The sequence below is a fragment of the Pedobacter psychrodurus genome (assembly GCF_032678585.1).
Lineage (GTDB): Bacteria > Bacteroidota > Bacteroidia > Sphingobacteriales > Sphingobacteriaceae > Pedobacter > Pedobacter psychrodurus_A.
On the sequence record NZ_JAVTSN010000022.1, the window covers coordinates 1 to 115,343 of the forward strand.

The window sequence follows — 115,343 nt, forward strand, 5'->3', positions numbered from 1 at the left end:
ACGATTTCGTGAAGATATCCATCCCTTAATCAATGGCGGTATCTCACCCAATGCTATTACGTTAAGGTGAAAATCGAAAAAAACGTTGTCACCCTGAGCGTAGTTGAAGGGCATTTCTTTTATTCTAATGGTTGGTGTCACACCGACCATAAATTCAGATCACGCTTTTAACTGCACTTTTACAGCTCTTACCTTCTTCAATGCACCTAAAAGCGCTGATGACTGATCCAAAAGCATCGATGCACCACTCAAAAGCATCGACTCGCCACTCAAAAGCTCCGACGTTGAACCTAAAAGCATCGATTCGCCACTCAAAAGCATCGATGCACCACTCAAAAGCATCGATTCGCCACTCAAAAGCATCGACTCACCACTCAAAAGCTCCGACGTTGAACCTAAAAGCTCCGATGGCGAACCTAAAAGCATCGATGCACCACTCAAAAGCATCGACTCACCACTCAAAAGCATCGACTCGCCACTCAAAAGCTCCGATACCCAAGCTAAAAGCATCGACTCACCACTCAAAGGCATCAACTCACCACTCAAAAATATAAATGACAGACCTAAACATTTGTCCTCTGACCCCAATCGTTTGACCTCTAGGCCTAAATTTTTAAGCTAAAGCATATCTTTTAATAGCTTAGCGATATATTTTTACCTGTATATACGATTCTTATAATGCTAATGTTTATAAAGAATAACCCAGTCCCTCAAGTAATGTAGCACAATACCATTCCTGGCGCGGCAAATGGAAAGGCCCTTTAAATAAATTACCCTTTGCCCTCTGTGCCACTTTACCATCGCGGTGCAAATAACCATACCATTCGCCATTTTCCTGATCATGAAATTTACCATAAGCATAATCATGAATCATTTTATGCCAACGGGCATATTTTTCATCACCCGTTAAGGTATAAGCCAATAGTGTGGCAATAATGGTTTCGTTCTGCGGCCACCAAAACTTCATATCCTGCCAGTATTCCTGCACAGGTTTGTTGTACACATCTTTAAAGTATAAAATTCCACCATGCTCCTGGTCCCAACCGCGTTCCCACATATAATCGAGCATTTTACAACCCAATTTAATCAATTCGGGGTCGTTATTTCGATATTTTGCTTCGTGCAGGATAAACCAAGCACCTTCAATGGCATGACCTGGGTTTAAGGTCCTTCCATCAATATGATCAATGACAGCACCATCAGGAGCCACCTGTTCCATCACACACTGAATATCATCTTTCACAAAATCATTTTTAATTTCTTCAATCCAGGTCGAAATCCATTCGTCGCAACGCGGATCGCCGATGGTTTCTCTTAGCTGTTGCGCGGTATTCATCATAATCATAGGAACACCAATACCTTTCGATGGCCGGGTGTTGGTAAACTTTGGAGGCAGCAACCCAGGTGTGGTGGCATATTCGATACATTTTCCAAAGAGGTACCTGGCCTTTTCGGCCGCAGCTTCATCGCCACTTGCTTTTGCATAGGCTGCATTGGCAATTACAGCGAAAGTTTCAGAGAAGTAATAACGCCTTTTACGGATCGGTTGCCCATCGCGGGTAACATGAAAGAACATCTGCCCGTCGGTATCAAAACAATGACGGTTTAAAAAGTCGATTCCAGATTTTGCCCCCTCAAGCCATTCCTGTTTAGGTTCGACGGTATTATAAAGGGTGGATAATAACCATGCAGCCCGGCCCTGTATCCAAACGGCCTTATCATCATCGATCAAACTCCCGTCCTGATCGCGCATCAGCAGATAACCGCCATACTCCTGATCAACCGATCTCGGAAACCAAAATGGAACGGTATCATTTAACAACTGGTTTTTATAAAATGAAGCAAGTTTTTTCAGTTCTTCGTTCGTATAACTCATATCGGTTTAATTTGTAGAAATAGAAAATGTGGAAGCCGGTAGTTTGGCTTCATTAATTAAATTGGCTCTTGTAAAGGCTTGCCAGGCATATAAAACCCGAATTATTTTTAATTGCTTCGGAACAGTTAAATGCACTTCCTTATTAAAAATAGTGGCTTTAACAGTTAGGTGCTTTCCCCGATCATCCTCCACTTCAAAACCTTTCAATGTTGCTCCGTCAGCAGTCATTAGTTTTTGAACATGACTAAAAGTTACCGTAATGATATTCTGTTTCCGCGTTGCCTTTACAGCCACAGGGCCATCGACCTGGATATTTTGATGATAGGTATTTTTCAGGGCCAGTAAAGCCAGGCGTTCACCAACTTCTTTTTTATGGATGGGATGAACATTAAGCGAATCGCCCAGATCGGAACTTACTGCCATGCCCGAATTGGGAATAACAGCCTGCAGTTTCCGTTGGGCATCTCTAAAATAAGGCCATGAAGCCCGGTCGATGGAGGAGAGCTGAACGTAATAAAAAGGAAAATTATGCTGCCATTTCTCTCTCCAGCTTTTAACCAGCAACGGAAATTCGTGGGTAAAGAGTTCAACATTGTGTGCATTGCTCTCTCCCTGATACCAGATTACCCCTTTAATCGGAAAGTCGGTCAAATTTGAAATCCCAGCTTCATAATTGTATGCAGGTTCGTAAGGATGGCGCTGTTTTGGATTGATTGCATTTTTAAGGTTCACATCTGCCCTGCCACGTACCCAATCCTGAATGAAATCTGATTTCCGCCAGTTGCCTAACAGATCAACTAGCAGGTTATTATGCTCCAATGTTTTGCGGTCTATCCACGATTCGAGCGTTGAACCACCAACAGCCATTTGAATCAGGCCAATTGGGATTTTTGTGTTTGAGGCGACCTTTTCTCCGAAATAATAAGCTACCGCTGAAAAATCACCAACAGTATTTGCATCTGCTTTCGCCCAGCTACCAGAGAAATAATTGAGTGCATTGATCTCGTTTAATGTTTTTTCATCCCAGCTGATGTTATCGGTTTCTGCCAATAAATTATACTTCAACAAGCGGATGGGACGATTTTTGTTTAAATGATTTAAAGTAGCTTGAGCAGTAGCCGACGATTTCAAAGGAAAGGCCATATTCGACTGCCCTGAACATAACCACACATCACCGATCATCACATCTTTTAACAAAATGCGATGTTGACCTGATTTAACTTTAACAGTATAAGGTCCGCCGAATTTCATCGGTTTAAAAAGTACTTTCCATTGGCCATTGCGATCGGTTATGCCATGTTGTGTAATCTGGTTAAACTCAACTGCTACCTCATCGCCTGCATTGGCTGAACCATAAATAGAAATGGGTTGATCCCGTTGCAAAACCATGTGGTCGGCAAACAAGGCATTCAGTTTAAAACCACCAAAATCCCCTATGATATGGCCATAAACAGTTTTGGCTATGATCCCTGCACCTGTAATATCAGGATGCAGGTTATCGGCAAAAAGCTCAGGGCGGTTATTCAAGGCCTTGTTAAGATCTATAAGTTCAAACCGATTCACTTTTGCAACCTGTTCAATTTTATGCTGGATCTGCCAGTACCAATCGCGCGTACCGGATTTGAACCTTGGATGACCGCTAAAAATTGGGCTGAGCTTGCAGATGTAAATTTTAAGCTTAGGGTTTCCTTCTTTTAAACGCTCGATGAGCCATTGGTAATCTGCCTGAAATTCGTCCTTATAATTCGGCCAGTTCCTTGGGTCGGTATCATTTAAACCAAGGTGAATGATGGCAATATCAGCACGGAAGTTTAATGCATCGTTAAATGCTTTGGTTTTATAATATGGGTTGTGCCCATTTTTTAAAAGCGTGGCTCCACTGTGTCCAAAATTCCCCACCAGGTATCGATCGCCCAATAATTGCTGCAACTGCGCAGGATAAGCTTGTTGTTGTGGATTGGCCAATAAATAACCTGCCGTAACCGAGTTTCCGATACAGGCAATTTTTATTTTTTGCGCATAGCCACTGCTACAGGTCGAAAAGACCAGCGCTATGATGAATCCTAAAAAAGCTTTCATTGAGATTTATTTTACAATTTCGCTCACTGGAATACGTACAAAATATAAGTCTTTCCAGCCTTCATAAAAGAAGCCAATGGTATGGTCATCGATTTTAGTTAAGGAAGAATATCCAAAAAACTTTCTATCATCTACCAACAGTTCGTTTTTGCTGTTCCAGCTTTCGCCAAGATCTAAACTTGCCTTTATGGTTAAATTATAACGGTTGGCCTGAGTGTTATTGTTACCGAAAAATACCACCTCTTTTTGTTTGCCTTTTACCAGCACATTGGCCTTGATAAAGCTGGCCATACAAATTGGATCTTGCAGGGCATTGTAAGATGTATGGTGTTCTGTCCAGGTTTTACCCAGGTCATTTGTTGTAGCTACACTTCTAAAACTGCCACGGTTATCGCGCATGTTCAGCATTAAAACGCCTGGCGTGGTTTCAATGATCTGGCTTTCGGTGGTGTTTGGTTTGGGCCCATCTTCTGTTGTCCAGGTTAATCCATGATCGTTACTGTACACTAGCGTAGAATAGGGCATTGCATTTTCATCCCAATATTGGGCGGCAAAAACCAGTTTACCATCGGCCATGGCGATACCGCTGCCAGGGCCATTAAAGAAAAGGTTCCAGGCAGGATCTTTGGTATTTTTAGTGATGCTTTTCGGTGCCGACCAGGTTAACCCATCATCGCCACTGCTCACCAGCACCAGCTGGCCGGTAACATCTTCAGATAAACCGGGCTTTGACCCAGCAATAGAGCGGTTTCCCTTGCTCCACAATGCCGCCACCCAGATTTTCTTGGTAACAGGATCAAAAAGCACTGCTGGATCACCCACGCCATTATTTTCATTCGGTTCGCCCATATCCATAATCACCTTCATTGGTTGCCAGCTTTTACCACCATCGGTACTTCTGCTCATACCTACATCGATATTGCCGGGTAGGTCTCCCGAATTTTTATACCGCACATCGTAAACGGTAATCAGCGATCCTTTATCCGTGGTCGCAATTCCAGGGATCCTAAAAGTATTGATACCATTCTCACCAGCCTTTTTTACCGCAATGCCCAATCTTTTAACAAAACCCTGTCCCACTTCTACAATAGCATATTTTTTAGCATTGGCATCTTCGATTTGATTGACATGAAATTCAATTTTAGAATCGATATCGGCCTGATCTTTAAGTTTAGCACTAAACCAGATATAATGCATACCCGGCTTAAGTTTTACATTGAGATCAAAGCTTTGGCTCACCATGGTAGGATTAACCGTAGTCAATTTATTTTTTGCAGCAAAAAGTGGCTCCTGATCGGTAAAATATACATCAATTTTATCAATCGATTGAAGTGCCGCAGGACTAAGCTTAGCGGTTATCTTTTTGAATGAGATTTCTTTTTCTCCTGCTGGAACATAAATCAGCACGCGTAAAAGCGGATTCGATTCTAATCCTTTTAAAACCGGAACAACTGGCGAGGAAGCAGTTATGCTTATTCCTTTTAACGGATTAGCTTTTAATGCAAATGAAGCGAGTACAAGCAGTAAACTTAAACCTGCTCTTATATTAATATGTTTCATGTTGTTTTCTTTTGTTTTAAGCATCTCCAAAATCATTAAATTTAGGACGCAGGAAATAAAGTTGAATCATCAGGGCGATAAAAACGATAATGGATAACATGGCGAAATCTTTGCCCAAACTCCCCGAATCAGTAGATTTACCCAATAAATCGGTAATAAAGGCCCCTGCAAAAACCCCGGTCATATTCATTACACCATAAGCAGTAGCCCTGTATTTTGAAGATACAAACTGGCAAAGGATAGGCATATTATTGGCATCGAACATCCCATAACCGAAGCCAAAACAAAAGGCCGCCCCGATGATATTGAACAGCGAATGGCCAAAACCAATAAGCAGTAAAGACGGAATGGTTAAACCTAAACCAATAGCACTGGTATAAATACGCCCCTTAATGTTCTTCTGTACCCACCTATCAGACAAAATACCACCAAAAATTACCCCTAAAAAGGAAGAGGCAGCAATGGTGATGGTCGAAATTGGTCCGGCTTGTGCCATATCAATGCCTAAATTATTGGCAAACAAGGTTGGGAGCCAGTTCTTGGTTGCCCAGCCCGGTAAGCTGGGAATGGCAAAATAAATCAGGATTACCCAGAAAGATATGTTACTGAACAAAAGTGCCAAACCTTTAAAAAGAGAAGGCTTTATTTGAACAGACTCTTTCTCTGATAATTCGATATTCTTCTTTTCCCGTAAAAAAAATACCAGAACCATGGCATAAACAATGCCTACAAAACCAAAAGAATGAAAAGTGGCTTGCCACGAAAATTTAGAAGCAATGGTTGCCCCAAAACCGCCCAAAGCCTGCCCCATGTAAAGGCCAGTCATGTGAATACCGATCGCGATAGACCTCGTTTTCGAACTGTGGTAATCGGCAATCAACGATAAACCCGCAGGGATATACAATGCCTCGCTAACCCCCATTAATGCCCTTAACCAGTAAATCTGGTTAAAAGTTGTGGCATAACCCATTAAAAAAGTAACCAGCGACCACACCAGTAAACTACCTACAATAAGCCATTTCCGGTTTAATTTATCGGCAATAATTCCTGAAACAGGGCTCATCAAACCATATATCCACAGAAAGATGGCCATCAGGTAACCAAAATTGGTGGCCGATTTTAACTCGGCAATATCCATTTGCATGGCGGGTTTCATGGTCGAAAGCATTTGGCGGTCCATATAATTCAACAGCGCCACAAACCAAAGCAGGCCAACCACAACCCATGCATATTTTTTTTCGCTCATTTGTTTGATTTTAATTTCCCCAACAAAATATTGGGCGTTCTTACTCCTGCTTTAATTTCTCCCCCAGCAATTATGATTTCGTTTTCTAATCGCACCGCATTGGTAGTAACCGTTCCATAAGGCATCGATCCTTTTAAAGTTGACCAGGTATTCTTTTCGAAACTGTATTTCAAAACAGATTTACTAAAACCAGGGTGATTGGATTGCAGTTTAATTTTCTGTTGACTTAATTGCTCTTTTTTAATAGAATCTTGTTCCTTGTCGATTGCAGCAATCAGTTTCTCTGCCTGATGAAAGGTTTCGCCCAGATCACCACTAAAAACAAAAAGATCCTTTCCAATTGTAATTCCCGAAGCAGCAGACAGCGTGTAAGGCAAAGATGCTTTTGCCCGCCAAGTTTGCTCTTCCAGGTTAAAAGCAAATACATTTTTGTAAAGTGTACTGGTATCACCAGGGTTTCTTTTTCTACCGCCAACCAGGAAAATTTCCCTGCTATTTTCAGAATGTAGCAACACGGTGTGGGAAACAGCCTGTGGCAGATTGATCATTCTTTTCCATCCCTCCTGCCGTTTTTTTAGATCCAGCGATAAAAACTGATCTGTTGCTCCGCTTTCTACTTCACCACCTGCCAGGTAAATTACATCACCCAGTATGGTTAAAGCACCATTGGTTAAGCCAGTCGGCAGATCAGGCAGAAAATTAATTTCCATTTCATTCGCTTTCGGGCTTAGGAGTAAAACCTTTTTACTCAATCCGTTTTCGTTTTCGCCACCAGCAGCAACAATTCCGTAAGGTGTACTGCAAACCGCACTATATGCCAGGTTAAAAGGTAACTTTAAATTCTTTTCTGTAGATATTAAAAGTAAGCCGCTATTGGTTTTCTGGTATAAAAAAACATCATCGTAATATTTCTTTTTTCCACCGTTCCATGGCATTTCATTTGGAAAATTGGTACCACCGGCAATAAGTAAAATGTGATGATCAACATCCGAAATTGCACCAGCCAAACCTTTAGCTGTTGTTTGCCCTGGCGCAGGTGGTATTGTTGCGGCTATGTTCCAGTCGATATTTTTAACATGCTGGTACTGCGCCGATAATTCTGGAGATAGGATAGATGTAAGCAAGAAAGTAAGGTATAAAATAAAGTTTTTCATTAATATTTAATTTGGGCACAAATAAAGATAACCATTACCTGGTGCTTTCAATCCATCAAGTTACTCCGCCCAGTTAAACATCAATAACCACGGAAACAAAGGATACACACACCTGCCCAGCCGTTCAGGCGGAGATACGGAAATCCGTATTTAGCTGTGGCTATCTGTGGTTAAAGAACCCTTCGATTTAAAAGTCTGAAAATCTAACTTTTCAACATCTGTTTTAAAGTGCATGAAAGCAGTTTGATCCATATTTTTAACAGGAAGCCTAAACTCACCACAATCTAAACCGATCAGTTTCATGTAGGCTTTACCGGTTGCAATACCACCATACTTACCTAATAAACGGATAAAATCGATTGATTTCTGCTGCAGGGCTGTTGCTGTTTTCAGGTCGTTCTGCTCAAAAGCTTCAATTAACTGGTTGTATAATGGAGTGAGGTAATTAAAAGTACTTCCTACAGCACCTTTTGAGCCTAAAACCAATGCAGAAAGCATATTTTCGTCGCGCCCCCAAAGCATATCATATTTATTGTCTCTGAAACTCATACAGGATAGAAAATCCATAAAATCCTCATGTGTATATTTCACCCCTGCGAAATTTGGAATTTTACCATCAACAGCTTGTAGCAAATCGATCATACTCAGGTTAGCACCTGTTAAAACCGGAATGTGGTAATAATAAAAAGGCATTTCGGGTACCTCAGCAGCAATTTCGGCGCACATTTCGGCCAAAACAGCAACACTCGACGGTTTAAAATAAGATGGTGCAGTAAATGATACCCCATATAATCCAATCTCGGCGGCATGTTTAGCAAGTACCTTGCAATCGGCCAGGCAGGTACCGCCAAGTAAAGTCATTACTTTAAATTCTGTATCGTTTTTACTTGCCACTGCCCATGCTTCGGCAACTTCCATTTTTTCATCTCGGGTAAGGGAAACCCCCTCTCCTGTTGAGCCACAGATAAAGGCACCTGTAACACCATTCTGTTTTAAAAAGGCGTAGTACTTTGGAATCAACCGGAGGTTTAGTGTTCCATCCTGATGAAACGGCGTAAATGGCGCGGCAATAAGCCCTTGTAATTTAGTATTTTGCATATTGTATAGTATAGTTTAACATGGTAATATTAATAAACGCGATCAAATCCTCATAGGAATCGCCATCCGGTTTAAAAAGCAGGATATCCTGGATTTTGGACAAGCGCTCTGTTATTGGTAAGCGTACTCCGATCTAAGGGCCACAATAATTTGTAAGACGTGGCTGCGGTAACCGGTGTATACTCGTAAACAAAACTATCGCCCATGCGCCTTAAATCGTACCAGCGTTTGCCTTCTCCAATAAATTCGAAAAAACGTTCTTTTAAAATGGATTCATTGGCATTTACATCTATTGTTTGATTTGGATAACCCAAAGTAGCCACATTATAATTTACACCATAAGCTCTGGCCCGAACCAAATTAATTTCGGCAACCGGACTTTCGCCCAATATTACTTTTACCTCTGCCAATAAAAGCAGTAAGTCTGAATACCTGTAAATGATGAAATCGTTGGTATATGCCCTGTTACCTGCATTTTGCTCCCCCTGATATTTTTTAAGGAAAGCACCCGCAATGACATAAGCACCAGCTGTATTTTTTGTATAGGCTGCTTGAATGGATAGGTTTTTTCGAAGATCGAGGTTATTAAACTTTCGGTAAGTGGCAATTTTTATAGGCGCCCTTAATAAACCACCATAATTATCGGTAGCCACATCAAATTTACGGTTGCCTACTGAATCGTAAAAATTAACGATTAAGCCTGTTTGAGGCACATAATTACCAATAAAACCCAGTGTTGCCTCATCTAATTTGTTTTTAGAGGAAAATATAATTTCGTTATTATCCTTATTGGTAGTGGAGAAAACATCTGCAAAATTCGGCAATAGCGACAGCGTAACATTTGCCTGAATGTCGGTTAATGCGGTTTTAGCAGTTGTAGCATCGGCAACACCACCGCTCCTCTGTGCGTTCCATAAGTAAACTTCGGCTTTTAACATCTGCGTGGCGGCTTTAGACCAAAATCCTTTTTTATTTTTAGTGTCGAAGGCATAACTCGTTCCGAAATTTGAATTGGAAAGATCAATATCAGCTTTGATCAAAGCCATTACATCAACTTCGCTTGAGGCGGCTTTGGCCAGGTTAGATACATCAACCGATGTGGTAGGCTCGGTTTGGATAATGGTTTTGCCCCAGGTTCTGTACATCTGGAAATAATAGAAAGCACGTAAACCATAAGCCATACCCAGATAATTTTTCTTTTTGGCATCTGGTAAAATGCTACTTTCGTTCAATTTCTGAATCAACAGATTAATCTGATTGATATTGGTATAGAAACCTCCAAAGCCACTTACACCCGAATTGTCGGCATCAAGTGTTTGCAACCACATCCGTTCTAAACCTTGCGTTGCCTCGCCTGTAAAAGTGGCCGTAGAGCCAGGATCGGTACCGAAAATATCCGAACGTAATTCCCCCAAATATTGGAAGTTGGCATTATGACTTCTAAAACGGGTATATACACCGTTCACAAAAGCATCAAACTGATCGGCGGTTTGCCAATAACTTGCATCGCTTAAACTACTTACCGGACTTAAGTCCAGTTCATTTTTACATCCGGTAAAGATTAAGCCAAACAGGCTCAACATTACTACTATATTTCTAAATATCGTTTTCATCTTTGATCATTTTGTTGTTAAAAACCTACCTGAAGCCCCATGATAAAGGTGCGTGGTGTTGGGTATGTTCCCGAATAAATCCCTGTAATAGTAGTTCCTGATACAGGCGGCTCAGGCGATGGGCCTGAGAATTTGGTGATGTACAATAGGTTGCTTCCCGTTACGTAAATCCTTGCATTGTTAAAGAATTTCGATTTTTGCAAAAGTCCTTTAGGCAGATCGTAAGAAAGCGTGATCTCTCTAAGGCATAAGTAATCACCTTTTTCGTAAAAACGTGAGTTGTTTCCGTTCAATACCGAATTTCCATTGTTGGCGCGGGTATAATTTTGCTTAGAACCTGCAACCTGATCGGCATAGTAAACTTTTGGAATATCGGTATCGGTATTGGTTGGCGACCAGGCCTGGGCCTGTAAATCGATATAATTAAATGTACCCTGATAATTACCCAATGTACGGGCCACTAAATCATTGTAAATGGTGTGTCCAAGGGCGAAATCCCATCTGTTGTAAAAGCCAAAGCCTTTATAACTAGCGTTAAAATTAAAACCACCTGTCCATTTTGGGTAAATATTGCCTAAATACACCTGATCTCTCGAATCGATTATATTATCACCATTTACATCTTCCCAGTTCACATCACCCGCAGTAATCCTTCCGTTGGCTCCGGCAGCTAAATTAGGACCAGTTACACCGGCAATGGCATCGGTTCTATTGCCCGCTACCGCAGCAACTTCCGCAGCATCTTTAAAAATGGAAACCTGTTTGTAACCGTATATGTTGCCCAATGGTTGACCTTCCTGTATACCACCAACCCAAATTACCTTACCCGATGCAGGATCGTAAATCTGTAAACCTCCTTGTCTGTTGTTCTCGTTTCCGTTGAAAGGTAATTTCAGGATTTTGTTTTTCACAAATGAGGCATTGGCTCCAGCGTTAAATTTGAAACCGCCTTTGTCAATGATTTTTGCATCAATGCCAATTTCTACACCTTTGTTTTGAAAGGTACCCAGGTTGGTTCTAAAACTCGAGAAGCCGGTATAACTTGGCAGATCTAGATTGGTTAAAAGATCACTGGTTTTACGGTCATAATAATCAAAAATCACCGTAATGCGGTCTTTGAATAATCCCATATCTAAACCCAGGTCGGTGGTTTTACTTTTTTCCCATCTTAAATCGCTGTTGATAATACCTGTATTCAAGAAACCTGCGCTGCCGTTGTAATTCCCCTGTAAACTGTAAACTCCCTGGGTTTCATAGCGACCTAAACCGGCAATATTTCCATTCTGGCCATAACTGATCCTTGGTTTAAGACTCGAAATAATTTGACTGATTTTTGAGTTTTTGAAAAATTCTTCACGGTGTACATTCCATCCTGCAGAAAGGCCTGGGAAGATGCCATTTCTATTTTCGCTGGCCAAACTAGATGCCCCATCCAATCTAAATACGGCCGTAAACAGGTATTTCTGATCGAAATCGTAGGCAAAACGGCTAAAAGCCGATAAAATCTTATATGCTGTACGAGTGGTAAAATTGCTACCCGCAGCAAAAGTTGTAGAAGCATTTGCCGTAGGAATATCATCCGTTGGTGCGTTCTGCCCCAACACCTGAGAGGCATAAGATTTTACATCAAAATACTCTGCACCGCCCATTACGTTAAAATTGTGTTTGCCAAAACTTTTGCTGTAGTTTAATATACCATTAAACTGCGTTTGGAAATCCCTGCCAAAAGCACTAGTCGAGCTTCTGGTAGTACTACTACCCGAATTGGCAAAGATCTGGGCATAAGTTTGTGTAGATTTTTGAAAAGACTGATCCAATGTTTCGAAAAGATAGGCATTACCCGTTGCCTTGAAATAAAGCCCTGGAATAATGTCCCATTTCACAGCCGCGTTGGCTATAATCCTGTTTACCTCATTTGATCTGTCCAGCCTGCCTAACCAATACAAAGGGTTACCATCACTTGCACTGTTTCCTGGATTCGCTACTGTTTTGGCCTCATCAATCCATGGATTAAAAGTCGGCCAGATGGCTAAACTTCTGTACAAAGTATTTACTTCGCCCCCAATTGTACCTAATTGTGAAGAAGTGGATAAGGTTACACCCGAGCTGATCTCAACATTTGGTTTAATTTTATATGATCCGTTAATATCGCCCGTGTATCTTTTATATTTCGATCCTACAATTACACCATCTTCATTGTAAGCATCAAAGGCTGCAAAATATTTCCCTTTGTCGTTTCCACCACTCGCACTTACATAATGATCTTTGGTATAGGTATTCTGAAAAACCAGATCTTCAACTTCACCGCCATGGTCTTTATACATAATCTGACCTCCGTAAGGATCGTTTACCAGTTGCCAACCACTTGGCAGCACGGTAGTTCCCGGAATAAAGGTTTTGATATCGAAACTGGCCAGGTCTGCTGCGTTGGTCGAAAGTCCCAAACCTCTTGAACCATTGGCCTGAGCTAAAGTTCTACCTGCATTTAAATAACCTAAGCGTGTATAATAGATATAGTCGCCAGCCCCCATGTACTGGTATCCTTTTCGTTCCTGGTTGTAACCACCTGTAAATTTGTACGAAATCTGCGCGCTGCCTGCTTTACCGGTTTTAGTAGTGACCAATATTACCCCATTGTTTGCCCTCGCGCCGTAAATAGCAGTTGCAGAGGCATCTTTTAGGGTTTCTATCGATTCGATATTTTCAGAAGAAATATCGTTTAAAGATCTGATTACCCCATCAACAATCACCAAAGGTGCGCCAGGACTGTTGATCGATGCTCCACCACGGAGCAGTATAGCGGGCGCCGCTCCTGGTTGTCCGGAAGCCGTAACCACCTGCAAACCGGGTACAGTGCCCTGCAATGCAGATGCCGCGTTTGATCTCGGAGTATTGGCCAATACATCTTTATCCAGTTTAGAAATGGAACTGGTTACACTACGCCTGCTCTGCGTACCATATCCCACTACTACTACCTCATCTAATCCTTTACTGTCTTCTAATAGCTTTACGTTAACCGAGGTCTGATCCTGGATGGTGATTTCCTGAGACAGATAACCGATCAGGCTAAAAATCAAAACTTCGCCTTTATTAACCTTGATGCTGTAAGTTCCCAACGGACTGGTTGAGGTTCCGTTTTTTGTGCCTTTAACCAATACAGTTGTGCTTGGAATTCCTTGTCCGGTTGCATCTGTAACTTTCCCACTGATGGTCTGTTGTGCAAATGCCGAGACTGTTGTCATCATTAATAAAAATGGCAAACAATGCTTGGTGAGTTTAAAGTAAATTTCTTTCATAATTTGGTTAATTGAATTTGTATTATGTTATACATAATAATACTAAGTACCGATTTATTTTAGTTATTTGCAAATAGTTTCAAAAAAAATTAAGCGAAAAATCAGTTGCTTAGCTTTATATTTGCCCGTAAGCTATTTAAAGACAGTTTATCAAGAAAAATAAATTATACATAATAATGGAAGGCATCAGTAATTTTAAACAAGTGGATACCAGTTCGTTGGTAGATCGTGTAGAAGATAAGCTTGTTCAACTTTTGCAGGAACGTAAGTTAAAGGTTGGGGATAGCATTCCTACAGAACTCGAACTTTGTGCTGCCCTGGGCGTGAGCAGAACAGTGGTACGCGAAGCGATGTTGAGGTTAAGGATGATGGGCCTGATTGAATCGAAAAAGAAAAAGGGAGCTGTAATTACCAGTCCTGATTTATTTGGCATTCTTTCCAAAAGTATGAACCCACATATTTTAGATCAGGGCACACTAAAAGAAATTTTCGAAATCAGATTGGTACTCGAAATTGGCATGGCTGATTTTTTATTCCAGCGTATTACAGCCAAAGACTTGAAAGAACTTCGAAATATCGTAGATAACGAACCCGAAGCTTCACAAGATCACCTGTTTAATATTGAGCACGAAATTGCTTTTCATGGAAAACTTTATGATATCACCGGAAATGAAACCTTAAGAAAATTCCAAAGCATGTTATTGCCGATATTCGATTTCGTACATAACAGTGGTCTACTAAAAAAACAAGGGCAACTCCATAAATTCGTATCGCATAAGGGTTTAGTTGATATTTTAGAAAACGGATCGCCCGAACTTTTCCGTAATGCCATGAGAAACCACCTGGAAAATCATTTTAACCGGTTGTTTGCTGAGGAAAAATAGTTTATTGGTTGATTTGTTTATGCCTTTATCCAAATCATCATTGCTGTAAACTGATTTTTTATTGATGAAGTATCCCTTATGACAGCTAAACCTAATGTCATTAATAGTCAATGGTAAATTAATCAGTTAAGTGCAACTACTTCGCTTTCGCAAAAGGGAAATTCTTATTCTCCACATGCTCCTTCAACATAATGCCATTCATTTTTTCAACGATAGCTGGATGAGCAGCCGAAACATCATTTTTCTCCTGCGGATCAGTTTCAAGATTATACAGTTTTAATTGCCCCTTTGGATCATTAAAAACTTTCTCCCTAATGGCTTTCCAATTCCCCATTCTTACTGCTTGTCTGCCACCATCTTCATGAAATTCCCAATATAAAAAATCGTGTGTTTGTTGTTTGCCCTTATTTAGCAAAAGTGGCACTAGGGAAACACCATCTGTTTTTTGCGGTAGCTTCGTGCTGGCTAAATCGGCAAAAGTGGGCAGAAAATCCCAAAAAGCGCCGATATAATCAGAAGTTTGTCCGCCTTTAACTTTTCCATTCCAGTTGATAATCAAGGGCTCACGGATTCCCCCTTCATTTAATTTTCTTTTTATACCTGTAAAGCCGCCGTTGCTGTTAAAAAAGGCCGGATCATTGCCACCTTCGGCGTGTGGACCGTTATCGCTTGCAAAAACAATCAGCGTATTCTTATCAAGACCCAGGGCTTTTAACTTAGCCACTACCTCACCCACGTAATTATCCAGTTTAGTTACCATAGCAGCATAAGCCGCGTGTGGGTAAGCCTGCGGTTGATAGCCATCGCCCACCCAGGTAGTTTTAACAGGCTTTGGCTGCTCGTTAAATTTCTTTTTATAATACTCGAAGGTTTTATCGCCCTCCGGCAACTGCAAGGCTGCATGTGGCAAGGTATAGGCCAGATACATAAAAAATGGCTTCGATTTATTTTCGACCATGAAATGAATTGCCTGTTCCTGGATCAGAGCTGGCGCATACTGTACCTGATTGCTATGTGTATTTTTCAATTCCACTTTTTGGGTGTTGTTCCATAAATGATCTGGAAAAAAATCATGCGATTGTCTTTGGCAGTTGTAGCCATAAAACTGATCAACCCCTTGTTTAACCGGGTCGCCTTCCGAGCCAGGATAACCCATGCCCCATTTGCCAAAAACGCCGGTTTTATAACCTGCCGACCTAAACATCTCTGGCATGATGAAAGCAGAATCAGGTAATGGAAGCTGTCCTTCAGGTTCAATTTCGTAATTTCCTCTTATTGGTGTGTGCCCCGTATGCAAACCAGTCATTAATGACGCTCTTGAAGGTGCACAAACACTTGTTCCTGCATAAAACTGTGTAAAACGGATCCCACCAGCAGCCAATTTATCAATATGAGGTGTTTCTATTTTTGTTTGTCCGTAACTGCCCAAATCGCCATAGCCCATATCATCTGCAAGAATGAAAATTACATTTGTTTTTTTCTGTGCGTTAACGGATAGTGCAATAATTGTAATTAGGAATAAAAGGCCGATTTTCTTCATGATTATGGAATAAAATATATTTGGTAACTTTAAGCAGAGCGACCAAAAATATAAATTACGATCTAATCTCTAGCCTTGCTATTTAATATTTTACATACAAATCTTAATGTATTTAACCAATCCATACCGCCCAATTATTCGTTTATTTACATATAAAAACACACCATGAAAATATTAATCGCATTATCATTTCTGTTAACTTTTGGCTTTTATGCCCATAGCCAGGAGCAAAACCACGCCAATAATCCATATTACTCGCGTACTGACACTAAAAAGTTAAAAGTCAAAAATTCGGAATGGAAAAAAATATTACCACCCGCTTTGTATGCCGTAGCCCGCGAGGCCAATACCGAACGCGCCTTTACAGGTAAATTATGGAATTCCACCTTAAAAGGAACCTATTACTGTGCCGTTTGTGGCAATGCCCTCTTTAAATCGGATGCCAAATTTGCCAGTGAGTGTGGTTGGCCAAGTTTCTTCGAAACCATCCGCAAGGGAAGTACCATTTATAAGGAAGATAACAGTTTGGGTATAGAGCGGATTGAGGTAGAATGCGGTCGTTGCAATTCGCATCTTGGCCATATCTTCGATGATGGCCCTGCACCTACGCATAAACGTTATTGCATGAATTCGATATCACTCGATTTTGAGCCCGATGGTTTTGCACAATAAAAAAAGCCTATAAAACAAAAAAGGCTTTCTTTACCATAAAGAAAGCCTTACTCAGAAAAACACCCTGTTAGCTTAGGATAATCTGGTAGTTTACATTTACTCTTTTCGGATAATTACTTTCCTCATTGTTTAAGGAAACAAATGCAGCATTACCATGAACTTCATTTTTCAATGCATGTTCATAATGCAACTGTATAGTTTCTTGATAATCGTGCTGAAAGGTTTTAGTTGTTTCGGCTAAAAGATTTCTGTCATTCAGGTTTTCTGGCAATAAAGTGATATCGCAGTTTCCTTCACTGATTTCTTTGACTAAGTATTTCATTTTTGGTTTTAAATCTTCGTTTCCTGTTTTATAAATAAGATTTCGAGAACGGTCAAAAATATGGTAAGTCTTTAGTTTGTATGTAATCTAAAAGTTAATTTTTTACTTAAAATGATGTATCAATTTATATGCAGAACGTATGTGTAACACCACGCGAAAAATAGCCCGATTTAGCGATTTAATTTAATCTACGCTGTTTAGGGTTTGGCGTTAAAATAATTGTTCATAAATACACTCTGAAACTTAATGGCATTTGCCCAGTAATCCCAGTTGTGTACCCCTGGCCTGGTTGTAAAATCGTGCGGTATATTGTTGTACAAAAGCTCATCATGTAAGCGTACATTCATTTTGTAGAAAAAATCTTCGGTACCACATTCGATGGCAATAGCAAGCGCGCCCGGTTTAATGCGGTTAATCATATCGATTACGCTGTTCTGCTTCCAGCGTTCAGGGAATTCGTCCTCCGTGCCTAATCTTTTCGATATATTCCACCCATTAGGGAAAGGTTTAATGTCTACCCCACCGCTCATGCTACCAACTGCACCATAAATATCCTGATGTTTAATGGCCAGATAAAGCGCACCATGGCCACCCATGCTTAAACCGGTAATGGCCCTGCCCTTTTTTTCGGCAATGGTTTTATAATGTTCATCAATATAACTCACCAACTCTTTGGATACATAGGTTTCGTATTTCCATTCGGGATCAACCGGACTATCAAAATACCAACTGGTTACATTGCCATCAGGGCATACAATGATAAACTGATACTGATCGGCCAGATCTTTAATACCAGGTACTTTCTTCACCCATTCGGCATAACTGCCACCAGCGCCATGAAGGAGGTAAAGCACCGGGAACGATTTTCCCGTTTTATAACTGTCGGGCTTAATTACCACCGCCTTGATATTTTTTTTCATCGATTTGCTATAGGTTAAAGCAGTATCAACTTCAGCGGCATTTACTATATTGGTAAATAAAAACAAACAGATGGCGACTAAAAAGCTATTTTTCATTGATAATTTTTAATGGATTTATAGTGCTAAGTTTATAAAATAACTCCACATTTTTGACCATTCTGGTGGATTGAAATAAAAAAGATACTTAAGCTATTTGGCTTATTCCTTCAACGAATAAATAAATTAAAACAATTTTGTTACATTATGGTTGTTGAACGATGAACCCACCGAAAAATGCTTAAAACTTACCCATTTTACATCAAGGCCCCTGTAATTCTTTTAGGACTGGTAATTACAGTATTTATGATGAGCGTATTAAGAGATATTCTTGTACCCTTAGCCTTTGCAGCGCTTATTGCCATCCTGCTTAACCCGCTTACCAACCGTTTCGAAAGGAAAATGCCAAGAATATTAAGCATTATCTTATCCATGCTGATCGGGATTATTGCAGTAATCGCTATACTTTACTTTCTGTCATCACAGGTTGCCCACTTTTTTGATGATCTGGATAGCATTAAGCAGAAGTTATCGCAGTTGCTGGAAGAAATAAGAACCTGGTTGCAAACTACTTTTGGCATTTCTACGCAAAAACAAATGCAAATGGTTAACGAGGCAGCAAATGGTAGTAAAGCATTAATCGGTCAAACCCTTAGTGGTTTGATGGGGGTTTTAAGCGTAGTTTTTCTGATCCCGGTGTATACCTTTTTGATTCTGCTGTATAAAACGCTGATCTTAAATTTTATCTACGAAGTATTTTCGGAAGAGAATAAACAAAAAGTTGCCGATATTTTGGGAGAAACCAAAGCAGCTATTCAAAGTTATATTATTGGTTTACTAATCGAAACATCGATTGTAGCGGTAATGAACTCCGCAGCATTGTTGATTCTTGGCGTACAAAATGCCATTCTGATCGGCGTTATTGGGGCAATATTAAACCTATTGCCTTATATCGGTGGGATTATAGCCATTGCATTACCTGTATTGATGGCTACCCTGACCAAAGACGGTTTTACCACTCAATTGTTAATTATAGGCGCTTATGCGCTGATCCAATTCATCGATAACAATATCCTGGTACCCCGAATTGTGTCGAGCAAGGTGCAAATCAATGCCCTTATTTCTATCGTTATCGTTTTAATGGGCGCAGCATTATGGGGCATTCCCGGTATGTTCCTTTCCATTCCATTTATTGCAGTACTGAAAATCATTTTTGACCGGATCGACGGACTTAAACCCTGGGGCAAATTACTGGGCGATAATATCCCAACCGAGCATATGGGTCAGGTGAAAAGGTTCAGAAGGAAGAAAAAGTTGTCGGCCAGCTAATTTTAATGTTTTTTCTTTTTTTGAAAACGAACAGGCAGTAGTGCTTCTGTAACAGCAGTCCCGTTATCCGCTAATTCCGATGAAGAATCGGAACCGCTGCTACCTGGTTTATTGAACAAAGGACTGTAGAAATTGGCACATAAACGCCCAGCCTGTCATCTTCTTACAGGCTAGGCCATATAGACCCGATTGGAATGGACGCGAAGCAAAATGGGAAGCGGGGAGAAACAATAATAGCTGTACTAAAACTGCTCTCCCATTTATGATTAAAAGCTTTAGGAATAAGAAAAAGCCCGCCATGCAGACTGGCCTTAATGAACCGAAAAGATTATTTCTTTTTTAAAAAAGCCAATACACTGCTGGCATGTTCATCGCCTTTTAGCATCCCTTTAAACTTAAACACTACTTTTCCATCCAAATCAACAAGAAAGGTTTCGCGCCCTGTTAAAAACATCACGTCTTTAACGCCGAACATTTTTAATACCTTATTATCCGGATCACTTAAAAGGGTAAAAGGCAAATTGTGGTGTTTCTTAAAATCAGCATGGCTTTGTACCGTTCCGGAGTTGATACCGATAATGATGGCATCGGTTGATTTAAATTCTTCGTAGCTATCTCTAAATGCACAGGCTTCTTTAGTGCAAACACTACTCTCATCTTTGGGATAAAAATAGATGACCAGCTTTTTCTTTCCCAAATAGTCACTCACTTTAAAATCTTTACCACTATCGTCTTTCAGACTAAAAACAGGCACCTTACTTCCTACCTCAATACGTTGGTTTTTGGTTTCCTGGGCATAAATATTGAAATTTATTACGCTCAGCAATATAACAGCAAGACAAATCATCTTTCTTTTCCTCATTTTATATTTAGGTTTTACACCTACATACGTTGAATTTAAACAAACGGATGAAAATTTCCGGTTTTAATTCCCTAAGTTTTTTCTTTGAAGCATTGCCAATCGACTCTAAATTTTACTACTTTTGGTTTACGTTAATCTATATGAAACTGACCTCTTTTTTTTGCCTAACCTTATTGGTAACCACCTTAATTTCTAACAGCTTCGCCCAAAACAAGCTTCAATCTTCTTCTTTCATTACGTTTAATGGCTTTAGTACTAATACAGCCGAAAAGTTAGGGAAAAATGAACCTGTAACGGTTGCTTTTTTAGGCGGATCGATTACCAATATGGAAGGTTGGCGCGGCCTGGTATGCAGCTATCTGACCAAAACCTACGCTCAAACAAAATTTAAGTTCATTAACGCAGGTATCCCGTCATTGGGCAGTTTGCCACATGCTTTCCGTCTGCAACGCGATGTATTGGATAGCGGAAAAATAGACTTATTGTTTGTGGAATCAGCCGTAAATGATCATGCCAACCAAACTGCTGAGCAAACACAACGACGTGCATTAGAAGGTATCATCAGACACACGCTGAGCAAAAACCCAAAAACCGACATCGTATTAATGGCTTTTGCCGACGAAGATAAAAATGAAGATTTTAATACCGGCAAAATACCTGCGGAAGTAAAAGTGCACAGTGATTTGGCTGAATATTACCATTTACCTTTCATCAACCTTGCTTTAGAGGTAGATAAACGTATCGCAAATGGCGAGTTTACCTGGAAGGATGATTTTAAAAACCTCCACCCATCCCCTTTCGGTCAGCAGCTTTATTTCAATACCATCAAAACCTTTCTGGAAGAAAACCAGAAAAACACCAATAAAAAAGCCACAACAAGTTTGCCTAAAATCTTGGATAAATTTGCTTATACCAAAGGGCAATATGTGAGTATTAATGCCGCAACAAACTTAAATACCTTTAGCATCAATAAAAACTGGAAACCAACTGACGGCCTTGAAGCCAGACCAGGATTTGTAAATATCCCCATCTTAGAAAGCACTACAAGAAACAGCACTTTGGATCTGATTTTTAAAGGGAACGCAGTAGGCATTGCGATTTTATCGGGGGCCGACGCAGGTGCACTCCATTACCGTATTGATAATGGAGAAGAAAAAATGATCGATCTATACACCCAATGGAGCTCGAGCTTACATTTACCCTGGTACCTGTTACTCGGCGATCAGCTAGGCGGTGGTGAACACAAATTAAGTGTACGCATCAGCGAGATGCACAACCCAAAATCAACCGGTTATGCCTGCCGTATTGCTTACTTTTTGGTAAACGCCAACTAACCATTCAATTTTCAACATCTTTTTTTTTAATCTGGATTTGCAATGCAGATCTATTTCACTCTAGATTACAATCTTCGCGTAAAGCCAATTGCTTATTACACTTAATCGTTTTAGTTTAATCAAATTCCAATCAAACAATATCAACACTCATTTGCTTATATAACAAAATACATCTCATGAAAAACATCAAATTAATTATCCCTGCGCTTTTAGTATTGTTTTCGGCCTGCAGCGAGGCCACCAGAAATACGGCGAATAGCAAAAGCGAAAGCACAACGGAAAGTACTTCCAGCAAAAACGATTCGCTTGAAGTCAAATTAAAAATAAATGGCAATGTAGCCACTGGCGACCCATTATTGTTAAGGTTTGTGGTGTACAACAATACCGATAGCACGAAAAGTTTCTGTATCTGGCATACGCCATTCGAACCCTTAATGAGTAGTTATTTAAGCATTACCAACGAAAAGGGAGAAGAAGCACAGTACAAAGGTGCAATGGCCAAACGGGTAATGCCACCTCCTGCATCGAGTTATAGCAAAGTAAAGCCAGGTGATAGCCTCGTTGCCAATGCCGATTTACTTAAGGCCTACGATCTCAAAAAAGGAGCGAGTTATAAAGCAGTTTACACGGGTGGTAATATGAGTGGATTAGTGTCTAGAGATACCATTACCTTTATTTATACGGATCTACACTAGTATTTAACTTCGGATTAAATAACTGAATACTGCTCTAATTTTTAATCATCCCTGCTCAGTCGTTTGTATGAATGCACATAGATATTAAAATTAATGATCTGTGTGCATCCTTTCTATCTGTGGTTAATAATTTGCCTCGTAAACGAGTGTTATCCCCCCTTATTTTGTCGCATTTACACTTTCAGGGTTGTAAAAGTTCCCATAACTTTATTTAACAAAAATAAACAAAGAAAAACATGGAAAATACCACATCAATCACCGTAGAAACAACAGTAAATGCACCAGTAGAAAAAGTTTGGGAATTTTGGAACAATCCAGATCACATTACCAAATGGAGTTTTGCTTCACCAGAGTGGCATACCCCTTATTCGGAAAACGATTTAAAGGTTGGTGGCAAATTTAAAAGTACCATGGCTGCAAAAGATGGCAGCATGAGTTTCGATTTCGGTGGAACCTATACTACCGTTGAGACCAATAAAAAAATCGAATATAGCCTTGAAGATGGCAGAAAAGTAAGTATCGTTTTTGATGCACTAAGTGAGCAAACCAGGGTAACGGAAACCTTCGATGCCGAATCTACCCACTCTATCGAAATGCAGCGTGGTGGATGGCAGGCCATTTTAGATAATTTTAAAAGTTATACTGAACAAGGTTAATCATTTCCATCAACCCTTATAAGCGATAGCCTATAGCGTTTTTTCAATGGCTTATCATTTTTAACCACAGATGCACACAGATCAACACGGATTTATCTGTGTGCATCCTTTCTATCTGTGGTTAATGTATGTTTACCTTCGCCAAGGGCGTAATGGCATTGCTGTGAGGTTTAATTTTTTACATCATTACCTCATATAAAATTCCCTTAAGTAACAATTCGATTATTATTTGATTCGCATAATTATTGATTTGAACGGAATACTTTGATATTGCCGCCATAATTTACATTTGCCGTGTAAATTATACACTATGCATCGTATATCTTTATTTCATTTTTCACTATTATTATTTTTAAGTCTGTCTATCGGTGTAAGTGCACAAACGCTTAGTTTAAAGCAGGCTGTAAACACCGCATTAACAAATTATGGTACCATTAAGGCCAAGGATAATTATGCAAATGCATCAAAATCGGCTATCCAACAGGCCAGGAGAGAGTATCTTCCAAACTTCAGTTTAAGTGCCCAGCAAGATTATGGAACCATCAACGGTCAAAACGGTCCGCAATATGGTTTAGGTGGTTTGGGAACGGCTTCATCTGGTCCCGCTTTAGAGAAACAAAACTGGAATGCTGCATTTGGCGGACTTTATCTTGCCAATGTTAACTGGGATTTCTTCACTTTTGGAAAAATCAGAGACCGCATCAAAATTGCTGATGCTGCTTATCAAAGAGACAAAAACGACCTGGAGCAAGAAAAGTTCCAGCAAGAAATCCGTGTTTCTGCTGCTTATCTTAATTTATTGGCTGCTCAGCGTTTAACCAGATCGCAACAGAACAACCTCGATCGGGCTGTTACCTTTAAAAATACGGCGGTTATCAGAGCTAAAAACGGGTTAATTGCTGGAGTAGATTCGTCTTTTGCAAAAGCTGAAGTTTCGAACGCCAGAATTGCCTTAACAAAAGCGAAGGATCTGGAACAGGAGCAAGCCAATCGTTTGGGTGTTTTAATGGGCTTAACGGCAACATCATACCATGTGGATACCGCTTCGATTACACGGATCCCTAACAATCTGCTCGAAGATACCCTAATTAAAAGTTCGCATCCCCTGTTAAAGTTTTACCAGAACCGCGTGGATGTTAGTCAGCAACAGGTTAATTATTTCAAAAAATTATACTACCCAACATTTACCTTTTTCGGTGTCATGCAAGGCAGGGGTTCGGGTTTTAGCTCTGGTTATGCACTAGATCAGACCGCTTACTCTACCAGTTATGCAGATGGTATAAACCCTACCCGGGGAAACTATTTGATTGGCATAGGAATGACCTGGAACCTGTCAACCCTACTTAAAAACCGACCGCAAGTGCGTGCACAAGAATACATTAGCCAAGGGTTGAAAGAAGAATATAATCTGGTTGATCAACAATTGAAAGCCCAGTTGGCACTAGCCGAAACCAAACTCACCAATGCATTGGCCAATTATCGCGAAGCACCCATTCAGGTAAAAGCAGCATCGGATGCTTACCTGCAAAAAAACACGCTCTACAAAAATGGACTGACTACGCTGGTTGATTTAACACAAGCGCTTTTCACGTTAAATCGTGCCGAAACGGATCGGGATATTGCCTTTACCAATGTATGGCAAGCTTTGCTCTTAAAATCGGCAGCATTGGGCAATTACGACATATTTATCAACGAATTTTAATCTGGCTATATAAATGAATTTAATACGTTTCGCACTCCGCAAACCCATATCCATCTTAGTTTTAGTAGCTGGATTGTTCTTTTTCGGCATTGGGGCCATCAACCAGATCAAGGTTGATATCCTGCCGCAAATGAATCTTCCGGTAATTTATATTGCCCACCCTTTTGGCGGTTACACGCCCGACCAAATGGAAGCTTATTTTGGTAAACAATACGTTAACATCCTGCTTTTTGCCAACGGTATTAAAAGTATCGAAACCAAAAATACGCAAGGTTTAATGTTGATGAAATTAACCTATTACGAAGGTACCAACATGGCACAGGCCGCGGCAGAGTTAAGTGCACTTTCTACCCGTGCACAGGCCATATTCCCTCCAGGATCACAGCCCCCCTTTGTGATCCGTTTTGATGCTTCTTCTCTACCTGTTGGACAGCTGGTATTAAGCAGTCCAATCCGCACCAATAATGAACTGCAGGATTTGGCCAATACCTATGTTCGCCCTAGTTTTTCGGCTATTCCAGGTTTGCTTTCTCCAGCTCCTTTTGGCGGTAGTCCAAGAACAATCGAAATTAATGTGAATCCATCACTGTTACGTTCCCACAATTTAACGGTAGATCAGGTGGTTGAAGCCATTAGGTTGAATAACCAGACCGCTCCTTCAGGAAACGTAAGGATCGGCGATAAAAACTACCTTACCCCTACTAATTATACCATTAAAAAGGTCAAAGATTTTGAAAATATCCCCTTGTTTAAAGGCAGTGTTCAAAATTTGCAGTTACGCGACGTGGCCACTGTTAAAGATGGCGCCGATTTAGTAGCCGGTTATGCCTTAATTAATGGCAAACGTTCGGTATATTTAAGTATTGCCAAATCTGGTGACGCTTCTACCTGGGAAGTGGTTAAAAACCTGAAGAAAAATTTACCGAACATTCAAAGTTCATTGCCCGAAGATGTTAAACTTTCTTATGAGTTCGATCAATCTGTTTATGTAATAAATGCGGTAAAAAGTTTGGTAAGTGAGGGCGCAATCGGTGCCATTTTAACCGGATTGATGGTTTTACTTTTCCTGGGTGATAAACGTGCCGCGTTGATTGTTATCTTAACCATCCCAACATCGATCATTGCCGGGGTTTTGTTCCTTAAATTATTTGGGCAAACGATCAATATCATGACCTTGAGTGGATTGGCCCTGGCCATTGGTATTCTGGTGGATGAATCAACGGTAACCATAGAAAACATCCACCAGCATTTTGATATGGGCAAACCCAAGGCCCTGGCCATTTGGGATGCCTGTAAGGAAATCGCTTTCCCCAAGTTACTGATTTTGTTCTGTATCCTGGCTGTATTTGCACCTGCCTTTACCATGACCGGTATCCCAGGCGCATTATTTTTACCATTGGCCCTGGCAATCGGCTTTTCGATGGTGGTTTCATTCTTGTTATCTCAAACCTTTGTGCCGATTATGGCCAACTGGCTGATGGTTGCACATCCTAAAAAAGGAAGTGAAAACCACCCTGGCATTACGCAAGATGAGGCTGATTTTGCAGCAACAGGCATTACACTCGAATCGGAAAAAGATACGCTGAACCAGAAAAGGGTTTTGGTAGAACGCGAAGATTTTAGTGGCAATGGCAAAATTGGCTTCTTCGATAAATTCAGGAACCGCTTTATGCGCTTTCTCGATCGTATATTACCATACAGAAAACCAGTCGTATTACTTTACCTTGTCGTAATTATCGGTTTGGCCGCCTTACTTTTGGTTAATATTGGCCGCGATGTTTTACCAAGGGTAAATTCTAGCCAGTTTCAATTGCGTTTACGCGCACCCGACGGAACACGTTTAGAACGTACGGAAGAAAAAGCAAACGTAGTTTTGGCCGAACTGAAAAAAATGGTCGGCGCAGAGCACATGGGCATTTCTTCTGTGTATGTTGGTCAGCACCCTGCACAGTTTTCGGTAAACCCGATTTACCAGTTTATGGCTGGTCCGCATGAAGCCGTTTTCCAGGTAAGTTTAAAGGATTTCGAAGAAGACATGGATGATTTTAAGGACCAGTTCAGAGATAGAATTAAAAAACTTTTACCTGATGTTAAACTTTCTTTCGAGCCAATAGAACTTACCGACAAAGTATTGAGCCAAGGCTCTCCTACCCCTGTTGAAGTGCGTATTGCTGGCAAAAACAAAAAACTGAACGAAAAATATGCCAATAAAATCCTGGCCGAATTAAAGGAAATTCCTTACATGAGGGATGTTCAACTTGCACAGCCTATTAAATATCCATCATTAAACATCGATATCGACAGAACACGTGCCGCACAGATCGGTGTAGATATGGCTGATATTTCACGATCATTGATTGCTTCTACTTCATCATCACGTTATACGGATAAAAATATCTGGCTCGATGAAAAAGCAGCTTTGCCATATAGCGTTCAGGTTCAGGTGCCCCTTAACCAAATGACCAGCAAGGATGATATTGGAGAAATTCCTTTATTAAAAAACTCTGCCAGACCCGTGTTAAGCGATGTAGCTAAAATTACGCCTGATACCACTGCCGGCGAAAACGATAACATCGGTGCCATGCCTTTCTTATCAGTAACGGCTAACCTGTACCATACCGATTTGGGAACAGCATCAAAAGATGTTGAAAAAGCCATTAAGGATGTAGGCGAACTGCCTAGAGGACTGAACGTTACGGCCATAGGCATGAGTAAAGTATTAACAGATACTTTAGACAGTTTGCAATCAGGCTTATTAGTCGCCATTGTAGTAATTTTCCTGATGTTGGCCGCTAATTTCCAATCGTTTAAAGTTCCATTGGTTATTTTAGCTACTGTACCAGCGGTTATTTTAGGTTCGCTATTGTTATTAACCATTACAGGATCAACTTTAAACCTGCAATCTTATATGGGTATCATCATGTCGGTAGGTGTTTCTATTGCCAATGCGGTGTTACTGATTACCAACGCCGAGCAATTACGGAAGCACAATGGTAATGCACTCGAATCGGCACGCGAAGCAGCAGCCTTACGTTTACGCCCGATTATCATGACCAGTATTGCCATGATTGCAGGTATGTTGCCAATGGCGATCGGTCATGGCGAGGGCGGCGGAGCAGTTTCACCTCTGGGAAGAGCAGTAATTGGTGGTTTGTTGGCTTCAACTTTCGCCGTATTAATTATATTGCCATTGGTATTTGCATGGGTACAAGGAAAACAGACTACCGATTCGATGTCGCTCGATCCGGAAGACGAAGAAAGCATCCATTACATTAAAGGTTTACAAGAAAACGAATAAATCATCATCACAAATGAATACGAAGATATTTTCAACAGCATTATTAAGTACGGGATTATTGGTGTTAACAGCTATGTATGGCTGTGGGCACTCAGATTCGAAGGGAGCAGCCAAGAAAGAAAAAACAGCAGCAATCGCCACTTTCGACCTTAAAAAAGAAAAACTTTCAACCAAACTAAGCTTGCCAGGCGAATTAATTGCTTTGCAACAGGTTGATTTATATGCCAAAGTGAGCAGTTTTGTAAAAAGCTTAAAGGTAGATATCGGCTCGGAAGTAAATAAAGGTCAATTATTAATGACTTTAGAAGCACCTGAAATGACTTCACAACTGGCTGCAACACAATCGAGGATAAAAGCACAGGAAGCCATTTATACAGCGAGTAAAGCCAACTACAACCGTTTGTACGAAACCAGTAAAACCCCTGGAACCATTTCTACCAACGATCTTGATCAGGCCATGGCCAAAAAGAATTCAGATCTCGCACAACTCGAAGCAGCAAAAGCGGCGTATAAAGAAGTAGGTTCAGTTCAGGACTACCTGACTATAAGAGCGCCTTTCAGCGGGATTATTTCTGCGAGAAATGTGAATTTAGGCGCTTATGTTGGTCCAACAGGTAAAGGTTCTGACCTGCCGTTATTTACCTTGCAGGATCAGAAAAATTTACGTTTGGCCGTTTCCATTCCAGAAGTGTACACCGGCTATTTAAAAGCAGGTGATGAAATCAGCTTCACTGTTAAATCGTTGCCAAGCCAAACTTTTAAAGCAAAAGTAAAACGTATGTCGGGTGCTTTAGATTTACGCTTACGCTCTGAACGCATTGAAATGGACGTTCCAAATGCGTCGAAAGTTTTACTACCAGGAATGGTTGCCGAGGTAAATATTCCACTTCCGGCCAATGCCAGCACCTTTATTATTGCTAAAAAAGCTTTATTGGATACCAGCGAAGGATTGTTTGTATTAAAAGTGGCGGATAACAAAGCAGTCAAGGTGGCGGTTAAAAAAGGAAGGGAAACCGATGATCAAGTGGAAGTTTTTGGAGATTTGTCAGAAGGTGACAAATTAGTGGCAGAACCAACAGAAGAAATGCATGAAGGAACGGTGATTAAACCATAACTTTACGGTATTAAGCACTTAAATTATGTTATCAAAAAATCAAGAGCTTTCTACCCTTCAAAAAAAGGAAACTTTAGAAGATTTTTACAATAAATTAAAAATCACCCGTCCGGAAATTCCTACGCCAAGCCTGGGGATGATCAACGACATTGGGCACTTTAATGTTTTTAACCGCGGTACCGTTTGTACCAATGTACCATCTGCATTTAGCCGGAGGGATTTTTATAAAATTTCGTTGATTATTGGGAACGGGATTTTGCATTATCCTGATGCGCAGATCGAAATTAAGGGGCGTGCATTGCTGTTCACCAACCCGAATATTCCTTATTCATGGGAAAGTACTTCATCAAAGCCTGCTGGATTTTTCTGTTTGTTTACCGAAAATTTTATACACAACCGCAACGAAACCCTTCGCGATTCGTTGTTATGGCGGATAAACGATAGTCCGGTGATACACATTGATGAAGAGCAGGAAATAACCTTAAGGGATATCTTTACCAAAATGATGAAAGAGATGGATGGCGATTACATGCATAAATATGATTTGTTGCGGAATTATGTACAGTTGATCGTGCATGAGGCGCTAAAAGTTAAACCCCAGGATGTTTTTTTTAAACAGAATAACGCATCGGCACGTTTAACTTCGTTATTTATCGAATTGTTGGAAAGGCAGTTTCCTATTGGCTCTACTGAGCATATTTTGGAGCTAAAAACGGCGCACGATTTTGCTTTCCGTTTGTTGGTGCATGTAAACCACTTAAACCATGCAGTAAAAGAAGTCACCGGCAAAACCACTTCAGAGCATATTTCGAGAAGGATAGCAACAGAAGCTGTTGCCCTATTGAAACATACTGAATGGAATATTGCACAGATAGCTTATTGTTTGGGTTTCGAATACCCCGCCAACTTTAATATATTTTTTAAACGTCAGATGCAGTGTACCCCAAAAGGTTTTCGGGCCAATTAATGATGCAGATGATGTAATTTTATTAAACCTAGTCGTTTAGTACTTGAAGCGCCAATCCCTCAATTGAGGAAAAGGCGCTTTTTTTTTATACGCTAACCAGCAAAGTGCAAAAGCTTGCCGTAGCATTGCAGGAATTGAAACGATAGTCTATAAGTATTCAACGTCTCAATTCGTCATTTCAAGCGAAGTCGAGCTATTGGGTGCTGCGAAGCCGGGAAACAGGAGGCTCTGCGAAGCAAAATCTTTAAATATGCATCAGTAAACCTACTTTAAAGATTTCTCTACTACGGAAATGACGATCACGTCTTTACTTCATCACAGCTACATGATCGCTTTTATCCCCATCCAATATATACCCATAAGGATCAATCGCAATTGTTTTGGGTTTATGATCAACAATGATAGAAAGCATTGTCTGATTCTGGCTTATCGTGTACTTTTGAAAATAAACTGGTTTTGTACCTCGTTCCCAGTCCGTTTTCAACTGATCAAAACAGGCAAGGTCTACTTGCAGATTTGGCAACTGTTTACTACCCCCGCTTAACCTCTCGGTGGCTATCTCCAGATCAAGTTTATACTTTCCATTTTTTAATACCCCACCATTGAGCACTTTAATTCCCAGATCGTAAGTAACTACCTCATTAAAACAATCATTTATAAACTTCTTTTGACCAGGTGAAGCCTGATTTAAAATAGCTTGTACTAAATCGCCTGCGGTAGCCCTCGGTTTCGGATATTTATGATCAATAATAAGCTGACTTAATACCGCATTAAACTTCTTCTCTCCCAACAGTTCCTTAACCGCATACATCGTTAATCCTCCTTTTTGGTAATGCACATAAGGTTGATCCAAGGTTTTAGCCAAAGGCAATTCCTTTTCACTATTGTTTCGGTTCAAAAAGTAGAGATTGTTATCATAATCAAGGTATTTCGCTAAATACATTTTACCAAAAGCCTTTTCGATCAAAATATTTTCGGTGTATTTAGCCAACGATTCGGTGAGCATGGCATAACCCGCACCAACAGCAGGAGCCAATATATTTGCCCACCATTGGTGTGCAGTTTCGTGTGCAGCTATGGCATAACTCTGATCAATATCTTCTTTGTGACTATAATTCCCGAGAAAGTTAATATTTTCAGCACTAAAAACAACTCCTGGATAAGCTGTTGCAGCACCTTTATATTGGGGGATTTCGACAATGTTGAACTGTTTTAGCGGATAGTTTGCAAAATTGGCATTGCCATAATTTAAGGCATCTTTAACCGCACTAAATATACTTTTTAGGTTATACGCTTGCCCCGCCTGATAACAAATACTCAGGTTAATGCCTTTATATTTTTCTTTTTTCACAGCATATCTTGCGCTGCTCAGGGCAAACATAAAATTGATCGGTGTGGAAGTTTTGTATTTGAAATACCTCCGATTATTAGTTGTCCAGTTTCTCTGCAATTCCCCAACGGTAATTATCTGCTGATCAATTTCTGTGGAAATAACCGTTTCGAAATCAATTAATTCGTAAGCATCGTTAAATTTTGGCTTGCTGGCAATTTCGGGCAAACCTACTTTTTTGCGTTCCTGTTTATCTTCACTTTCAAAATTGTAACAGTATCCAAACTGAGGGATAAATTTTTCCAATTCAATGTAAGTACCATTTTCTACTATGGAATTTTCACTATCAAAAGGTGTAAATCCATTTCTGATAACCTCAACAGAGAAATTCATTATGATTTCCTGATCAGGTTGCAATGGGGTTTTGAGCATAAGAAACTGCTGATTAAAGGTTACGTCTCTTTCGCTTTTCTCAATTCCATCGATAGATACCGAAAATGAGTTTACAGCAAGGCTAACGTAAGTCCATATTTTAGAAATAGGTACATGTGTTTCGTTTTTAAGTACATATGTCCCTTTAACGGTATATTTCCCTTCATTTGGATATAAATCGACATTGGTTTTAACGGCTTTAACAACCGGTTGGGGTAAATAGGCCATTGCTTTATATTTCCGCTCGTAGACCAGGCTCCAATTTAACCGCTCTTGTTTATTTTTATATTTTCCGACGATATTGGTTTGATAATAAATAAACGCTCCACAAGAAATCCAGAGCAGCAATGCTGATACCGCGATCCATTTATTATTGAGAAACGCCAAACGAAGCGACCTCCATCTGTCTTTAGTTTTTATTTCAACCTTGCGTTGCCACATCCCAATAGTTAACAGCGCAATAATGATCACAAAACCAGACCAATACAACATATACCAGTTAAAAGGCTTGGCATAATAGCCAAAACCATTAAAATAAGAATGCAACAGATCTGGAACTGTGGCAAATCGAAAAAGGTAATGTTCTAACCCAAATCTTTCGGCATAAGAAATCATAAAAACAACGATCATAGTCAGTAACATGCCCAAATACTTGTTTCCACTTAAATTCTGGACGAAAATAATGAGCACGACAAAAAGTAATAAGGGGAACGCACTATAATAATATAAGGACAAATACATGGGTAGCTCGATATGGTAATAACCATGTGTTACCTGTAATACAATACCGACCCCTATATTTATAGTAACCAGAATAAAAACCAACATCAAAAGGCTTAAACTTTTAGCCATCCACAATACTGAATTTTTAATGGGTGTACTATAGATCAAAGCATGTATATTGACTGCTTTCTCTCTGCTGATGGTTTCTGCAGCGTAAAAAATAATCAGAATCAGTCCGAATTTCATGGAGCGTATTTCTTCTATAATAATACCTGTTGCCGGATAACTGTGAATGCCATAAACACCGCTGAACAATTGATCTTTTAACTCCACGCCGAATAGAAAAACCCATAATAAAAGCATCACCATCATCGGGATGTTTTTAAACAGGAATAGCATTTCGAGCTTAAATTGAGCTTTAAATGTGTTAAAATGAAAACGAAAACCACTTGATGAAACCGCTAAAACCCGATAAGGAATCAACGCAATCTGTTCTGCCTTAAGTTTTTTAATTTTCACCTGCTTTTGGAGTTGTAATCTAAAATTGAATACACGATAAGTAATCAGCATCAATAAAATTGTAAAAGCAATCCACAGGAGTCTGTTCAGTAAAAACGCGCTTTCTAATGGAAATAACTGTTGATTACGTTGCAGATCGGTCCAGGTTCTGGTTTCACCAAAAAATGAGGCCAGGGCAAAAGGATCTAAAAGTAAAGGCAAAATATCCGAGCTATTGGCTTTCATTGTAGAGGTGGCCAACAGCGGAGAATTACCAAATATAGAAGCCAGCATATATAAAATATAGATCAGTACACCCACTACATAAATGGCCCGCACACTTTTAGTCAATATGGTGGTGCAAAATAAGATTCCGGCTGAGAAAAGCACGTTGGGCAAAGCAAAAACCAAAAGCGGTTGCAAAAAGTAAGTGATATGAAATGGACCTAAGCGATCGGCGTCGATAAAAAATGAGCCTACATAAATACCCAAAACCACCAGTACCATCAGGCTAAAAACAACAATGAGTAAGCCCAACAGCCGCACACCAAAATAAGAGACTTTCTTAATGCTTGAAGCAAATACAATCGCTTCCATTTTATATAGGTTATCTCTCAATACCACATTGGCGCTAAACAAGGTGCCCGAAAAAATAGAGAAAAGAGATAGCAATGCGAGGATATTGGTGATAACATAAGGCGAATTTTTATGCACCTCTTCCGAACCAAACCCACCTTTTACCGCACAAAAACAACCCAGCACAAAAAACAATAAAGCGGCTACCTTGAACGACACCTGTCTGAAATGGTATTTCAGCTCAAATTTCAGTAAATCTGCGGTCATCTCTTAGCCTCCAACTTTAAATTGGCAGTACCAAATAATGAGGAAAAATAAACCTCTTCCAAACTCGGGTAAATAGGCTCGAAACCTGGTGCAGGAAATTGATCTGCCAATACAAATACATACAATTTACCCGAAATAATTTTGGTAGAAATCACATTAAAAGCCGATGAATATTGCGCCAGATCTACCTTATTGATTACCTTCCGCCAGATTTTCCCATCTAAATCTTTGATCAATTCGGCAGGTTTACCTTGTAAAATTAGTTTACCATTGGCCATCACAGCCATTTCTGGACAAAGGTCATTTACATCTTCTACGATATGGGTAGATAAAATCACCACCCGGGCAGCACCGATTTCGCTCAAAAGATCATGAAAACGGTTCCGTTCCTGAGGGTCTAGGCCTGCCGTAGGTTCATCAACAATAATTAATTGCGGATTACCCAACAAGGCTTGTGCAATGCCAAAACGTTGTCGCATGCCCCCAGAAAAAGTACTCACCGATCTTTTCCTTACTTCGAATAAATTGGTCTGCTGCAGAAGTGAAATTACCTGTTCCTTGCGTTCGTTTTTATTAAGCAGACCTTTTAATACCGCCATATGGCTCAATAGATCAAAAGCTGAAATTTTAGGGTAAACACCAAAATCCTGTGGCAAATAACCCAATTTATTGCGCATTTCCTGAGGATTCTGTAGCACATCATTTCCATCGAAATACACCTGTCCGGCATCCGGAACTTGCAATGTAGCAAGCGTACGCATAAGCGATGATTTACCAGCGCCATTTGGCCCCAATAAGCCAAACATACCATTAGCGATGTTCAAAGTAACACCATCAAGGGCCTTGACACCATTTTGATAAGATTTTGTAAGTTGCTGTATTTTAAGCCGTACCATATATTCTAGTTTAAGAAGGACGCAAATTAGTTCCGTAAAAATTGCCAATCGAATTTAAGTGATGAACGGAGCTAAAATGATGACGAAAGGTTAGAATAGAAGTCAAGCTTTAAAAAATGACTTCTATAATCTATAAAGCATTGGGATTATACAAATAGGATTGATATTCCTTTCATCATCGAAAATATGCCTTTCATCATCTAAATTTTAAGCTACCAGCAAAGTTTCTTAGTTTTAAAAACAGGGATAAGAATGGTTCGTGGAGACACGAACCATTGAGTCCTATCATTTACTGTTGCCTCGGTTCGTATCTCCACGAACCGAAATAATAGAATGAAGCAATCTATTTGACTTTTAGAACTAACTAAATAAATTGTCAGGCTGAGCTGAGTCGAAGCCCTATACAATTAGCTTAATTAAAAAAGACTGTCCTTCGAATACGCTCAGGATGACATCTTTTTTAGATTATATTATCATATTTCAACAAAATGCGCATTATCAAGAATTTTAGCTACAACTATAAATACCAGGATTTCTTCATCGTTATTGGTTTGTTGTTGTGGATAGCCATATTCAATACTTATACGTTAGCCACCAACATTTGGTTGGGCTATGCCATTTCTATACTGGCTGTAGGCTTTTGTTTATTGCCTGTACTCGTTTTTTCTTTTATTAAATCGAGGTTAAAAAACACTTTAAGTAAAAAGCAATTTACCATCTACCAAGGCATGTGCTACTTTATCCTCTTACCTATTTTTACAGATATTGCATCTTATCTAAAAATCGGGGAACTGGATAGTTCTGTTTTTATTTCAACCGCTTTGGCTGCACAAGCACTCGAACTGATGTTAATTGCCAATCGCTATTATCAGAAAAAGGTTCAACATGTTAAATGGATCAAGAAAATTGGCCTGGAGAATGCTGTATTAATTACCATCATTTTACTCGCCGCAACCATTTCAGTTATGGCCGTTTCGAGCTTAGATAACCCTATTTATCAAAGAAATGGATTCCGTTTGGTTGGGTTTGAGTTCAATATCGAAAAGCTACTGTACAATTTCGGAACATTTTTGGGCTTTTTTTCTCAGTTCCTGATCATGTACTTGTGCGGATATGTACTTTTTTTAATCAACAGCCGTTTACTCGTATCCAAAATCCTAAAAGAAAAAGGCTTGTTGATTTACCTTTTAACGCTTTCTGCTACGGTTGCTATCCTATATCCACTATTAGCGCAACTGTTAATTTCGTTGCCCATTAACACGGTATTTGGCCGGAGTATATTTGTAGCCAATCCTTTCGAATTGGAAAATGCATTTGGCGCTTTCGCCATCATGCTCATCAGTTTGCCTGTTGTACTGGCCCTTCAATGGGGCAAACAGAACAACAAAATCCTTACTTTAGAAAAGGAAAAATCACAAAATGAGCTTGACTTATTAAAACAGCAGCTTAATCCACATTTTTTCTTTAATACCCTTAATAATCTCTATGCCTTGAGTCTGCAAAAATCAGATAAAACTGCCGAGAGCATTCTACAATTGTCAGAACTGATGCGTTATACCATTTACAAGGGGCAGGAAAAAACAGTTAAACTTTCGCAGGAGCTGGATTACATTGAAGATTACATCCAATTGCAGCAAATCCGCTTGCGCAAAACATTACACTTCGAATTCGAAAAACATATTGCGAATGATCAGATCGATATTGCTCCGCTTTTAATTATTGTTTTTATAGAAAATGCATTTAAGCATGGTATAGAAGCTGCTGAAGATGCTGCTATCCTGAAATTGTTGATTACTTGCAATGATAGCGAACTTACTTTCAGCTGTGAAAACTCCTTCGATCCCGAAGAAATAAACCAGACCAGAGGAATAGGTCTCGATAATTTAAGAAAAAGGCTCGAATTACTCTATCCAAACCATTATACATTGCATATCCAACCGATTGGTAATATCTTTAAGGCAGAACTCAAACTCAAGTTAATATGAGCTTACGTTGTTTAATTGTAGATGATGAACCACTCGCACACGGCGTAATAACTGAGTATGCTAGAGATATCCTTTTTATAACCATTATTGGACAGTGTTATCGCGCTACAGAAGCATTAGACTTTCTAAGTAAACAACAGGTAGATCTGATTTTCCTCGACATTAGGATGCCAAAACTAAACGGATTGGATTTTTTGAGGACACTGCCACATAAACCAATTGTGATTATTACTTCCGCATACGAAGAATATGCTCTGGAAAGTTTTGATCTTGCCGTTTGCGATTACCTTTTAAAACCCTTTAGGCTTGATCGCTTTTTAAAAGCCGTAAACCGTGCATTGGAATTTTACAACCTCAAAAAACAAACGTCAAATTCCATTGAAACCGAACAAACGAATGTTAGAAACAGCAGACAGATTTCCATTAAAGCAGATAAAAAACATATCCTGGTTAAGATAGACGAAATACAATATCTGGAAAGCCTGGGCAATTATGTAAAGGTTTGGAAAGATGCTGATTTTTTACTCACGCCCAGAACAATGGGCAGTTTTGAAGACCAGCTACCTGGCGATTCTTTTATCCGCATCCATAAATCTTTTATCCTCAATAAAAAATATGTCGATTACCTGGAAGGCAATACCATTGTGCTTAAAAATGGCCAGCAAGTGCCGATTGGAAAAAATTATAAAAGTATGATTAAACAGTTACTCGATATTGAAGATTAAGTTTAACCCGTCTTTAACCAACCTGTGATACTCATCCGTTGCTTGTTGGTGAGCAGTACTTCGTGCTCCAGATCTGAACTTTTAAAGAAAACGCTTTTACCATTATCGGGCGAGATATTCTGCTCCTCATCAACATGATAAATACGCAGTTCTCCCCCATCAGCAGCTTTCCAATCCGCATTTAAATACATAATCATCGAATATTGGCGGCTCCCGTTATTTTGAAACTGATCGATGTGTTTTTTATAAAATGTACCCGATTCGTAAAGGGTATAATGGAATTCGTATCCTGTAATACCCGTATAACAGGTGCGGTTTAGATAAAGTACAAATTCATCCATCAGATCGAAGAAGTCGTTTTCATATTGATTTTCGTGTTTACGGTCCAACCAGTAAATCACGTCGCTTCTAATCAGTTTATCCTGATTTACAACATTAGCATTGCCCACTCCGGCATTTAACAGTTTTTTGTTCTCAAACAGCCCGATCAGGTTGTTTTTAAGATGAGCAGCCAAAGAAACGCTTAAAAAGTTCTCGGCAATGCCCACTTTATCCTCGATAAAACTATCGATAAGGCAATCAAATATTTTTTCCAACAGATTGTATTAATCTTAAAACGATGTGCCTAAGGTTGGTAAGGTAGTCTTAATTAATGGCTAATATTCAAACTAAATGTTAAATTGCATCTTCCAAACCAAATACCATGAAATATCTAATTACACTCTCACTGCTTTTCATCTATTGCAATCTTAATGCACAAGATAGCAGCAAAGTTGTTCGAACAACAAGTAGAATCGTATCATTGCAAGGAAGCATGATCCCCAAACTAGACACCAATCTGGTATATTATAATGAAAAGGGCAAAGCCTTGCGCTATTATCAATACGATAAAATGTTCCGTACAGGAATGTACAGATTAGTGCCAAGCAGCGATAGATCTCTGCCCCAGAAAATGGTCATCACAAAAATGAGCGAGGAGGAATTTAATAAGTTTAATACTTTGATACGTGAAAGTATAAAAATCAAAACTCCATATATTTATGAAGGTAAAAAACTCGATCTTGCTCCTTTAACAGCTTTTTACGAGCAGGAGAAATTACAGAATAAGGTAATTGTACAAATATACTGGTATGCGAGTTGTGGCACCTGTACCGAGAACTTTGCCGAGATAAGTACCTTCGTTAAAGAGCTGGGCGATCCCAAGGATTTATTGATTTTGGCCATTACCACCGACATTAACGACGTGGCTGCTAAAAAACTAAAGGAGCAGCCTTTGCGCAATGCCGAACTGATCAGTTCGGGAAGGGCCATATCTGATGCCTATCAGCTTACCCGTTATCCCATATATATTGTTTCTGACAGGAACCAGATCATCAAGTACGCCGTGGTTGGCAGCTCGAGACTAACCATACCCGATCTAAAAACAGCCATTAAAGCGGCCTTAAACAAGTAAATTTCAATGATTAAATGAAAACTTTCCCTGCCCAATACTCCACCTTATCAGCCGTCGCCTTAAAAAATCATTTGATTGAAGCTTATCAGTTAGATCCAGCTACTACCTGTCGGCTTTTAATTAGAAATGTAAGCGATACTTACATCCTGGAAAACCAATCTCAAAAATACATCTTCAAAATTTACCGCGATGCGCACCGCAAACGCAACGAAATTGAAGCAGAAGTAGAATTGCTTAATATTTTAAAAGCCAATGGCAACGGGGTTTCTTATCCGTTAACAGATGTAACAGGAAAACAGATTCAACAGTTTAATGCCATCGAAGGGTTAAGAAATGGCGTACTTTTTTCTTTTGCTGAAGGTAAGGTGATTTTGGATCTGGAAAATGCGCAGCTCATTCAATTAGGGCAAGATATTGCTAAATTACACCAGACTACTTCTTCAATTAAGCTCAGTAACCCACGCCCGGTATTCAGCTTTGAAACCACTTTATTTGAGCCGCTACATGATTTAAAACTACATTTTGCAGAAATGCAAGAAGAATTCGAATACCTTTCGGATGTTGCTGTTAGAGTGGTTAAAAAATTCGAGGAATTTGATACTTCAAAGTTCAGTTATGGTTATTGCCACTACGATTTCTTTCCAAAAAACTTCCATTTCGATAGCGCAGGTAATATTACTTTTTTCGATTTCGATTTTGCGGGAGAAGGATATTTGATTAATGATTTAATGACCTTCCTTAACCATTATTTCTTCCATCAGCTCAATAACCTGATTACAAAAGAACAAGCAGAAGAAGATTTTAACACCTTCTTAAGCGCGTATCAACAGGTGCGGCCATTAACGGCTGATGAGTTAGAAGCCATTCCCTATCTGGGCATCACTTTTCATATTTTCTTCCTAAAATTCTTTTATGATAATTACGACGATTGGTCGAATGCTTTTTTAACACCCAGATATACCAAACATCGTGTAACACTGATAAAAAAATGGGAAGAAATGTATTGTAACTTTTAGGCAATGCGACCCAGAATCTCACCAGCCTTGTTTATCTTGTACTTAAATCAAAATCAATAAGATGGATCAGAAAATAATCAACCTGTATGATGAGTACACCCACAGTCAGGTAAGCCGGAAGGACTTTATGAAAAAGCTGGCTATTCTTGCCGGCAGCACGGCATTGGCAATGACTATTTTGCCCATGCTCGAAAACAATTACGCTGCTGCTGCAGATTTTAACAGTGATAATATCGAAGTTGAAAACATTAGCTATACTGGAGCTGATGGTGAAATAAAAGCCGTTCTGGCCAAACCAAAAGGAAAAAAGAACTTGGGCGCGGTATTGGTGATTCACGAAAACCGGGGTTTAAATCCACATATTATTGATGTAACCAAACGTGTGGCTGCCGAAGGTTTTATTGCGCTCGGCGTTGATGCACTTTCTCCATTAGGCGGAACACCAGCTGATGAAGATAAAGGCCGCGAGCTGATCGGCAAGTTAGACCCTGAGAAAAACTTGCAGAACTATTTAAAAGGACTCGAGTATTTACGCAATAGAAAGGATGGAAATGGTAAGGTAGGCTGCGTTGGTTTCTGTTGGGGTGGTGGAATGGCAAATAAATTAGTTGTTAACGATTCTAAATTGCAAGCTGCCGTTGCTTATTATGGCGCACAGCCAAATGTTGCTGATGTTCCGAAAATTAAGGCCAGTGTAATGTTACACTATGGTGGTTTAGACGAACGCATTAACGCAGGAATACCAGCTTACGAGCAAGCCTTAAAAGACAATAAAATCGATTATAAAATTTACATCTATGAGGGCGTAAACCACGCCTTTAATAACAATACCTCACCTACACGCTACAACGAAGCTGCCGCAAAACTGGCCTGGAGCAGAACAATTGAACTGTTTAAACATAAACTGGCGGTGTTGACACGGTAAATTTTTATGGCTCTGTCTTTTCAGGCGGGATGCCAACTAGTTTCGTCATTTCGAGCGAAGCACAGCGTAGTCGAGAAATCTAATGAGATAGATTTCTCCCCGCCTGTACGGGCAGTCATTTCGCTACCGATGAAACCTGTGAAACACGCAAGCATAGCATAAGAAAATAAAAACTAATGCTTAAATCGGCACTCTCCAGTCGAAATGACGATTTTTCTCATTAATTTTAATATCATGGAAAGAGGAGGATGGATCTATATCATGACCAATTTTGAAAAAACGACATTATATATCGGTGTAACATCTGATCTTAGAAGCCGCATTTATGAACATCAGAATAAAACTTATCCGAATTCTTTCACAGCCAAATACAATTTGATTTATTGCGTGTATTATGAAACTTTTCTGTCAATTGAAGAAGCTATCGATCGGGAAAAGCAAATAAAAAAATGGAACAGATCAAAGAAAGATAATTTAATCAATAGCTTTAATCAAAACTGGGATGATTTAACAGAAGCTATAAATGATTGGGACGAATAAGCTTATAAACCCGTCATTTCGAGCTCAGTACCAATTCTTAACGTCATTTCGAGCGAAGAACAGCGTAGTCGGTCGAGAAATCTAATGAGATAGATTTCTCCATTTCGATACCGATGAAAAATCGGTACACTACAGTCGAAATGACGATCATTCTAGGAATTTCTCTTACGAATTATCCTTCATTTCGAGCGAAGTAACCACTCACAACGTCATTTCGAGCGAAGAACAGCGTAGTCGGTCTAGAAATCTAATGAAATAGATTTCTCCATTTCGATACCGATGAAAAATCAGTACGCTACAGTCGAAATGACAATCATTCTAGGAATTTCTCTTACGAATTATCCTTCATTTCGAGCGAAGTAACCACTCACAACGTCATTTCGAGCGAAGCACAGCGTAGTCGAGAAATCTAATGAGATAGATTTCTCCATTTCGATACCGATGAAAAATCGGTATACTACAGTCGAAATGACGATCATTCTAGGAATTTCTCCTACGAATTATCCTTCATTTCGAGCGAAGTAACCACTCACAACGTCATTTCGAGCGAAGCACAGCGTAGTCGAGAAATCTAATGAGATAGATTTCCCCATTCCGCTACCGATGAAAATCGGTACGCTACAGTCGAAATGACAATGTGGGCAGTCGAAGGACGACATGGAAAAAGAAATAGCGGCTTGCAAGATACCAACCTAAAACAAATCCGTTTTAAGCATGGTTTTCAAAATATTCGATTGAACATCGAAATTATTGAGGTGGTTTAAGAAATTAATATCCGATATTTTGTGGTAACTATCTTCCAACAAATTGATCACCTCATGTGGGATGGCAGTTTTTAACACCGCAGCATTACTTTTCAGTTTGTCGTTTTTATACTGTAACTCCTGTACAATCCGCTCCCGCTCAGAAAGATTGGTAGACATATCCAAATCTTTCAAAATGGTTAAATCGCAGAAAAGAAACAAGTTTCTGCTCGGAAAAAATAGATAATAACTGTCTATATCCAAAAATTTATAAAGTTCAATCACCAGTTCACCAGATTTTAAACCGATATAAAATTCAGTTCTAAAATCGTATTTACAGAGCTTACCCATCAGTTTCTTCTCGATGGTTGCATAAACATTGGTGTATACCTGTTTATCCTGGAAGTTGATCAGTTGGGCAAATTGATCAGTAGTAAGATCGAAATAAAAATCGTTGGCGTATCTGGAACTGAAAACATTGATGTTTTTAGAAAAAGGGAAATCAGAACTTAACTCCGATAATACACTGAATAACTTCCGCAGTGATAAATTAACTTTAAGCGACTGCTTTTGTTTATCCTGCTGAAAGCTTTTCTGATCAACAAGTGCACCCGCCATGCGGTCGATCAGCTCCTCGTTCAGATCAATTTCATCATAAATAAGCGATACGTTTTTCTCATTGCTCTTTTTGATCTTTTTGAGCAGTTCGATTACGCTATCGGTAAACTGGAGATGGAAAAGATCTAATTTTTCGATCTCGAGTTCTTCATTATTGGCAAAAAGTTGATGAATAACCTGGCTCCGTAAGTAAATTTTATAAATCACTTCATCATCAAAAAACACAGAGAGCAACTGTAAACGGTTGATCTCTGCGCTTGATTTTTTGAGAATATTTAAGCGGTATTCATCCATAGATTAAATTAGTTCACCCTCGTCACGTTCTTTTTCAACTCTGTTTCCAAAGTTTTAAGTTCGCCATCTAACACACGTCTGCTTTGTGCACCAGCCTCATGGATCTGTTTCACTTCGTTAAGTGTTTCAATCAACGATGAAGTAGTCTGTTTCAATGTCTCCAAAGATACCACAGTTTTTTCATTTTCTCTGGCCACATCGATGCTGTTCTGTTTTAACATCTCTGCATTTTTCTGTAGAATCGTGTTCGTGGTATCCGAAATTTTCTTTTGCATCTCTACATTGGCTTTTTGCCTTTGTAAAGCAACAGCAATAGTCAGCTGGTTTTTCCAAACCGGAATGGTTGTAGAAACAATCGACTGTGCCTTTTCTGCAATAGAGGTATTGTTATTCTGTACCACGCGGATCTGCGCCAAAGATTGCAGCATAATGAAACGCACAATCTTCATATCGGCCAGTCTTTTATCCAAACGGCTAATAAAATCCCTTAAATCGGCAATTTCATAATCCTGATAATCGGCCGGGCGACCTTCCATTTCTGCAAGTTTGATATTCAGTTCGTTGTATTTTAGCTGTCCGGCAATAATCAGTTCCTCCATCTGGTGGATGTAACCAACATTGCTATCAAACATGGTTTGCAGCGAACTGTTATCCTTAATTGAATTTAACCTTCCAGCTTTAATTTTATTGGTGATTTTATCAATATTGTTCACCACCACATCATATTTCTGGAAAAGTTTTTTCACATCAACAACCAGACTCTTTAAAAAAGGAATTTTAGAGATAAAACTTTTAAATCCACTTTGTTCGAGTTCTGAAACATCAATATAGTTCAATTCGGTAAGCAGTTCGTTAATTAAACCGCCAACTTCGCCGCTATTGTAGGTACGTACAGACGATAAAAACTCGTTACTGTATTTCTCCATTGAGTTTTGAGCATCGCTACCGTAATTCAAAATAGAATTTACGTCTGATGGTTCTAGCGATTTTCCAATTTCCTGGTATTTAGCCGTTTCCTCGTTAGTTATTTTTTCGAGGTCAATATTACCGTCCTTGTCCAGTTTAACCGGCGTAAGAACCTGGGGAAGATTTGGGTTGGTTTCCATAGTTTATTATATGATCAGCTTTGCAGCTTATAAATAATTTTGAGTTACAGTTTTAACGGTATCTTCCAGTTTTTTATCTTTGGTAGGCTCACCAATGGCATTAAATTTCCATTCGCCATTTTTCTTGTAGAAAACACCCATAACCATTGATACATGCCCTGCAAAGTTAGCACCATGTGCAATATCAAATTTGGCAAAAACCTCGTTTACACGTTTGGTTGTACCCTCGTAAATGCGGATCGAAGCAAATGGAATGGTACCGAAATCGTGACCTCTAAAACTGTTCAATACGAAGGCAACATAAGTCACATTTGCATCCAGCTGAGAAAAATCGAGTGTAATGATCTCATTATCCAGGCCATCATCGCCACCCATATCGCCGGTTAAATCGTCGCCGCTATGTTTTACAGATCCGTTTTTAGATTTCAGGTTACCAAAGTAAACCACTTCTAAAAGCTGTTTATTTTCATTGTATAATGCGCAGCTTCCATCTAAATCTACGGCTTCTTTTGACGATCCAAAACCGAATAAACCTTTCTTCTCAATCGCGCCCCAGTTAATACCTACGCAAACATTCTGAAGTTTGCTACCGTTACTTTTTTCTAGACTGATACGCTGTCCTTTTTCAAGATTGATTGCCATAATATTATTGATATTTGTTTAAATAATCCTGTAAACCACCTTTCATCCCTACGCCAACCGCTTCAAATTTCCATTTGCCTTCGCGTTTGTAAATCCTGCCAAATTCTACTGCAGTTTCGATAGAGAAATCCTCTTCTAATTCATATTTTAAGATCACTTCGTTGGTTACCGCATCAAAAATACGGATGAATGAATTTCTCACCTGACCGAAATTTTGTCTTCTGTTATCGGCATCATGGATAGTAACCACAATACAGATTTCGTTTACCTTCGCATCAGTTTTGGTTAAATCAATTTTAATCTGCTCATCATCGCCGTCACCATCACCGGTTAAGTTATCGCCAGTATGCTCAACCGAACCATCTGGCGAAACCAAATTGTTATAGAATACAAAGTTTTCGTCAGAAACCAGTTTTTTCTGATCGTTTAATATAAAAATCGAAGCGTCTAAATCGAATGCAGAACCTGTAGAAGAAGTATTGGTATCCCAACCTAAACCTATTGTAAATTTAGGAGCATCGATATTTTCTCTTTGCCCCTTTTGCAAATTAATAGCCATATTTAAATTAATTTATAATTGTTGTTTTTGATATAGTCTTTTATAAGATGTAAATTTTTCGAATACGCCTCTATCGTGTGGTAATTATTCCCCAACGACAGGTCGTAAAGCTGATTGATAAAATCGGTACTCCTGCGTTCTAAGAAGATGGTAAAACTGCTCGAAGTACTATTTAAAATATATTTCACAATGCGGGTATTGAAGCTGAAATTGCCACCATCAATAATCTCTTCCAGATCGAAAATAGATTTGATCTGATGATAGTTCAGAAAGTTTTCTACATTGGGATGGATGTTTTTATTTACCAGTTCGGCAAAATAAAGCATATGCATTTCATTCTTTAAGCCATATTCTTTGGCCATTTTTAAAATCATGCGCTCGTGGCTTCCGGTAATCCGGATATCGTCCAGAAATAGCAGTGTTTTGCCCACCAAAAATTCTCTATCAATATGGAACGAATCATTTCCGATTAACGAAAGGCGTTCTTCGGCACTTAATTCACCATAATCTTCCTTATAGGTAATGGTGCGGTGTACTTTCGTTTCCTGTACTGCCAAACCTCCATTTTCGACCAGCCAGCGGTTAAGCTGGCAAACGAAATAGTTTTTCATGGCAAAGGTGGCCGTTGGAATAAAGCTGTAAGGACTCGAAATTACCACAATCTGATCGGTAATTAAATTATCGGCCAGATAGTACCGGATAAAACCATCTGCGAGGTCTTTCCCGAACGACCGGGCCACCAGGTCATCGCCAAACTTAAAGCGGCTATAATCATCGGCACTAAAGCCAAAATCGGCTGTATTGTCTATTTTATGGAGTGAGAAATTATACGGTATCATAGAGTAGGTTTGAGATAGATAGATTGTTGGAATTGATCAGCATACTGTTAATACCCATGGCTTCTGCCCCGCGTACATCGGCATGTGGGTTATCCCCAACATGGATCACTTCTGTTAACAACAATTCAGGGTGTTTTGTTCTGTCGATGGTATCTAACATCAACTGAAAAAAGCCTGCACTGGGTTTCGACATGCGCACCTCATCAGAGTAAAGCTGAAAATCGATAAACTGATCAATACCCAAATGTTTGATTACTTTTTTTAAGGTTTTACCTTTAATAAAACCCGTGTTACTAAGTATGTTGGTAGAGCTTTCGCCCGATTCTTTAATTTTAGCCAGCACATCTAAACAATCACCGCAGTAGAGTTTAGGCATATGGTTAAATACGATCTGTTCCATATCATGATCAAGCACTTTAAGGTCTACATCACGAAAGTTGAAATCGTAATCGTTGATCATACTGATGATCATTAAATACATTTCGTCGGCATCCACATTTTTCCCTGCTTTTTCATTGATGGCGTTCACCATTAAATCTACCTGACGGAAAGTAACAGCAATTTCATCAAGGGTTTTGTGCTTGCCATTAAAATTCCGGTAAAAATACTGCACCCGTTCTTGTTTGTACGTTGGATTTGATTTAATCAACGTTAACCAAAGATCGAATGAGTAATGTTTGTAAAAAGCCATTGCGCCCTGTTTCCTAATCTATTTTAATAAATTCTAATATTACAAATTTGATTGTATAATTAGAAACGGTTGATTGTAAGATTTATCACAGATAAGCCTTACCTGTTAAGATTTATCCAATACTTCTTCAGCTTCATCCGAAATGATGATATCGCTTTTGTGCTTTTTCGGAAAGTTGAACAAAAGAGAGGTTAGTACTGGTATGATGAATATCGCTACTGTAAAAATAGAGACAAATAGATCTGTTTTTTCACCTTCAATGGCATGAGAAATAGGCGATTCGGGATAGAAGTGCGTAAATAATGATGACGTCAGTTTAATACCCAAAACACCGATTACTATAAAGGCCACTGTTTCTAAAAAGGTAAATTTCTCCATTAGTTTTACAAAAGCCTGCGCCACAAAACGCATGGCTAAAATCCCGATAAAAACACCAATATAGATTAACCAGATATGATCGGTAAAAGCTACCGCAGCAAAAACATTATCAATAGAAAAGGCCAAGTCCATTACCTCTACCAAAGCAACGGTAGCCCAAAACGTACCGACTAAACCAACGGTAGATTTATAGATCCAGCTTTTGCTTTTATCAACTTCCTCATCTTCCTCACTTTTTTTGCTGTTCTTTTTTCTAAAATAATCGAAAGCCAGATAGAGCAGGTATAAACCGCCAAGTGGTTTTAACCACCATATTTTTACCAGCCATGCCGCCAGAAACAAACAAATACCCCTAAAAACATAGGCCCCGATAATACCATATTTCAGCGCTTTTTCCCTTTGCGATTTTGGCAAATCCATTACCATGGTAGCCAAAACAGCCGCATTATCAACCGAGAGCAAACTCTCGATGACAATTAAGTTTAAAATAATCAATAATCCGGCCTGTATATCTTCACCTAAAATCGTGTGCAAAAAATCCATTGAGTGAGTGTGTTTTTAAATTAAAGTTTTAGTTAGACAGCAAAGAAACAAAATTTTATCATTTCCGATGTCTGTTTTATTATTGTTAGAATGACAATTATTGGAATTGTTACGTAATTAGCCCTAAATATTAGTTTACAGTCTCCAACTGATAAATTGTGCCCTTATCTCCTGCCAGTACGACAACCTTTCCTTTTTTTGCCTTTTGAACAGCATTAAAGCTTTTATCAGAAATGTGTTTCCAGTTTAAGCCGCCATCCGTAGAGAGATCAGTACCCGAAGTACCTGTAGCAATTAATGTTTTTGCATTAAGGTAGGTTACTGCAGAGCGAAAACCTAACACAGGGGTAGCTGGTTTTTGCCAGGTTTTACCCCCATCGTTGCTTAAAAGCACATTATTTGTATTTTCTTTATCCTTTACATAATTACCGCCCACTACGATCCCTTTTTTTCCGTTAAAGAAATCGACAGAGAAAGGCCCGGTACTATTTTCGCCCTGCAAAATAGGGCATTTAAATACCTGCCAGGTTTGACCATAATCAGGTGAAAAATAGATATTGGAAACCGTTCCACCAGTGGCAATCCAGGTTTTACCATCAGCCAACGTTTTAACGGTTGTACCGCTGGCAGCAAAACTTGCTTCGCCTTTAGCCATATTGTTTTTTAGGTTTGCAGAAATATCCTGCCAGGTTTTACCGGCATCCATGGTTTTGAGCAGTTGCAGTTTATCATTGATCGGATCGCCGAAAATAATTCCTTTGTTTTTGTCCCAGAAACTCACACCATCTAAAAATATGGCAGAATCTACATTTTTGTAGCTTTCTGTCCAGGTTTCGCCCCCATCTGTTGTTTTTAGAATATAAGCCGGTGATGCAATGCCCACAATAACAGCGTTCTGCTCATCAAAAGCTTCTATATCCCTAAAATCGATTTTTTCGTAACCTTTGGGTTTCATCCATTTCCAGGTGTTACCGCCATCGGTAGTTTTACCTACCGAGCCATTGCTCCCACTTACCCAGGTAACCTGATCGGAAACCACACTTAAGCCACGTAAACTGGTTTTGGCACTTTCATTCAACGGTTTAATCGAATACGATTGTGCAGCGCAAAAAAAAGGTGCCATTATTAGGCACCATAAAATTTTCTTCATGTATATGTTATTTAACACGTCTAAAAGTTTCTGATCTTCCTAAAAGCGAAATGCCCACATAACCGCGAACGTTCAGTACATCAGCACTTTTTAAGCTTAAGTTACAGCTATACGTTTTACCACTTTTTGGGTCGTAAATGGTTCCATCAGTCCACTTGCCATCATCATAAACAAAATCTTTAAGGATTTCCAGATTTAATAAAGCACGCTTCTGTAGTTTTTCGTCAGGGTTTTTAATATCCAGTTTAGGTTTACCATTGATGTTTGGTTCCTTTATCCAGGCCAGTTTCCCATAGAATTTATCACCCTTTTTATAAATTTCTATTTGTCCTTCTCCTGATGGATTAAGCCACTTGCCAACAATCGCATCTTTGTTCTGTGCGAAAGCAGAAAATGATACCGCTACGAATAGCAGCATTAAAAATGGGAACTTTCTCATATTTTTTATTTCTAGTTAGTTTTTAAAGATAATAATTACACCTTATATCGAAACACTAAATAAAGAGAAAAAGTATGAGAAAGTTTTACAAACCTAAAAATTTACTTTGAAACGATTGGCAGGTACTTCGTCCTGTACGCATAAAAGAGGAATAGATTAAACAGAAGCATTACCGCAACCATAGGCAGTTCTTTCGGACCCAAAAATGCATGGTATAGAAAAATGTTTAAGGTTACCGGAAAAATTACCAGTGCGCCTAATGGTGCTGTTCTGCCAATAAGCAAAAGTATACCTCCTATCAACTCTGTAACTTTAATTAAAGGCATCAAATAAATAGAGGCCATTACACCCGACATAAATGTGGTTTGGGCAGCCGACATTGCTGGTGCCTCCTTAGGCATTAAGTGAAGAAAAAAGCTTACCGAAGCAAAAAGGTACATGGCGGCCAGAAGCACGCGGACAATAATAACTACAATTTTCATATGGTTTAATTTTTGGTTTCTATAGTTAAAAATAATAATTTTTTTTTATAGTTTGCTGACTAGTAATCCATTAGTCATTGGCTCATTGCTTAGAATGGTTAATCGGTTAATTGTTGAAATCGGTTAATTGACGCCCAATTTAGCCTTGTTCATTGGTCATTAGTTAATTAGTAAATGTACATTGTTCATTCCCTGCGTACCGTCCTCCTAAACTTGTTTCAGGATCTAATGAAGCAAAAGCTTATTTGGTTCATGGTCCACAATATGTTGGTTAATGGTTCATGGTCAATAGCCAAGGTCTGTTAACCATGAGCCACTGACCATTTTTATCGGACTTGGTTCGTGGTCCATAGTATGATGTAATGGCTATGGTCAATTTAACCATGAGCCATTAACTATGAGCCATCTGCAAAAGACTAAGGACTCAAGACTTCCGACTCAAGACTATTTATAATCATAATTCACCATCCATTGAATACCGAATTTATCAGTCGCCATGCCAAAAAGCGCGTTCCAAAAGGTTTTCTCTAAAGCCATGGTTACCGTTCCACCTGCCGAAAGGCTATCAAAAAGGCGTTTCGCTTCTTCTTCACTTTCTGCATCAACGGATAAAGAAATACCGGTACCAAAAGTCGATGCAGGCATTGGGTCGGTAATATCGGTTCCCATTAATATGTTACCGCCTATGGGTAAAGCGATATGCATTAATTTCTCCTGATCGCCAATTTGCATGCCTTCACATCCGGGCGAATCTTTATAACGTTGTACTACGGTGAATTCGCCACCAAAAACAGATTTGTAAAAATTGAATGCTTCTTCGGTATTACCGTTAAAATTTAAATACGTGTTTACTGTTGCCATTGTTTTGTTGTTTTATCTTGTTAAGAATGTTTAATTATTTTTTTTACGTCCTCCTGAACTTGTTTCAGGATCTATTTAACACAAAATACTGATCAAGAAGTAGTTACTAAATCTTTAATGCTATAAAAACTACTCATAAAACAATTCCGATTGCTATCGGATCAAAAAGACGTTATTAATGGATTTTCGTCAACTTAATATCCATCCAGTCCACCCAGTTTTTTCCGTCGAACTGCTCCCACGTGCCCTCGATGCTATTTTCTTTAAAATTCCCTTTAAATCTTTCGGTATCGGCAAATATTAAAATGATATCATCATAAATTTTAAGCGTAGCTATTGAAATATTCCCATCGTTATCGAACGATTGCGACCTAAACACATCTTCCATATCATCGTAATGTGTAATTTCCAGCGACTGGATCTTTTTATTGCCGAGCATTACATCCACCCGATGTGTTAAGAAAAAATTACCTTCAATCCATTCGTAGGTATCTGTTCCGGTAACCACCTCTCCCGATTTGGTTAAACCTTCTGTTTTCCATTTGCCGATATAAGGGTGTAATAAATCAAGCCTGTTGTTTCTCATAAATTTAGTTAAATCAATTGATATCAAGCTTATTGTATATATTTTTTAACTGGTGCACATGTCGTTGCGTATGGTAAATTACAAAATAAATGGCCTCCAAACGGGTGAGATAACCATAACCAGGCAATTCATAAGAGGAACATGTTTTTGTTAAATCTAAATTCGATATCGAAGTCGAAATACCCGCTCTGATCTCCATTAAATTTTTCAACAATGCAGATTGGTTGTATACCTTATCTTCAGGACAGATCACTTTTGGTGAATCGTATTTCACATCGAAATTCAAAAAATCCTTCCTGATTTCACCTACCATTAAATCAGCAGGTTTGTCCGTTTCGGTAACCGGCCCATTAATTACCTGCAAAAAGCCTGAATTTGATAAAATCATATGTTCGGCCAGTTGACCTGCTGTCCAGCTTCCCTCAAAAGGCACTTCATTAACCTGAGGTGCTTCGAATTGGGCTAAAACATTTTCCAATGCCGATAAAGTTTCGTCGGCTTCTTTAATTACTTTTTCCATAATTTACATATAATTCATTCCAGGGTAACCTAATAATCTACGCCACAAGGCAATCTGCCCGATGCAATTGGCATCGCGGTAGGTACTGAAACTGATCATTTCAAACAGTGTAATTTCCATTCCGGGCATACTGAGTTTCTCTTCTAATTTTTCATCTGTAGCCTGCGTTAAAGCTTCCTGTAATTTTGGAGAAATCTCTTTCCAGTCTTTAATAAAATCGGCAAGCGATGGATAGGCGGCATCATCAATAATTCCTTGGTTATTGGCAAAAAGATCGTCGGTTATGGATGGAAGATCGATACCGAACGATTTAGCCAGAAAATAACGGCCCTGCACAATACTTCCGGTAATCCAGGCAATATGGTTGGCTTTGGTGTCCAATCTTTTTTGTGTATCCTTTTCATCTATACCATCTAAAGCCCTTAATAAAAAATCTGTATGCATTTCGTACAGCACGATAAAGCCATACATTCTGCTACTTCTTGGTGTGGTTTTCATATTGATTATGGTTAGGTGATTTATTTAAAATAAAGTTAGCTGTTAATTGAGACGTAGAGTGTTGCCGTAAAAGTCAATCTTAAGGGGCATTTCAGACAATTTTTATATATTTACGATACCTAAATTTTTAACCAGATGATACAAGTAGGTGTTTTATTGCCCCAGAATTTCAGATTATTAAGTATAGCAGCCATTTTAGACGTATTTGATACTGTAAATGGATTTTACCGGACAGATGATTTAGAAATCCCATTTAACATCAGTTTAATCACATTAGAAGATAAAAATTACAATTTCAGTGAACATCCTTGTGTAGCCATACAAAAAGCTACAGATCTTGATCTCATTTTAGTTCCATCATTTGCAACCAATGATATTAAAGAATGTATTGCAACGAATAAGCGTTATATCCCCTGGCTAAATAAACAACATCAATCAGGGGCTGAAATTGCTACCTTTTGTACAGGGGCTTTTTTACTTGCCGCATCAGGATTGTTGGATGGCAAGGCTGCTACCACACATGTTGATGCCTGTTCGGCTTTTTCTACTGCTTTTCCGCTGGTACATTTAAAAGCGGATAAAACAGTAACACAGGATGGCCGGTTATTTACAAGTGGTGGGGCAACATCTACCTTCCATTTATTGCTGCATATTTTACAGCTTCATTGCGGAAAAGATATGGCTGTTAAGGTGGCCAAAATTTTCGCCATCGATATGGACCGTGTAAACCAATCCTATTTTAGCACCTTTCAGCCCATCCGCCACCATAATGATGATTTAGTGGCCTCGGCACAAGAAAAAATTGAAAGCAATTATCAGGATGTCGCTACTATTGAAGAGATGATCAAAGACATTCCTTCCAGCAGAAGAAATATCGTACGCCGATTTAAACAGGTAATTGGTATTACGCCTATCGAGTACCTTCAACAAACGCGTATCGAGGCCGCGAAAAAGTTATTGGAACAAACGGCACAGCAGATGACCGAGGTGATTTATAACTCTGGTTACAATGATCCAAAAGCATTTAGAAAAGTGTTCAGAAAATCTGTAGGGATGACACCGACACAATACCGTGATAAATTTCAAGCCAGGTAGATTTGAATACCTATCAATTTGTTATACAGAACTTGTTAGGTATCTTCCATGTTAATTAAAGATGATTAAAAAATCAAGATGAGCTATCTATTTTTTTGAAGCGCAAAGCCTGTGTTTCTTGGCAAACAGCTGTCCCGCTTTTACTCCAAGTCCTCACTCATTGCTTCGCTGCGGGCTTTCCATGCATCCGATAGGAGCTATCGGATCTGGGCTATACATGATTGTTATCTGCACCAAACATCAAAAAACACTACTGCTTTGAAAAAGCCTGCTGGTATTTGAGCGGCGTTTTACCGGTGATCTCTCTAAAATACTTGTGAAAACTGGTAAAGTTATAAAATCCACAATCGTAACAGATTTCCTTCACCGTTAAATCATTTTCAATCAATAATTTACAGGCTTGCCCCACCCTGATCTCGTTGAGAAACTGCGTATAGGTTTTTCTGCTTTTCGTTTTAAAGAATTTGCAAAAAGAATTCGGACTGATTTTAGCCACGGCAGCAATTTCTTTCAGTTCTATTTTATTTTTGTAATTGCTGATGGTATAATTATAAATAGATTGGATTCTGTCTTTTTCGTTCTCCAGGAAATTGGGTTTAAATCCAAGCGAAACCAACATATTTTTTTCATCACAATTGGCTATTTCGGTTAAAACCTCGAGTAGCTTAATAATGCGCATGGTACCCGTTGCCGCTATAATCTGTGGCATTAAACTCGCGATTTTCGCTTTCGAGATGCCCTCCAGTTTAATTCCCTGTTTAGATTGCGCTATGATTTTTTTGAGCTCCTGGTTTTCGGGAAGATCGATAAACGCCGCACCCAAAAAGTCTTCCTTAAAGTGGATGGCATACACATCAACCGATTCTCCGGTAGTTTGTTCAAAAAACTCAGGATCAAAACGCCAATAGTGTGGCAAATTGCTTCCTACCAAAACAACATCGCCATCGCTAAAATTTTTAATGCTATCGCCAATAAACTGCGTTCCCCTACCCTTTTTGATGTAAATCAACTCTAAAGCAGAATGGTAATGCCACAGATTGTTTACATCTGGCATGGTATCCCTTCGGGCGCTAAAAGAATCTACCGAATTGGTAGATACATTAAGTAAATGCGGTTTCATAAAATCTTAAAAAATCAATCTAATATGCAGTAATATTCTGCAATGTATAAAATTGAGACAATATCATTTAATAATTAGATCATAAAGTTAAATTTTTATTAGCACTTATCGGCTTAATTTGTAAAGCAACATCTAACCAAAAACATATCATGAAGGTGGGATTATTTATTCCTTGTTACATCGATCAGCTCTGCGCTAAAGTTGCCAGTGCAATGCTGAAATTGCTAAAAAAACTTAGTTTAGAAGTGCATTTCCCTACTGAACAAACCTTTTGCTGTTGCCACGGCGCCAGAAATTTAACGATATTTATTTTAGCAGAACCTGCTTAACCGATTTATAACCAAACAAACATGAGCCACAACACATCAACGAACTTTAAAGTATCCGATACGCCAAAAAATGGCAAAGGATATCTTTTCCCGCTAATTTTAGTCACCAGCCTCTTTTTCTTTTGGGGTTTTGTCCATAACCTCGATCCGGTATTAATACCGCATTTACGAAAAGCTTTTCAACTGAATGTTTTCGAATCTACGTTAGTCGATTCTTCGGTATTCATCGCTTATTTCCTCCTGGCATTGCCTGCAGGCTACATTATGCGTAAATATGGCTATAAAAGTGGCATTATCCTGGGGCTTATATTGTTTGCCATTGGTTGTTTATTGTTTATTCCCGCAGCCAACACCGCACAATACATCTTTTTCTTAGGGGCTCTTTTTATCATCGCTTGTGGTTTAACTTTTTTAGAAACCGCTGCAAATCCTTATGTTACGGTGCTTGGACCGCCAGAAACAGCTACCCAACGCTTAAATTTCTCTCAATCGTTCAATGGTTTAGCCGCATTTTTAGCACCTGTAATAGGTGGCAAATTGATTTTTACCGAAGCAAAATATACTGATTACCAACTCACTAAACTGCTTCCTTTAGAAAAACAGGCTTATATGCTCGAAGAGGCTTCAACAGTAAAAGCGCCTTATTTAATTTTGGGGATCCTGATTATTGTAGTGGCTGTCCTATTTATCTTCACCAAGCTTCCTGATATCAAGGAAGAAGAAAATGCCAACGAAAAAAGCACCTTTGCACATGTATTTAGCCATAGTCATTTGCGCTGGGCCGTTATCGGACAATTTTTTTATGTGGGTGCCCAGGTTTGCGTATTGAGTTTATTTATCAGTTTTGTCACCTCTTCGGCTGGAATAACGCAAGATCAAGCAGCATGGTATGCCGGCGCAGCGGGTTTAGCTTTTATGATCGGCAGGTTTGCAGGCACATTCTTTATGAGATTTGTTGCACCGCATAAACTGTTGATGCTTTATGCTTTAATCAGTGCGGCACTTACCCTGGTATCCATCTTTGCAACTGGAATGATTACCGTTTATGCTTTAATTGGTGTTGCCTTTTTTATGTCGATCATGTTCCCAACTATATTCTCATTGGGCATAGCAGGTTTGGGTAAAGATACCAAATTGGGTTCATCACTGATCGTCATGTCGATCGTTGGCGGTGCCTTTTTACCACCGATATTGGGTTTGATTTCAGATGCGACGCATAATATACAATATGGATATCTAGTGCCTTTCGTATGCTTTTTAGTAGTCTTCTACTTTGGCTGGAAAGGTTGGAAGCCCAATCATATTGAAAAAGAAATAAGTTTAGAAGTATAAAATGAAGAATTTAGTCATCAAGATTAACAATGCTGATAATGTTTTGGTTGCCTTACAGGATTTACCTGCAGACACCAAAATAGTGCACGAGGGAAATACTTACGTTACTGTAGATGAAATCCCCGCCAAGCATAAATTTTTTATGCAGGATATGAAGGCTGGCGATGAAGTGATCATGTATGGCGTGTTGGTTGGAAAGGTTCAGTTTGAGCTAAAAGCTGGCATGCGCATGAATGTAGAAAACACAAAACATGCTGCAGAGCCCTTTGCCTATCGGAATGTTAATTTTAAATGGGAAGCACCCGATGTAAGTAAATATGCCAATCGTAGTTTTAATGGTTATCACCGTAAAAACGGAGCGGTAGGCACCGCAAATTATTGGTTGTTTATTCCTACTGTATTTTGCGAAAACAGAAACCTGGATATCATTAAAGAATCACTGTATAGCGAATTGGGCTATGCTGTTGATGCTCAATATAAGTCTTACACACACAAACTTGTTCAGGCTTTCGAAAACGGAGAAGACATTAACAACATCAGTTTCGAACCGAAAGTAGATAAAACCAACCGCACTTTTAAAAATGTGGATGGTATTAAATTCCTTACACATAATGGCGGCTGTGGCGGTACACGTCAGGATTCGGATACCTTGAGCAAATTGTTGGCGGCTTATGCCAATCACCCCAATGTAGCAGGCATTACCGTTTTAAGTCTGGGTTGTCAACATCTACAGGTAGAAGATTTTAAACGTGATTTATTTGCGCTCGATCCTGATTTTGATAAACCACTCTTAATTTTCGAGCAACAAAAAGCACAAAGCGAAGAACAATTGATCCAAAACTCCATCAGAAGTACTTTTGAAGGATTAATGTTCATCAACAAACAACAACGCCAGGAAGCGCCCATAAGCAAATTATGCGTGGGTGTAAAATGTGGCGGCAGTGATGGTTTTAGTGGTATTTCGGCCAACCCAGCCGTTGGTTATTGTGCAGATTTATTGGTGGGTTTAGGTGCAAAAGTTTTATCGGCAGAATTTCCCGAGTTATGTGGCGTAGAACAGGAAATGATCGACAGATCTGTAGACCGGCCAACTGCAGAGAAATTTATCCGCTTAATGACCGAATATGATGACTTAGCCCACAAAGTTGGTTCAGGTTTTTACATGAATCCTTCGCCCGGAAATATTAAAGATGGTTTAATTACCGATGCCATAAAATCGGCAGGTGCGGCACGTAAAGCTGGTTCCTCTCCTGTTGTCGACGTTTTAGATTATACCGAACCCGCAACCAAACCTGGTTTAAGCCTGGTTTGTACGCCTGGCAATGATGTAGAAGCCACGACTGGAAAAGCCGCAGCAGGTGCAACCTTAATATTGTTCACCACTGGTTTAGGCACACCAACAGGAAATCCGGTCTGCCCAACCATTAAAGTGGCCACCAATTCGATTTTGGCCAAACGCATGAGCGACATTATCGACATCGATACCGGGGCAGTGATCAATGGAGAAAAAACCATTAACCAAATGGGCGAAGATATATTGGAATACTGTATAAAAGTGGCCAGTGGCGAAGAAATCCCTAAGGCCGTACAATTGAATCAGGATGATTTTATCCCTTGGAAAAGAGGTGTAAGCCTTTAGGTGATGGAAGATGTAGCATGAACAAGGTTAGATGTAGGAGGTAAATTCCTACAGGAAACTCGTTATTAAGTTAAGAAAAGAAGGATGTCATCCTGAGCGTAGTCGAAGGACAATCTTTTTTTGATTTATATGTAAGAGTCTTCGACTACGTTCAGACTGACAACTACTGTCTTCTCTCTGATTAAAACAACAAAACACAAATATTGACCAAATATGAATTTAAATTTAGACGGGAAAATAATACTGGTAAGTGGTGGTGCAAAAGGCATTGGTGCAGCTATTGTTAAGGCTCTGGCCATTGAAAAAGCCTTCCCCATCATTATTGGCCGAAATGAGGATGATAACCTTAAAATACTTCAGGAAGTAAAAGATTTAGGATTAACAGCAGATTATTTTACCGCAGAGCTTACCGCACCTGAAAATTGCAAAACGATTGTTGATGCAGTCTTGGCCAAATATAAGAGAATAGACGGTTTAGTGAACAATGCTGGCGTTAATGATGGCGTTGGACTGGAAAGCGGAACCTATGAAGCCTTTATGGAGTCGCTGCATAAAAATGTGGTACATTATTACCTATTGGCCAAACATGCTTTACCTGCATTGAAAGCGAGTAAGGGTGCCATATTAAATATTGGCAGTAAAACGGCAGAAACCGGGCAAGGTGGAACATCTGGTTACGCTGCATCGAATGGCGCCAGAAATGCTTTAACCCGTGAGTGGGCGGTAGAACTATTGCCTTTCAGTATCCGCGTTAATGCCATTATCGTTGCTGAAGCCTGGACACCTCTATATGAAAAATGGATCAGCTCTTTCGAAAACCGTGATGAAAAACTTAAGAGCATTACTGATAAAATCCCTTTTGAGAACAGAATGACCACAGTTGATGAAATTGCCAATACCGCTGTGTTTTTATTATCGGATAAATCGAGCCATACTACAGGTCAACTGATCCATGTGGATGGTGGTTATGTACATTTGGATAGGGCTTTACTATAAATAGATATCCTCGGTCTGTGTCCTCACAGACCGAAACACAAATAAAGTTAAGTGATCTGTGTGTTTTTTCTGTCATTCTGAACGCAGAGAAGAATCTGTATACGATGAAACACAGCACCCAAAATATGCTAGTGATTAAAGCAAAAAATCTAGTTTTAAGAATATTCCTAACCATAAAAAGATTCTTCGCTACGCTCAGAATGACAACTCTATTTTCTCTTCCTTTCTTCCAGATAAGCATGCCATAACAGCATCGTGGCAATGGTTCGGTGAGGCTTAAACTGATCAGCAACGGCCAACACCTCCTCTTTACTTATACCTGGTGTCAAGCCTTTAACCTTTTTCAAGGCATTAACCGCAGCCAAATCACCGATCGGAAAAACATCAGTATGATGGAGCATAAAAATCAGATAAATATCTACCGTCCAATCGCCAATGCCTTTAATGCTTTTAAGCTGGTTTCTGATCGCAAGATCGTCCATTTTTTCCATTGCGCTTAACGACAAAACTCCGCTAATCAGGCTTTCAGCCAGATGACGTGCATAAATTGTTTTTTGCCTGCTAAAATAACAGTCTCTTAATTCCTGGTCGCTAAGCAATAATAATTTTCCTGGTGTAACCTCACCAATTTTTTCTTTCAATTTATTTAGCGTAGCCAGTGCCGAAGCCAAAGAGACCTGTTGTTCCAAAATAATATGCACCAATGATTCGAAGGTATTGGGCCTCGACCAAAATGGAGGGTATCCGTATTGATCTAAAATGCCTTGCAGCTCTGCATCTCGATTTGCTGTTAAATCGCAAAGTTCGTGGAAGTTGGTCTGATCAAATTTTCGGAACATGGAAAATGTTTTTATTCAAATATAATAAGTTGCTTAATAAACCTTCCCCCCTCGGTCTGTGTCCCCTCAGACCGAAACCTGAAAGTGGTCTGTGGAGACACAGACCACGGATTAGAAAATAATATGCACCAAAGATTCGAAGGTATTGGGCCTCGACCAAAATGGCGGATAACCATATTGATCTAAAATGCCTTGCAGATCTGTATCTCTACTTGCTGTTAAATCGCAAAGTTCGTGGAAGTTGGTCTGATCAAATTGTCGGAACATGGAAAATGTTTTTATTCAAATATAATAAGTTGCTTAATAAATCTTCCCCTCGGTCTGTGTCCCCACAGACCGAAACCTGAAAGTGATCTATGGAGACACAGACCACGGATTAGGGCCTGATAGATACTGAAACAAGTTCAGTATGACGCTGAAAATTTAACGTCATTCCGGCTACAACATAACTCATTTTGGATCATCAGCCCTTTCAGACATTCCACACATTTGTGATGTACTATTTAAATCAATAAAATGAAAACAATCTTTATCACAGGTGCATCTACAGGTTTGGGGAAAGCCACCGCAAAATTATTTCAATCAAAAGGCTGGAGGGTGATTGCCACTATGCGCAATCCTGAAAAGGAAACAGAATTACAACAATTGGAAAATGTAAGTTTGTTACCGCTCGATGTTACCCGTCCGAAACAGATCGAATCAACCATAACACAAGCCATTAAAATGGCCAATATCGACCTGGTATTCAACAATGCCGGTTATGGTTTGGTTGGTGCATTAGAATCGTATACCGATGAGCAGATTAATCAACAGATCGATACCAATCTTATCGGCGTACTCCGCGTAATCAAATCTTTTATCCCCTACTTTAAGTCGCAAAAAAATGGATTGTTCATTACCACCACATCAGTTTGCGGTTTTTCATCCAATCCTCTTTCTCCGGTTTATAATGCCACCAAATGGGCCCTTGAAGGATTTAGTGAAAGTATTTCATACGATCTGGCTCAGTTTAACATTGGAATTAAAACAGTAGCTCCAGGGGGCATCAAAAGTGATTTTGTTAAAGGCATGCAGGCAACCATAGGCGAGGATTACGAAGTGCTGAACAAACGATTGGGCGAACTCTTTGCCGATGGTACGCTCATCACCTTTACCGAGGCCGAAAAAATTGCTGCAGTCGTTTACGAAGCTGCCACCGACAGAAAAGATCAATTGCGTTACCTTGCCGGCGAAGATGCCATAAAAATTGCTCAACAACGCCTAAATCTGGGCAGCGAAAATTTCAGGATTAACCTGCGTCAAACTTTAAAACTTAACGCTCCAACATTAAAATAAGACCATGAAAAAATCAGAAGCCGTAGAAATTACTACATTTAAGTTAAAAGGTTATACTTGTGATCAGTTTATTGCTGCTAATCAGGAAATTGATGATTTTTTGAAACGTCAGACCGGATTTATATCCAGAAGGATTTTCCAAAAAACGGACCGCACGATTGTAGACATGTTGATCTGGGATACCGTAAAAAACGGAACCGAATCCATGCACCGGTTAATGGACGAGCTAAGCGATTCTATTGTGCACGATATGATCGATCAAAGTACAGTAGAATGGAATATTAACCAGGTTGAACATCAGCTTAAATAATACATTTGTAATATGAAAAAGGACGACCGTCAGCCACAAAAATTCGATTCCATTTCCGAACTGCACCGGGCATTGGGTTTACCCAAACCTTTACATCCTTTGGTAAGCCTGGTTAACTATACCGATATTACTACTCCTGAAGCAGCGCTTCCCACAATGTTGTTGTTGAATTTCTATAAAATCTCCTACAAAATAAATTTACAGGGCAAGATTAAATACGGACAGCATCATTACGATTTTGAGGAAGGTGGCATCTCTTTTTTATCGCCCAATCAGATTATTGCCGCAGCAGAAGACGAAAAAGATTATTCAGGTTATACCTTATTGATCCATCCTGATTTTTTAAGGAATTATGCACTGGCCAAAAGCATCAATAACTATGGTTTCTTTTCTTACTCGGCCAATGAGGCTTTATATTTATCGGAAAAAGAAAAAATCACGATATCTGAAGTTTTTGAACATATTTTACAGGAATTAAATAGCAGGATCGACGATTTTAGTCAGGATGTAATTATTTCGCACATCGAAGTATTACTCAATTACAGCAACCGCTTTTACAAACGGCAGTTTATTACACGCAAAGCTGCTAACCACGATCTGTTAACACAATTGGAAGATATTCTGAACCAGTATTTCAACGATGAAAAAACATTAAGCAAAGGGCTGCCTACGGTTTCCTATCTGGCGGAAGAATTAAATCTTTCGCCACGTTACCTAAGTGATATGCTGCGTAGCTTAACCGGGCAAAATACGCAACAGCACATCCATGAAAAAATGATCGAAAAAGCAAAGGAGTTTTTAGCATCTGACCACTTAACGGTTGCTGAAGTAGCATACCATTTGGGCTTCGAACACCCGCAATCATTTAATAAACTTTTCAAAAAGAAAACCAATCAAACACCGATAGCCTTCAAACAGTCATTTTATAAAAATTAAATGAAAAATTTAGATTTAACTGAGATAAAAGAAAGATCATTAAGCCTCAGAAAACGTTACCACGAACTGGAACAACAACACCATAGCAGCGAATGGACAGTTGAAGAAGATGCGCTTGCCTTCCTCACCGACGCAGGTTTGGTTGGCAGATTAACCATGTCGCAACAAGGGCGCTGGCCAAAAGGCGGGCAAAGCATTCCCGAACTCGAACATAAACTTGGCGAATGCATTTGGTGGTTAACTGTTCTGGCAGACCGTATGGATCTGGATATTAATGAAGCAACAGCGAAATTCTTAACCAAAACCGAAAATCTCCTGAAATAACAGAAAGGCCATCCATTTTAATCCCATTTTAAGATGAGATGGTTACTTTTGCTAAATGCTAAAGATTGGAATAGCTGAAGATGACCCTAAAATAGCTGAACTTTTAAAGTCTGTACTCGAAGAAAACGATTACCAGGTGTTTAACGTTGCCAACGGAATTGATGCGCTGGATCTTTTTCTGGCGCAAAGCTTTAATCTCTTCATTATTGATGTCATGATGCCTGGCCTCAACGGCATCCAACTTTGTAAACACATTAGAGGAAATGCGGTGCAAACACCAATATTGATGCTTACCGCCATGGGCACCATTGACGATAAGGTAACAGGTTTAGAAGCAGGTGCCGACGATTACCTGGTTAAAGCTTTCCACCTGAAAGAGTTATTGGCAAGGGTTGCCGCGCTTTTACGCAGGCAACCTACGGCTCCCAATCAAAATGATCACAAACTATATTTCGAAGATTTACGGTTAGATACCTACAGCAAAGAGGTTATCCGCGCAGGCAAAACCATAGAATTAAGCGCTAAAGAATTTGTGCTGCTCGAACTTTTTATGCGTAACCCCAACCGGTTACTATCGCGGCAGTTTATAGCAGAACAAGCCTGGGATATCAGCTTTGATACCGGAACGAACGTAATTGATGTATACATCAATTTCTTGCGTAAAAAGATCGAAAAAGATTTTGAACGCAAACTCATCCATACCAAAATAAACATGGGTTATATCCTTAAATAATGAAAATAAAGGATCGTATAGCGCTATATTTTACTTTGATCAGCACTTCGCTACTGTTTGCGGTGCTCTGTACGGTATATTTTACCTTCATGAAATTTCTGGAAGCCGATTTCTTTGAACGCCTTACCGACCGTACCATGGTTACGGCAAAACTTTACTTCGAAGCGGATGAAATTAGCCGCGATGCGTTAAATAATGTCCGCCATAAATACCTGCAAAAGTTAAATGGTGAGGTCACCAGAATATACGACAATAAAAACAGGGCCACGTTTATCGGTGATTCTGCACAATACTGGACCAATGCCACTATTGATCGGGTACGTAAAAACGGCCGTTTAAAATATACCGATGGTCAGCGGCAGGTTGTAGGCATTTATTACAAAGACAATCAGGGCGATTTCGTCATCCTCGCTTCTGCAGATGACCAAGGTTCGCACAACAGGTTGGATAAATTACTGAAAATTATGATTTTCACCTTTATCCTGATTTCGCTCATCGTGCTGTTGCTGAGCAGATGGATTGCCCAAAAAATGCTGAAGCCCCTGCAAAAGTTTATGCAGGAAGTAAAACAGGCGGGTTCACAGAATATGGATTTCAGGGTGGAAGAAAAGCACAACAAAGACGAGATCAACCTGATTGCCAAAAGTTTTAACCACCTGATGGAAGAACTGGAACAGGCATTTATTTTACAGAAAACATTTGTGGCCAATGCCTCACATGAACTACGGACACCTGTAACCCGGATGATGATGACAGCCGAACTGGCTTTATCGAAAGAAAGAGATCAGATGGCTTACCAAAAAGTAATCGGTTCCATGCTCGAAGATGCCGAAAAAATGGAACACATTATTACCGGATTACTGGCCCTGGCCAAAATGGATCTCGAACTGATCAATTCACAGCTCGTTCCGGTTAGATTAGCTCATTTACTTTCAAAAATCCAGACCGAATGGAAATCTCAAAAAAACCTTGATCTTACAATTGCTCATAAACAGTCTTTTGATCCAAAAGCTGAAACATTAGCCAATGCGGTTTTATTACAGATCGCTTTGGATAATATCATCTCAAATGCTTTTAAATTTTCGAACAACCAGCCTGTAAATATCCTTGTTGAAGCGACTGAAAATGATTTCCTTATTCAAATCACTGATAATGGATCGGGCATTCTATCAGAAGATGAGGAGCATATTTTCAAACCTTTTTATACCCGTGCAAAAGATCAGGGACAGCAAGGCGAAGGCATGGGACTATATATGGCGCAAAAAATAATCCACCTGTTTAAAGGCGAAATAACATCTACTAATACTGAACAAGAAGGATGTACTTTTACAGTGCGGTTGGCGAAGCTGTAGTTTCCGTCTACTGTTCCGTACAAATGATCGTCATTTTCCGTTAACGCTCGTAGAAACGACCGTTAAATAGCATATCGTTTACAACGATAAAATCGTGCAACTATTTATGCGCTCGTTTGGAAACGAGCGCAAGCATGCTTTTCATTTTTAAACATGTAAGGCATTTAAGGATCATTTAAGCTTACATATTTCCGCTAACGCTCGTTTCTAAAGCGTTAAATTACATATCGTACTATTGCGTTAGGGATTGTAAGGGTTCAGTGCCGATTTTTCATCGGTACCGGAGCGAAGCGCAGCCCTGAAAAGCCCGACCTTTGCGCAGCTTAGGTAACGCCCAAATCAGCTGAAAGCCGGCTATTTACAGTTCTATATCTTCATACTTGTTCCCTCTTAAAAAAAGCCTCAACTAATAAAAATTGGATGAAGTAATGACAATCCCTCCCCAATATTAATCCGCTTTTAATTTCGGTTTAATCCGCTTTTAATTTCTCAAGGATAGTTTTGCTCTATGAGAAGAATAGGTACGTTGCTCATTTTCTTTCTGACCATTCAGGTCCGGGCAACTTTTGCACAAACCGATACGCTAAGTTTAAATCTAAAGCAGGCCGAAAGCCTCTTTTTTAAGAAAAATTACGATTTACTGGCCAGTAATTATGATATCGATAAGGCAAAGGCCGATATCATCACCGCCAGGTTATTCGATAACCCCACACTCGAGTACGAAAATCTTTTCTACAACCACGAAACAAAGAAATTTCTGCAAACCTCATACGCTTACGGCCAGTATTCGGCTTCCATCTCACAGTTGTTTAAACTTGCCGGCAAACGCAACAAAAGCATCAAACTCGCCCAAACCGGGGTGAAAATGGCAGAATTTGACTATTTCGATCTGATTAGAACATTGAAATTCGAACTGGTGAATACCTTTTATAAAACCTATTTCTCCGCGCAATCGGCCAAAGTTTATCAGGAACAGATTAATTCAACCGATCAGCTTTTAAAAGCCTACGATCTTCAGTTAAAAATGGGCAATGTGGCTGCAAAAGATGTGATCAGAATCAAATCACTTTTAATCAACCTCAAAGCCGAACAAGCTGGGTTATTGAATGAACTGGAAGACAATGACAAAGATTTAAAATTATTGTGCGGTCTGGATGCAAAAACCACACTTTTATTAATAGTTGATCAAGCAGGTACAAAAGATTTATCCATCGACAAAATCCCGTACTCTTCATTACTCGATTCGGCAAGAAGCAACCGCGCCGATCTTAAACTGGCCAAAACCGACCTGCTTTATAACGAGCGGAATTTAAAACTGCAAAAAGCAATGGCCATCCCTGATGTAGAAATTGCATTGAGTTACGACCTGAAGGGCAATTATCCGGAAAAATATACCGGATTGGGAATCAAAATCCCAATTCCCCTTTTCTCCCGAAATCAGGGCGAAATTAAAAAAGCACAAATTGGTATCGCAGTGGCTGACCTAAACATCAAAAAACAAGAATCGATTCTCGAAAATGAAGTATACAACACGTATAAAACGGCTTTAAGAAACGAAAAACTACATGGGGATATCGACCCTGCTTTCAGTACAGATTTTAGCACGCTCATTTCGGCCCTCATCAAAAATTTCAAAGCAAGGAATATCAGTTTGATTGAGTTTTTAGACCTCTACGATGCCTATAAAGAAAACACCTTACAACTGAATAAACTTCAATTCGAAAGAATGAGTACCCGTGCCGAACTCAATTATGTAACCGGTTCCAACATTTTTTAATTCAATCCCATGCAAAACTTTTATAAAACTATTATACTCCTGGCAGCTAGCAGCTTCATATTTGCCTGCTCCGAACATAAAACCGCAGCACCAAACGATAAATTTGCCATCACTGATTCCTTGATTAATCGATTATTGATCGATACCGTCCAGCAAGCCAACAGCAAAACGGAGCTGATGTTTTCGGCCAAAATAGCTGCAAATGAAGAACGTAAGTCAGAACTTTTCCCGATGGTGAGTGGCACTGTAAACCGCGTTGGGGTAAGGTTAGGCGATCAGGTTTCTAATGGGCAAATTCTTGCCACAGTAAACAGTTCCGAAATGGCTGGATTTGACAAAGAAGTAATCACCGCCAATGCCGAACTCAAAAATGCCGTGCGGGCCTTAAAACAGGTAGAACAGCTTTACCAAAGTGGTTTATCATCAGCCAGGGAACTTGAAGAAGCCAAAAATGATTATCAGATCAAAAAAGCAGAAACCAAAAGGGCCAGTGCCGTATTAAAATTAAACGGTGGCAGCAGTACGGGACTATATGCCATCAAATCACCCATCAATGGTTTTGTAATCGAGAAAAATGTAACCCAAAACATGCAGCTACGCGGTGATAACGATAAAAGCCTCTTTACCATTGCCGATCTTTCTAATGTTTGGGCCATGATCAACATTTATGAATCGGATATTTCACGTGTTAAGGCTGGCGATGAGGTAAGCTTATCTACGCTATCCTATCCGGAAAAGGTATTTAAAGGAAAAATAGAAAAATTATATAATCAGGTTGATCAGGAAAGCAAAGTGATGAATGCAAGGGTGGTGATCCCAAATCCAGGATTTCTGTTAAAACCCGGAATGCTCGGGACGGTAAAAGTTTCGGCAAACTCGGCTATCGATCTTCTGGTATTAAACTCGAGGGCCGTTATTTTCGATGAAAATAAAAATTATGTACTGATTCTTGGCAAAGACCATAAAGTAAAAGTTCAGGAAATTGAGATTGGTCGCAAAACTGCCGATAAAACCTATATCAGCAAAGGCGTTCAGGCTGGCGACCGCATCATTGCCTCTAAACAGGTTTTCTTGTTCGAAAGTCTAAAAACTCAATAATTCCTTTCATCCTTTAGATTATAAAAATGAATAAATTCATAAAAGGCATTATCGGCTTTGCACTGAAGAATAAATATTTCATCTTTTTTGCCACTTTCATACTCATCCTGGCAGGTTATTTAAGTTTTAAACACACCACCATTGATGCATTTCCAGATGTAACCAACACCAACATTACCATTATTACCCAATGGCCCGGCAGAAGCGCCGAAGAGGTAGAAAAGTTTGTAAGCAGGCCTTTGGAAATTGCCATGAACCCGACAGAAAAGCGTACCAGTATACGTTCCTCTTCCCTATTTGGCTTATCCATAGTAAAAGTAAGTTTTGAAGATGATGTAGATTATGCTGAAGCACGTGTGCAGGTAAACAACCACCTCGAAGAAGCCGATTTACCTGAAGGCATCCAGCCAGAGGTACAGCCGCCCTATGGACCTACGGGCGAGATATTCCGCTACACCTTATCCAGCGACACAAAATCTGTCCGTGAGTTAAAAACCTTACAAGATTGGGTGATACAAAGAGAGCTGTTATCCGTTTCGGGCATTGCTGATGTGGTAAGTTTTGGAGGGGAGGTAAAAACCTACCAAATTACGGTTGATCCGCAAAAAGCCATTCAATATGGCGTAAGCGCCACTGAACTTTTCGAAGCCGTATCAAAAAGCAATATTAATGTAGGCGGCGATGTAATTGTACAAAGCGGGCAAGCTTATGTGGTAAGGGGTATTGGCGTGCTCAATAATATCGACGAAATCAGGCACGTGGTGGTCGATAACATTAATGGAACACCCGTTTATGTTAAAACCATCGCCGATGTGGCCGAATCGGCTTTACCAAGGCTTGGTCAGGTGGGCCGTGATAGAGATCCGGATGTGGTGGAAGGCATTATCGTGATGCGAAAAGGTGGCAATCCAAGCGAGGTGATTGCCCGCTTAAAAGAGAAAATAAATACCATTAACACCACTATTTTGCCTGATGACGTAAAAATCAAACCATTTTACGATCGCGAAGATTTGGTCAATTATTCCGTACATACTGTAATGGGCAATATGCTCGAAGGGATTTTGTTTGTTACCCTGATCGTATTCCTTTTTATGGCCGATTGGCGTACCACCTTAATCGTATCGATTATTATTCCGCTGGCACTTCTTTTCGCTTTTATCTGTCTCAAATTAAAAGGCATGCCAGCCAACCTGCTTTCTATGGGTGCAATCGACTTTGGGATTATTATTGATGGTGCCGTGGTGATGGTTGAAGGAATTTTTGTGGTATTGGATACCAAGGCAAAAAAAATGGGTATGGAGAAGTTCAACAAAATGAGCAAACTCGGTTTTATTAAAAAAGCCTGTTTGGAAAACGGAAAGGGAATTTTATTTGCCAAGCTGATTATCATTACAGGTTTGTTGCCCATTTTCACCTTCGAAAAAGTAGAAGGAAAAATGTTTTCTCCACTGGCCTGGACATTAAGTTTTGCTTTATTGGGCGCCTTGATCTTAACCTTTACAGTGGTACCGGCCATGGCCAGCGTACTTTTAAAGAAAGATGTTAAAGAGAAACACAATATTTTCTTGGAGTGGATCACCAAAGCCACACTTAAGTTTTACGATAGCTGTTTTAGCAAAAAGAAACTCGTTTTTGGAATTTCTATCATCATACTTTCTTTAGGTGCGTTTAGCTTCAAATTTTTAGGGACAGAATTTCTGCCCAGTTTAGATGAAGGTTCTATTTATGTGCGTGCAACCGGCCCTCTGAGCATCTCGTTAGATGAAACCAAAAAGCTTTCGAACGAGATGCGAAAGATCTTCTTGAGTTTTGAAGAAGTAAAACAGGTGATGTCGCAAACTGGCCGACCGAATGACGGAACCGATGCAACGGGTTTTTACAATATGGAATTCCATGTTGATATTTATCCGCGTAAAGAATGGAAGCGCAGGCAGAGCAAAGAACAATTGATTGAACGTATGCAGGAAAAATTAAAAAGTTTCCCTGGCATCAGTCTTAATTTTTCGCAACCCATTTCCGATAACGTAGAAGAAGCGGTATCGGGTGTTAAAGGCTCGATTGTAGTAAAACTATTTGGCGAAAACTTCGAATACATCGAAAAGGAAGAGGAAAAGATAGAAGGGATTTTAAAAACGGTGGAAGGGATCGAAGATTTGGGTATACTGAGGAATTTAGGTCAGCCCGAACTGCAGATCAATCTCAATCAGAAAAAAATGGCTTTATATGGGGTAAGTACGGCCGATGCCAACGCCGTAATCGAAATGGCTATTGGTGGCAAAGCCGCGACCCAGATTTATGAAGGTGAACGCAAATTTGACCTTATTATCCGTTATCCCGAAGATTTCAGGAACGACGAAAGTTCAATCAGTAAACTGCGCGTGCCTACCCTTTCGGGATCGAATGTGCAGTTGGGAGAAATCTCAAGTATCCGCAAAATTACCGGACCAAGCATGATTTACCGCGACAAACACAAAAGATACGGCGCAATTAAATTCTCAATCAGAGGCCGCGACATGGGAAGTGTAATTGCCGAAGCACAGGAAAAAGTAAATGCTGAGATCAAATTGCCACAAGGTTATCAGTTGGAATGGGCCGGAGATTTCGAAAACCAGCAAAGGGCCATCGCCAGGTTATCGCAAGCCGTTCCGGTAAGTTTATTGCTGATCTTTTTCATTCTGTTTGTACTTTTCGGGAATTTTAGAGATGCCTTATTGGTGTTGAACAATGTTCCTTTTGCCATGATTGGTGGGATTTTGGCACTTTTAGTTGCTGGTGTAAACTTTAACATTTCGGCAGGGATCGGTTTTATAGCGCTATTTGGTATCTGCGTACAAAATGGCGTAATCCTCATTACCCGTTTCAAAAGTAATATTGCCGATCTGAAAAACCATCCCACCTGGACTTTTACCGATGCCATGCGTGATGGAATTGCCAGTAGGTTCAGACCTGTATTGATGACCGCTTTGATGGCAGCCATCGGTTTAATGCCCGCAGCGCTTTCTACCGGAATAGGTTCAGAAGCATCAAAACCACTAGCCATCGTGGTCATCGGCGGATTAATCACCAATACATTGTTTAATCTATTTGTTTATCCAATTGTATTTTATTGGTCGTACCGCAAAAAAGCGGAGAAGATGATACCGGAGCGGGGGGTAAAATGATGGAAAATGGAAGATGGTTAATGGAAGTATTCCAGATTAATCTGAGCGCTTTTTTCACTCTACTATAGCCTTTTCTGGCTTAGAAAATGGAAATGCGTTGACAAGTTCGTCGTTCCTGATATCAAAATTTGATAACTTGTACCAAAAATAAGGCTGATACCATTCAGATGTCAGCCTTATTAAATGTTCTTCAGAAATTATATCCTTTAAAATTTAAAGGTGAAGTTACCCGTTACTTTGGCAGGACTTTGCGCCGCGTACCTGAAAGACCAATATTGCTCATTGGTAAGGTTATCCACTTTTAAACCAATTCTATATTTGGGTTTATCATAAAAAACAGCTGCATCAAGCACCGTGTAAGACGGGATACTGAATGTAAATGTGGAAGTATTTACCTGGTTGTAGCTGCTACCATAAATCCCACCAAAACCGAAGCCCAAACCTTGTGCCGGACCGTTGATTAACCTATAACTGATCCATATATTCGCCATTTTAGGTGCGCCTGCAGTTGCCGGTCTTAATCCTTCAACATTTGCATTGGCCTTAGTATATTTACTATCATTATAAGTGTAACCCGCAACAATATTTAACCCTGGCACCGGATTGGCAATAATTTCGGCCTCAAAGCCTTTACTTAGTTGCGTACCATCCTGTAAAGAAAAATTCGCATGGGCTACGTCATCATATAACGTGTTGGTAACCTTGATATCATAATAGCTGAAAGTAGCGCTGATCTTATCGAGATCGAACTTTGCACCACCCTCAAATTGGTTTGCGAAACTTGGTTTAAAGGTATTCCCCTCAAAATCAGATCCTCCATTGTTGCTAAAACCGTTCATGTAATTACCAAATACGGACACCTTGTCTTTAACGATCTGATAAACCGCACCAAATCTAGGCGAAAAGGCAGTTTGGTTATATTTCCCTGTGGTTACATCGGTAGCAAAATTATAAACCCCTCCGTTAAAATAACGGTCTACTCTTACCCCCGCCATGATCAATAACCTATCCGTAACATTCAATACATCAGATGCATAAGCACTATAAGTGGTTTCATCATTCGAAACCTGATTGGCATAAGTTGCAGTATTAAATAAAGGAGCCACTTTAGTTAAGTTGAAATTGTTATATGCAGCACCTGGCTTCTTAAAGTTTAAGGCTGCTATATTTACAGTAGCATCGTTACGTGTGGCACGCAAACTATAAAAATCTACCCCTAACACCACCCTGTTGCGCAAACTGCCAATTTTAAAATCACCGTTAAAATTCTGCTGAATATCGGTACCATAAAAAGGGGAATCCTGATTGGTAACCGCCTGCCTTAGGGTAGAATCGGTTAACAAATTCAATGCTACCGTATAACCTTCAGATGATGAACGCGTACGCGATACAATCGTCTGCGATTTCCATTGTTCAGAAATTTTGTATTTGGCCTGTGCAAAGATATTATATTGCTGACTGGTATAGTTAACGGTATTATTGGCAAAAGATAGTTTATAAGGTATACCTAAATCGGTTATACTTTTAGCTTTTAAGTTCAGTAGTGTTGGCGCAATCACCAATCGTGTTGGCGATGTAGCTTTCGAACCACTCATTTCTATGTCTAAAGCCAGGGTTAGCCTGTCGTTTACCACGTAAGAAAAACTTGGTGCAATTAAATAGTTCTTATAAAAACCCGCATCCTGGAAACTTCTTTCGCTATGTAGTGCAGTATTAATCCTTAATAATGCTGTTTTTTCTTCGTTTAATGGCGTATTCACATCTGCTGTTAAACGGTTCAGATCGTAACTTGCGCCCGAATAAGAAATTTCTCCTTTAAAGGTATCGAAAGGTTTTTTGGTTACACGGTTAAACAAACCGCCAAAAGAAGATATGGTACTACCAAATAAAGTTGCCGCAGGTCCTTTAATCACTTCAATACGCTCCAAATTGGCCGGATCGATTGTGGTATAGGTAAAACTACCTACTCCATTTCTTACCAATTGTGGCGTAGCAAAGCCCCTCGAAATATTGGTTGTTCTGCCTTGGTTACGTACTTCTGCAATACCAGCCCCTGGAACATTTTTAAAAGCGCTGTTGTAATCGGTTACCACCTGCTCTTTCATTAGTTCCTTACTTACTACACTGTAAACCTGCGGGTTTTCCATGTTTTTCAACTGCATCTTCGAAACATCTTCGCTCTCTTTCTTGGCAAACCTGTTTCCTCCGGTACTGATAATTACCTCTTCCAGTTTTTGTGAAGTATAGTCAAGTTTCAGTTCTAGGCTGGCTACAGGATTTTGATCACTGATTTCAACGCTTTGTGTAGCGCCATCAAAACCTACTCTTACCATCTGTACGGTATATTTACCAAAAGGCAGATTTTTTATCTCGAATTTTCCATCACCATCACTTACGGTAGTTTTTTTTATTTCTTTAAGTTTTATAGTTACCCCCTGGGCACTGCTGCCATCAGTAATTGTAATCCTCCCCGTAATTGCCCCTCTTTCTGGTTTGCCTTCCTGAGCCATGGCCGAACCAAAAATGAGTAGACTTATCAAACAGAAAACTACTGGCAATATTACCAGCTTATATACCCTATGATTAAAGAGTAAATTTATATTCATATTATTCTTATTTAGACTGTTTTAAATTAAAGCGCAAAGAACAGCATTTTGCACTTCTAAAACAATATCTAAACAGAAAAATTTTATGAAACAATATTGGTCACAAAAGCATGTACCGCAGCTATTTTTGTGTTTATTTAATGAATAAGAAATTGTGTAATAAACATACATCCCTTATTTTATTACCGCTGGTAAAATGTACTCTTCCATCATTTTATCAACCTGCGCATGGGCATAATTGGTGCCATAAGCAGTTGCCGTAACCACGACAACCAAAGGCTGATCTTTGAAAATAAAAATTTTATTGCCGCCATTTCCTGAGGCGTAAAAAGTTTCGTAAGCCTTCCCTTTAACCGTATATTTTTTATTCCAGAAAAGGTATCCATAATACTCCTCTTTTCTTCCTGTAATAGCGGTCTGTTTGCTTAGTGTTTTATCAACCCATTGTTTGGGAATAATTTGTTTTCCTTTCCATAGCCCGTTGTTTTGATACAACTGACCGTACTTGGCAAAATCGAGCGCGTTCATCCGGATCCCTCCTGCTGTGCTCGCCACATGTTGTGGTGTATATTGCCATTGATATTGCGTAATATCTAACGGTTTGAATAATTTTTCGTCTGCATATTTTTCCAAATCACCTGGCACAAGCTGATTAAGTGTACTGCCCAACAGCATCACACCAACCGTAAAATAGTGCCACTGGCCTTTGTACTTTAAGGTATCAAAAGGCAAGTCTAATGCAAATTTTACCCAGTTTGGGGTTGGATACATATTTTCTTCATTCCCGGGAGAATCGCTATCATCATCATTTCCATCAAAACGCGAACGCATGGTCAGCAATTCCTTAAGCGAGGTATTCCCTTTTGCAAGCGAATAATGATCGTAATCTTTCAGCTGATAAAATGTACCCAGCTTCTCCTCTTCTGATTTAAGCAGCCCATCGGCAATGGCAATCCCAGTCATAGTTGAAGCAAAAGATTTACCTACCGAGCGCACATCATGTAGACTATCTCGATTGGCGCCATTAAAATACTCTTCTACAAGCAATTTCCCGTTTTTGATCACCACTACACTGGTAATGTGTTTGAACACACCTGCTTCGGCATAGGCTTTTAGAGCCTTGATTTTTTCCTGATCAAATCTTTCCTCCGATACAGCAAATCCATCATAAGCTTTTAAAGGTGAAAGTTTGATATGGTTTAATGATACAACAGGTTTTCGGTTTACCACTAAGTTTAGGCTGCCAGACGCAATAACATCACCAACAAGTAGCTTTTCTAGTTTAACATAAGGTCTCAGCTCAATTTTTAAAGTATGTTTGCCCTCGGTCATGGCTACATCGCCTCCATTAAACATAAACCGGTTCCAGGCCGATTGGCTCCACCATGCTCCTTCATGTTCATTATCAATTAAAGGTTTGGTCCATAACTTTAGCGTCTTTTGTGCATCAGCACGGGGAGCACCGGGTAAAAGGTTGCTCTGATAAACCAATTTTTCATCCACGTAAAAAGAAAACTGATAATTTCCCCTTTTGATCAAAGAATCTATATTCGAATCCGGCGAAAGTTGCTGAAGATAATAGCCCATGGTTTTCGCTAAAAAAACCGTGATAAAAAGATTGCTTTTATTGGTGAGTTTGTAATCTTTCAGGAAAAGGGCCGAACAGGGGCCATTTGTTCCAACCATCTGATCCGTGAATATAATCTTACCCACATTTGTTTTGTGGATAGGATCTGTAACTACAGTATTATTGGCATGAGCGTTTGCAGCATTGTGCACAAAAAAAAGGAACAGCAAAATTAAGCGGGCAGATTTTAGCACCTGGAAATTGATCATCTTCATTATTCAAAAATAGCTATCGGTAAGCTTCAAAAATAGAACAGGATTAACATGCAGAACATTAACGTATCAGTTTCCTATAAACCTGCGGAGTGATTTGATAAGTGGATTTAAAAGATCGGATAAAATGGCTCTGATCTGCAAAACCACAATATAAAGCAATATCCGTTAAAGAATTACCTTTTCCGATCATCATTGAGAGCGATTTTTGCAACCGGATGGTACGGATATAAACCCCAATATTACAGCCAAAATATTTTTGAAAATCCCTCGAAAGGTGTACCGGATGGATATCCAAGGCTTTTGCTAGCGCAAGTAATGTCCAGCTTTGAGCAGGATCATCGTGTAGAATATCCCTGATTTTAGAAACCCACATGGGTGTTTTTCCAGTGCGATCAGTTTCTTTTTTCGCTGCTTTTGTAAACAGTTCAACCAGAAGCGAATCTACAGCTAAAGCACTTTCTGCTGTATCCTGTTTGCTTGAGATAAATATATTATACATTAATGCCTTTAAATCAGGATGACGGAGGTTGATACTGCCTTGTAAATTACTGATATCCAAATCCAATTCGAGAAACCATTCGGGCTGAAACTCGATATGAAAACCCCTTGTATAACCTTTAGGCTTGATATTGTAATGCGATTCTTGCCAGTGATGAAACAATAAGCTGCCAGGCGTAAAATGATAAACCTCTTTTTTGTTGCCTTCGAGTATTTTCCCATCAAGCAGAAAAGTGAAATAAGCATTTTCATGATAATGCCAGTCGACCTTTTCCTTTGTGTATTCGGTATCGGTAAGTGTTAGGTTCCCAAATGTTTTGGTTTCATTGGTCTGCCCATAAAACTGCCCTGTTCGAAGTATTTCCATTTAAATAAAGATATTAAAAAGATCGCAGCTTCTATCAAGATCACGAAATGGCACATTAATATTCGAGAGGTTATGTCATTAAAGAAATTTCACCTTAGATAATGTCATGTTGAGCTTGTCAAAACATGTTAAAGTGGATTTAAATAAGTCCCTTGACTATTTTTACGCACTTCTACTATCGTGTGAACACATCTTTATACTATTAGTTTTTCAGGCATTTTGCTAACCAACTTTAATAAAGCATAGGTCTTACCGAAGAACGCCGTCAATCCCAAGTGGCGGGCGAATCAAAAAAACAGATGCAGAATATAACAGATTGCACTACCAAACCTAAAACGTAGTGGTTTTGTGTTCATGAAACATTATTCAAAATTTTGAAGAGATTGAACACAAAACGAAGTGCCGCTGTTTTTTTGATGAGCGTGGGCTTGTGAGGAGCCACATTGCTGGATTGACAAAGCATTTTTGCATACTTTTGATGCCTCAAAAGTTTGATGCCCTGCGGCATAGGAGCAAAAAAATAAATATTTGTGTCTACCAGTAGGATTTTTAGGGAAGGCCAATATGACAAACCTATAATTATAATACAGATTATTAGGCTAACCTAACAACAGATGCAGATAAACAAAATCTAGTCTACTTTAAGCGGCAAACTAAAGTAAAAAGTCGATCCTATTCCACTTTCACTTTCTACCCATATTTTCCCTTCATGACGTTGGACGATCTCGGCGCTTAGATAAAGGCCAATACCAAAACCCGAAATATGTTGGGTTTGACCTGTTTCCACCCTATAATAGCGCACAAATACTTTTTCTATATCCTCCGCTTTGATCCCTATTCCTTCATCTTTAATGCTGATAGTAATTGTCGTATCAGTTTTCTCACATTTCACCTTGATGAAGTTTCCATTGGGCGAATATTTCACCGCATTACTCATCAGGTTAGAAACAACAGAACGGATCTTATCATGGTCGGCATATATTTGCAGCCCACCACAACTTTCGAGTTCAATCTGTTGAGTAGCCATTAATTGTATCTCACTAATCATCTCCCGCAGCAGCAGGTCGATATCGAATGTACTTTTTTCGATCATGATTTTACCCGATTCCAGTCTGGAAATATTCAAAAAGCCATTAATCATCGAGTTCATGTTTTTCACCTGTTTATTGGCTTTCTCCATGGCGCTGGCCAAAAACTGATCATTATTGTTGTTTAGCTTCCGGCTGGCGATCTGCACAATTGCCGTAAGAGAAGTGAGTGGTGTTTTTAATTCGTGACTCACCATACTGATAAAGTCGTTTTTCCGGATATCATCCTGTTTTTGTTCGGTGATTTCGTGCAGAACGCCCGTAAAATACCTGTTCACGCCATGATCATCTTTTTGAACGGTTCCGATGCCGCGCACCCAGCGTATTTTACCATCGTTGTGGCCAATAATCGGATATTCCATATCAAACTTCACCCCTTTAGTTATGGCCTCTTCCACCTGATCTGCAGCCGCCTGCCTATAATCCGGATGGATCTGGTTAATGGCCGCTTCATAAGGCATTTCCTCATCTGCTGCGAAGCCAAAAAATTCCTTGAGTTTAACCGAAGGATAAAAAATCCTGTCAATTACATTAATAAAATAAGTACCCAATCCTGCAGCTTCGGTGGCCATACGCAGGCTTTCTTCAGCCCGTTCTATTTGTTTTGCTGCCAAATATTGCTCGGTAATATCCATCACCACACCCGTAAAGGCCGAAAAAGCACCCGAAGGATCGGCTTTTAGGTTTCCGATGGCACGCAACCAGCGTAACCTGTTATCATGTAAGCCGATAACCGGATAGGTTACATCATAATCGCCGTTATGATAAATGGCATTTTCCAGCTTGGTGGCTACAAAACCACGGTATTCCTCGGTAATCTGGGCCAATGCCTGTTCAATAGAAAGTGCTTCATCAGGATAATAGCCAAATAATTCTTTTAAACGGGCATCAGTAATAAACTCACGGGTTACCGAATGGATAAACCAGGTGCCAAAACTGGCGGCATTAATGGCTAACCGGAGGGCTACTTCAGCCTCTTCGATCCTTTGCCGGGCATCCTGCAACTCTCTGTTCACCAGCTCCAGTTCCCTGTTCGTTACAATAAGTTCTTCGTTAGAAGCAGCTTGCTCTTCATTTATAGCCACCATCTCCTCATTAATTGCTTGCAATTCTTCCGAACTTTGCGCAATCGATTCTTCCCATTGTTTTCGCTCTGTAACATCCCGCGTGGTACCCGCTACCGCCTCTACCTCACCATGCGCATCAAACACCGGAGTTAAAATATAATCGTAAGTCCGCTTGCCTAAAACGGCATGCGGAAAGGATACCTCACCACGTATCGGTTTTTTCGTCGATCTAACCAGGTCAATTTCCCGTTCGTGCATTTCGGCATGCCAGGGTTCGTATCCGTTCTCCAATAAACCTTTTCCTACGGCATTTTCCCAGGTTTTACCCCACATGGTTAACAAGGCGCTATTGGCATAGGTAAAGCGGTAATCCAGATCGAATACATACATCAGATCGGGTGTACCATCGATAATCGTTTCATATACCCTTTTTTGCTGTTCCAATCGTTCCGTAGTTTGCTGAAGATCCTGCTGCACTTTGATCATGCCCGTTACTTCGAAAACAAACGCCAGGATGCCATCTACCTGCCCATTTTCATCTCGCCGTGCATCATAATTAAAACTGAAATAACGGTCGTGCGTTGGTCCGCCTTCATACTCGGCTATGGGAATAAGCAGTTCATTGATCACATAAGGTTTTCCGGTACGGTAAACCCTCAACAGCACTTCTTCCAAAGGTGTACCAAGCAGTTCGGGCAAAGCTTCAAAGAGGGGGCGGTTCAATAAATCGCGATTGGGCAATAATTCCTGATAGGCTGGATTAACCATTTCATAAACCAGTTCTGGTCCGTCGAGGATACAGATGCCCGCAGGCGCCTGCATAAAAAAACTCTTAAGCCGGTCGCGCTCCCGTTGAAAGGATGCGCTGGCTACATCTACTTCTTGCCTATCGCGCACTTGTTTGGTGTTTTCGAGCACCCAAACCGCTACTTTAGTCACCTCGCCTGCAAGATTCTTAACTGGTGCATAAACGAAGGTGACAAAAATTTTTTCTTCATTTCCATGCCTGATCAGCGTCATTTCTGCTTCATCGGCATAATAGGCCTCCCCGGTTTTAACTACCTTAGCTAGTGCCTCTTCATAATCAGACCTCACTTCAGCAAATGTATCCCAATAAAAACGGCCGAAAATAGTTTCGTGTGCTTTACCGGCTACCTCCAGAAATTTATTGTTAACGATCTCTGCCACAAGGGTGCGTGCATCCAATATACAGATACCGATAGGTGCATTTTGCACCACATGATATAAATTTTCCCCGTCGGTTAACTCCATAGATGGTAAAGACTTTTTTTATATGATCAACAAAATAACCAAAATACTTTTAAAATGTTTTAATTCAAGTTATAGAAGCAGAAAAAATTGTACAGATCAAACTACTTCCGATTAAACTATAGGCTGCGCAAAGCGTCATAAAGAAATGATCAAGAAATCACTTTCCAAAGCCTTCCCAAAATTATCGCTCCTGGTTGTTATACTGATTTATGCTTCGGTAACACATGTATTTGCACAAGAGGTTGCACCTAATGTAAAACAGATGAAGTGGACTGTGGGCGATACCCTTAGAGAAGCTTTGGTTTATATTCCCATTACCGCGAAATCAAAACCCAGTCCCATAATTTTTGTATTTCACGGACATGGCGGAACGATGATGAATATGTTTAGAAGCCGCGGTTTCGAAAAGCTATGGCCCGGAGCCATTGTTGTTTACCCACAAGGCCTCAATACCCCGGGGCAACTTACAGATCCACAAGGAAAATTACCGGGATGGCAAAAAGCCCCCGGAGATATGAACGACCGTGACCTGGTTTTCTTTGATGCCGTGTTAAAAACATTGCGTCATGACTATCAGGTCGATAATAGCCGCATCTATGCCACCGGGCATTCGAACGGTGGTGGTTTTACTTACCTGTTGTGGGCAACCCGTGGAGATGTTTTTGCCGCTTTTGCACCCTCGGCTGCTGTAGGCGGAAGAGTGCTTAACCTGTTAAAACCAAAACCTGCCATGCCCATTATGGGCACGAAAGATCCTTTGGTTAAACCGGAGTGGCAAAACGCGATGTGTAAAAGGATATTAAAAATAAACAACTGTAGCAGCGAAGGACAAGCATATGCACAATATGCAACCCTATATCCATCATCAAGCCAGACCCCAGTGGTACTATACGTGCATCCGGGTGGACATATCTACCCAACTGAAGCAAACCAGGTGGTGATCAACTTTTTTAAAAGCATTACAAAACCCTAAAAACAGATGTTTACCCGAGCTTAGTCTATTGCTATTTTGGATTGACTGGCAGGCCTTTTTCCTCCCGGATCAACTGAAAGAGATGATCAGGGCGAACAACAAGATAATCTTCATTAAGTGAACTGGCCACATTTTTGAAACTTGTTGGCGATACGCCTTTCCAGGGTTGCGCCTGTATAATCAGGAAACGGGGCGAGTTTCTATCCCAGCCAACCGCAGCCCTGGCAATGTGGTCTTTCATCGCCTGTACATTTGTGCAATAGTTACAGGTAAGTGCCATTCCCGGCAAACTGTCGTTATAAATGGTGAGTCCAGCTCCGGTATTCTGGGCAGTAACGCCTAACAACGATTTTGCGCCACTGGCATAAATCTTCCCAACAGCAGGGTTAATACCGCCAACAATCGTATTCCAAACCGTGATTACCCGCAAGCCCGCACGGGCATTATAGGCCTCGGTTTTAGAAACGAACTGTTTAAGTAAATTTTCATCCTGCCAGGTATTGGGGTAGGTATAGCCGTAACCAGAAGGTCCTGAAATCAGATTATCATTTTTCGTGGAGGTTTTCCAAAAGTAGTTAAGTGCGCCCGGCATGGCATCCAGCATAGCAGGAGATACTGTCCATCCCATTGGAACAGCCCCCCGATCAGGGTTATCCCAAAGTTTACGCATTAAATGCTCTGTAAATTGCAAGTTGTCTCCATCACTCAATATAAAAGCAACGTAAATCTTATTTTGGAGTGCTGGTTTAGGTGGAATTGGTTTGATTTTAACGGTTCTTGCGGTACCACTGTGCACCGTGAGGTTAGCACACCAGTCACTCGCAATGGTGGCGATGCCATATTTCGAAGCCCGCTCCACTCCTGGCCCTTCTTGTGGCCACCAACCCATAAAGCTTGCACCCGGCGACATGGAAGATAGAAATTTGTTTAACAGTTCGCTTTCACCAGTTACTTTGGGATCAAGCCAGATCACCGCAGCACCCAGGGCCACGGCATATTCGCGAAGGGCCGCTTTATGCGCATTAGGATTGAGTCCGATTAACAAACGGTGATCGAGGTTTGGCCAATAGGTATCATATAACGATTGATAAACTTCCAGTTTGCTGTTAAATTTCCCCTGCAAATCGAGCAGCACAGGCAAATTATAAGGCGGAGCAGTTAATTTAGCCATCAATAAGGGTGAGGCAATCAGTGCGCCTTTGTTTTTTGCCAGTACTGTGGCCAGGTTAACCGTATGGATTTGATCTGGATCATAAACAATCAAACCCGAAATTTCGCTCCGGTATTTGGTAATCAGGTCCCATTTGTCTTCAGGTTCAGCCCAGTTTAAGCCTAAAGATTGTAACCAGGTATGCGGTCCTTCGCCGAAAGCATCACCCTCATAAGAGAAAATGCGTGGTTTAGTTCGGTTTACAATCCCCTTTAAAGAAGCAAACAAATACATTTCTGCCGAAGTGTAGGGCGAATTTTGCCGGAGGATAATTAAATCCTGCACCCGCGCGGGCGCCGGGAAAGATGGAAGCAGCTGACCAGCGGGCCACTTGATCTGGCCAAAAGATGGTGTAACAAACAAATGGAACAAAAGAAAGCATAGCGCTGTAACTCTTAGCATTTTAATCCGCTTGATCATCTGTTAAATATAAGGTTAACGTTTATCAATATTGCCTTAATAAAATATGTTATTTTTTCCTTTGCCTAATGCAACCGTCATGCTGTTCGGAAATTTAGGGATTAGTATTCCTTCTGCTATTAATCTGTCCTGCTTTCTTTAGAAAGTACAAATATTTTTCCGCTCTTTGCCGCGGGGGCATGGTAGTTTTTCGCGGGTCATGTTGTTTTTATTTGTGCTCAAGAATGCTGGCGCATTTTGGAGCGCCAAAGTACCCAAAACGCTTTGTCAATCCAGCAATGAGCCTTTTTGCACAATCCTACACACATCAAAAAAACAGCGGCACTTCGTTTAATCAGCAGTTGTTCAAGTTTTCTTTGGTCTGATTGAGCCCTTCGGGGTTTGTGTTCAATTCTTATCAAAGCTTTGAGTCATTGCTTATGAACACAAAACCACTGCGTTTCAGGTTTGTTAGTACCAATTTACCTGAACTGCACCTATTTTTTTGATTTCCCCGGCTCTTGGGACCCGATAGCTATCGGGTGACAGCGTTCTTCGGTAAAATTTGTGCATTATTAAAGTTAGTTAGCAAACGCCTAAAAACCGGCATCGAGAAATAAATCCTAATGATGGTTGAACAGCAAGCCAGGCTTTTATCTCCCGAATATCAGAATAAGGTATTATTAAATCATGTTTACTTAAAGACTTATATTTAACAAGGTTGGCATATGCTCCTATGCATCAAATTTGTGCTGAACAGTTTGAAGCAGATCATGTGGATAGCCCATTTCTACCGCACTAATCGCGTCCAGTTTTTCTAATTGAACAACAGATAATGTAATCTTTAGTGCTTGCAGACTTTCTTCCAGATGCGACGGTTTTCTAGCGCCAATGATCGGGAAAGCGTTTTTGGTCAGCGTCCATGCAAAGGCAACCTGCCCTACCGTTGCATCGAGTTCGGTTGCAATTAATTCCAATTCGTCAATGATGGCTTTGGTTTTAGCGTCTTCGGTATACGCTTTGGCCGTACCGATATTCAAGCGTCCGGAAGCTCCATTGCGATATTTTCCTGTTAGCAGTCCTCCAGCCAGTGGCGAATAGAGCATTCTGCTCAATCCAAAATGATCGGATACGCCCATAAGCTCGCGGTCGGCCGTTCGCTGAACCAAATTATATTCCATTTGTATTGCGGCAAGAGGGATTTTACTGGCAATCGCCGCTACTTTCCACGCAGGAAAATTAGCCAGGCCGGCATATAGGATCTTTCCCGATTTAACCAGATCTTCAAGGCCACGCACAATTTCGTCGATTGGGGTAAGCCCATCATCATAATGTGGCATAAAAATATCTATATAATCTGTTTTAAGTCTCTTTAAACTGGCCTCTACCCCCTGCCGCATTGCTTTGCGGTGATTGCCAGAATTTAATAGCGATGGAACCTGTTCAGCGCTTCGGGTATATTTGGTACAGATGATAAAATTGTGTCGTTGGTTTTCAGTAAACCTGCCAACAATCTCTTCTGCTTCGCCGAGCTGATACTGATCTGCCACATCGATAAAATTACCACCGGCATCGGTATAAGTCGCCAAAATTCTTTCAATATCCTTTTCGTCGGCACCATACCCGCGGCGACTGCCAAAATTTGCCGCACCCAATATCAGCAAACTGGCAGGTAGCCCGGTATAGGCTCCAAATAATTTATTTTTCATGCGTTAAAGGTCGAAAAGCAACATAAAAGAATCAAGTACGGCTAAATTCAGCCCTATCGGAAAAGACATGCCGATGACCTATATTTGCATGATGTACGAAAAAAAGCTCCCCATCAACCTCGAATGCGGTCTTCATCTTTTTATGGAGGTGATGAATGGCAAATGGACGATTGCACTCATCTGGAGCATTCATTTGGGTATTAAGAGACCTGGTGAATTACATCGCCACATCCCAAAAGCATCCAGACGCCTTTTAGACACCCAACTGAAACAGTTACACACTTTGGGTATCATCGCAAAGACGGTTTTTGATCAGTTGCCCCTAAAAGTGGAATATGAACTTACCGCGCTGGGCAAAACCTTGATTCCTGTAATTGAAACTACTGCACAGTGGGGAGAAAAACATAGGGAAATACTCGAACCCTTTTTTCTGAATCCTAAGTAAAATGAATTCAACATCTGCTACCTTGTATTTAATCTGGTGTATAACTGATATACTTAACAGTGCTTCCAACAAAAAGGCAGGTATCATGAAATACCTGCCTGATTGATGTTTAGTGTACCGAATGTATTCGATAAAACGGTTGAGGAGTATCTTTAACGAAAAAACTGTACCAAATCATTCACTTGCATATAATTAATTTTGTTCTCTGTCTTGTTGACCAGATGCATGCTTTGTACCTTTCCACTTGAAGTAAACTGGTCTGGAATTTCGATTTGCAGCGTGCTTCGATCGCGATCATTGCCGATAAGGTATTCTTTTGTTTTCGAATTTCTCATGGTCACAATCGGATAAAGATCGGTACCCGGCTGGCTTGGCACTATCGATGGTGGCGGCGTAATCTTTATAAAATCAGTCCACTTCCCAATCCCAATATTGCTGGTCAGAGGAAAACTGGTTGTTTGTACAACTACCAGATTGTTATTGGCATCGTAATAATATTCCAGCACATCGATCGAAAGATCAATACCTACACTTCCTTTTGGTGCATCATAATAGAAATTAATGAGATAATCCTGCCCTTGTGGAGTCGGATAATTATAACGGGGACTTAAAGTATTTCCATCAAAGTAGAACTTGGGCACAACGTTTATCGAATCTGTAATTTTGAACGTTTGTTCGTACAATTTTTGCCCGGTACTTTTTTTTCTAAATTCCATCGTAGTTACATCATTTTCAAAAGCGATACTAGGAGCAACAGTTCCGAGAGTAACCCCGCCATAATAATCGCGCACCTTAATTCCATCGAAATATTGTTCTAACGTATCACCGAGTACATATCCCCTCATTTCAAAAGGTTTTAGTGCTTTTATTTTGGGAAGTAGTACTTTCCCTTCTTTTTCGCAGGCGCTGAAGATTAAAATCGAAACGAATGCGATGATATAGGTTATTTTTTTCATTTTGCTGCTTTAGATTAAAAGTTGTAAGAAAATGACAAGCTGAATGTTCGGCCTACATAACGCGTAGCACTCTGTCGGTCTCCAACTTTCCTGTTGGTTACCGGATCGGTATATCCCTCTTCAAATTTCTCTGAGAAACCTTCCTTGTAGCTATATCTGTCGTTCCACTCCAGGTTGACTTCATTTTCTGTTCCCGGTTTTTGTTCGTAAGTGCTGCCATCATTGATGAAGTATCTAAACGGAGCATCGAGCAGGTTGCTCATGTTCAATTTGGTCTCCATTTTTCCTTTTAAGAATCTGTAGCTAATCTGTGTATCCATTTGAGAACGCGGTCGTTCATATTCAATCAGGTCTGGACTAATACCTGTAATGAAGGTTTTGTATCCCGCATGATTGTATGTAAGGTTTAGTCCTAGCTTTTTACCCACATATTGTATACCTGCATTATAGAGCAATGGAACTTGTCCGTAAAGGGCACGTGGATATTTCTGATAGATATAATAAACTGAATCCGTTTTGTCGGGCAGTGTTTTGTATTGCAGTTCACGCCCCCTTACCGATGACTTTTGCAGGGTAAGATTCCCGCTCAGATAAATATGGCTCAGGAAAGCAGCATTGTCGCTAATGAAACCGAGGCTTTTACGCAATTCAAATTCCCAGCCCTTCACCTTCGCCCAGTCAGAATTAGAGATGATGATGTAACCCACGCCGTTGTTTTCGCGGTCTATCCTATAATACTCTGCCGGTTTATCAAAATATTTGTAGAAATAACCAACAGATAACAATTCTCCCGCGCCAGGAAACCACTCAATCTTAGCATCATAATTATCGATAATGGTGCTCGATACGCCACTGCTTTTTACGTACGAACCATAGTTTGGATTAAAACGTGAAAACCGTGAATTCTCCATCAGTCCCGGCCGCACAGCAGATTTTGCATAAGAGGCGCGTACATTCAGGTCTTTTATAGGCGAATAACTAAGGTTTGCCGAGGGCATAAAATACCAGTCTTTTGCTTCTTCGAAAACAAGCTTGGTTCTCAAATCTTGTAGTAAACTTGCCGAATTTTGAATGGTATCAAGCCTAAAATAATCTGCTCTCACCCCGTAAACTATACGCAGATTTGGCAATAGTTTATGGTCCATCATCATAAAAGCACCTTTGTTTACACTTTTGGCTTCGAAAGCGTTGAGCGAATAGCTTGCCGGAAAATAGAAGATGTTGTGTCCATTATCTTCCATCCCCATGTAATTGCCCCATTCCTGAATAGGAACTTCGTTGATTGGAACGGTAGATTTACTGCTCATGCTAATCGGCAGGATGCCCCAGTTATAGTTCGCATGTTTTTTCAGGTAATTCACACCAGTTTTAAAAGTATGTGCCGTATTGCCGATTTTGAAATCGTAGGCAGCACTAAATGTTGCGTCGAAGTTTTTTTCCTGATAGATATATTGATCCCGGTGCACTTCACCAAAACCAGGCTCAGATGCGCTGTTGGGGCCATAACCAGAAAAAGGCACTTTATTAACGATTTCCCTGCTGCTCAGCTGTGCAGCTACAGCATCTTGTTCCAATGATTTTAAAGCTGTCCGTGCTGCACTCCATTCCAGTTTGATGGCGTTAAACCGGTGTGTACCGCTCAGCTTATTCTGCAACAGGTCGGTAAATTTAGGCCGGTCGTCTTCTTGTGTAGCAGGAAACTTTTGAGCAAGGTCATCCTTCGGATTTTCATGCGTCCATCCGGTAATGCGGCTAAAACGATTGTCGAAAATACGGGTATAGAGATTGTAGGTATTGATTTGATGGTTTGCCGTTTTGAAACCGCCATTAACCAGCAGTCCCCAGGTGGTATTAAAGCCATAAATATTACCTGTGTTAATGTCGGTAAGATCATCGCCCTTAACTGGCTGCTGGCTCCATCTTCCCCTGCGCATACTGGCAATATCATCGTTGTTCTGCGTATTGCGGTAGCTTAATGAGGCTACAAATCCAATTTTACGTTGTTGTACCGTGTCTAGTGAGTACGTTCTACCCAAACTTAACTGGTAATTTTGCGAAGGCATAGATTGAAAAACCCTTGTACCCAATCTTTCGGTGCCACCAATCCTTTTGTTCTGCTCGCCAATCTGTGCCACCTTGATGGTGTTCTGCCCATCAGGCAACGATGGATTATAGGCACCAATATTATAAAGCCCTTCCGGAAAATGGTTACGTGCACCGTCGTCAAAGCCCAGGTAATCGTATTTGCCTCTGCCATAACCCATAAAATCTTTTCCGGTAGTTAGACTGTTAAATGATGTACCGGCGCTGATGGATAAAAAATTTGCATTGGGCACCGATTTGGTGGTGATCTGCACCAGCCCACCTGCAAAACCGTAAGGCATATCAGCAGTAATGGATTTGGCCACAACAATTTGCTCTACCAGACTGGTGGGGATGAGGTTAAATTCAAAATCGCGTTCCTGCACATCCGTACTTGGCAATGTACTGCCGTTTAAAAGGGAAACATTATAACGCTCGGCAATACCGCGTACCACTACCCTTTTGTTATCGGTGGTACTTACACCGGTGATGCGTTTTAAGGTTTCACCTACATGTTTATCGGGTGTAGCACCGATCTGCTCGGCCGAAATCCCATCCGAAAGGTTGGAGGTATTTTGCTGCAGCGCATATAAACCAGCTATGGAGGCCTTTTTGTAATCAGAGCTTACTACTACTTCTTTCAGTCCTTTCGAATCGGTATGTAAAACAATGTTTAAAGGGGTATCCTTATTTTCATTTACCCGAATGCCAGTAACACGCTGGCGCTGAAAGGAGATATAACTGAATTCGAGTGTATAATTTCCGGGCTCGATGTTGATGATATAACTGCCATCCGGATTAGTTTGTATCACCTGTCCGTTTTCGATAATTTTGATCGAAGCACCTGGCAGCGGACCGCCCTTGTCGTCAGTCACTTTTCCGGATATACGGCCGGGCTTTGGGGGCATAGGCAATTCGCTAACGGCAATAAGCGCACCCAATTGCGTAAATTTAAGTTGCCTGCTTAAGGCCAGTTCCTTCAGTATTGCTGGCAAGGGTTTATCTTTAGCCTGGAATGAAGTGAGTGGCAGATCGCCAATTTTTTTGGCAAATGAGAAGGTAAAGCCTGTTTGTTGTTCAATCTTTTCAAATAGCTCAGCAATGGTGGTGCTTTTTTTGGCAAAACTAACCCTGGCTTCATTGATATCCTGAGATTTTGCTTCGGCGCCCAGGAGCACTCCCGTTAGGGTGATGGATACTATGGTTACCAGAAAGGTAAATCTTGTCATCGCAAACAGCAGTTTAATTACATTAATTTTTGTAGAATTGTGCATGGTTTTTTTAAAATGGTTTATTGTCCTGAAAAATGATGGATCAGAAAAACTTGTTTTGAGCGGAAGTGTCCCACCACTTTCGCTCTTTTTTTATTCTGATCTGATAAATGATTGTTTTTACATAAGCCTGTTCCTCCTTTTATCGATTGGTTTTGCTACCAGAGCGTGATTTGATTGCCTTCGATTTCATAGCGAAAATCGCCTGATAAGCTCAATGCTTTCATCAGCGTCGCAATATTGAGATTGTTTGTTTTTAAACTGATCTGTTTGGCAAGAAGTATATTGTTCTTAAACAGGAAATTAACCCTATAATACCTTTTCAGTTGCTTGGTAATGTTTTCTAACGTTTCATTCCTGAAAACAAGCTTACCCACATTCCATGAGCTGATATCTGCTATGGCCAACCTCGAATGGCTAAAGCTGGCATTTGAACGATTGTAAGAAAGCCGATCGCCAGGGAGGAGCATACGTGCGGCTTCTTTTTTGTTATTTTTAGAAAACACGCCCACTTTTCCGGTGGCTACGGCTACCGAGATTTCGTTATCCTCCGGGTAGGCGCTCACATTGAACGAGGTACCCAAAACCTGTACTTCAAGCTTATCGGTATGTATCCTGAAAGGCTTTTTAGCATGATGGGCAACCTCAAAAAATGCTTCCCCTGTTAAATAGATCTCTCTCGATTTCCCGTTAAAGCTAAGCGGATACCTGAGCCTGCTTTGGTTGTTTAACGTAACCTTCGATCCATCGGGCAGGCTAATAATTTTCATTTCACCTACCCTTGTAACTGTTTGTACTAAGGCAGTTTGAACGGGCAGATCCCTGCTTTGATGGTTGATATAATATATACTGGCTACTAAAACTGCAAAGAACAGACTTGCGGCAATCGACTTTAACCAAATCGGCAAGCGCACAATTTTTGTCTTTGGTATTTCAGGGGGAAAGAAATGGCTTTTTAGTTCAGTTCTGGAAAGCGCTGCTTTGGCCTGCAGTTCTGCCGGTGTTAGTTGTTCGCCCATTACTTCCAACTGGATGAGCCAACGGGCAATCATTGTTTTTTCTTCTTCGTTTACCAGTCCTTGTTGGTACTTTTGAAAAAGTGCTGTGAGTCGATTTCTTTCCTGCATACATTAGTAATAAGCAGTACTTGGGTAAAAGGCCCAGAAATTAATCGTTAAGTTTATGTTATTTAATTGTTAACCAAATTAAGATCAAAATTTCAAGCGCCGATAACGAAGGATCGGAAGTGGCCTGCCTGATTCTGTTCAATGCAATATTGATCTGGTTCTTTACCGTTTTTGGCGATAAGTTGAGCTGTTGGGCAATTTCCGAAACAGAATATTGGTTGCTCCGGCTCAGCAGAAAAACTTCCTTCATCTTTTCGGGCATTTCGGCTATGGTGCGGTTAATCACTTCCATTACCGCTTCGTACTGCAGGTCCATTTCGCGGATCTCCAGCTCATCCATATGTATGGCAGTATCTTGTTCCTGTTGCAAAAAATCGGCAAAATTGCGGAAGTGTTTTTCCTTAAAGCCTTTGCTTCTAAAATAACCAGATAGTTTAAACCAAAGCCTGTTTTTGAGATAGTTGTGTAAGGGATTGCTGATCGAAAATGTACTTCGCTTTTCCCACAGTTCAATAAACATTTCCTGCATCAGGTCGTAAGCCTCATCCTGGTCGCCAATCTTTTTAGCAGCCAGGGTAAAAAGCGGTTTGTAATAGCGGCGGTGGAGTTCTTCAAAAGCAGTATAATCAGAATCTCTGATCAATTGCAAAAGATCCTGTTCGCCAATGTGTTCCATATTACCCTATATCTGTAGGCGCAAAGATACATCGGGCCATATTAATGTTATGTTAAGGAATTATGTACCAATAATTGCCTTTTAATTGATAACAATAGCGTTGATCAACTAATTTCTCATTCCCATTGAATAAGTTTGTGCAACATCCAAATACTGCACAAAACCTCACCGCTACTATTTCGAACCCTGCCTTTCCTGTTTTATCATTGTAGTTTCGTTATTATTGCCATTAGTTTGATGAAAATTAAACTCAACATGATGAAAAAAACAATCTTTATACTGCTCAACCTCGTTATCGCACTATCGGTAGCACATGCACAAAAAGGCATAAATTTTTCTAGTCACATTGCTGCCGGGGGTAAATTGCTGATGAGTGTAGATAGCGGAGCCAAAAACGTTTTTTATGCCATTGGCTTTCCCAATCAACCGCGCACCACCTTTAACTATTTGCCCGATGTAAATCAGGTAAGTATCTCGGTTAATTTTAGAAAGAATATTAATATACAGCACTATCGGTACACCATTTTGGCTGACAATAAAGCCATCGCGCTCAATAAGCCAATTAACATGGCGCAACTGCAAGATACCCACGCCGAAGGGGATGAAGAACTGTTCAGTTCGACAACACTGGGCATTTTCCCTATAAAAGGCAAAACGGTTACCACACTTGTTTATAGTATAGACAAACCGCAAGATATTGATAAAGCTGTTTTTTACGGGAGGCCTATTCCAAAGGCAAAAATCCTATCTTTTTCAATGCTGAGCAAAAACGATCAGGGCTATAGCACCAGCTGGATAAAAGACCCAAAAGCGCGCACAAACTTTACTTTCACTGAAAAAGATCTGCAGCTAACCGTTGTTAAAGACAAATCGGATATCGATTATCTTTACTACACCTCAATAAAAGACAAAAAAACCAATAAAATCATTTTCGAATCAACTACCTGGCTATATGGTGGCATCATTAGTGAAGATCATGAGCAACTACCTTTTATAGAAATTGATAAAAACATTTTCAAAAAGTCGGGCGAATACGAAATTATTATTCAGCCATCGATTAAATGGACCGGTTGCTTTGATTGCAATATTTCACCAAAAGAAACCGAGAAATACATAACCCGCCATACGCTTTTGATCACTGTAGCTGAAGAAAACTACACCAAAAAAGAACTTTACAGTTATACCATAATCGCAGCCTTTATTATTGGTATAAATTTTTTACTGATACTTAACGCCATCAAAAGAAGGAACAAAAAAAGACTGGCAGAAGAAGAACAGCAAAAAAACACGGCAAAGCTTCAGCTTAACTCCATCCGTTCGCAACTCAACCCTCATTTTTTGTTTAATGCACTCTCGGGCATTCAAAATTTGATGAACAAAAACGAAATAGACAATGCCAATAAATACCTTTCTAAATTTGCCCGTTTAACCCGTAACGTACTCAACGATAAAGAACTGATCAGTTTATTACAGGAGAAAACTTTGTTAGACGATTACCTGCAAATGGAGCAATTGCGGTTTGGCTTTCAATACGAAATCAATCCTTCCGAAAATTTGGCTTTAGATAATATCGAGATCCCAAGCATGCTGCTACAACCCTTTGTAGAAAATGCGGTGAAACATGGCATAGCGAAAAAAGCGGCCGATGGAAAAATTATCATCACCTTTAGCAAGCAAGCCAATAACCTGGTGTTAACGGTAACCGATAATGGAAATGGTTTTGATACTGAAAAGAAAAGCAATGGTTTGGGATTATCGCTAAGCGACAGCAGAATAGCCTTGTTAAATAATGTTTATAAAGAAAATCGCTTTACTTTAGCCATACAATCAAGCCCTAAGGGTACTCACATCAGTTTAACACTCAGCGATTGGCTATAATATGATGAAGGCAATTTTAATAGACGACGAAATCTCCAATTTAGAAAACCTGCGGTCTTTGTTAGAAAAACACTGTCAGCAGGTAACGGTAATGGCAACGGCACAAAATGTAAGCGATGCGGTGCTTGCTATAGAAAAACATTTGCCCCACCTGGTGTTTCTGGATATTCAAATGGGTGATGAAACAGGCTTTGATGTTCTAAAACTGCTTCCAACGCGTAATTTCGAAGTTATTTTTGTTACCGCTTACGATCAATATGGCATACAGGCGGTAAAATTTGCCGCTTTGGATTACCTTTTAAAACCCATCGATATTGAAGAATTGATAAACGCGGTAAATAAAGCCACACAGAAACTGGCAACGCAAATACAAACTACACAGCTCGATTTTTTACTGCAACAGCTCAAAAAGCCAGAAACGAATGTGAGCAAAATTGCCTTGCAGATGCAAGGTGAAGTGCGGTATGTTACCTTATCAGATATTATCCGTTGCGAGGCCGACAATACCTATACCCACTTCTTCCTTTCTAATGAGGAGAAAATACTGGTTTCTAAATCGCTCAAGGAATATGCAGATTTACTGCGGCCCAGCGGTTTTTTAAGAACCCACCAAAGCCATTTGGTTAATCCTAAATATGTAAAAAGCTGGTTAAAGGAAGATGGTGGTGTGCTATTGTTAACCACTGGAGAAAAAATACCCATTTCCAAGCCCAACAAGGAAGCTGTAAAACTGGGTCTGCAAAGGCTATAGGAATAACGTAAATTAGTTAATAATAATAAGAGCCTGTATCATAAATGATATTTTATTCGGATTTGTCACGTTGATCCTCCCAAGAAATTGGGACATGCTGTGGAAACACCTTTTAAAACATCTAATAGGTCCTTCGACAAACTCAGGATGACAATTTGATACAGACTCTTAGATATCAGCCTAACAGCTGATTAAAAAAACAGAAAACGAACAATGATTAGTTCATATCGCCTTTAACTTTTTTTGCAGTTCCCCTACCCGGAAGATAGATCTGGAATCCGAAAGAAAGATTTAAATTGTTCTGCATGGTCGAACTTCCAAAACCTACAAGGCCTTTGTATTTCACCAGGGTTTCTAAACCAATGTTAGGCGTAATAAAGTATGCAAAACCAGGACCAACGCTTAAATCCAGTCCGTTGGTGTTTCCACCACCATTACTCACATTCACACCACCCACGCCAACGGTTGCTTCAGCAAAGAAACGTCCGTGTTTTAATACTTCCACATCTTTACCGGCATAGTAACGTCCTAATGCACCAACACCATAACTTGTTGTGGTAGCAGAGTTTTTAGCTGTTTCTAAACCGAAGTTTACATAACCACCCACGGCTAAATTGTCTTCGATAAACCAGGCGGCTTTCGGGGTAATATCGATACTAAAAACATTTGGGGCATCTAAACCCAAATTAATATTGGTTAGGTTTCCACCAACCATCACATTACCTTTTTGAATCTGTGCTTGTGCACTTCCGGCAAACAATAGCCCTGCAAATAGAAATTTTAATAGATTTTTTTTCATGATAAACGATTTTTATATTTTATGCCGTCTCAACATCACTACAATCATATAGTTTTAATTAAATGCAAAAATGGATTTAAGTCTTTGAAAAAGAGCGGCATAAGTGTACTCCTAAAAGGGGTATAACCGCAATTGCCAATTGGCCGCTGAATGATTTTGCAAGCCAAACGGATAGCTGAAATTGACCTCCCCCCAAAAAACTGCACACATTAGCGGTGAGAAGGTGACCATATATCGAATAATCTCCAATTGGCCAGAGCCTGGCATTTACGACGAATTAATTTTTATCCATAACAATCGGACGATTTATCGGACGAATAGAAACCTAAGCGATATCAAGCATTAGCAACTACACAACGCAGTAACAACATGAATAAGGCACTTTTCATACCAATCCGAAACGAAAACATTTTTTTCACACTTGCATTCTGATTTACTTCCGGACAAATAACGGACGAAAAACGGACAGATAAATTGCACAATAATGCTAAATCAGTATAGCCATCTTAATAATTAAGCACATATTTGGTCGAACGCCCAGCACCTTGCATTTTAATGATACCGCTGTCAACAAGTTCCCGAAGATCAGTAACAACAACGGATTTACCTATACCGGTTAGTATTTGATACTCAGCACTAGTAATTTTCGTATTTCGGCAAAAGTGTACACGCGTTTCGCATTTATGCTGACACCCTGTTTCGCTGCAAACTGACGAGCTGTTTCGGACCAAACTGACGGCGCTGATCTTTGGATCAGAATTTCTTCTCTCGGCAATTCCATTTAATTTCAGGCCAAATAAAAGGCTCAGGCGTTAAATTACTGCTAGATGCAATCTTCGATCTGTCTGGAGGGGTTTGGGTGCTGTGGCGCGTCTTTTAGGTGGAATTCCTCTATGATTTTCCATTAAAGATCCATTGTTGATCTTAAGGGATAGATTGGATGTGAACCTGAATTAGATGAATCTGGTTGCTCCAGGAAGAAGGAAATTTGAGGTCGAGGCCTGTTTTTGTTCAGAGGGAAAGGAACATTTTAGACGACCGTCCGGCATCAAATTCGCGTACAGTTTGGCCCGAAATGGATTGACCAGTTTCGTTGAAATACGCACTAAAAATCAAACCGTAATTCTTATTTCTAATTTGGGAAATACGCCTGTTTTTCCTATTTCTAATGCTGTTTTGAATTTAATAAACGATATGCCTTATACCATTCCTGCTCAAAGTCTTTCAAGAATCTACGGAAGTTTAATTGAAAATGGAAATAAGGAAAAAGCCACTCAGTTGATTCAGGAATATTTGAACAATCCGGGTATTTATGAGGCTTCGGAAAGAGATTTTAACAGATTGGGTTATCAGTTTCTTCGGCTTCAAAAATGTGAAAATGCTTTGCATGTTTTCAATGCAGCCACTTTAATTTTCCCAAAGAGTTGGAATGTGTTTGATAGTTATGCTGAAGCTTTGCATCAATGTGATAAAAAAGAAGCGGCCGTAAAAATGTATCAAAAATCGATTGAGTTAAATCCTAGGAACGAAAACGGGAAACAAATGCTTTTGAAAATTGAAAAAGAAACCGGGAAGTAAAAGCTTCGGTTCTACCGAAGCTTTAGCGTACCAATCAGCAGGAATATTTTGAACATTTAAATTGCTTATTGAAGCTATAATCGAGGATTTTGGGAGGAAAAAACTTAGGACAATTTTCGATTAGATCACCTTGACAAGATTATAATAGAACAAAAAATTTGGCAGATATGGAAATTAATTGTTAAGGCCAGAATCTCTTTTCAAACTCCATCTCTACTCCAATTCAAACTTTACCGTTATGCTTCCGTTTCCCAGCGCAGCGGCAAGACTGGAAGGATTATCGATCCGTGCGATACTCGTGTAGCGGTATGAGGTTGAAAAGGTTTTGTAGAAAAGCACAATGGTATTGGAACCGTACAGCAAGATGTCTCCCGGTTGGATTGTACCTGGATTGGCTGCATTAGACGGCAATGCGGTTTGAAAATCGACATATTTTTCATTGCTATTCAGCTCGGTCATATTTAGGGTAATTGGTAGTCTTGTTTTAAAAGCATTTCCCGTGGAATTGTTGCTTAGCGTAGCTGTAAACACAGCAGTGCCTATTGTAATCTTCATTTTACTTCCCGCTGGATTAGTCGTATTCCCGTTCGTATTATTCGCATTCTCTTGTGTTGTTCCCAGCTCATTATTTTTGCCACAGCTTGACGTACTTAAAGACAAGGAACAAACCATGATAAGGGTTATTAATAGAGGCATGTTATTTTCATTTTAGAAGGTATTTATTTATTACCGAGATATTCTTCGTCGGTTACCTTGTGAAGCCAGGTCACGACACCCTTTTCTGTCTTAGGTAAAATGTATTGCTGCAACATACCGGTATCGGGGCTTGCGCCATGCCAGTGTTCTACATTGGGCGGGCATTTTACGATATCGCCCTTTTTGAGACTCTGTTTGGGTTGTCCCTTAATCTGGTGGTAGCCTGTACCATCGGTAATGATCAGTATCTGCCCTGAGGGATGCCTGTGCCAATTACTTCTCGCCCCAGGCTCGAAGTACACGTTACCCACAACGGTATTATATATCGTATCATTTTCAACAAGACCGATGTTCCAGGCCTTGCCAGTGAAATTTCCGGATGGCCCGAGCTCACCTTTCGGAAAAATAAAATTCAATATTTTCTGATCTGCCTTGCTGGTATTCTGGGCACTGCCGCTGATGCTCAGGAACAACAGGGTAGCAATTGCGGTTATTGTTAATGTTTTCATCGTTTTTTGATTTCAGGTTTTTATTATTTGTTTTCTCTTAGATGTTTGATGAAAAAAGCTTCCAGCCTATCGAATGGGATCAGGTCGGTTTTATCGTAAAGATCAACATGGCCTGCATTTGGAACGATAACCAGTTCCTTTGGCTGTCCCGCTCTTTTGAAAGCATCCTCGCTAAATTCCCTTGAGTGTGCCTTATCCCCGGTGATGAACAGCATAGGGCGCGGAGAAATAGTTTCTATATCATTGAACGGATAGAAGTTATTGAACTTGGTGTTACTGCTCAATGTAGGATGTGTTGTGGTTTTAGGCGAGACACCGTTTGGGGTATACTCTCCCCTTGGGGTGCGATAAAACTCAAAGAACTCACGCTGTATAGGATGCGTATTTTCATCCAGCTGGTGAGTAGTTCCACCCGTATATTTGGTTTCACCACCTAAAAATTCAGCATATCGTTGTTCAGCGGCTTCTGCCTGATTTTTTTTCCTTTGTTCAAGGCTCTGAGAATGATTCAGCCCATTACGGCTTGCTGAACCCATATCATACATGCTTACCGTTGCAATTGCTTTCATCCTTGGGTCGATCTTGGCCGCGCTGATCACAAAGCTTCCGCTTCCACATACACCAAGAACGCCTATGCGCTCCCGATCTACAAAATCCCTCGTACCAAGAAAATCCACTGCGGCGCTGAAATCTTCGGCATACATTTCGGGTAGGACCGCATTACGGGGCGAGCCTTCACTTTCCCCCCAAAATGAAAGATCAATAGCTAAGGCAATAAAGCCCCTGTCCGCCATGTTCGAGGCATAAACATCGGCGCTCTGCTCCTTTACCGCGCCCATTGGGTGGCCTACAACTATTGCGGAATTTTTTGTTCTCCTTTCCAAATTTTTGGGTACGAAAAGATGTCCGGCTACTTGCAGGTTATACTGATTTTTGAATTTAACTGCGTACAGTGTAACCTTATCACTTACCTTAAAGGTGGTATAGCCTTTTGCTGATATTTCTTTCATCTGTATTGAGTTGGATGTTGATTGTGCACCTGCGGTATTATAACAAAGGACTGCCGTTAGCGCAATAAGAATTGATTTTTTCATACTTAAATGTTTTTAATAAATTTTGCCGGAACCCCTCCGACAACTGTGTTTGGAGCGACGTCTTTTGAGACAACTGCGCCAGCTGCAACGACCGCATTTTCTCCTATGGTTACCCCTTGAAGTATAGATGCGCCCGCACCAACCCAGGCATTTTTTTTGATATGGATAGCTTTAGGAATTAACGAATGTCGGTCTTCCCTTGAGATTGGATGTCCTTCCGATAATAAACTTACTTTCGGACCGATAAACACATTGTCTTCAATGGTAATTCCACCCAGATCCAAAAACACGCAATCGAAATTGATGAACACACTTTTACCAATTTTTGTATGTTTTCCGTAATTGATGTACAAAGGGGTAAATATGTTAACAGTTTCGTCGATTTCTGAACCTATGATCTGGCCTAATAAGTTTCTGATTTCTTCTGGTTTTGTTGAATTGTTCATCTGAACCAAAAGCTTTTTTGTTGCAAAAGAAGCTTCCATCAGTTGATAGGCTTCCGGATCGTCTGGTGAAATGATTTCCCCATTACGTAACCTCTCGAAAATATCTTTCGTGTTCATATCCATTTCTTTATAGGAACAAAGATAAACCTACTCAAAAGGTGTTTTGTTACATTTATTTCGCAAGTAATGTCAAATATTGCCTATTATCAATTAATTATTCTATTTTTATTTAATATGGCAGCAAATCAAAAAGTTATGCTCTGCAAAGCGGTATCAGCAAATCAATTTCCAGAAAATTTTAATATCCGGTTTCATACACATATCTATTGTCAAAGTGGGAGCGTAAAATTTGTGTTTAACGGCCGGCAATATCAAAGTAAAAAAGGCGAGTTTATCTTTTGGTTGGCGGGTATTAACGTTTCAGACCTGTCTTTTTCAAAAAGTTTTAAGGCCACAATTTTGTTTGTCGACCGCGAATTACTTACCGTAAGTTTGCCGAGTGCCACAGCGAGTATAGACAGCATTATACACTCTAAAGAATATCCGATTTTGCATCCGGATAAAAAAGACAAAGAGAAAATCCTGAAAAATTTTAAGTTGCTTTACGATATGTCACTGGAAACCAACCATCGGTTTTATGAGGAAGCACTTAAACTTCAGATGCAACTTTTTCTTTTAGAAATGTGGCACATTTTTGAAGACGAGCTCGACAGAAAAAAACGAAGCTTGCAAAGCGGAACCTTATATGAACGGTTTATACAATTAGTACAGGAGCATTGCATGACACAGCGCGAAGTACGGTTTTACAGCGATAAACTGAATATAACAGCCAAATACCTTAATTACATTTGCAAAATTAATACAGGAATAACCGCCTCCGAATGGATACAACGTAACGCAAGAGAGCGAATCATTATACTCTTGCAAAATAAGAACCTTAATATTTCCGAAATAGCCGATGAATTGGCTTTTTCAAGCCGTTCGTTCTTTACCCGCTATGTAAAAAAACTTTTAGGCATTACCCCTAAGGAATATCGGGAGCGAATTGGATAAAATTTGTTCTACAAAATCTGCTCGTCCCCCCGTATTCACAAAAGCCTTCAGCAGGTATACTTTGAACAGGGCCAATAAGGATTTAAAGCCCAATTTGACATTAAAAATCCGTACTTTGACTTGTTCAAGTTAAGGATAATACCGTAAGTATGCATACTTAGAACCGTACCCAAGAGGAGATCCGATAGCTATCGGCTCGAACTCCCACACCTATACAGGCGCCAGTCCCTCAAGCTGGTGCGTCTACCACCCTGATAGCTATCGCGGTCGCCTTTAAAGATATGACTGAGGCCGTAAACAAAAAAGCTTCGGTTTTACCGAAGCTTTTAGTATACCAATCAGCAGGAATAATTGAACATTTAAATCGCTTTTTATTGCTTACTGAAGCTATAATCGAAGATTTGGAGCGGAAAAAACTTAGGACAATTTTCGATTAGACTACCTTGACCAGATTATAATAGAACAAAAATTTGGCAAAATATGGGAACTGGTCTTTTAACTATTAAAAAGGTTAAGTTTTACCTTTTCCCGCTCTATTTCTGCAATCAGCTCTTCTTCTGTAGGCAAATAAGGCATATATTTAGTAGCGAAGAGTCTGGGATTATCGTTGATTACAGAATACTTAACCACTGTTTCACTTTTTTCGGTGCAAAGAATAATACCTATTGTTGGATTATCACCTTCCGGTTTTTTTAGGTCATCAAACATTCGCCTATACATATCCATTTGACCAACATGTTGATGGGTAAGTTTTCCAGCTTTTAAATCAATTAGCACGAAACATTTAAGCAGATAATTATAAAAGACCAAATCAATATAAAAATGATCTATTTCCGCACTGATTCGAAATTGCCTGCCCACAAAAGAAAAACCCTTTCCTAACTCAAGCAAAAATTGCTGCAGGTTCTCTATTAATGCTGTTTCTATTTCAGACTCATTTGCAGTTGCAGGTTGCTCAATATTTAGAAATTCAAAGATATAGGGGTCTTTAATAAAATCTTCAGGTCGTTGTTTCTCCAATATCTCACTTTCGGTTTGATTTATAGTTTTATCACTCGAAGACAGCAGCCTATGATAATAGAAAGTGTTAATATTACGCTCCAGAGTTCGAACACTCCAGTTCTGTTCTGCAGTTTCGTTTAAATAATATATTCTAGCACCTTCACTTTCAACCCTCATTATTAACCGGTTATGGCTCCATGTCAATTTTCTACACAGTGTGTAGAATTTGTTTTGCTCAGGGTAAGTAAGATAAAACTGCCTGAAATTATATAAATTGGAGTAAGAGAAACCTTTACCAAATTCAGTTGTCAAAGCTTTAGAAAGTTCTTTCAAAATACCTTCTCCATAAATCGCTCTTTCTTCACCATGCTGTTCTTGCTCAACAATACGTTTTCCGATCAGCCAATATGCCTCAACCATTGCTGCGTTCACAGCGGTGTAAGCGTTTTGTCTAGCTGCAGATAATATACCTCTGATTTCTTCGATATAATTGGTCATAACTCAAATTTAAAGAAAACAAATGATGAGGAGTTAAAATAGAAGAAGAATTACAAGCACATATTTACAATTGAATAAATTAAAGGAAATGGCTATCAACAAATAGCTCTAAGCTAATCTCCTATCCCCCTTGCCATACTGAAGCTAAACAGGAATACTTTAAACAATGCTGATACACGTTGAAACACCACTTGGCATAAAAAACTGCACCTTAAAATGTTCAAAGTGCGGTTGCACCCAAGAGGAAATCCGATAGCTATCGGATCGAACTCCCACACCATACAGGCGCCAGCCCCTCAAGCTGGTGCATCTACCACCCCGATAGCTATCGGGGTCGCCTTTAAGATATTACTGAGGCCGTAAACAAAAAAGCTTCGGTTTTACCGAAGCTTTTAGCGTACCGATCAGCAGGAATACTTTGAACATTTAAATCGCTTTTTATTGCTTATAGAGCCTATAATTGAGGATTTGGAGAGAAAAAAATTCATTTAATCAGATGTTAAAATTCAAGGTGATTTTCCATCAAATCACCTTGACCAGATTATAATAGAACAAAAAATTTGGCAAATGTGAAAATTACCAGTTATCTATTTCTTCCGTAAAAAGGGCAAAAGTGAGAAACTAAAATTAACATAAGGGACGTTACTTAGCTTATTCTTCACAAAATATTCGCTTGAGGTTTCTTTCCGATCAAAAGCACGTGCCGAAAGCGGTGTCAAAACGCCACCATTTATACCGAAAATCATCTTTTTCCCTACGCGATATTCTGCTCCTATTCCTGATTTAAGATCAATAGTAGTATAGTTTGCATCCTTTGGCAAATTGGCACTGTTAAGGTCGAAAAAGGCGAGCGAGCCCCCCAATGTTGTACCTGCAGTTGCCCAGAAACGATTCGAAAATTCCCTTCTTAACCCTACACCACTAGGCATATTCACGTTCAGTTCCAGTTTATTGGCAAACTTATGCCAGTAGTTAAATATCACGAATGCAGGCACTTTTAAAGAAGGGTCAATATTAATTACCGCACCTATCGAATACCTAGTTGTTGCAGTTTGTTTTAAAGGAAATACCGCAGTCCCTAAAAAGCTAACCCGTTTAACCTTCTCGATGTCGTTGGTTACTCCCGTTGCGCTGGCCATATAATAAACCGGGCGTCCGAAAAGAGAATCCCTACGGGTAAATGAGGCGGTAAGCCCAAAGGTACCTTTATTAAAAATTACATCTTCATTACTCAAAGTCGGACTAAAACTCTGTATATCACTTACCCTGATCTCCTGCTGAAAAAACGTTCCAGAGATGCCGAAGGAATTTTTACCCCAAGCAGCAACAGGCAAGTTCATTATTATTGTGGTACGCAGCGTACTGGCTTTGCCCTTTAACAGCGGACTTCCGAGCAAGCTACTTTCAATGTTTCCTTTTCCTATCAAATCAGTAGAAACCGTCACCTGGCGTAGAACAGGATTGAGGATAGCTGCTTCTTCAAGCCTGGCCCTACCAATAGAATCCATTGTTTTTTTGCTGAGCTCCTGTTGTTGTGCGCAGCAAAAATTGACTGCGCCTATAATAAATACCAAAGATATTATTGATCTTTTCATGTTTTTTATGCTTCTTGAATTTGAATATTGTTATTTGTTTTTTTAGCAAACCTTGCTTTCACATTTTCAACGATGAGATACATTGCAGGTACTACAAAAAGGGTAAGCACCATAGAACTTGTGAGTCCTCCTATAATTACCCAAGCCATTCCGTTCTTAATTTCTGCTCCGGGCCCACTGGCAAGTGCAATCGGCAACATGCCCAGTATCATGGCGAGCGTGGTCATTAAAATTGGTCTGAGTCTTTCTTTTCCAGCTTCTATCAACGCATCCTTTACCGAACGCCCTTCGCTCTTAAGGTGGTTGGCAAAATCTACGATCAGGATCGCATTTTTTGAAACGAGACCCAACAACATCACCATACCAATAATGGAGAAGATATTTAGTGTTTCCATAGCTAATGCTAAGGCCAATAAGGCACCAATAAGCGCAACCGGAATAGAAAACAATACCACAAAAGGATATATCAGACTTTCGTAAAGCGCAACCATGACCAGATAGACCAGCAAAATTGCGATAACCAGTGCCAAGCCCAAACTTCCAAAAGCATCGCCCTGGTTTTTTACATCGCCCAAATATTCTACCGTAACTCCCGTAGGAAGTTCAATCAGCTTCGCTTTTTCTTTAATTTCTGTAGCAATGGTACCTACCGGGCGTCCAGCTACATTGGAGTTTACGGTAATAGAACTTAGCCTATCGCTGCGTTGCAATACACTTTCTCCCATCCCACTAACTACCTGCGCAAATTGGCTCAGCACAAAGCTTTGACCATCGCTGTTGGTAAATGACAGGTTTTTTACATTATTGATATCCGAACGACTATATTCATCCAACCCGATAAGAATATCATATTCATTTCCAACTTGTTTAAATTTTCCCTTATCGTTACCACTGAAGGCATTTTGCAAAGCGTTTCCTACCTGACTAGCGTTGAGCCCCAACAAGGTCATCTTTTCACGGTTCAGTTTCACCTCTATCTGCTGTTTCTGGTCTTTTACAGATAACTGAACAAACTGTGTTCCAGGCACACTTGCTACCAGGGTTTTATATTGATCGGCTACTTTTCTTACCGAAGCAAGGTCTGTTCCCTTAACCGCAATTTGAATAGGTATTTGTCCGCCACCACCAGAAATTGAGGTTGGCAAAGCGGTAACTTTTATGCCCGGAATAACAGCGGTAAGTTCCCGCTCTATTTGGATGGCAAAATCTTCTGCGCTAATTATCCGCTCTTTTCTGCCTTTGAGGGTAACTGTGAGTTCAGCCAAATTCGCATTGTTTCCAGTTCCCGCCACGCCACCGCTTACAAAACCAATACTCGAGAAAACTCTTTCTACTTCTGGTTTTGCCAGGATAATTTTCTCCGCTTGCTGAACCGTCATGTTTGTCTGATAAATACTCGATGATGGCGCAAGTTCCATCTTCAGCAATAGTTCGCCCTGATCCCCTGCGGGGATGAAAGCTCCACCAATAAATCCAGTTCCTACCAGCATCAAAGATCCTACGATCAGCAATATCACGCCCGAAAGTAACCAGCGTTTTTTGCGGAGTACCGTTGCCAGCATCCCTACGTAGGCTTCTTTTAAATTATCGATGATTTTTTCGAAACCGATGTTTATCCTTCCCCACAAGGTTTTCGGATTAAGTTCTTCTATTTTACCAAAACGACTGGCCAACATCGGGGTAATGGTAAAGGACACAAAAAGGCTCATTAAGGTAGAAATTACGACCACTAATGAAAATTCGCTCAGGATCGATCCGATCAATCCTCCGGCAAAAGCCAGGGGTAGAAAAACCACCACATCTACCAGCGTAATGGCAAGTGCTGTAAATCCAATTTCACTTCTACCGTCAAGCGCCGCCTTTCGTTTATCAGAGCCCATTTCCAAGTGCCTATATATATTTTCCAGCACTACAATGGAATCATCAACCAAAATCCCCACGACCAGTGAAAGCGCCATCAAGGACATCAGATTAAGTGAAAAGCCAAGAAAATACATCGCAATAAAAGTCGGGATAATAGAAGATGGCAAGGCAACCATAATGAACATCGAACTGCGGAAACTGTGCAGAAAGGCCAGCATTACTATGGCTACAATTACTACCGCTAGTCCCATATCAAAAATCACAGCATCTGCAGACTCTAACGTATAGGTAGACTGATCGCTTGAAATTGTAAATTTTAGTCCACTGCCAGAATATTGCTTTTCGATAGCGGCAAAACTCGCCCTTACGCCTTCACTTACGTTTACCGCATTGGCATCAGACTGTTTGATGATCTGTATACCGATGGCCGGAATACCATTGATATGATTAATTGCCGTGGTTTTTGCCGTGGCATCCACCACTTCGGCAACATCTTTCAGGTAAACATTCCCCTCCTTTGGGCGTTGTTTCACAATAAGCTCCCGCAGTTGTTCAATAGAAGTTACATTTGCATCGTACTGGATGGAAAGTTGTTGTTCTTTGGTTTCTATTTTTCCTGCCGGAAAGGATTGATTTGCATTGGCAACTGCATCGGTAACTTGGTTGATGCCAATGCCATAGGCTTTAAGTTTGTCCTGATCTATGTTAATCTGGATTTGACGTTCATCACCACCCACTATGCTTACCTGCCCAACTCCAGCAACATTTTGCAAAATAGGCAACAATTGCTTATCAACCATATCATACAACTGTCGTGGCGCCATATTCGAGGTAACTCCTGCCCTTACAACTGGTGTTTCTTCCAAATTGACTTTATTAACTGTCGGGCGATCTGCATTGTCCGGCAATTCGTTCTGTACCTGATCTGCTTTTCGTTGGATGGATCGTTCCGCTTCGTCCAGATCGGTACCACTTTTTAGCGACACTGAAAGTTGCGATATCCCTTCCTGCGAGGTCGAACTGATTTTATCCAAACCTTCAACTGAAGAAAATGCATCTTCGAGCTTTCTGGTTACCGAAGTTTCTACTTCCGCCGCCGAAGCGCCAGGATAAATAGTACTTACCGATACCGTTGCTACCTCTATTTTGGGCAAAAGATTGTAGTTGAGCTTAAAATAGCTCATTACACCGAACAAAATAAGAACGGTAAAAATAACAATGATAAGTAGTGGCCGTTTTACGGCAATTTCTGAGATTGACATTTACGGCTGTTTTATTTTGAGATACTTACTTCACTTCCCTCTTTAAGATTGATCTGGCCCGAGGTTACAACTACTTCTCCGGGCTGAAGACCAGAAACGACCTGAATCTTATCTCCAATTTCGCTCCCTGCTTCAATTTTCCTCAGCTTCGCAATACCGTTAGAAACCACATAAACCGACGCATTTTTCACCCCTTCGGTCAGTGCCTCCCTAGGGATCACAATAATTTGTTGGCTGGTTTTCCTAGAGAAATCGGCATATACAAAAGTGCCCGACCGTAATACTTCTCTGGTTGCGTTTGCTACCATGATCTCTACAGGATAGTTATTGGTCTGGTCTGCCTGTGGACTGATAAAACTAATTGTTCCCTGAAATTCCCGGTCAGGATAAACATCAGTTGTAATCTTAATTTTTTGCCCGTTTTTAACCTTGTACACTTCACTTTCGGTAAGATTAACCAATACCTTGGCCTGCGATAGGTTGATGATGGTGGCAATCTCCGTTCCGGCAGGTACGTAAAGACCTTCTTCAACTGATTTAACAGAAATTGTTCCTGCGTTTGGTGCTTTAATAACGGCATCACCTAAATTTTTACTCGCCTGTGCAACTAGGTTTTTAGCATCCAAATAATCTTGATTTAACTGATTTACTTTTTCCTGTGTGGCCGCTTTTCCGCGAAGAAGTTCAGTATAAGTATCCAGGTCATTTTTTAATTTAGCGGCTGCCGATTGCGCTTTTTGCAATTCTAACCTTAATAAGCGATCATCTAGAAGAGCAAGTACTTGTCCTTGCGCCACCTGATCTCCTAGTTTGAAACGTACCTCGCGTATAGTACCGCTAGTAATAGATAATGCTTTTACTTCCCTGAACGGAGCAAGCACGCCCGTTTTATTGATACTAATTTCCATTTCCTGTTGAACGACTTGAGCAACCTTGACCGGAATTTTGATTTCAACTAGTGTACTTTTGTTCTTTTTGCTGTTGATTTCCTTTTTATTTGCAGATAGCTGATAAACCACTATGCCGATAAGAATTACGGCAATAGCTATCAATACATATTTTGTTTTCATGCTAATGATTTAGTGTTGAGATGAATAAGCTGTTTTGAGAGTCCCTGATGCTTTCTCGAGCTCAATTTTGGCCAACAGGTAATTGTATAGCGAACTCAGGTAATTATTTTGGGCTTCTTTTAAGGATTGTTGTGCAGTAAGCCACTCGCTCAATGGTACAGTTCCCTTTTGATATTGCAGATCCGTTACATCCAATACCGATTTTGCTAGGTCTATAGTCCGTTTGTTATTTTCAATATTGATAAACTCTTTCGTTACCTTGGTACGGGAGTTCTGATATTCCAGTTGGTACCTGTTCTCGTCTATCTTCAGGTTTTCCTGGGCATTAATCCGCTTAAACTTAGCTTGGTTATATTGTGCATTTCTTTTAAAAAAGTCCAGTATCGGAAAATTCAGTTTAAGGCCTATCACAGAAAAATCGCTTATGGAAGAGAAAGATTGCCCAAGCTGGTCGCCAAAACCTACCCCTCCGTACCTGGCATAAGCAGTAAGTTTGGGATAAATACCCGCTTTGATTCTTTTTTCATCAATCTCCAACAATTTAGCTTCAGTTTGCGAAATACGGTAATCGGTAATTCCCGCTACCAAAATCGTATTTGAAGTTGGAAGAACGGGTGATTGACCCACACCTGAATGCTCAACTTCCAGCGGGTCTTCAAAAGGGAAACCCATTTCAAATTTTAGCTGGTTTTGCGAAAGACTTAAATTACTTTCTGCAACTACACCTTGCGAAACCGCATTATTATAATCGACCGTAATTTTATCAAGTTCTTTCTGTAGCAAAATGCCCTTGTTAACCTGCAAGCGGCTAATCTCCATTTGCTTTTTGTAGGTTTCCTGGTTGGCCTTCAAAAAATCAAGTTGTTCCTGATAAACAAAAATTTGATAATAAGCGGTGCTGATATTGAAGATGATTGTTTCTTCATTCTTGATGATATTGAGCTCGGCTTGTTGCTTATTGTATTTATTGGCTTTCAAACCTGTAATCAACGAAAAATCAAAAAATGTTTGATCGAGCTGAGCTGTAGCATTGGTGCTAAACTTTTTGGTAAAGGCAACTCTGGTATCAGTTGGACCAAAAACCCCTGCCGGTATAATCGTTTCCTGTACCTTCAGGTTATCGTCTATTGTACCCGAAAGGCTAATGGTTGGCAAATGGGCTGCCAATGCTTCTTTAGCTTTTGCATCGGCTATCTTTTTTTCGTTGAGGTAAACCTGCGTACTTCTATTGTTTCTCAGCCCGTATTCGATACATTCTTTTAATGTCCACCGTTGTTGGGCAACTAGTGAAAGAGGTAGCATGCACAGCCAAAAAAGGATATTCTTTTTCTTCATTACTGATGATTTGTTCTGCAAAGATGGCTTTAGGGAATAGCATGTTAAAGCAAAACATTCGCGAAGCGGACAAAATCGGCAACGAAGAGATGGATAGAAAAATGAGGTGATCTAAGCCATAACAGATTTTAGTCTGCCTTTGATAGCCACTCCAGAAAAAGCGGCGCTTTTACCTTGCTGACCATTATTTTCTCTTCAAAATTAATGGTTAGGTTAAGCGATAGCTTTCTGGAGAAAAAGCTCGAAACGTCTCTAACCACCTTGCGGGAAACCAGGTACTGGCGGTTAGCTCTAAAAAACGTTTGACCAATTATTTTTTCAAGTTCCTCCAGGCTCTTGTTTGGGTAATGTCTTTTTCCATCGAAACTAACAATATGGGTAACCTCATTTTCAAGATAGAAAAGTGCAATTTCACTGAGCTTTATCGGCATGATTTTATCCTGATAATAAACCAAAATAGAAGATACTACCTGCTTTTCTCGATTGGTCAAAATCTCCATCAACTGCTCATATCCACCGCCAGAAAACTGCTGTTTAAGGTGCCCGTATTTGTTTAATGCACGTTCTAGTGTTTCAGATGTAAATGGTTTAAGGATATAGTCTATCCCATTGGCGCTAAAGGCTTCCATCGCATACTGATCGTAAGCTGTACAGAATATAATTGGTGCTGTTGTTGCAACCTTCATAAAAATTTCAAAGCTCAGGCCATCTCCAAGTTGTATATCGCTAAAAACCAGATCAACTTTGTGGCTTCCTTCAAAATAAGCAATCGCTTCTTTTACCGAACGTAATTGTATAATGTTGGCCGGACTGTCTAAAAGTTGTAAGATACTACTTTGCAGATCTTCAGCAACCAGGCGCTCATCTTCTATGATTACTATATTCATCTGTTAATAATTTGATACCTACTATAAATTCCCCATTCTCTATGCTGATCGCAATATCATTGCCAGAAAGGAGTTTACAGCGTTCGGAAAGGTTGGCAAGACCGCTGTTAGTAGATTGCTCCGCATTTTTTTTTGGCTGCAAATTATTGCTTACGCTGATGATACCAGAGAGAACTTGAATTTCAATATTTAGCGGAAGTTCTTCGGTTAGTTCATTATGCTTGATCGCATTCTCCAAAAGTGGCTGGAGTGAAAAAGCAGGCAGATAAAGATCTTTACCATCTGCCTCCTTTGTATCGATGGTACACGTAATTGCAGTTCCGAAACGGATTTTTTGCATTTCAAGATAATCATTAAGTAACCTAAGTTCATCTTGCAAACTGGAAACCTCTGCATCGCGATCAAAAATAGATGCACGTAGAAAATTTGCCAAATGCACCATATAAGTATCGCCAGTTTTGGTATCAACCTTATACAATGACTTAAGTGTATTGAGTGCGTTGAACAAAAAATGCGGGTGGATTTGTTGCCTTAGCAAAAGTATTTCTGCTTCGGCATGTGCGGTCTTAATTTTAGAAAGCTCCAGTTCTGCATTCATCTTTTCGTTTTGGAGCATCACTAAGTTAATCACGATAGTGACCATAGTGTTAACTAAAGAACTGGAAACGACAAATATCATGAAGGTTTGTAGCGTAAACTCAGACCAACCTTCATCTTTTTCTATAAATCTGGTAAAAACTGGAAATACCAATAAATAAATGCTCAAACTTAAAGGATAGCCAGAAAGATACCGAAACAGCTTGATCTTTTCTATATCATTTTCATATTTCGCTTTTAACCAAACCAGAATACCGATATTCATCATACCGACGAGTGACATGGAAACTAAACCTTTAAAAATCACCGGCAAAGAACGGATTTCACTAGGGTTAATCGAAAAAGCAAAATAAACAATGCCATTAACGATTATCGCCATCAAAAAAACCAGGCTCAACATTCGTCTAATAGGCAGCTTTTTCTCCATTTCACCAAAAGTAAGCATTTTATAGGCGGATGATGATTACTAGAAAGCGGAAGCGGACAAACTTGAAAATAAAACTGACAAATCAGGAATTAAAAGAAACTTTGGCTTACTTTACCTTCACCACTACTTTCCCTTTTGCACGTCCGCTCTCTACATATTCCAATGCCTGGCTGGTCTGGTTAAATGGAAATACTTTATCCACTACCGGAATAATTGTTCCCGCTTCTGTAAGTGAAGTGATTTCTTTCAATTGTGCACCATCTGCCCTCATAAAAAGAAAAGAATAGCCAACATTAAGTTTTCTTGCCTTTTTAACGATACCAAAACTAACTAGAGAAAGGATGGTTTTGATCAACCAATTAGCCCCAATTGCTTTGGCAAATTCTCGTGTAGGCGGGCCAGAAATAGAAATTGCCTTTCCTCCCGGTTTAATTACCCGCAATGATTTTTCCAATGTTTTATTGTCCTGGCTGTTCAGTACCACATCGTAATCTTTCAGGATGGTTTCAAAATCTTCTTTTTTGTAATCGATCAGCACATCTGCGCCAAGTTTTTTCAGCATTTCGAAGCTTTTTTCACTTGCTGTTGTAGCAACCGTTGCACCCAAATGTTTCGCCAGCTGAATAGCAATCGTACCTACGCCTCCAGAGCCTGCCTGAATAAATACCTTTTGATCTTTTTTCAGCTTAGCATTTTCTACCAAAGCCTGCCACGCCGTAAGTGCAACTAGAGGGATAGAGGCCGCTTCTTCCATAGAAATATTCTTAGGCTTTAGTGCCAAATCATCTTCGCCAATGGCGATATATTCTGCAAAGGTGCCAATGTGAAAATCTGAAACACGAGCATAAATTTCATCGCCTAACTTAAACCGCTTTACATTTTTTCCAACTTTAGTAATAACTCCAGCTACATCATGCCCCAAAATGATTGGAAGTTTGTAAGGTAAAATCAACTTAAATTCTCCCGATTTTATTTTCGCATCAAGCAGATTTAAGCCCGCAGCATGGATTTCAACCAATACTTCATTATCCTTTAGGATTGGCGTAGGAATATCAGTAAGTTCTAGCGCTCCTCTTTTATCGTATTTTTTTATTGAAAATGCTTTCATTTTAAAATTGAATTTATTTTCTTCGGATTTATCAATCCAAAGGTGAGTTTAGGAAAAAAACGGTTCAATACATAGATCAGTTTCGAATCACCCACACGAATGGTATATTGGTTTTTTTCTAGACCCTTTATCAGCCCCTTAATCAATTGCTCGGTGCTTATCTTTTTATCATCTCGATCGGCTACCATATCCGTATCAACCAAAGGTGGCAACAGTTCGAAAACCTTTACATTGGCACCAAGAATTTCGAGGTGGCCTCTTAAAGATTTGGTATAAAAAGCCAGTGCACTTTTGGATGCCGAATAGGTGGCTTCAACCAGTGAGGGCACCATGCTCAAAATTGAAGTGGTATTGATAATGGCACTTTCCTTTCTAGATTTTAGCATTTCCATAAAAAGATTGTTCAACCTGACTACGCCAAGATAATTGACCTGCATTTCGTACTCAGCACCTTTAAAATGATTATCACTAGCAACGCCTAAATTTTTGGGATGCACACCAACACCTGCATTGTTATAGAGTATATCGATACCACCCAGTTTATTTACCTTTTCAAAAAGCGCATAAGCATCGGTCTCATTCCCAGCATCACTTTGTATGGTAGTTAATGTTGGGTAAGCTATTTTTGCAGCAGCCAATTTATCTTGGTTTCTTCCAGTTATGATCACTTTAGCGCCAATCTGCAGAAATTGTTTCGTAGCTTCTAGCCCGATTCCTGATCCTCCGCCAGTAATGAGGATGGTTTTATCTTTTAAAATCATTAAGACTTGAATTAATGAGGAACATTTTCGGTAATTGGAATCACCAATTCGTGGATTTTCTTGGTATCGCCTACAGGAACCTCAAATTGATCTTTTTCTAAAGCAGCAAACAGCTCATCGGCAACTTCCGACGCTGGAATACCACTTGCGCCACCAATTTCTGCAGAAAATTCAGTGTTAACCAATGGTGGATAGAGTTCATAAACACTCAGATTTTCGTTATCCGCAAATGTATCTCTCAAACCTTGTGTATAGCTATGTAAAGCTGCTTTACTTGCCGAATAAGTTGGCAAATATTTATTGGATCTGAAAACAGCTATTGAAGAAACATTTACAATTGCAGCTTCTTTCTGTTGTAAGAGCAATGGTAAAGTTAAAGCAGTAAAATCAATCACGCTGATGTAATTGGTATTGATTTCCTCGTATGCTTTTTCTGCTGCATTGTTGTTGCTCTCACTTAAATCATTCATAAAAGCAGCACCAGCATTGTTAATGATGATGTTTACAGCGGGATGGTTATTTTTTAATTCTTCTGCAATCTTAATTCTGTCGGCTTTTACCGACAAATCGCCTTGTATGGCAACAGTATTTTCTAATTCCCTTAAGGCATCTTTAAGGCGTTCTTGGTTACGTCCGTTAATGATGATTTTATTACCTGCTGTGCTTAATTTTTTCGCTATGGCTAAACCTATTCCAGCGCTTCCACCACTGATAAATATGGTATTTCCTGTTGTTTTCATTGTATCTATAATTTAATTATGTAAATTTGCTTGCGTTTTGCAAGTGCAAATATATAAACAACTTTCATTTTGCAAGTAGTTTTGCGATTTATTTTATGGGAAATTTAAAAAAGCGGTCTGAATGCCCTATTAGCAGTTCATTAGATATATGGGGAGATAAATGGTCTTTACTGATTGTGAGAGATTTGATGTTCTCCAAACAATGTACTTATGGCGATTTCCTAAAATCGGAAGAAAAAATAGCGACCAATATCTTAGCGTCCCGATTACAAATGCTTGAAGAAAATGATGTGATTACAAAGCAGGAACATCCCGAAAGCAAGGCAAAAGTTTTATACAAACTAACCCAGAAAGGGATTGATTTGCTTCCGCTAATGATTGAAATAAATTTATGGGCTGATAAATATTTTACACTGCCGCCGGAAAGAAGAGTAATGCTTGAAGAAGTAAAAAAAGATAAAGATGCATTTATAGCAAGCAAAATAATTGAATTGTTATAACATTTGAATCAATCTAAACTGATTCTTTGGGCTTAACGAGCCATATATTACACATATCTCAGTTTATGTACTAGACATCCCTTTAATGATTAATTCACTATAGTTAGAATAAATACCATATTAACACAAAATTAAGTTCAAACATAATCTTCTAATACCCCGTAATTTAAAAAGGCTTAAGCAGGAATACTTTGAACAAGGCTGAGATAGCATTAAAGACCGATTTGAACATAAAAAACCGGACTTTTTTATGTTCAAAGTCCGGTTTATATACTAAGCATGCATACTTAGAACAGTACCCAAGAGGAGATTCGAACTCCCACACCCATACAGGCGCCAGCCCCTCAAGCTGGTGCGTCTACCAATTTCGCCACCTGGGTATTTACTATTTAATCATTCCCGAAGGCGTCTACCACCACCTGGGTTTGTGCTGCAAATATAATTTAATTTTGTATTTCTGAAACAACATTTACATTTCTATTTTTAAACCATCGTAGGCCAGTCTGATGTGAGCTGGCAGGTCCTTCTCTACATCAGCATGTTTACCCAAATTATGGCTGATGTGTGTAAGATAGGTGGTTTCGGCCCCTATCCTTTCGGCAAAGGCAATGGCCTCGTCCAAAGTAAAATGCGAAATATGCGGTTCCTTTTGCAAAGCATTCAACACCAATACCTTTGAGCCCTTTATTTTTTCAAAACTTTGTTCAGATATGGTTTTGGCATCGGTGATATAAGTAAAATCGCCAATCCTATAACCCGTAATCGGCAATAAATGGTGCATCACTTCAAATGGAATAATAGTACTTTCACCAATCTTAAAATCTTCGCCATTGTTTACCGTATGCAGGTTAATCTGTGGCAAACCATGGTATTTGGTTTCGGCAAAGATGTAATAGAACTCTCTTTTTAAAGCCGCTTGTACCCTTTCGGTAGCATAAACATCAATTACCTTATGGAGTAAGTAATTAAAAGGCCTGATATCATCTAAACCCGCAATATGATCTTTGTGTTCGTGCGTAAACAACACCGCATCCAGATCCTTTACCTTTTCGCGCAAAAGCTGGTAGCGGAAATCGGGTCCACTATCTACCACAATGGTTTTATCGGCCGTTTCCACTAAAATGGAAGTCCTTAAACGGTTGTCTCTTTTATCTGTAGATTTACAGACCTCACAAGTACAGGCAATTACAGGAACGCCTTGTGATGTACCGGTACCTAAAAAAGTAACTTTCATCTGCTTAACCTTTCCATTTTATAGATGTAACCCTTGCGCTGTATCTTCATTAAAATAATTCGGTTTGTTGTAAGGATTGATAAAACTGACGCTGCTTTTCGTCCAACAGATTTTCGTCGGTATTGGTCTGTTTTACCAGGGTAACCAATGCGGCAATTTTTCCTTCCAGATTGGAAAATTTATTCACTACAATCACTTTATTGTGTTCGAGCAGGCAAGAACCTGTTTTAAAGTTTCCTTTCTCGTAACGTACCTTATAACCCATTGCAAAAAGCAGGGCTTCTAATTTCTCTAAAGTATGGTTTGTTAGTGGCAATGACATTGGAAACAAACTTAGATAAATCTGCGCAGCATTCATAAATACGTTTGTAAAAAATAACGTTTTATTTTGTCAACACTTCAGTCGTCTGAGTGCATCTTGCTTGATAAATGGCTCAGCTGAACTCAGGTGTCTAAGGTGGTTCAATAAGAAACAGTGGTAATTTTAACCACCTCAGTCACCTTAGCGCATCTTAGTTGATAAATGGCTCAGTTGAACTAAGGTGTCTAAGGTGGTTCAATAGGAAAGAATGGTAATTTTTCCACCACCTAAGTCACTTTAGCGCATCTTAGTTGATAAATGGCTTAGATTGTGATCAAACAAAAAGGTTCAGCTGTTTCCAACTGAACCTTACAGGTTTCATCCCGCCTTGGCGGTAAGAATCATTATCTTAAATCTACCACTTCAACACCAGGATATTTTTTGGCATCGAAAGCGAAAGTAGTTTCTGGTACATTTACGTTAGGCGAAAAAGTTTTCACATTGTAAGTGTACTTGTTTCCGTTTTTATCAAACAAAACAACGTTTGCAATCTGTTTAGCTGCTTTATCAATACTTAAACGCACTTTAAAAATCGATTTTTTAGCGTCAACAGGTGTTAAATCAATCATTTCATATGTTTTACCACCTACTTTTTCATCGCCGGTATACACATATTTAAATCCTTTTTCGTAAACGGTGAAGATTTTAGCAGGATTGATGGCATCGCCACTATTATCTACATTGCTTACCTGTACTTCTTTGTCTTTTTTAAGGTAAGTCCACTGGCTTTTACCATCGCTGAACAACTCCTGGTTGGTCATGGCCAC

At 39.8% G+C, this 115,343-nt stretch carries 98 protein-coding genes and 1 tRNA gene (1 of these 99 running past the window's edge); 37 read left to right on the plus strand and 62 right to left on the minus strand.

The window, feature by feature from the left end:
- Nucleotides 1-159 precede the first annotated feature (159 nt).
- The 9 genes from R2S57_RS15340 to R2S57_RS15380 form a co-directional block, all read right to left on the minus strand.
- Entirely contained in the window at nt 160-510 is a 351-nt protein-coding gene (locus R2S57_RS15340; protein WP_316845836.1) for a hypothetical protein, read from the minus strand.
- Between the two features lie 178 nt (nt 511-688).
- Complete coding sequence (locus tag R2S57_RS15345) at nt 689-1,876, minus strand: AGE family epimerase/isomerase (protein ID WP_316845837.1); 1,188 nt, start codon at nt 1,874-1,876, stop codon at nt 689-691.
- Nucleotides 1,877-1,882: 6 nt separating this feature from the next.
- Complete coding sequence (locus tag R2S57_RS15350) at nt 1,883-3,955, minus strand: GDSL-type esterase/lipase family protein (protein ID WP_316845838.1); 2,073 nt, start codon at nt 3,953-3,955, stop codon at nt 1,883-1,885.
- 6 nt (nt 3,956-3,961) lie between these two features.
- Nucleotides 3,962-5,515, minus strand: coding sequence for an exo-alpha-sialidase (locus R2S57_RS15355; RefSeq protein WP_316845839.1), 1,554 nt, complete (start codon nt 5,513-5,515; stop codon nt 3,962-3,964).
- A gap of 16 nt (nt 5,516-5,531) precedes the next feature.
- The gene (locus R2S57_RS15360; protein ID WP_316845840.1) at nt 5,532-6,761 is read right to left on the minus strand and encodes an MFS transporter; all 1,230 of its coding nucleotides are present in this window, start codon (nt 6,759-6,761) and stop codon (nt 5,532-5,534) included.
- Nucleotides 6,758-7,915 carry a hypothetical protein gene (locus R2S57_RS15365; protein ID WP_316845841.1) on the minus strand — a complete coding sequence of 386 codons (1,158 nt, stop codon included), beginning with the start codon at nt 7,913-7,915 and terminating at the stop codon, nt 6,758-6,760. The genes R2S57_RS15360 and R2S57_RS15365 overlap by 4 nt, the downstream gene beginning before the upstream one ends.
- 150 nt (nt 7,916-8,065) lie before the next feature.
- On the minus strand, nt 8,066-9,013 hold the full coding sequence (locus R2S57_RS15370; RefSeq protein WP_316845842.1) for a dihydrodipicolinate synthase family protein: 948 nt from the start codon (nt 9,011-9,013) through the stop codon (nt 8,066-8,068).
- Nucleotides 9,014-9,084: 71 nt separating this feature from the next.
- Nucleotides 9,085-10,626, minus strand: a complete 1,542-nt coding sequence (nanU, locus tag R2S57_RS15375; protein ID WP_316845843.1) for a SusD family outer membrane lipoprotein NanU — start codon at nt 10,624-10,626, stop codon at nt 9,085-9,087.
- A gap of 17 nt (nt 10,627-10,643) precedes the next feature.
- Entirely contained in the window at nt 10,644-13,922 is a 3,279-nt protein-coding gene (locus R2S57_RS15380) for a TonB-dependent receptor (protein ID WP_316845844.1), read from the minus strand.
- A 176-nt stretch (nt 13,923-14,098) separates the two neighbouring features.
- Here R2S57_RS15380 and R2S57_RS15385 point away from each other — a divergent pair, with 176 nt between their 5' ends.
- A complete protein-coding gene (locus tag R2S57_RS15385; protein ID WP_316845845.1) occupies nt 14,099-14,806 on the plus strand; it encodes a FadR/GntR family transcriptional regulator in 708 nt (235 codons plus the stop codon).
- Nucleotides 14,807-14,942: 136 nt separating this feature from the next.
- Here R2S57_RS15385 and R2S57_RS15390 read toward each other — a convergent pair whose 3' ends face one another.
- On the minus strand, nt 14,943-16,346 hold the full coding sequence (locus tag R2S57_RS15390) for an arylsulfatase (protein ID WP_316845846.1): 1,404 nt from the start codon (nt 16,344-16,346) through the stop codon (nt 14,943-14,945).
- 165 nt (nt 16,347-16,511) lie between these two features.
- On the opposite strand from R2S57_RS15390, the gene msrB reads away from it, so the two are divergent.
- On the plus strand, nt 16,512-17,018 hold the full coding sequence (msrB, locus tag R2S57_RS15395) for a peptide-methionine (R)-S-oxide reductase MsrB (RefSeq protein ID WP_316845847.1): 507 nt from the start codon (nt 16,512-16,514) through the stop codon (nt 17,016-17,018).
- A 67-nt stretch (nt 17,019-17,085) separates the two neighbouring features.
- On the opposite strand, the gene R2S57_RS15400 is transcribed toward msrB, so the two are convergent.
- Both R2S57_RS15400 and R2S57_RS15405 read right to left on the minus strand, forming a co-directional pair.
- Entirely contained in the window at nt 17,086-17,340 is a 255-nt protein-coding gene (locus R2S57_RS15400) for a hypothetical protein (RefSeq protein WP_316845848.1), read from the minus strand.
- A 197-nt stretch (nt 17,341-17,537) separates the two neighbouring features.
- On the minus strand, nt 17,538-18,356 hold the full coding sequence (locus R2S57_RS15405) for an alpha/beta hydrolase family protein (RefSeq protein WP_316845849.1): 819 nt from the start codon (nt 18,354-18,356) through the stop codon (nt 17,538-17,540).
- Nucleotides 18,357-18,533: 177 nt separating this feature from the next.
- Here R2S57_RS15405 and R2S57_RS15410 point away from each other — a divergent pair, with 177 nt between their 5' ends.
- Nucleotides 18,534-19,625, plus strand: a complete 1,092-nt coding sequence (locus tag R2S57_RS15410; RefSeq protein WP_316845850.1) for an AI-2E family transporter — start codon at nt 18,534-18,536, stop codon at nt 19,623-19,625.
- Nucleotides 19,626-19,953: 328 nt separating this feature from the next.
- Here R2S57_RS15410 and R2S57_RS15415 read toward each other — a convergent pair whose 3' ends face one another.
- Nucleotides 19,954-20,487: a peroxiredoxin gene (locus tag R2S57_RS15415; protein ID WP_316845851.1), complete on the minus strand. Its 534-nt coding sequence runs from the start codon at nt 20,485-20,487 to the stop codon at nt 19,954-19,956.
- A 140-nt stretch (nt 20,488-20,627) separates the two neighbouring features.
- On the opposite strand from R2S57_RS15415, the gene R2S57_RS15420 reads away from it, so the two are divergent.
- The 7 genes from R2S57_RS15420 to R2S57_RS15450 all read left to right on the plus strand — a co-directional run bounded on the left by R2S57_RS15420 (nt 20,628) and on the right by R2S57_RS15450 (nt 30,253).
- Nucleotides 20,628-21,821 carry an SGNH/GDSL hydrolase family protein gene (locus R2S57_RS15420; protein WP_316845852.1) on the plus strand — a complete coding sequence of 398 codons (1,194 nt, stop codon included), beginning with the start codon at nt 20,628-20,630 and terminating at the stop codon, nt 21,819-21,821.
- Between the two features lie 176 nt (nt 21,822-21,997).
- Nucleotides 21,998-22,516: a protease gene (locus tag R2S57_RS15425; RefSeq protein WP_316845853.1), complete on the plus strand. Its 519-nt coding sequence runs from the start codon at nt 21,998-22,000 to the stop codon at nt 22,514-22,516.
- A gap of 236 nt (nt 22,517-22,752) precedes the next feature.
- Nucleotides 22,753-23,172, plus strand: coding sequence for an SRPBCC family protein (locus tag R2S57_RS15430; protein ID WP_316845854.1), 420 nt, complete (start codon nt 22,753-22,755; stop codon nt 23,170-23,172).
- 310 nt (nt 23,173-23,482) lie between these two features.
- A complete protein-coding gene (locus tag R2S57_RS15435; protein WP_316845855.1) occupies nt 23,483-24,874 on the plus strand; it encodes a TolC family protein in 1,392 nt (463 codons plus the stop codon).
- A gap of 13 nt (nt 24,875-24,887) precedes the next feature.
- A complete protein-coding gene (locus R2S57_RS15440; protein WP_316845856.1) occupies nt 24,888-28,172 on the plus strand; it encodes an efflux RND transporter permease subunit in 3,285 nt (1,094 codons plus the stop codon).
- 13 nt (nt 28,173-28,185) lie between these two features.
- The gene (locus R2S57_RS15445; RefSeq protein ID WP_316845857.1) at nt 28,186-29,286 is read left to right on the plus strand and encodes an efflux RND transporter periplasmic adaptor subunit; all 1,101 of its coding nucleotides are present in this window, start codon (nt 28,186-28,188) and stop codon (nt 29,284-29,286) included.
- A gap of 25 nt (nt 29,287-29,311) precedes the next feature.
- Nucleotides 29,312-30,253, plus strand: a complete 942-nt coding sequence (locus R2S57_RS15450) for an AraC family transcriptional regulator (protein ID WP_316845858.1) — start codon at nt 29,312-29,314, stop codon at nt 30,251-30,253.
- 307 nt (nt 30,254-30,560) lie between these two features.
- Here R2S57_RS15450 and R2S57_RS15455 read toward each other — a convergent pair whose 3' ends face one another.
- Both R2S57_RS15455 and R2S57_RS15460 read right to left on the minus strand, forming a co-directional pair.
- On the minus strand, nt 30,561-34,079 hold the full coding sequence (locus R2S57_RS15455) for an ABC transporter permease/M1 family aminopeptidase (protein ID WP_316845859.1): 3,519 nt from the start codon (nt 34,077-34,079) through the stop codon (nt 30,561-30,563).
- A complete protein-coding gene (locus tag R2S57_RS15460) occupies nt 34,076-34,975 on the minus strand; it encodes an ABC transporter ATP-binding protein (protein WP_316845860.1) in 900 nt (299 codons plus the stop codon). The genes R2S57_RS15455 and R2S57_RS15460 overlap by 4 nt, the downstream gene beginning before the upstream one ends.
- A gap of 488 nt (nt 34,976-35,463) precedes the next feature.
- On the opposite strand from R2S57_RS15460, the gene R2S57_RS15465 reads away from it, so the two are divergent.
- Both R2S57_RS15465 and R2S57_RS15470 read left to right on the plus strand, forming a co-directional pair.
- Nucleotides 35,464-36,960, plus strand: a complete 1,497-nt coding sequence (locus tag R2S57_RS15465) for a sensor histidine kinase (protein WP_316845861.1) — start codon at nt 35,464-35,466, stop codon at nt 36,958-36,960.
- Nucleotides 36,957-37,685 (plus strand): LytTR family DNA-binding domain-containing protein, encoded by a 729-nt coding sequence (locus R2S57_RS15470; protein ID WP_316845862.1) that lies wholly within the window; start codon nt 36,957-36,959, stop codon nt 37,683-37,685. Before R2S57_RS15465 ends, R2S57_RS15470 begins: the two co-directional genes overlap by 4 nt.
- Before the next feature lie 2 nt (nt 37,686-37,687).
- Here R2S57_RS15470 and R2S57_RS15475 read toward each other — a convergent pair whose 3' ends face one another.
- Nucleotides 37,688-38,281, minus strand: a complete 594-nt coding sequence (locus R2S57_RS15475) for a 2OG-Fe(II) oxygenase (RefSeq protein ID WP_316845863.1) — start codon at nt 38,279-38,281, stop codon at nt 37,688-37,690.
- Nucleotides 38,282-38,388: 107 nt separating this feature from the next.
- Here R2S57_RS15475 and R2S57_RS15480 point away from each other — a divergent pair, with 107 nt between their 5' ends.
- The 4 genes from R2S57_RS15480 to R2S57_RS15495 all read left to right on the plus strand — a co-directional run bounded on the left by R2S57_RS15480 (nt 38,389) and on the right by R2S57_RS15495 (nt 41,619).
- Nucleotides 38,389-39,138 (plus strand): TlpA family protein disulfide reductase, encoded by a 750-nt coding sequence (locus tag R2S57_RS15480; RefSeq protein WP_316845864.1) that lies wholly within the window; start codon nt 38,389-38,391, stop codon nt 39,136-39,138.
- 14 nt (nt 39,139-39,152) lie between these two features.
- Entirely contained in the window at nt 39,153-40,154 is a 1,002-nt protein-coding gene (locus R2S57_RS15485; protein WP_316845865.1) for a phosphotransferase enzyme family protein, read from the plus strand.
- A gap of 61 nt (nt 40,155-40,215) precedes the next feature.
- On the plus strand, nt 40,216-41,079 hold the full coding sequence (locus R2S57_RS15490; RefSeq protein ID WP_316845866.1) for a dienelactone hydrolase family protein: 864 nt from the start codon (nt 40,216-40,218) through the stop codon (nt 41,077-41,079).
- A gap of 234 nt (nt 41,080-41,313) precedes the next feature.
- A complete protein-coding gene (locus tag R2S57_RS15495; protein ID WP_316845867.1) occupies nt 41,314-41,619 on the plus strand; it encodes a GIY-YIG nuclease family protein in 306 nt (101 codons plus the stop codon).
- A gap of 692 nt (nt 41,620-42,311) precedes the next feature.
- Here R2S57_RS15495 and R2S57_RS15500 read toward each other — a convergent pair.
- From R2S57_RS15500 to R2S57_RS15565, 14 genes are all read right to left on the minus strand, one after another.
- Nucleotides 42,312-43,274: a hypothetical protein gene (locus R2S57_RS15500; protein WP_316845868.1), complete on the minus strand. Its 963-nt coding sequence runs from the start codon at nt 43,272-43,274 to the stop codon at nt 42,312-42,314.
- Nucleotides 43,275-43,282: 8 nt separating this feature from the next.
- Nucleotides 43,283-44,380 carry a toxic anion resistance protein gene (locus R2S57_RS15505; protein ID WP_316845869.1) on the minus strand — a complete coding sequence of 366 codons (1,098 nt, stop codon included), beginning with the start codon at nt 44,378-44,380 and terminating at the stop codon, nt 43,283-43,285.
- A 27-nt stretch (nt 44,381-44,407) separates the two neighbouring features.
- Nucleotides 44,408-45,022 (minus strand): TerD family protein, encoded by a 615-nt coding sequence (locus R2S57_RS15510; RefSeq protein WP_316845870.1) that lies wholly within the window; start codon nt 45,020-45,022, stop codon nt 44,408-44,410.
- A 4-nt stretch (nt 45,023-45,026) separates the two neighbouring features.
- Nucleotides 45,027-45,581, minus strand: coding sequence for a TerD family protein (locus R2S57_RS15515; protein ID WP_316845871.1), 555 nt, complete (start codon nt 45,579-45,581; stop codon nt 45,027-45,029).
- A 2-nt stretch (nt 45,582-45,583) separates the two neighbouring features.
- Nucleotides 45,584-46,420 (minus strand): phosphoribosyltransferase family protein, encoded by an 837-nt coding sequence (locus R2S57_RS15520; protein WP_316845872.1) that lies wholly within the window; start codon nt 46,418-46,420, stop codon nt 45,584-45,586.
- Complete coding sequence (locus tag R2S57_RS15525) at nt 46,407-47,111, minus strand: HAD family hydrolase (protein ID WP_316845873.1); 705 nt, start codon at nt 47,109-47,111, stop codon at nt 46,407-46,409. Before R2S57_RS15525 ends, R2S57_RS15520 begins: the two co-directional genes overlap by 14 nt.
- A gap of 105 nt (nt 47,112-47,216) precedes the next feature.
- Complete coding sequence (locus R2S57_RS15530) at nt 47,217-48,032, minus strand: TerC family protein (protein ID WP_316845874.1); 816 nt, start codon at nt 48,030-48,032, stop codon at nt 47,217-47,219.
- A gap of 130 nt (nt 48,033-48,162) precedes the next feature.
- Complete coding sequence (locus R2S57_RS15535; protein ID WP_316845875.1) at nt 48,163-49,182, minus strand: WD40/YVTN/BNR-like repeat-containing protein; 1,020 nt, start codon at nt 49,180-49,182, stop codon at nt 48,163-48,165.
- A gap of 7 nt (nt 49,183-49,189) precedes the next feature.
- Nucleotides 49,190-49,621, minus strand: coding sequence for a DUF2147 domain-containing protein (locus R2S57_RS15540; RefSeq protein WP_316845876.1), 432 nt, complete (start codon nt 49,619-49,621; stop codon nt 49,190-49,192).
- Nucleotides 49,622-49,722: 101 nt separating this feature from the next.
- Nucleotides 49,723-50,103 (minus strand): DoxX family membrane protein, encoded by a 381-nt coding sequence (locus R2S57_RS15545; RefSeq protein ID WP_316845877.1) that lies wholly within the window; start codon nt 50,101-50,103, stop codon nt 49,723-49,725.
- 444 nt (nt 50,104-50,547) lie between these two features.
- A complete protein-coding gene (locus R2S57_RS15550; RefSeq protein WP_316845878.1) occupies nt 50,548-50,964 on the minus strand; it encodes a VOC family protein in 417 nt (138 codons plus the stop codon).
- Nucleotides 50,965-51,139: 175 nt separating this feature from the next.
- On the minus strand, nt 51,140-51,550 hold the full coding sequence (locus R2S57_RS15555) for a hypothetical protein (protein WP_316845879.1): 411 nt from the start codon (nt 51,548-51,550) through the stop codon (nt 51,140-51,142).
- 13 nt (nt 51,551-51,563) lie between these two features.
- Entirely contained in the window at nt 51,564-52,070 is a 507-nt protein-coding gene (locus R2S57_RS15560; RefSeq protein WP_316845880.1) for a DinB family protein, read from the minus strand.
- 3 nt (nt 52,071-52,073) lie between these two features.
- The gene (locus tag R2S57_RS15565; RefSeq protein ID WP_316845881.1) at nt 52,074-52,568 is read right to left on the minus strand and encodes a DinB family protein; all 495 of its coding nucleotides are present in this window, start codon (nt 52,566-52,568) and stop codon (nt 52,074-52,076) included.
- Nucleotides 52,569-52,703: 135 nt separating this feature from the next.
- On the opposite strand from R2S57_RS15565, the gene R2S57_RS15570 reads away from it, so the two are divergent.
- Nucleotides 52,704-53,663 carry a GlxA family transcriptional regulator gene (locus R2S57_RS15570; RefSeq protein ID WP_316845882.1) on the plus strand — a complete coding sequence of 320 codons (960 nt, stop codon included), beginning with the start codon at nt 52,704-52,706 and terminating at the stop codon, nt 53,661-53,663.
- Between the two features lie 250 nt (nt 53,664-53,913).
- On the opposite strand, the gene R2S57_RS15575 is transcribed toward R2S57_RS15570, so the two are convergent.
- A complete protein-coding gene (locus tag R2S57_RS15575; protein WP_316845883.1) occupies nt 53,914-54,783 on the minus strand; it encodes an AraC family transcriptional regulator in 870 nt (289 codons plus the stop codon).
- A 149-nt stretch (nt 54,784-54,932) separates the two neighbouring features.
- On the opposite strand from R2S57_RS15575, the gene R2S57_RS15580 reads away from it, so the two are divergent.
- The 4 genes from R2S57_RS15580 (at nt 54,933) to R2S57_RS15595 (ending at nt 59,079) form a co-directional block, all read left to right on the plus strand.
- Entirely contained in the window at nt 54,933-55,112 is a 180-nt protein-coding gene (locus R2S57_RS15580; protein ID WP_316845884.1) for a heterodisulfide reductase-related iron-sulfur binding cluster, read from the plus strand.
- A 21-nt stretch (nt 55,113-55,133) separates the two neighbouring features.
- A complete protein-coding gene (fucP, locus tag R2S57_RS15585; protein WP_316845885.1) occupies nt 55,134-56,444 on the plus strand; it encodes an L-fucose:H+ symporter permease in 1,311 nt (436 codons plus the stop codon).
- A gap of 1 nt (nt 56,445) precedes the next feature.
- The gene (locus R2S57_RS15590) at nt 56,446-58,083 is read left to right on the plus strand and encodes an altronate dehydratase family protein (protein ID WP_316845886.1); all 1,638 of its coding nucleotides are present in this window, start codon (nt 56,446-56,448) and stop codon (nt 58,081-58,083) included.
- Nucleotides 58,084-58,296: 213 nt separating this feature from the next.
- Entirely contained in the window at nt 58,297-59,079 is a 783-nt protein-coding gene (locus R2S57_RS15595; protein ID WP_316845887.1) for an SDR family oxidoreductase, read from the plus strand.
- A 209-nt stretch (nt 59,080-59,288) separates the two neighbouring features.
- On the opposite strand, the gene R2S57_RS15600 is transcribed toward R2S57_RS15595, so the two are convergent.
- Complete coding sequence (locus R2S57_RS15600) at nt 59,289-59,918, minus strand: DNA-3-methyladenine glycosylase 2 family protein (protein WP_316845888.1); 630 nt, start codon at nt 59,916-59,918, stop codon at nt 59,289-59,291.
- Between the two features lie 111 nt (nt 59,919-60,029).
- Complete coding sequence (locus tag R2S57_RS15605; protein WP_316845889.1) at nt 60,030-60,185, minus strand: hypothetical protein; 156 nt, start codon at nt 60,183-60,185, stop codon at nt 60,030-60,032.
- Between the two features lie 249 nt (nt 60,186-60,434).
- On the opposite strand from R2S57_RS15605, the gene R2S57_RS15610 reads away from it, so the two are divergent.
- The 9 genes from R2S57_RS15610 (at nt 60,435) to R2S57_RS15650 (ending at nt 70,944) form a co-directional block, all read left to right on the plus strand.
- Nucleotides 60,435-61,253, plus strand: coding sequence for an SDR family oxidoreductase (locus R2S57_RS15610; protein WP_316845890.1), 819 nt, complete (start codon nt 60,435-60,437; stop codon nt 61,251-61,253).
- A gap of 4 nt (nt 61,254-61,257) precedes the next feature.
- Nucleotides 61,258-61,563 carry a hypothetical protein gene (locus tag R2S57_RS15615; protein ID WP_316845891.1) on the plus strand — a complete coding sequence of 102 codons (306 nt, stop codon included), beginning with the start codon at nt 61,258-61,260 and terminating at the stop codon, nt 61,561-61,563.
- Between the two features lie 12 nt (nt 61,564-61,575).
- Nucleotides 61,576-62,499 carry a helix-turn-helix transcriptional regulator gene (locus R2S57_RS15620; RefSeq protein WP_316845892.1) on the plus strand — a complete coding sequence of 308 codons (924 nt, stop codon included), beginning with the start codon at nt 61,576-61,578 and terminating at the stop codon, nt 62,497-62,499.
- The gene (locus tag R2S57_RS15625; protein ID WP_316845893.1) at nt 62,500-62,823 is read left to right on the plus strand and encodes a MazG-like protein; all 324 of its coding nucleotides are present in this window, start codon (nt 62,500-62,502) and stop codon (nt 62,821-62,823) included.
- Nucleotides 62,824-62,878: 55 nt separating this feature from the next.
- On the plus strand, nt 62,879-63,556 hold the full coding sequence (locus R2S57_RS15630; RefSeq protein WP_316845894.1) for a response regulator transcription factor: 678 nt from the start codon (nt 62,879-62,881) through the stop codon (nt 63,554-63,556).
- Entirely contained in the window at nt 63,556-64,908 is a 1,353-nt protein-coding gene (locus R2S57_RS15635) for a HAMP domain-containing sensor histidine kinase (RefSeq protein ID WP_316845895.1), read from the plus strand. Before R2S57_RS15630 ends, R2S57_RS15635 begins: the two co-directional genes overlap by 1 nt.
- Before the next feature lie 508 nt (nt 64,909-65,416).
- Nucleotides 65,417-66,685, plus strand: coding sequence for a TolC family protein (locus R2S57_RS15640; RefSeq protein ID WP_316845896.1), 1,269 nt, complete (start codon nt 65,417-65,419; stop codon nt 66,683-66,685).
- Nucleotides 66,686-66,694: 9 nt separating this feature from the next.
- On the plus strand, nt 66,695-67,783 hold the full coding sequence (locus R2S57_RS15645) for an efflux RND transporter periplasmic adaptor subunit (RefSeq protein ID WP_316845897.1): 1,089 nt from the start codon (nt 66,695-66,697) through the stop codon (nt 67,781-67,783).
- A 26-nt stretch (nt 67,784-67,809) separates the two neighbouring features.
- Entirely contained in the window at nt 67,810-70,944 is a 3,135-nt protein-coding gene (locus R2S57_RS15650) for a CusA/CzcA family heavy metal efflux RND transporter (protein WP_316845898.1), read from the plus strand.
- A 206-nt stretch (nt 70,945-71,150) separates the two neighbouring features.
- Here the strand turns inward: R2S57_RS15650 and R2S57_RS15655 are convergent, their stop codons facing one another.
- The 4 genes from R2S57_RS15655 to R2S57_RS15670 form a co-directional block, all read right to left on the minus strand.
- Entirely contained in the window at nt 71,151-73,550 is a 2,400-nt protein-coding gene (locus tag R2S57_RS15655) for a TonB-dependent receptor (RefSeq protein ID WP_316845899.1), read from the minus strand.
- Between the two features lie 174 nt (nt 73,551-73,724).
- Entirely contained in the window at nt 73,725-75,392 is a 1,668-nt protein-coding gene (locus R2S57_RS15660; RefSeq protein WP_316845900.1) for a serine hydrolase domain-containing protein, read from the minus strand.
- A gap of 58 nt (nt 75,393-75,450) precedes the next feature.
- On the minus strand, nt 75,451-76,257 hold the full coding sequence (locus tag R2S57_RS15665; RefSeq protein ID WP_316845901.1) for an AraC family transcriptional regulator: 807 nt from the start codon (nt 76,255-76,257) through the stop codon (nt 75,451-75,453).
- Between the two features lie 631 nt (nt 76,258-76,888).
- Nucleotides 76,889-79,684: a PAS domain-containing protein gene (locus R2S57_RS15670; protein ID WP_316845902.1), complete on the minus strand. Its 2,796-nt coding sequence runs from the start codon at nt 79,682-79,684 to the stop codon at nt 76,889-76,891.
- A 145-nt stretch (nt 79,685-79,829) separates the two neighbouring features.
- Here R2S57_RS15670 and R2S57_RS15675 point away from each other — a divergent pair, with 145 nt between their 5' ends.
- Nucleotides 79,830-80,657, plus strand: coding sequence for an alpha/beta hydrolase family esterase (locus tag R2S57_RS15675; RefSeq protein WP_316845903.1), 828 nt, complete (start codon nt 79,830-79,832; stop codon nt 80,655-80,657).
- Between the two features lie 31 nt (nt 80,658-80,688).
- On the opposite strand, the gene R2S57_RS15680 is transcribed toward R2S57_RS15675, so the two are convergent.
- Together R2S57_RS15680 and R2S57_RS15685 are read right to left on the minus strand one after the other, a co-directional pair.
- Nucleotides 80,689-82,269, minus strand: coding sequence for a GxGYxYP domain-containing protein (locus R2S57_RS15680; RefSeq protein WP_316845904.1), 1,581 nt, complete (start codon nt 82,267-82,269; stop codon nt 80,689-80,691).
- Between the two features lie 731 nt (nt 82,270-83,000).
- Nucleotides 83,001-83,975, minus strand: coding sequence for an aldo/keto reductase (locus R2S57_RS15685; RefSeq protein ID WP_316845905.1), 975 nt, complete (start codon nt 83,973-83,975; stop codon nt 83,001-83,003).
- An 88-nt stretch (nt 83,976-84,063) separates the two neighbouring features.
- On the opposite strand from R2S57_RS15685, the gene R2S57_RS15690 reads away from it, so the two are divergent.
- The gene (locus R2S57_RS15690) at nt 84,064-84,420 is read left to right on the plus strand and encodes a helix-turn-helix domain-containing protein (protein ID WP_316845906.1); all 357 of its coding nucleotides are present in this window, start codon (nt 84,064-84,066) and stop codon (nt 84,418-84,420) included.
- A 152-nt stretch (nt 84,421-84,572) separates the two neighbouring features.
- Here R2S57_RS15690 and R2S57_RS15695 read toward each other — a convergent pair whose 3' ends face one another.
- The 4 genes from R2S57_RS15695 to R2S57_RS15710 all read right to left on the minus strand — a co-directional run bounded on the left by R2S57_RS15695 (nt 84,573) and on the right by R2S57_RS15710 (nt 90,532).
- Nucleotides 84,573-85,376 carry a hypothetical protein gene (locus tag R2S57_RS15695; protein ID WP_316845907.1) on the minus strand — a complete coding sequence of 268 codons (804 nt, stop codon included), beginning with the start codon at nt 85,374-85,376 and terminating at the stop codon, nt 84,573-84,575.
- Nucleotides 85,377-85,390: 14 nt separating this feature from the next.
- A complete protein-coding gene (locus R2S57_RS15700; protein WP_316845908.1) occupies nt 85,391-88,687 on the minus strand; it encodes a TonB-dependent receptor in 3,297 nt (1,098 codons plus the stop codon).
- Between the two features lie 200 nt (nt 88,688-88,887).
- Nucleotides 88,888-89,856 carry a FecR family protein gene (locus tag R2S57_RS15705; protein WP_316845909.1) on the minus strand — a complete coding sequence of 323 codons (969 nt, stop codon included), beginning with the start codon at nt 89,854-89,856 and terminating at the stop codon, nt 88,888-88,890.
- Between the two features lie 58 nt (nt 89,857-89,914).
- The gene (locus R2S57_RS15710; protein WP_316845910.1) at nt 89,915-90,532 is read right to left on the minus strand and encodes a sigma-70 family RNA polymerase sigma factor; all 618 of its coding nucleotides are present in this window, start codon (nt 90,530-90,532) and stop codon (nt 89,915-89,917) included.
- 258 nt (nt 90,533-90,790) lie between these two features.
- Between R2S57_RS15710 and R2S57_RS15715 the strand changes: the two genes are divergently transcribed.
- Together R2S57_RS15715 and R2S57_RS15720 are read left to right on the plus strand one after the other, a co-directional pair.
- Nucleotides 90,791-92,410 carry a sensor histidine kinase gene (locus R2S57_RS15715; protein ID WP_316845911.1) on the plus strand — a complete coding sequence of 540 codons (1,620 nt, stop codon included), beginning with the start codon at nt 90,791-90,793 and terminating at the stop codon, nt 92,408-92,410.
- Nucleotide 92,411: 1 nt separating this feature from the next.
- Nucleotides 92,412-93,161, plus strand: coding sequence for a LytTR family DNA-binding domain-containing protein (locus tag R2S57_RS15720; RefSeq protein WP_316845912.1), 750 nt, complete (start codon nt 92,412-92,414; stop codon nt 93,159-93,161).
- A gap of 217 nt (nt 93,162-93,378) precedes the next feature.
- Here R2S57_RS15720 and R2S57_RS15725 read toward each other — a convergent pair whose 3' ends face one another.
- Nucleotides 93,379-93,960, minus strand: coding sequence for a hypothetical protein (locus R2S57_RS15725; RefSeq protein WP_316845913.1), 582 nt, complete (start codon nt 93,958-93,960; stop codon nt 93,379-93,381).
- Nucleotides 93,961-95,136: 1,176 nt separating this feature from the next.
- Here R2S57_RS15725 and R2S57_RS15730 point away from each other — a divergent pair.
- Complete coding sequence (locus R2S57_RS15730) at nt 95,137-95,538, plus strand: hypothetical protein (RefSeq protein ID WP_316845914.1); 402 nt, start codon at nt 95,137-95,139, stop codon at nt 95,536-95,538.
- Between the two features lie 213 nt (nt 95,539-95,751).
- Here the strand turns inward: R2S57_RS15730 and R2S57_RS15735 are convergent, their stop codons facing one another.
- Genes R2S57_RS15735 through R2S57_RS15750 form a run of 4 tightly spaced genes read right to left on the minus strand, consistent with a single transcriptional unit; the run spans nt 95,752 to nt 98,400 of the window.
- The gene (locus R2S57_RS15735; RefSeq protein ID WP_316845915.1) at nt 95,752-96,234 is read right to left on the minus strand and encodes a cyclophilin-like fold protein; all 483 of its coding nucleotides are present in this window, start codon (nt 96,232-96,234) and stop codon (nt 95,752-95,754) included.
- A 23-nt stretch (nt 96,235-96,257) separates the two neighbouring features.
- Entirely contained in the window at nt 96,258-96,743 is a 486-nt protein-coding gene (locus R2S57_RS15740) for a cupin domain-containing protein (protein WP_316845916.1), read from the minus strand.
- 23 nt (nt 96,744-96,766) lie between these two features.
- Nucleotides 96,767-97,837, minus strand: a complete 1,071-nt coding sequence (locus R2S57_RS15745) for an alpha/beta hydrolase (protein WP_316845917.1) — start codon at nt 97,835-97,837, stop codon at nt 96,767-96,769.
- Nucleotides 97,838-97,839: 2 nt separating this feature from the next.
- Entirely contained in the window at nt 97,840-98,400 is a 561-nt protein-coding gene (locus R2S57_RS15750) for a DapH/DapD/GlmU-related protein (RefSeq protein WP_316845918.1), read from the minus strand.
- Nucleotides 98,401-98,517: 117 nt separating this feature from the next.
- Between R2S57_RS15750 and R2S57_RS15755 the strand changes: the two genes are divergently transcribed.
- The gene (locus R2S57_RS15755) at nt 98,518-99,336 is read left to right on the plus strand and encodes a helix-turn-helix transcriptional regulator (protein WP_316845919.1); all 819 of its coding nucleotides are present in this window, start codon (nt 98,518-98,520) and stop codon (nt 99,334-99,336) included.
- 495 nt (nt 99,337-99,831) lie between these two features.
- Here the strand turns inward: R2S57_RS15755 and R2S57_RS15760 are convergent, their stop codons facing one another.
- The 10 genes from R2S57_RS15760 to R2S57_RS15805 all read right to left on the minus strand — a co-directional run bounded on the left by R2S57_RS15760 (nt 99,832) and on the right by R2S57_RS15805 (nt 112,481).
- Nucleotides 99,832-100,836 (minus strand): YhcG family protein, encoded by a 1,005-nt coding sequence (locus R2S57_RS15760; RefSeq protein ID WP_316845920.1) that lies wholly within the window; start codon nt 100,834-100,836, stop codon nt 99,832-99,834.
- Between the two features lie 587 nt (nt 100,837-101,423).
- Entirely contained in the window at nt 101,424-102,431 is a 1,008-nt protein-coding gene (locus R2S57_RS15765) for a DUF6268 family outer membrane beta-barrel protein (protein ID WP_316845921.1), read from the minus strand.
- A 5-nt stretch (nt 102,432-102,436) separates the two neighbouring features.
- Entirely contained in the window at nt 102,437-105,556 is a 3,120-nt protein-coding gene (locus R2S57_RS15770) for an efflux RND transporter permease subunit (RefSeq protein ID WP_316845922.1), read from the minus strand.
- Between the two features lie 11 nt (nt 105,557-105,567).
- A complete protein-coding gene (locus tag R2S57_RS15775; protein WP_316845923.1) occupies nt 105,568-106,626 on the minus strand; it encodes an efflux RND transporter periplasmic adaptor subunit in 1,059 nt (352 codons plus the stop codon).
- Nucleotides 106,627-106,635: 9 nt separating this feature from the next.
- Complete coding sequence (locus R2S57_RS15780) at nt 106,636-107,961, minus strand: TolC family protein (protein WP_316845924.1); 1,326 nt, start codon at nt 107,959-107,961, stop codon at nt 106,636-106,638.
- Between the two features lie 128 nt (nt 107,962-108,089).
- Nucleotides 108,090-108,848, minus strand: a complete 759-nt coding sequence (locus R2S57_RS15785; RefSeq protein ID WP_316845925.1) for a LytTR family DNA-binding domain-containing protein — start codon at nt 108,846-108,848, stop codon at nt 108,090-108,092.
- Entirely contained in the window at nt 108,823-109,890 is a 1,068-nt protein-coding gene (locus tag R2S57_RS15790) for a sensor histidine kinase (protein ID WP_316845926.1), read from the minus strand. The genes R2S57_RS15785 and R2S57_RS15790 overlap by 26 nt, the downstream gene beginning before the upstream one ends.
- An 88-nt stretch (nt 109,891-109,978) precedes the next feature.
- A complete protein-coding gene (locus tag R2S57_RS15795) occupies nt 109,979-110,980 on the minus strand; it encodes an NADP-dependent oxidoreductase (protein ID WP_316845927.1) in 1,002 nt (333 codons plus the stop codon).
- Complete coding sequence (locus R2S57_RS15800; RefSeq protein WP_316845928.1) at nt 110,977-111,741, minus strand: SDR family oxidoreductase; 765 nt, start codon at nt 111,739-111,741, stop codon at nt 110,977-110,979. The genes R2S57_RS15795 and R2S57_RS15800 overlap by 4 nt, the downstream gene beginning before the upstream one ends.
- Nucleotides 111,742-111,752: 11 nt before the next feature.
- Complete coding sequence (locus R2S57_RS15805; protein ID WP_316845929.1) at nt 111,753-112,481, minus strand: SDR family oxidoreductase; 729 nt, start codon at nt 112,479-112,481, stop codon at nt 111,753-111,755.
- 95 nt (nt 112,482-112,576) lie between these two features.
- Between R2S57_RS15805 and R2S57_RS15810 the strand changes: the two genes are divergently transcribed.
- Complete coding sequence (locus R2S57_RS15810; protein ID WP_316845930.1) at nt 112,577-112,981, plus strand: helix-turn-helix domain-containing protein; 405 nt, start codon at nt 112,577-112,579, stop codon at nt 112,979-112,981.
- A 296-nt stretch (nt 112,982-113,277) separates the two neighbouring features.
- On the opposite strand, the gene R2S57_RS15815 is transcribed toward R2S57_RS15810, so the two are convergent.
- The 4 genes from R2S57_RS15815 to R2S57_RS15830 all read right to left on the minus strand — a co-directional run.
- A tRNA-Leu gene (locus R2S57_RS15815) sits at nt 113,278-113,361 on the minus strand.
- 89 nt (nt 113,362-113,450) lie between these two features.
- Nucleotides 113,451-114,215: an MBL fold metallo-hydrolase gene (locus R2S57_RS15820; RefSeq protein ID WP_316845931.1), complete on the minus strand. Its 765-nt coding sequence runs from the start codon at nt 114,213-114,215 to the stop codon at nt 113,451-113,453.
- A 49-nt stretch (nt 114,216-114,264) separates the two neighbouring features.
- On the minus strand, nt 114,265-114,537 hold the full coding sequence (locus R2S57_RS15825; RefSeq protein WP_025144383.1) for a hypothetical protein: 273 nt from the start codon (nt 114,535-114,537) through the stop codon (nt 114,265-114,267).
- Nucleotides 114,538-114,920: 383 nt separating this feature from the next.
- A protein-coding gene (locus R2S57_RS15830; RefSeq protein WP_025142915.1) for a LolA family protein crosses the window boundary here: on the minus strand, nt 114,921-115,343 show its 3' portion. The gene runs 228 nt beyond the window's last position; the window shows 423 of its 651 coding nt (coding positions 229-651); its start codon lies off the right edge, out of view; the stop codon is at nt 114,921-114,923.

Excerpts from the sequence above, each read along its gene's own strand:
- R2S57_RS15340 (WP_316845836.1), bottom strand. The coding sequence starts at position 510 with ATGCTTTTAGCTTGGGTATCGGAGCTTTTGAGTGGCGAGTCGATGCTT.
- R2S57_RS15345 (WP_316845837.1), bottom strand. The coding sequence starts at position 1,876 with ATGAGTTATACGAACGAAGAACTGAAAAAACTTGCTTCATTTTATAAA.
- R2S57_RS15350 (WP_316845838.1), bottom strand. The coding sequence starts at position 3,955 with ATGAAAGCTTTTTTAGGATTCATCATAGCGCTGGTCTTTTCGACCTGT.
- R2S57_RS15355 (WP_316845839.1), bottom strand. The coding sequence starts at position 5,515 with ATGAAACATATTAATATAAGAGCAGGTTTAAGTTTACTGCTTGTACTC.
- R2S57_RS15360 (WP_316845840.1), bottom strand. The coding sequence starts at position 6,761 with ATGAGCGAAAAAAAATATGCATGGGTTGTGGTTGGCCTGCTTTGGTTT.
- R2S57_RS15365 (WP_316845841.1), bottom strand. The coding sequence starts at position 7,915 with ATGAAAAACTTTATTTTATACCTTACTTTCTTGCTTACATCTATCCTA.
- R2S57_RS15370 (WP_316845842.1), bottom strand. The coding sequence starts at position 9,013 with ATGCAAAATACTAAATTACAAGGGCTTATTGCCGCGCCATTTACGCCG.
- nanU (WP_316845843.1), bottom strand. The coding sequence starts at position 10,626 with ATGAAAACGATATTTAGAAATATAGTAGTAATGTTGAGCCTGTTTGGC.
- R2S57_RS15380 (WP_316845844.1), bottom strand. The coding sequence starts at position 13,922 with ATGAAAGAAATTTACTTTAAACTCACCAAGCATTGTTTGCCATTTTTA.
- R2S57_RS15385 (WP_316845845.1), top strand. The coding sequence starts at position 14,099 with ATGGAAGGCATCAGTAATTTTAAACAAGTGGATACCAGTTCGTTGGTA.
- R2S57_RS15390 (WP_316845846.1), bottom strand. The coding sequence starts at position 16,346 with ATGAAGAAAATCGGCCTTTTATTCCTAATTACAATTATTGCACTATCC.
- msrB (WP_316845847.1), top strand. The coding sequence starts at position 16,512 with ATGAAAATATTAATCGCATTATCATTTCTGTTAACTTTTGGCTTTTAT.
- R2S57_RS15400 (WP_316845848.1), bottom strand. The coding sequence starts at position 17,340 with ATGAAATACTTAGTCAAAGAAATCAGTGAAGGAAACTGCGATATCACT.
- R2S57_RS15405 (WP_316845849.1), bottom strand. The coding sequence starts at position 18,356 with ATGAAAAATAGCTTTTTAGTCGCCATCTGTTTGTTTTTATTTACCAAT.
- R2S57_RS15410 (WP_316845850.1), top strand. The coding sequence starts at position 18,534 with ATGCTTAAAACTTACCCATTTTACATCAAGGCCCCTGTAATTCTTTTA.
- R2S57_RS15415 (WP_316845851.1), bottom strand. The coding sequence starts at position 20,487 with ATGAGGAAAAGAAAGATGATTTGTCTTGCTGTTATATTGCTGAGCGTA.
- R2S57_RS15420 (WP_316845852.1), top strand. The coding sequence starts at position 20,628 with ATGAAACTGACCTCTTTTTTTTGCCTAACCTTATTGGTAACCACCTTA.
- R2S57_RS15425 (WP_316845853.1), top strand. The coding sequence starts at position 21,998 with ATGAAAAACATCAAATTAATTATCCCTGCGCTTTTAGTATTGTTTTCG.
- R2S57_RS15430 (WP_316845854.1), top strand. The coding sequence starts at position 22,753 with ATGGAAAATACCACATCAATCACCGTAGAAACAACAGTAAATGCACCA.
- R2S57_RS15435 (WP_316845855.1), top strand. The coding sequence starts at position 23,483 with ATGCATCGTATATCTTTATTTCATTTTTCACTATTATTATTTTTAAGT.
- R2S57_RS15440 (WP_316845856.1), top strand. The coding sequence starts at position 24,888 with ATGAATTTAATACGTTTCGCACTCCGCAAACCCATATCCATCTTAGTT.
- R2S57_RS15445 (WP_316845857.1), top strand. The coding sequence starts at position 28,186 with ATGAATACGAAGATATTTTCAACAGCATTATTAAGTACGGGATTATTG.
- R2S57_RS15450 (WP_316845858.1), top strand. The coding sequence starts at position 29,312 with ATGTTATCAAAAAATCAAGAGCTTTCTACCCTTCAAAAAAAGGAAACT.
- R2S57_RS15455 (WP_316845859.1), bottom strand. The coding sequence starts at position 34,079 with ATGACCGCAGATTTACTGAAATTTGAGCTGAAATACCATTTCAGACAG.
- R2S57_RS15460 (WP_316845860.1), bottom strand. The coding sequence starts at position 34,975 with ATGGTACGGCTTAAAATACAGCAACTTACAAAATCTTATCAAAATGGT.
- R2S57_RS15465 (WP_316845861.1), top strand. The coding sequence starts at position 35,464 with ATGCGCATTATCAAGAATTTTAGCTACAACTATAAATACCAGGATTTC.
- R2S57_RS15470 (WP_316845862.1), top strand. The coding sequence starts at position 36,957 with ATGAGCTTACGTTGTTTAATTGTAGATGATGAACCACTCGCACACGGC.
- R2S57_RS15480 (WP_316845864.1), top strand. The coding sequence starts at position 38,389 with ATGAAATATCTAATTACACTCTCACTGCTTTTCATCTATTGCAATCTT.
- R2S57_RS15485 (WP_316845865.1), top strand. The coding sequence starts at position 39,153 with ATGAAAACTTTCCCTGCCCAATACTCCACCTTATCAGCCGTCGCCTTA.
- R2S57_RS15490 (WP_316845866.1), top strand. The coding sequence starts at position 40,216 with ATGGATCAGAAAATAATCAACCTGTATGATGAGTACACCCACAGTCAG.
- R2S57_RS15495 (WP_316845867.1), top strand. The coding sequence starts at position 41,314 with ATGGAAAGAGGAGGATGGATCTATATCATGACCAATTTTGAAAAAACG.
- R2S57_RS15500 (WP_316845868.1), bottom strand. The coding sequence starts at position 43,274 with ATGGATGAATACCGCTTAAATATTCTCAAAAAATCAAGCGCAGAGATC.
- R2S57_RS15505 (WP_316845869.1), bottom strand. The coding sequence starts at position 44,380 with ATGGAAACCAACCCAAATCTTCCCCAGGTTCTTACGCCGGTTAAACTG.
- R2S57_RS15510 (WP_316845870.1), bottom strand. The coding sequence starts at position 45,022 with ATGGCAATCAATCTTGAAAAAGGACAGCGTATCAGTCTAGAAAAAAGT.
- R2S57_RS15515 (WP_316845871.1), bottom strand. The coding sequence starts at position 45,581 with ATGGCTATTAATTTGCAAAAGGGGCAAAGAGAAAATATCGATGCTCCT.
- R2S57_RS15520 (WP_316845872.1), bottom strand. The coding sequence starts at position 46,420 with ATGATACCGTATAATTTCTCACTCCATAAAATAGACAATACAGCCGAT.
- R2S57_RS15525 (WP_316845873.1), bottom strand. The coding sequence starts at position 47,111 with ATGGCTTTTTACAAACATTACTCATTCGATCTTTGGTTAACGTTGATT.
- R2S57_RS15530 (WP_316845874.1), bottom strand. The coding sequence starts at position 48,032 with ATGGATTTTTTGCACACGATTTTAGGTGAAGATATACAGGCCGGATTA.
- R2S57_RS15535 (WP_316845875.1), bottom strand. The coding sequence starts at position 49,182 with ATGAAGAAAATTTTATGGTGCCTAATAATGGCACCTTTTTTTTGCGCT.
- R2S57_RS15540 (WP_316845876.1), bottom strand. The coding sequence starts at position 49,621 with ATGAGAAAGTTCCCATTTTTAATGCTGCTATTCGTAGCGGTATCATTT.
- R2S57_RS15545 (WP_316845877.1), bottom strand. The coding sequence starts at position 50,103 with ATGAAAATTGTAGTTATTATTGTCCGCGTGCTTCTGGCCGCCATGTAC.
- R2S57_RS15550 (WP_316845878.1), bottom strand. The coding sequence starts at position 50,964 with ATGGCAACAGTAAACACGTATTTAAATTTTAACGGTAATACCGAAGAA.
- R2S57_RS15555 (WP_316845879.1), bottom strand. The coding sequence starts at position 51,550 with ATGAGAAACAACAGGCTTGATTTATTACACCCTTATATCGGCAAATGG.
- R2S57_RS15560 (WP_316845880.1), bottom strand. The coding sequence starts at position 52,070 with ATGGAAAAAGTAATTAAAGAAGCCGACGAAACTTTATCGGCATTGGAA.
- R2S57_RS15565 (WP_316845881.1), bottom strand. The coding sequence starts at position 52,568 with ATGAAAACCACACCAAGAAGTAGCAGAATGTATGGCTTTATCGTGCTG.
- R2S57_RS15570 (WP_316845882.1), top strand. The coding sequence starts at position 52,704 with ATGATACAAGTAGGTGTTTTATTGCCCCAGAATTTCAGATTATTAAGT.
- R2S57_RS15575 (WP_316845883.1), bottom strand. The coding sequence starts at position 54,783 with ATGAAACCGCATTTACTTAATGTATCTACCAATTCGGTAGATTCTTTT.
- R2S57_RS15580 (WP_316845884.1), top strand. The coding sequence starts at position 54,933 with ATGAAGGTGGGATTATTTATTCCTTGTTACATCGATCAGCTCTGCGCT.
- fucP (WP_316845885.1), top strand. The coding sequence starts at position 55,134 with ATGAGCCACAACACATCAACGAACTTTAAAGTATCCGATACGCCAAAA.
- R2S57_RS15590 (WP_316845886.1), top strand. The coding sequence starts at position 56,446 with ATGAAGAATTTAGTCATCAAGATTAACAATGCTGATAATGTTTTGGTT.
- R2S57_RS15595 (WP_316845887.1), top strand. The coding sequence starts at position 58,297 with ATGAATTTAAATTTAGACGGGAAAATAATACTGGTAAGTGGTGGTGCA.
- R2S57_RS15600 (WP_316845888.1), bottom strand. The coding sequence starts at position 59,918 with ATGTTCCGAAAATTTGATCAGACCAACTTCCACGAACTTTGCGATTTA.
- R2S57_RS15605 (WP_316845889.1), bottom strand. The coding sequence starts at position 60,185 with ATGTTCCGACAATTTGATCAGACCAACTTCCACGAACTTTGCGATTTA.
- R2S57_RS15610 (WP_316845890.1), top strand. The coding sequence starts at position 60,435 with ATGAAAACAATCTTTATCACAGGTGCATCTACAGGTTTGGGGAAAGCC.
- R2S57_RS15615 (WP_316845891.1), top strand. The coding sequence starts at position 61,258 with ATGAAAAAATCAGAAGCCGTAGAAATTACTACATTTAAGTTAAAAGGT.
- R2S57_RS15620 (WP_316845892.1), top strand. The coding sequence starts at position 61,576 with ATGAAAAAGGACGACCGTCAGCCACAAAAATTCGATTCCATTTCCGAA.
- R2S57_RS15625 (WP_316845893.1), top strand. The coding sequence starts at position 62,500 with ATGAAAAATTTAGATTTAACTGAGATAAAAGAAAGATCATTAAGCCTC.
- R2S57_RS15630 (WP_316845894.1), top strand. The coding sequence starts at position 62,879 with ATGCTAAAGATTGGAATAGCTGAAGATGACCCTAAAATAGCTGAACTT.
- R2S57_RS15635 (WP_316845895.1), top strand. The coding sequence starts at position 63,556 with ATGAAAATAAAGGATCGTATAGCGCTATATTTTACTTTGATCAGCACT.
- R2S57_RS15640 (WP_316845896.1), top strand. The coding sequence starts at position 65,417 with ATGAGAAGAATAGGTACGTTGCTCATTTTCTTTCTGACCATTCAGGTC.
- R2S57_RS15645 (WP_316845897.1), top strand. The coding sequence starts at position 66,695 with ATGCAAAACTTTTATAAAACTATTATACTCCTGGCAGCTAGCAGCTTC.
- R2S57_RS15650 (WP_316845898.1), top strand. The coding sequence starts at position 67,810 with ATGAATAAATTCATAAAAGGCATTATCGGCTTTGCACTGAAGAATAAA.
- R2S57_RS15655 (WP_316845899.1), bottom strand. The coding sequence starts at position 73,550 with ATGAATATAAATTTACTCTTTAATCATAGGGTATATAAGCTGGTAATA.
- R2S57_RS15660 (WP_316845900.1), bottom strand. The coding sequence starts at position 75,392 with ATGAAGATGATCAATTTCCAGGTGCTAAAATCTGCCCGCTTAATTTTG.
- R2S57_RS15665 (WP_316845901.1), bottom strand. The coding sequence starts at position 76,257 with ATGGAAATACTTCGAACAGGGCAGTTTTATGGGCAGACCAATGAAACC.
- R2S57_RS15670 (WP_316845902.1), bottom strand. The coding sequence starts at position 79,684 with ATGGAGTTAACCGACGGGGAAAATTTATATCATGTGGTGCAAAATGCA.
- R2S57_RS15675 (WP_316845903.1), top strand. The coding sequence starts at position 79,830 with ATGATCAAGAAATCACTTTCCAAAGCCTTCCCAAAATTATCGCTCCTG.
- R2S57_RS15680 (WP_316845904.1), bottom strand. The coding sequence starts at position 82,269 with ATGCTAAGAGTTACAGCGCTATGCTTTCTTTTGTTCCATTTGTTTGTT.
- R2S57_RS15685 (WP_316845905.1), bottom strand. The coding sequence starts at position 83,975 with ATGAAAAATAAATTATTTGGAGCCTATACCGGGCTACCTGCCAGTTTG.
- R2S57_RS15690 (WP_316845906.1), top strand. The coding sequence starts at position 84,064 with ATGATGTACGAAAAAAAGCTCCCCATCAACCTCGAATGCGGTCTTCAT.
- R2S57_RS15695 (WP_316845907.1), bottom strand. The coding sequence starts at position 85,376 with ATGAAAAAAATAACCTATATCATCGCATTCGTTTCGATTTTAATCTTC.
- R2S57_RS15700 (WP_316845908.1), bottom strand. The coding sequence starts at position 88,687 with ATGACAAGATTTACCTTTCTGGTAACCATAGTATCCATCACCCTAACG.
- R2S57_RS15705 (WP_316845909.1), bottom strand. The coding sequence starts at position 89,856 with ATGCAGGAAAGAAATCGACTCACAGCACTTTTTCAAAAGTACCAACAA.
- R2S57_RS15710 (WP_316845910.1), bottom strand. The coding sequence starts at position 90,532 with ATGGAACACATTGGCGAACAGGATCTTTTGCAATTGATCAGAGATTCT.
- R2S57_RS15715 (WP_316845911.1), top strand. The coding sequence starts at position 90,791 with ATGAAAAAAACAATCTTTATACTGCTCAACCTCGTTATCGCACTATCG.
- R2S57_RS15720 (WP_316845912.1), top strand. The coding sequence starts at position 92,412 with ATGATGAAGGCAATTTTAATAGACGACGAAATCTCCAATTTAGAAAAC.
- R2S57_RS15725 (WP_316845913.1), bottom strand. The coding sequence starts at position 93,960 with ATGAAAAAAAATCTATTAAAATTTCTATTTGCAGGGCTATTGTTTGCC.
- R2S57_RS15735 (WP_316845915.1), bottom strand. The coding sequence starts at position 96,234 with ATGCCTCTATTAATAACCCTTATCATGGTTTGTTCCTTGTCTTTAAGT.
- R2S57_RS15740 (WP_316845916.1), bottom strand. The coding sequence starts at position 96,743 with ATGAAAACATTAACAATAACCGCAATTGCTACCCTGTTGTTCCTGAGC.
- R2S57_RS15745 (WP_316845917.1), bottom strand. The coding sequence starts at position 97,837 with ATGAAAAAATCAATTCTTATTGCGCTAACGGCAGTCCTTTGTTATAAT.
- R2S57_RS15750 (WP_316845918.1), bottom strand. The coding sequence starts at position 98,400 with ATGAACACGAAAGATATTTTCGAGAGGTTACGTAATGGGGAAATCATT.
- R2S57_RS15755 (WP_316845919.1), top strand. The coding sequence starts at position 98,518 with ATGGCAGCAAATCAAAAAGTTATGCTCTGCAAAGCGGTATCAGCAAAT.
- R2S57_RS15760 (WP_316845920.1), bottom strand. The coding sequence starts at position 100,836 with ATGACCAATTATATCGAAGAAATCAGAGGTATATTATCTGCAGCTAGA.
- R2S57_RS15765 (WP_316845921.1), bottom strand. The coding sequence starts at position 102,431 with ATGAAAAGATCAATAATATCTTTGGTATTTATTATAGGCGCAGTCAAT.
- R2S57_RS15770 (WP_316845922.1), bottom strand. The coding sequence starts at position 105,556 with ATGTCAATCTCAGAAATTGCCGTAAAACGGCCACTACTTATCATTGTT.
- R2S57_RS15775 (WP_316845923.1), bottom strand. The coding sequence starts at position 106,626 with ATGAAAACAAAATATGTATTGATAGCTATTGCCGTAATTCTTATCGGC.
- R2S57_RS15780 (WP_316845924.1), bottom strand. The coding sequence starts at position 107,961 with ATGAAGAAAAAGAATATCCTTTTTTGGCTGTGCATGCTACCTCTTTCA.
- R2S57_RS15785 (WP_316845925.1), bottom strand. The coding sequence starts at position 108,848 with ATGAATATAGTAATCATAGAAGATGAGCGCCTGGTTGCTGAAGATCTG.
- R2S57_RS15790 (WP_316845926.1), bottom strand. The coding sequence starts at position 109,890 with ATGCTTACTTTTGGTGAAATGGAGAAAAAGCTGCCTATTAGACGAATG.
- R2S57_RS15795 (WP_316845927.1), bottom strand. The coding sequence starts at position 110,980 with ATGAAAGCATTTTCAATAAAAAAATACGATAAAAGAGGAGCGCTAGAA.
- R2S57_RS15800 (WP_316845928.1), bottom strand. The coding sequence starts at position 111,741 with ATGATTTTAAAAGATAAAACCATCCTCATTACTGGCGGAGGATCAGGA.
- R2S57_RS15805 (WP_316845929.1), bottom strand. The coding sequence starts at position 112,481 with ATGAAAACAACAGGAAATACCATATTTATCAGTGGTGGAAGCGCTGGA.
- R2S57_RS15810 (WP_316845930.1), top strand. The coding sequence starts at position 112,577 with ATGGGAAATTTAAAAAAGCGGTCTGAATGCCCTATTAGCAGTTCATTA.
- R2S57_RS15820 (WP_316845931.1), bottom strand. The coding sequence starts at position 114,215 with ATGAAAGTTACTTTTTTAGGTACCGGTACATCACAAGGCGTTCCTGTA.
- R2S57_RS15825 (WP_025144383.1), bottom strand. The coding sequence starts at position 114,537 with ATGTCATTGCCACTAACAAACCATACTTTAGAGAAATTAGAAGCCCTG.